The sequence below is a fragment of the Streptomyces sp. NPDC041814 genome, assembly GCF_055590565.1.
Genome location: NZ_JBVJAM010000001.1, coordinates 553,865 through 664,212, shown reverse-complemented (window position 1 = coordinate 664,212; position 110,348 = coordinate 553,865). Strand labels below are relative to the sequence as shown.

Annotated in this window: 112 protein-coding genes, 1 tRNA gene, 1 other RNA gene and 1 riboswitch (2 of these 115 running past the window's edge); of the genes, 58 read left to right on the top strand and 56 right to left on the bottom strand. The window is 73.2% G+C overall.

What is annotated here, in order from left to right:
- The 4 genes from ACZ6C6_RS03025 to ACZ6C6_RS03010 form a co-directional block, all read left to right on the top strand.
- Positions 1-52, top strand: partial view of a TerD family protein gene (locus tag ACZ6C6_RS03025; RefSeq protein WP_026171553.1) — the final stretch only. Its footprint begins 524 nt before the window's first position; 52 of the gene's 576 nt are visible here — the last part of the coding sequence; its start codon lies off the left edge, out of view; it ends in the stop codon at positions 50-52.
- Positions 53-210: 158 nt separating this feature from the next.
- Positions 211-786, top strand: coding sequence for a TerD family protein (locus ACZ6C6_RS03020; RefSeq protein ID WP_018103347.1), 576 nt, complete (start codon positions 211-213; stop codon positions 784-786).
- Positions 787-856: 70 nt separating this feature from the next.
- On the top strand, positions 857-1,984 hold the full coding sequence (locus tag ACZ6C6_RS03015; RefSeq protein ID WP_469198478.1) for a DUF475 domain-containing protein: 1,128 nt from the start codon (positions 857-859) through the stop codon (positions 1,982-1,984).
- Positions 1,985-2,137: 153 nt separating this feature from the next.
- The gene (locus ACZ6C6_RS03010) at positions 2,138-2,872 is read left to right on the top strand and encodes a TerD family protein (protein WP_469198477.1); all 735 of its coding nucleotides are present in this window, start codon (positions 2,138-2,140) and stop codon (positions 2,870-2,872) included.
- 6 nt (positions 2,873-2,878) lie between these two features.
- Here ACZ6C6_RS03010 and ACZ6C6_RS03005 read toward each other — a convergent pair whose 3' ends face one another.
- Positions 2,879-3,694, bottom strand: a complete 816-nt coding sequence (locus ACZ6C6_RS03005; RefSeq protein WP_469198475.1) for a TerD family protein — start codon at positions 3,692-3,694, stop codon at positions 2,879-2,881.
- A 221-nt stretch (positions 3,695-3,915) separates the two neighbouring features.
- On the opposite strand from ACZ6C6_RS03005, the gene ACZ6C6_RS03000 reads away from it, so the two are divergent.
- The 4 genes from ACZ6C6_RS03000 (at position 3,916) to ACZ6C6_RS02985 (ending at position 9,134) form a co-directional block, all read left to right on the top strand.
- The gene (locus ACZ6C6_RS03000; RefSeq protein ID WP_469198473.1) at positions 3,916-5,079 is read left to right on the top strand and encodes an HpcH/HpaI aldolase/citrate lyase family protein; all 1,164 of its coding nucleotides are present in this window, start codon (positions 3,916-3,918) and stop codon (positions 5,077-5,079) included.
- 107 nt (positions 5,080-5,186) lie between these two features.
- Positions 5,187-7,622: a phosphoribosyltransferase gene (locus ACZ6C6_RS02995; RefSeq protein ID WP_469198471.1), complete on the top strand. Its 2,436-nt coding sequence runs from the start codon at positions 5,187-5,189 to the stop codon at positions 7,620-7,622.
- A complete protein-coding gene (locus ACZ6C6_RS02990) occupies positions 7,619-8,446 on the top strand; it encodes an HAD family hydrolase (protein ID WP_469198469.1) in 828 nt (275 codons plus the stop codon). Before ACZ6C6_RS02995 ends, ACZ6C6_RS02990 begins: the two co-directional genes overlap by 4 nt.
- Positions 8,447-8,474: 28 nt before the next feature.
- The gene (locus ACZ6C6_RS02985; RefSeq protein ID WP_469198467.1) at positions 8,475-9,134 is read left to right on the top strand and encodes an O-methyltransferase; all 660 of its coding nucleotides are present in this window, start codon (positions 8,475-8,477) and stop codon (positions 9,132-9,134) included.
- Between the two features lie 51 nt (positions 9,135-9,185).
- Here the strand turns inward: ACZ6C6_RS02985 and ACZ6C6_RS02980 are convergent, their stop codons facing one another.
- The 3 genes from ACZ6C6_RS02980 to ACZ6C6_RS02970 form a co-directional block, all read right to left on the bottom strand.
- A complete protein-coding gene (locus tag ACZ6C6_RS02980; protein ID WP_469198465.1) occupies positions 9,186-9,407 on the bottom strand; it encodes an FmdB family zinc ribbon protein in 222 nt (73 codons plus the stop codon).
- A gap of 75 nt (positions 9,408-9,482) precedes the next feature.
- The gene (locus ACZ6C6_RS02975) at positions 9,483-11,009 is read right to left on the bottom strand and encodes a hypothetical protein (protein ID WP_469198463.1); all 1,527 of its coding nucleotides are present in this window, start codon (positions 11,007-11,009) and stop codon (positions 9,483-9,485) included.
- Between the two features lie 107 nt (positions 11,010-11,116).
- The gene (locus tag ACZ6C6_RS02970) at positions 11,117-11,884 is read right to left on the bottom strand and encodes a DUF4097 family beta strand repeat-containing protein (protein ID WP_469198460.1); all 768 of its coding nucleotides are present in this window, start codon (positions 11,882-11,884) and stop codon (positions 11,117-11,119) included.
- A gap of 174 nt (positions 11,885-12,058) precedes the next feature.
- Here ACZ6C6_RS02970 and ACZ6C6_RS02965 point away from each other — a divergent pair.
- Positions 12,059-12,130, top strand: a tRNA-Val gene (locus tag ACZ6C6_RS02965).
- 94 nt (positions 12,131-12,224) lie between these two features.
- Positions 12,225-13,199, top strand: coding sequence for a threonine/serine dehydratase (locus ACZ6C6_RS02960; RefSeq protein ID WP_469199302.1), 975 nt, complete (start codon positions 12,225-12,227; stop codon positions 13,197-13,199).
- 94 nt (positions 13,200-13,293) lie between these two features.
- On the opposite strand, the gene ACZ6C6_RS02955 is transcribed toward ACZ6C6_RS02960, so the two are convergent.
- Positions 13,294-13,767, bottom strand: a complete 474-nt coding sequence (locus ACZ6C6_RS02955; protein ID WP_469198458.1) for a DUF4240 domain-containing protein — start codon at positions 13,765-13,767, stop codon at positions 13,294-13,296.
- Between the two features lie 57 nt (positions 13,768-13,824).
- On the opposite strand from ACZ6C6_RS02955, the gene ACZ6C6_RS02950 reads away from it, so the two are divergent.
- The 5 genes from ACZ6C6_RS02950 (at position 13,825) to ACZ6C6_RS02930 (ending at position 17,876) form a co-directional block, all read left to right on the top strand.
- Positions 13,825-14,337 (top strand): GNAT family N-acetyltransferase, encoded by a 513-nt coding sequence (locus ACZ6C6_RS02950; RefSeq protein ID WP_469198456.1) that lies wholly within the window; start codon positions 13,825-13,827, stop codon positions 14,335-14,337.
- A 225-nt stretch (positions 14,338-14,562) separates the two neighbouring features.
- Positions 14,563-14,751: a hypothetical protein gene (locus ACZ6C6_RS02945; protein ID WP_330311880.1), complete on the top strand. Its 189-nt coding sequence runs from the start codon at positions 14,563-14,565 to the stop codon at positions 14,749-14,751.
- 41 nt (positions 14,752-14,792) lie between these two features.
- Positions 14,793-15,689, top strand: coding sequence for a phosphotransferase family protein (locus ACZ6C6_RS02940; RefSeq protein ID WP_469198450.1), 897 nt, complete (start codon positions 14,793-14,795; stop codon positions 15,687-15,689).
- Positions 15,690-15,797: 108 nt separating this feature from the next.
- Positions 15,798-17,027, top strand: a complete 1,230-nt coding sequence (locus tag ACZ6C6_RS02935; RefSeq protein WP_469199301.1) for an MFS transporter — start codon at positions 15,798-15,800, stop codon at positions 17,025-17,027.
- A 75-nt stretch (positions 17,028-17,102) separates the two neighbouring features.
- Positions 17,103-17,876 carry a class I SAM-dependent methyltransferase gene (locus ACZ6C6_RS02930; protein ID WP_469198448.1) on the top strand — a complete coding sequence of 258 codons (774 nt, stop codon included), beginning with the start codon at positions 17,103-17,105 and terminating at the stop codon, positions 17,874-17,876.
- Positions 17,877-17,958: 82 nt separating this feature from the next.
- Here ACZ6C6_RS02930 and ACZ6C6_RS02925 read toward each other — a convergent pair whose 3' ends face one another.
- The 3 genes from ACZ6C6_RS02925 to ACZ6C6_RS02915 are packed head-to-tail and all read right to left on the bottom strand — an operon-like array spanning position 17,959 to position 20,498.
- On the bottom strand, positions 17,959-18,846 hold the full coding sequence (locus tag ACZ6C6_RS02925) for a hypothetical protein (protein ID WP_469198446.1): 888 nt from the start codon (positions 18,844-18,846) through the stop codon (positions 17,959-17,961).
- Complete coding sequence (locus ACZ6C6_RS02920) at positions 18,843-19,181, bottom strand: PadR family transcriptional regulator (protein WP_469198444.1); 339 nt, start codon at positions 19,179-19,181, stop codon at positions 18,843-18,845. The genes ACZ6C6_RS02925 and ACZ6C6_RS02920 overlap by 4 nt, the downstream gene beginning before the upstream one ends.
- 24 nt (positions 19,182-19,205) lie before the next feature.
- A complete protein-coding gene (locus tag ACZ6C6_RS02915) occupies positions 19,206-20,498 on the bottom strand; it encodes an MFS transporter (protein ID WP_469198442.1) in 1,293 nt (430 codons plus the stop codon).
- 358 nt (positions 20,499-20,856) lie between these two features.
- On the opposite strand from ACZ6C6_RS02915, the gene ACZ6C6_RS02910 reads away from it, so the two are divergent.
- Together ACZ6C6_RS02910 and ACZ6C6_RS02905 are read left to right on the top strand one after the other, a co-directional pair.
- Positions 20,857-21,297 carry a DUF7144 family membrane protein gene (locus ACZ6C6_RS02910; protein WP_469198440.1) on the top strand — a complete coding sequence of 147 codons (441 nt, stop codon included), beginning with the start codon at positions 20,857-20,859 and terminating at the stop codon, positions 21,295-21,297.
- Positions 21,298-21,355: 58 nt separating this feature from the next.
- A complete protein-coding gene (locus ACZ6C6_RS02905; protein WP_469198438.1) occupies positions 21,356-21,580 on the top strand; it encodes a DUF2277 domain-containing protein in 225 nt (74 codons plus the stop codon).
- On the opposite strand, the gene ACZ6C6_RS02900 is transcribed toward ACZ6C6_RS02905, so the two are convergent.
- From ACZ6C6_RS02900 to ACZ6C6_RS02880, 5 genes are all read right to left on the bottom strand, one after another.
- Positions 21,567-22,226: a DedA family protein gene (locus tag ACZ6C6_RS02900; protein WP_026171563.1), complete on the bottom strand. Its 660-nt coding sequence runs from the start codon at positions 22,224-22,226 to the stop codon at positions 21,567-21,569. The genes ACZ6C6_RS02905 and ACZ6C6_RS02900 overlap by 14 nt on opposite strands.
- Before the next feature lie 237 nt (positions 22,227-22,463).
- The gene (locus ACZ6C6_RS02895) at positions 22,464-22,922 is read right to left on the bottom strand and encodes a DoxX family protein (protein ID WP_469198436.1); all 459 of its coding nucleotides are present in this window, start codon (positions 22,920-22,922) and stop codon (positions 22,464-22,466) included.
- A gap of 471 nt (positions 22,923-23,393) precedes the next feature.
- The gene (locus tag ACZ6C6_RS02890; protein ID WP_469198434.1) at positions 23,394-24,038 is read right to left on the bottom strand and encodes an HNH endonuclease family protein; all 645 of its coding nucleotides are present in this window, start codon (positions 24,036-24,038) and stop codon (positions 23,394-23,396) included.
- Between the two features lie 358 nt (positions 24,039-24,396).
- Entirely contained in the window at positions 24,397-25,059 is a 663-nt protein-coding gene (locus tag ACZ6C6_RS02885; protein WP_469198432.1) for an HAD-IA family hydrolase, read from the bottom strand.
- Positions 25,060-25,224: 165 nt separating this feature from the next.
- Complete coding sequence (locus ACZ6C6_RS02880) at positions 25,225-26,268, bottom strand: peptidoglycan-binding domain-containing protein (RefSeq protein WP_469198430.1); 1,044 nt, start codon at positions 26,266-26,268, stop codon at positions 25,225-25,227.
- A gap of 135 nt (positions 26,269-26,403) precedes the next feature.
- On the opposite strand from ACZ6C6_RS02880, the gene ACZ6C6_RS02875 reads away from it, so the two are divergent.
- Complete coding sequence (locus ACZ6C6_RS02875; RefSeq protein ID WP_469198429.1) at positions 26,404-28,467, top strand: MDR family MFS transporter; 2,064 nt, start codon at positions 26,404-26,406, stop codon at positions 28,465-28,467.
- A 27-nt stretch (positions 28,468-28,494) separates the two neighbouring features.
- Here the strand turns inward: ACZ6C6_RS02875 and ACZ6C6_RS02870 are convergent, their stop codons facing one another.
- Positions 28,495-28,983, bottom strand: coding sequence for a GNAT family N-acetyltransferase (locus tag ACZ6C6_RS02870; protein ID WP_469198427.1), 489 nt, complete (start codon positions 28,981-28,983; stop codon positions 28,495-28,497).
- Positions 28,984-29,042: 59 nt separating this feature from the next.
- Between ACZ6C6_RS02870 and ACZ6C6_RS02865 the strand changes: the two genes are divergently transcribed.
- Entirely contained in the window at positions 29,043-30,131 is a 1,089-nt protein-coding gene (locus tag ACZ6C6_RS02865; RefSeq protein WP_469198425.1) for a serpin family protein, read from the top strand.
- 3 nt (positions 30,132-30,134) lie between these two features.
- Here ACZ6C6_RS02865 and ACZ6C6_RS02860 read toward each other — a convergent pair whose 3' ends face one another.
- The gene (locus ACZ6C6_RS02860) at positions 30,135-31,223 is read right to left on the bottom strand and encodes a DUF2330 domain-containing protein (RefSeq protein ID WP_469198423.1); all 1,089 of its coding nucleotides are present in this window, start codon (positions 31,221-31,223) and stop codon (positions 30,135-30,137) included.
- A 353-nt stretch (positions 31,224-31,576) separates the two neighbouring features.
- Here ACZ6C6_RS02860 and ACZ6C6_RS02855 point away from each other — a divergent pair, with 353 nt between their 5' ends.
- Positions 31,577-33,526 (top strand): bifunctional glycosyltransferase 87/phosphatase PAP2 family protein, encoded by a 1,950-nt coding sequence (locus tag ACZ6C6_RS02855; protein ID WP_469198421.1) that lies wholly within the window; start codon positions 31,577-31,579, stop codon positions 33,524-33,526.
- A 116-nt stretch (positions 33,527-33,642) separates the two neighbouring features.
- Here ACZ6C6_RS02855 and ACZ6C6_RS02850 read toward each other — a convergent pair whose 3' ends face one another.
- A complete protein-coding gene (locus ACZ6C6_RS02850) occupies positions 33,643-34,599 on the bottom strand; it encodes an AEC family transporter (RefSeq protein WP_469198419.1) in 957 nt (318 codons plus the stop codon).
- A gap of 115 nt (positions 34,600-34,714) precedes the next feature.
- Here ACZ6C6_RS02850 and ACZ6C6_RS02845 point away from each other — a divergent pair, with 115 nt between their 5' ends.
- The gene (locus tag ACZ6C6_RS02845; protein WP_469198417.1) at positions 34,715-35,992 is read left to right on the top strand and encodes an alpha/beta hydrolase family protein; all 1,278 of its coding nucleotides are present in this window, start codon (positions 34,715-34,717) and stop codon (positions 35,990-35,992) included.
- A gap of 81 nt (positions 35,993-36,073) precedes the next feature.
- On the opposite strand, the gene ACZ6C6_RS02840 is transcribed toward ACZ6C6_RS02845, so the two are convergent.
- From ACZ6C6_RS02840 to ACZ6C6_RS02815, 6 genes are all read right to left on the bottom strand, one after another.
- The gene (locus ACZ6C6_RS02840) at positions 36,074-36,511 is read right to left on the bottom strand and encodes an aggregation-promoting factor C-terminal-like domain-containing protein (protein WP_469198415.1); all 438 of its coding nucleotides are present in this window, start codon (positions 36,509-36,511) and stop codon (positions 36,074-36,076) included.
- A 303-nt stretch (positions 36,512-36,814) separates the two neighbouring features.
- Positions 36,815-37,684: an ECF transporter S component gene (locus tag ACZ6C6_RS02835; protein WP_469198413.1), complete on the bottom strand. Its 870-nt coding sequence runs from the start codon at positions 37,682-37,684 to the stop codon at positions 36,815-36,817.
- Positions 37,636-39,387 (bottom strand): ABC transporter ATP-binding protein, encoded by a 1,752-nt coding sequence (locus ACZ6C6_RS02830; RefSeq protein ID WP_469198412.1) that lies wholly within the window; start codon positions 39,385-39,387, stop codon positions 37,636-37,638. Before ACZ6C6_RS02830 ends, ACZ6C6_RS02835 begins: the two co-directional genes overlap by 49 nt.
- Positions 39,384-40,544: an energy-coupling factor transporter transmembrane protein EcfT gene (locus tag ACZ6C6_RS02825; RefSeq protein WP_469198410.1), complete on the bottom strand. Its 1,161-nt coding sequence runs from the start codon at positions 40,542-40,544 to the stop codon at positions 39,384-39,386. Before ACZ6C6_RS02825 ends, ACZ6C6_RS02830 begins: the two co-directional genes overlap by 4 nt.
- The gene (locus ACZ6C6_RS02820) at positions 40,541-41,260 is read right to left on the bottom strand and encodes an SCO2322 family protein (protein ID WP_469198408.1); all 720 of its coding nucleotides are present in this window, start codon (positions 41,258-41,260) and stop codon (positions 40,541-40,543) included. Before ACZ6C6_RS02820 ends, ACZ6C6_RS02825 begins: the two co-directional genes overlap by 4 nt.
- Positions 41,257-42,513: a prenyltransferase/squalene oxidase repeat-containing protein gene (locus ACZ6C6_RS02815; RefSeq protein WP_469198406.1), complete on the bottom strand. Its 1,257-nt coding sequence runs from the start codon at positions 42,511-42,513 to the stop codon at positions 41,257-41,259. The genes ACZ6C6_RS02820 and ACZ6C6_RS02815 overlap by 4 nt, the downstream gene beginning before the upstream one ends.
- 101 nt (positions 42,514-42,614) lie before the next feature.
- Positions 42,615-42,750, bottom strand: a riboswitch (cobalamin riboswitch).
- A gap of 98 nt (positions 42,751-42,848) precedes the next feature.
- Between ACZ6C6_RS02815 and ACZ6C6_RS02810 the strand changes: the two genes are divergently transcribed.
- Both ACZ6C6_RS02810 and ACZ6C6_RS02805 read left to right on the top strand, forming a co-directional pair.
- Complete coding sequence (locus ACZ6C6_RS02810) at positions 42,849-43,487, top strand: helix-turn-helix transcriptional regulator (protein WP_469198404.1); 639 nt, start codon at positions 42,849-42,851, stop codon at positions 43,485-43,487.
- A gap of 47 nt (positions 43,488-43,534) precedes the next feature.
- Positions 43,535-43,996: a DUF3291 domain-containing protein gene (locus ACZ6C6_RS02805; RefSeq protein WP_469198401.1), complete on the top strand. Its 462-nt coding sequence runs from the start codon at positions 43,535-43,537 to the stop codon at positions 43,994-43,996.
- Here the strand turns inward: ACZ6C6_RS02805 and ACZ6C6_RS02800 are convergent.
- Genes ACZ6C6_RS02800 through ACZ6C6_RS02790 form a run of 3 tightly spaced genes read right to left on the bottom strand, consistent with a single transcriptional unit; the run spans position 43,993 to position 47,968 of the window.
- Positions 43,993-45,126, bottom strand: coding sequence for a winged helix DNA-binding domain-containing protein (locus ACZ6C6_RS02800; RefSeq protein WP_469198399.1), 1,134 nt, complete (start codon positions 45,124-45,126; stop codon positions 43,993-43,995). The genes ACZ6C6_RS02805 and ACZ6C6_RS02800 overlap by 4 nt on opposite strands.
- A gap of 2 nt (positions 45,127-45,128) precedes the next feature.
- A complete protein-coding gene (locus tag ACZ6C6_RS02795; protein ID WP_469198387.1) occupies positions 45,129-47,126 on the bottom strand; it encodes a helix-turn-helix domain-containing protein in 1,998 nt (665 codons plus the stop codon).
- A 35-nt stretch (positions 47,127-47,161) separates the two neighbouring features.
- Positions 47,162-47,968, bottom strand: a complete 807-nt coding sequence (locus tag ACZ6C6_RS02790) for a 3-hydroxybutyrate dehydrogenase (protein ID WP_469198381.1) — start codon at positions 47,966-47,968, stop codon at positions 47,162-47,164.
- Between the two features lie 44 nt (positions 47,969-48,012).
- Between ACZ6C6_RS02790 and ACZ6C6_RS02785 the strand changes: the two genes are divergently transcribed.
- The 13 genes from ACZ6C6_RS02785 (at position 48,013) to ACZ6C6_RS02725 (ending at position 55,922) form a co-directional block, all read left to right on the top strand.
- A complete protein-coding gene (locus tag ACZ6C6_RS02785) occupies positions 48,013-48,207 on the top strand; it encodes a hypothetical protein (protein WP_469198379.1) in 195 nt (64 codons plus the stop codon).
- Positions 48,208-48,250: 43 nt separating this feature from the next.
- The gene (locus tag ACZ6C6_RS02780) at positions 48,251-49,495 is read left to right on the top strand and encodes an extracellular catalytic domain type 1 short-chain-length polyhydroxyalkanoate depolymerase (RefSeq protein WP_469198377.1); all 1,245 of its coding nucleotides are present in this window, start codon (positions 48,251-48,253) and stop codon (positions 49,493-49,495) included.
- A gap of 122 nt (positions 49,496-49,617) precedes the next feature.
- Positions 49,618-49,968: a gas vesicle protein GvpO gene (locus tag ACZ6C6_RS02775; protein WP_469198375.1), complete on the top strand. Its 351-nt coding sequence runs from the start codon at positions 49,618-49,620 to the stop codon at positions 49,966-49,968.
- 43 nt (positions 49,969-50,011) lie between these two features.
- Positions 50,012-50,452 (top strand): gas vesicle structural protein GvpA, encoded by a 441-nt coding sequence (locus ACZ6C6_RS02770; RefSeq protein WP_469198373.1) that lies wholly within the window; start codon positions 50,012-50,014, stop codon positions 50,450-50,452.
- Between the two features lie 5 nt (positions 50,453-50,457).
- Positions 50,458-51,168: a GvpL/GvpF family gas vesicle protein gene (locus ACZ6C6_RS02765; RefSeq protein WP_469198371.1), complete on the top strand. Its 711-nt coding sequence runs from the start codon at positions 50,458-50,460 to the stop codon at positions 51,166-51,168.
- Between the two features lie 44 nt (positions 51,169-51,212).
- Positions 51,213-51,470: a gas vesicle protein GvpG gene (locus ACZ6C6_RS02760; protein ID WP_469198369.1), complete on the top strand. Its 258-nt coding sequence runs from the start codon at positions 51,213-51,215 to the stop codon at positions 51,468-51,470.
- Positions 51,471-51,518: 48 nt separating this feature from the next.
- Positions 51,519-52,133 carry a hypothetical protein gene (locus ACZ6C6_RS02755; RefSeq protein ID WP_469198368.1) on the top strand — a complete coding sequence of 205 codons (615 nt, stop codon included), beginning with the start codon at positions 51,519-51,521 and terminating at the stop codon, positions 52,131-52,133.
- On the top strand, positions 52,126-53,427 hold the full coding sequence (locus tag ACZ6C6_RS02750) for an SRPBCC family protein (protein ID WP_469198366.1): 1,302 nt from the start codon (positions 52,126-52,128) through the stop codon (positions 53,425-53,427). Before ACZ6C6_RS02755 ends, ACZ6C6_RS02750 begins: the two co-directional genes overlap by 8 nt.
- Before the next feature lie 53 nt (positions 53,428-53,480).
- Positions 53,481-53,909 carry a gas vesicle protein gene (locus ACZ6C6_RS02745; RefSeq protein WP_469198364.1) on the top strand — a complete coding sequence of 143 codons (429 nt, stop codon included), beginning with the start codon at positions 53,481-53,483 and terminating at the stop codon, positions 53,907-53,909.
- Entirely contained in the window at positions 53,906-54,733 is an 828-nt protein-coding gene (locus tag ACZ6C6_RS02740; RefSeq protein ID WP_469198362.1) for a GvpL/GvpF family gas vesicle protein, read from the top strand. The genes ACZ6C6_RS02745 and ACZ6C6_RS02740 overlap by 4 nt, the downstream gene beginning before the upstream one ends.
- Positions 54,730-54,942, top strand: coding sequence for a gas vesicle protein (locus ACZ6C6_RS02735; RefSeq protein WP_469198360.1), 213 nt, complete (start codon positions 54,730-54,732; stop codon positions 54,940-54,942). The genes ACZ6C6_RS02740 and ACZ6C6_RS02735 overlap by 4 nt, the downstream gene beginning before the upstream one ends.
- A 55-nt stretch (positions 54,943-54,997) precedes the next feature.
- A complete protein-coding gene (locus tag ACZ6C6_RS02730; RefSeq protein WP_469198358.1) occupies positions 54,998-55,408 on the top strand; it encodes a gas vesicle protein K in 411 nt (136 codons plus the stop codon).
- Positions 55,409-55,457: 49 nt separating this feature from the next.
- Positions 55,458-55,922 (top strand): hypothetical protein, encoded by a 465-nt coding sequence (locus ACZ6C6_RS02725; RefSeq protein ID WP_469198356.1) that lies wholly within the window; start codon positions 55,458-55,460, stop codon positions 55,920-55,922.
- 115 nt (positions 55,923-56,037) lie between these two features.
- On the opposite strand, the gene ACZ6C6_RS02720 is transcribed toward ACZ6C6_RS02725, so the two are convergent.
- From ACZ6C6_RS02720 to ACZ6C6_RS02690, 7 genes are all read right to left on the bottom strand, one after another.
- Positions 56,038-56,937 (bottom strand): alpha/beta fold hydrolase, encoded by a 900-nt coding sequence (locus ACZ6C6_RS02720; protein WP_469198354.1) that lies wholly within the window; start codon positions 56,935-56,937, stop codon positions 56,038-56,040.
- The gene (locus ACZ6C6_RS02715) at positions 56,934-58,049 is read right to left on the bottom strand and encodes a branched-chain amino acid ABC transporter permease (RefSeq protein ID WP_469198352.1); all 1,116 of its coding nucleotides are present in this window, start codon (positions 58,047-58,049) and stop codon (positions 56,934-56,936) included. The genes ACZ6C6_RS02720 and ACZ6C6_RS02715 overlap by 4 nt, the downstream gene beginning before the upstream one ends.
- Positions 58,046-58,933, bottom strand: a complete 888-nt coding sequence (locus ACZ6C6_RS02710; RefSeq protein WP_469198350.1) for a branched-chain amino acid ABC transporter permease — start codon at positions 58,931-58,933, stop codon at positions 58,046-58,048. The genes ACZ6C6_RS02715 and ACZ6C6_RS02710 overlap by 4 nt, the downstream gene beginning before the upstream one ends.
- On the bottom strand, positions 58,933-59,679 hold the full coding sequence (locus ACZ6C6_RS02705; RefSeq protein ID WP_469198348.1) for an ABC transporter ATP-binding protein: 747 nt from the start codon (positions 59,677-59,679) through the stop codon (positions 58,933-58,935). The genes ACZ6C6_RS02710 and ACZ6C6_RS02705 overlap by 1 nt, the downstream gene beginning before the upstream one ends.
- On the bottom strand, positions 59,676-60,464 hold the full coding sequence (locus tag ACZ6C6_RS02700) for an ABC transporter ATP-binding protein (RefSeq protein ID WP_469198346.1): 789 nt from the start codon (positions 60,462-60,464) through the stop codon (positions 59,676-59,678). The genes ACZ6C6_RS02705 and ACZ6C6_RS02700 overlap by 4 nt, the downstream gene beginning before the upstream one ends.
- A gap of 3 nt (positions 60,465-60,467) precedes the next feature.
- Positions 60,468-61,715 (bottom strand): substrate-binding domain-containing protein, encoded by a 1,248-nt coding sequence (locus ACZ6C6_RS02695; protein ID WP_469198344.1) that lies wholly within the window; start codon positions 61,713-61,715, stop codon positions 60,468-60,470.
- Positions 61,716-61,842: 127 nt separating this feature from the next.
- Complete coding sequence (locus ACZ6C6_RS02690; RefSeq protein WP_469198342.1) at positions 61,843-62,442, bottom strand: TetR family transcriptional regulator; 600 nt, start codon at positions 62,440-62,442, stop codon at positions 61,843-61,845.
- A gap of 176 nt (positions 62,443-62,618) precedes the next feature.
- Between ACZ6C6_RS02690 and ACZ6C6_RS02685 the strand changes: the two genes are divergently transcribed.
- The 3 genes from ACZ6C6_RS02685 (at position 62,619) to ACZ6C6_RS02675 (ending at position 65,842) form a co-directional block, all read left to right on the top strand.
- A complete protein-coding gene (locus ACZ6C6_RS02685; RefSeq protein WP_469198340.1) occupies positions 62,619-63,950 on the top strand; it encodes a glycosyltransferase family 4 protein in 1,332 nt (443 codons plus the stop codon).
- Positions 63,951-64,019: 69 nt separating this feature from the next.
- The gene (locus ACZ6C6_RS02680) at positions 64,020-64,772 is read left to right on the top strand and encodes a class I SAM-dependent methyltransferase (RefSeq protein WP_018103413.1); all 753 of its coding nucleotides are present in this window, start codon (positions 64,020-64,022) and stop codon (positions 64,770-64,772) included.
- Positions 64,769-65,842, top strand: a complete 1,074-nt coding sequence (locus tag ACZ6C6_RS02675) for a prenyltransferase/squalene oxidase repeat-containing protein (RefSeq protein ID WP_469198338.1) — start codon at positions 64,769-64,771, stop codon at positions 65,840-65,842. Before ACZ6C6_RS02680 ends, ACZ6C6_RS02675 begins: the two co-directional genes overlap by 4 nt.
- Positions 65,843-65,851: 9 nt before the next feature.
- Here ACZ6C6_RS02675 and ACZ6C6_RS02670 read toward each other — a convergent pair whose 3' ends face one another.
- Positions 65,852-66,139 carry a hypothetical protein gene (locus tag ACZ6C6_RS02670; RefSeq protein WP_405897523.1) on the bottom strand — a complete coding sequence of 96 codons (288 nt, stop codon included), beginning with the start codon at positions 66,137-66,139 and terminating at the stop codon, positions 65,852-65,854.
- Positions 66,140-66,287: 148 nt separating this feature from the next.
- On the opposite strand from ACZ6C6_RS02670, the gene ACZ6C6_RS02665 reads away from it, so the two are divergent.
- The 3 genes from ACZ6C6_RS02665 to ACZ6C6_RS02655 all read left to right on the top strand — a co-directional run bounded on the left by ACZ6C6_RS02665 (position 66,288) and on the right by ACZ6C6_RS02655 (position 68,790).
- On the top strand, positions 66,288-66,842 hold the full coding sequence (locus ACZ6C6_RS02665) for a hypothetical protein (RefSeq protein WP_469198335.1): 555 nt from the start codon (positions 66,288-66,290) through the stop codon (positions 66,840-66,842).
- A gap of 39 nt (positions 66,843-66,881) precedes the next feature.
- The gene (locus ACZ6C6_RS02660; protein ID WP_469198333.1) at positions 66,882-67,661 is read left to right on the top strand and encodes a maleylpyruvate isomerase family mycothiol-dependent enzyme; all 780 of its coding nucleotides are present in this window, start codon (positions 66,882-66,884) and stop codon (positions 67,659-67,661) included.
- Positions 67,662-67,749: 88 nt separating this feature from the next.
- Positions 67,750-68,790 carry a PHP domain-containing protein gene (locus tag ACZ6C6_RS02655; protein ID WP_469198331.1) on the top strand — a complete coding sequence of 347 codons (1,041 nt, stop codon included), beginning with the start codon at positions 67,750-67,752 and terminating at the stop codon, positions 68,788-68,790.
- A gap of 70 nt (positions 68,791-68,860) precedes the next feature.
- On the opposite strand, the gene ACZ6C6_RS02650 is transcribed toward ACZ6C6_RS02655, so the two are convergent.
- From ACZ6C6_RS02650 to ACZ6C6_RS02625, 6 genes are all read right to left on the bottom strand, one after another.
- Entirely contained in the window at positions 68,861-69,631 is a 771-nt protein-coding gene (locus ACZ6C6_RS02650) for a hypothetical protein (RefSeq protein ID WP_469198329.1), read from the bottom strand.
- A gap of 223 nt (positions 69,632-69,854) precedes the next feature.
- Positions 69,855-70,793 (bottom strand): N-acetylmuramoyl-L-alanine amidase, encoded by a 939-nt coding sequence (locus ACZ6C6_RS02645; RefSeq protein ID WP_469198327.1) that lies wholly within the window; start codon positions 70,791-70,793, stop codon positions 69,855-69,857.
- Positions 70,794-70,876: 83 nt separating this feature from the next.
- Positions 70,877-71,521: a class I SAM-dependent methyltransferase gene (locus ACZ6C6_RS02640; RefSeq protein WP_469198325.1), complete on the bottom strand. Its 645-nt coding sequence runs from the start codon at positions 71,519-71,521 to the stop codon at positions 70,877-70,879.
- A 100-nt stretch (positions 71,522-71,621) separates the two neighbouring features.
- Positions 71,622-72,947, bottom strand: coding sequence for a M20/M25/M40 family metallo-hydrolase (locus tag ACZ6C6_RS02635; RefSeq protein WP_469198323.1), 1,326 nt, complete (start codon positions 72,945-72,947; stop codon positions 71,622-71,624).
- Entirely contained in the window at positions 72,944-74,335 is a 1,392-nt protein-coding gene (locus ACZ6C6_RS02630; protein WP_469198321.1) for a cytosine permease, read from the bottom strand. Before ACZ6C6_RS02630 ends, ACZ6C6_RS02635 begins: the two co-directional genes overlap by 4 nt.
- Positions 74,335-75,288 (bottom strand): DUF1177 domain-containing protein, encoded by a 954-nt coding sequence (locus ACZ6C6_RS02625; protein ID WP_469198319.1) that lies wholly within the window; start codon positions 75,286-75,288, stop codon positions 74,335-74,337. The genes ACZ6C6_RS02630 and ACZ6C6_RS02625 overlap by 1 nt, the downstream gene beginning before the upstream one ends.
- A gap of 148 nt (positions 75,289-75,436) precedes the next feature.
- Here ACZ6C6_RS02625 and ACZ6C6_RS02620 point away from each other — a divergent pair, with 148 nt between their 5' ends.
- Both ACZ6C6_RS02620 and pepE read left to right on the top strand, forming a co-directional pair.
- Positions 75,437-76,270 carry an IclR family transcriptional regulator gene (locus ACZ6C6_RS02620; protein WP_469198317.1) on the top strand — a complete coding sequence of 278 codons (834 nt, stop codon included), beginning with the start codon at positions 75,437-75,439 and terminating at the stop codon, positions 76,268-76,270.
- 25 nt (positions 76,271-76,295) lie between these two features.
- Complete coding sequence (gene pepE, locus ACZ6C6_RS02615; protein ID WP_469198315.1) at positions 76,296-77,024, top strand: dipeptidase PepE; 729 nt, start codon at positions 76,296-76,298, stop codon at positions 77,022-77,024.
- Here pepE and ACZ6C6_RS02610 read toward each other — a convergent pair.
- On the bottom strand, positions 76,987-78,780 hold the full coding sequence (locus ACZ6C6_RS02610) for an MFS transporter (RefSeq protein WP_469198313.1): 1,794 nt from the start codon (positions 78,778-78,780) through the stop codon (positions 76,987-76,989). The two genes, pepE and ACZ6C6_RS02610, sit on opposite strands and share 38 nt — an antisense overlap.
- 277 nt (positions 78,781-79,057) lie before the next feature.
- On the opposite strand from ACZ6C6_RS02610, the gene ACZ6C6_RS02605 reads away from it, so the two are divergent.
- Entirely contained in the window at positions 79,058-80,632 is a 1,575-nt protein-coding gene (locus ACZ6C6_RS02605) for an MFS transporter (protein WP_469198311.1), read from the top strand.
- A gap of 5 nt (positions 80,633-80,637) precedes the next feature.
- Here the strand turns inward: ACZ6C6_RS02605 and ACZ6C6_RS02600 are convergent, their stop codons facing one another.
- From ACZ6C6_RS02600 to ACZ6C6_RS02570, 7 genes are all read right to left on the bottom strand, one after another.
- Positions 80,638-82,077, bottom strand: coding sequence for a glycosyltransferase family 39 protein (locus tag ACZ6C6_RS02600; RefSeq protein ID WP_469198309.1), 1,440 nt, complete (start codon positions 82,075-82,077; stop codon positions 80,638-80,640).
- A gap of 50 nt (positions 82,078-82,127) precedes the next feature.
- A complete protein-coding gene (locus ACZ6C6_RS02595; protein WP_469199299.1) occupies positions 82,128-82,760 on the bottom strand; it encodes a response regulator in 633 nt (210 codons plus the stop codon).
- Positions 82,761-82,765: 5 nt separating this feature from the next.
- Entirely contained in the window at positions 82,766-83,968 is a 1,203-nt protein-coding gene (locus tag ACZ6C6_RS02590) for a sensor histidine kinase (protein ID WP_469198307.1), read from the bottom strand.
- 53 nt (positions 83,969-84,021) lie between these two features.
- Positions 84,022-84,741, bottom strand: coding sequence for an ABC transporter permease (locus ACZ6C6_RS02585; protein ID WP_469198305.1), 720 nt, complete (start codon positions 84,739-84,741; stop codon positions 84,022-84,024).
- Complete coding sequence (locus ACZ6C6_RS02580; RefSeq protein WP_469199297.1) at positions 84,741-85,703, bottom strand: ABC transporter ATP-binding protein; 963 nt, start codon at positions 85,701-85,703, stop codon at positions 84,741-84,743. The genes ACZ6C6_RS02585 and ACZ6C6_RS02580 overlap by 1 nt, the downstream gene beginning before the upstream one ends.
- 224 nt (positions 85,704-85,927) lie before the next feature.
- Complete coding sequence (locus ACZ6C6_RS02575; RefSeq protein ID WP_469198303.1) at positions 85,928-86,104, bottom strand: hypothetical protein; 177 nt, start codon at positions 86,102-86,104, stop codon at positions 85,928-85,930.
- 121 nt (positions 86,105-86,225) lie between these two features.
- Entirely contained in the window at positions 86,226-87,509 is a 1,284-nt protein-coding gene (locus ACZ6C6_RS02570) for a hypothetical protein (protein WP_469198301.1), read from the bottom strand.
- Positions 87,510-87,707: 198 nt separating this feature from the next.
- On the opposite strand from ACZ6C6_RS02570, the gene ACZ6C6_RS02565 reads away from it, so the two are divergent.
- Genes ACZ6C6_RS02565 through ACZ6C6_RS02555 form a run of 3 tightly spaced genes read left to right on the top strand, consistent with a single transcriptional unit; the run spans position 87,708 to position 90,453 of the window.
- Positions 87,708-88,544, top strand: coding sequence for a Nif3-like dinuclear metal center hexameric protein (locus ACZ6C6_RS02565; protein ID WP_469198299.1), 837 nt, complete (start codon positions 87,708-87,710; stop codon positions 88,542-88,544).
- Positions 88,541-89,284, top strand: a complete 744-nt coding sequence (locus ACZ6C6_RS02560; RefSeq protein ID WP_185992706.1) for a zinc ribbon domain-containing protein — start codon at positions 88,541-88,543, stop codon at positions 89,282-89,284. The genes ACZ6C6_RS02565 and ACZ6C6_RS02560 overlap by 4 nt, the downstream gene beginning before the upstream one ends.
- A complete protein-coding gene (locus ACZ6C6_RS02555; protein WP_469198297.1) occupies positions 89,284-90,453 on the top strand; it encodes a bifunctional RNase H/acid phosphatase in 1,170 nt (389 codons plus the stop codon). Before ACZ6C6_RS02560 ends, ACZ6C6_RS02555 begins: the two co-directional genes overlap by 1 nt.
- A gap of 194 nt (positions 90,454-90,647) precedes the next feature.
- On the opposite strand, the gene eda is transcribed toward ACZ6C6_RS02555, so the two are convergent.
- Both eda and yaaA read right to left on the bottom strand, forming a co-directional pair.
- Positions 90,648-91,268 (bottom strand): bifunctional 4-hydroxy-2-oxoglutarate aldolase/2-dehydro-3-deoxy-phosphogluconate aldolase, encoded by a 621-nt coding sequence (eda, locus tag ACZ6C6_RS02550; RefSeq protein WP_469198295.1) that lies wholly within the window; start codon positions 91,266-91,268, stop codon positions 90,648-90,650.
- Between the two features lie 64 nt (positions 91,269-91,332).
- Positions 91,333-92,133: a peroxide stress protein YaaA gene (yaaA, locus tag ACZ6C6_RS02545; protein ID WP_469198293.1), complete on the bottom strand. Its 801-nt coding sequence runs from the start codon at positions 92,131-92,133 to the stop codon at positions 91,333-91,335.
- 178 nt (positions 92,134-92,311) lie between these two features.
- On the opposite strand from yaaA, the gene ACZ6C6_RS02540 reads away from it, so the two are divergent.
- From ACZ6C6_RS02540 to rnpB, 3 genes are all read left to right on the top strand, one after another.
- On the top strand, positions 92,312-93,730 hold the full coding sequence (locus ACZ6C6_RS02540; protein WP_469199295.1) for an RNB domain-containing ribonuclease: 1,419 nt from the start codon (positions 92,312-92,314) through the stop codon (positions 93,728-93,730).
- Positions 93,731-93,813: 83 nt separating this feature from the next.
- Positions 93,814-94,323: a TetR/AcrR family transcriptional regulator gene (locus ACZ6C6_RS02535; RefSeq protein ID WP_469198291.1), complete on the top strand. Its 510-nt coding sequence runs from the start codon at positions 93,814-93,816 to the stop codon at positions 94,321-94,323.
- A 50-nt stretch (positions 94,324-94,373) separates the two neighbouring features.
- Positions 94,374-94,775, top strand: an RNA gene (rnpB, locus tag ACZ6C6_RS02530) — RNase P RNA component class A.
- Positions 94,776-94,870: 95 nt separating this feature from the next.
- Here rnpB and ACZ6C6_RS02525 read toward each other — a convergent pair.
- A complete protein-coding gene (locus ACZ6C6_RS02525) occupies positions 94,871-96,544 on the bottom strand; it encodes a glycosyl hydrolase family 18 protein (protein ID WP_469198289.1) in 1,674 nt (557 codons plus the stop codon).
- A 394-nt stretch (positions 96,545-96,938) separates the two neighbouring features.
- Between ACZ6C6_RS02525 and ACZ6C6_RS02520 the strand changes: the two genes are divergently transcribed.
- Positions 96,939-97,685 carry a lytic polysaccharide monooxygenase gene (locus tag ACZ6C6_RS02520; RefSeq protein ID WP_469198287.1) on the top strand — a complete coding sequence of 249 codons (747 nt, stop codon included), beginning with the start codon at positions 96,939-96,941 and terminating at the stop codon, positions 97,683-97,685.
- Between the two features lie 56 nt (positions 97,686-97,741).
- On the opposite strand, the gene ACZ6C6_RS02515 is transcribed toward ACZ6C6_RS02520, so the two are convergent.
- Both ACZ6C6_RS02515 and ACZ6C6_RS02510 read right to left on the bottom strand, forming a co-directional pair.
- Positions 97,742-99,001, bottom strand: a complete 1,260-nt coding sequence (locus ACZ6C6_RS02515; RefSeq protein ID WP_469198285.1) for an arginine deiminase — start codon at positions 98,999-99,001, stop codon at positions 97,742-97,744.
- Positions 99,002-99,039: 38 nt separating this feature from the next.
- A complete protein-coding gene (locus tag ACZ6C6_RS02510) occupies positions 99,040-100,476 on the bottom strand; it encodes a basic amino acid/polyamine antiporter (protein WP_469198283.1) in 1,437 nt (478 codons plus the stop codon).
- 199 nt (positions 100,477-100,675) lie between these two features.
- Here ACZ6C6_RS02510 and ACZ6C6_RS02505 point away from each other — a divergent pair, with 199 nt between their 5' ends.
- Positions 100,676-101,464: a MerR family transcriptional regulator gene (locus tag ACZ6C6_RS02505; RefSeq protein WP_469198281.1), complete on the top strand. Its 789-nt coding sequence runs from the start codon at positions 100,676-100,678 to the stop codon at positions 101,462-101,464.
- 30 nt (positions 101,465-101,494) lie between these two features.
- Positions 101,495-102,721: a glycosyltransferase gene (locus tag ACZ6C6_RS02500; RefSeq protein ID WP_469198279.1), complete on the top strand. Its 1,227-nt coding sequence runs from the start codon at positions 101,495-101,497 to the stop codon at positions 102,719-102,721.
- Here the strand turns inward: ACZ6C6_RS02500 and ACZ6C6_RS02495 are convergent.
- Entirely contained in the window at positions 102,699-103,076 is a 378-nt protein-coding gene (locus ACZ6C6_RS02495; RefSeq protein WP_469198277.1) for a VOC family protein, read from the bottom strand. The two genes, ACZ6C6_RS02500 and ACZ6C6_RS02495, sit on opposite strands and share 23 nt — an antisense overlap.
- A gap of 187 nt (positions 103,077-103,263) precedes the next feature.
- Between ACZ6C6_RS02495 and ACZ6C6_RS02490 the strand changes: the two genes are divergently transcribed.
- Entirely contained in the window at positions 103,264-104,130 is an 867-nt protein-coding gene (locus tag ACZ6C6_RS02490) for a ScbA/BarX family gamma-butyrolactone biosynthesis protein (RefSeq protein ID WP_469198276.1), read from the top strand.
- Between the two features lie 18 nt (positions 104,131-104,148).
- Here ACZ6C6_RS02490 and ACZ6C6_RS02485 read toward each other — a convergent pair whose 3' ends face one another.
- Complete coding sequence (locus ACZ6C6_RS02485) at positions 104,149-105,021, bottom strand: PhzF family phenazine biosynthesis protein (RefSeq protein ID WP_469198273.1); 873 nt, start codon at positions 105,019-105,021, stop codon at positions 104,149-104,151.
- Between the two features lie 84 nt (positions 105,022-105,105).
- The gene (locus ACZ6C6_RS02480; RefSeq protein ID WP_469198271.1) at positions 105,106-105,888 is read right to left on the bottom strand and encodes an SDR family oxidoreductase; all 783 of its coding nucleotides are present in this window, start codon (positions 105,886-105,888) and stop codon (positions 105,106-105,108) included.
- A 240-nt stretch (positions 105,889-106,128) separates the two neighbouring features.
- On the opposite strand from ACZ6C6_RS02480, the gene ACZ6C6_RS02475 reads away from it, so the two are divergent.
- The gene (locus ACZ6C6_RS02475; RefSeq protein ID WP_469198269.1) at positions 106,129-107,757 is read left to right on the top strand and encodes an alkaline phosphatase D family protein; all 1,629 of its coding nucleotides are present in this window, start codon (positions 106,129-106,131) and stop codon (positions 107,755-107,757) included.
- Here ACZ6C6_RS02475 and ACZ6C6_RS02470 read toward each other — a convergent pair.
- Positions 107,754-108,752 (bottom strand): Gfo/Idh/MocA family protein, encoded by a 999-nt coding sequence (locus tag ACZ6C6_RS02470; protein WP_469198267.1) that lies wholly within the window; start codon positions 108,750-108,752, stop codon positions 107,754-107,756. The genes ACZ6C6_RS02475 and ACZ6C6_RS02470 overlap by 4 nt on opposite strands.
- 78 nt (positions 108,753-108,830) lie before the next feature.
- On the opposite strand from ACZ6C6_RS02470, the gene ACZ6C6_RS02465 reads away from it, so the two are divergent.
- Both ACZ6C6_RS02465 and ACZ6C6_RS02460 read left to right on the top strand, forming a co-directional pair.
- On the top strand, positions 108,831-110,129 hold the full coding sequence (locus tag ACZ6C6_RS02465; protein WP_469198265.1) for a multidrug effflux MFS transporter: 1,299 nt from the start codon (positions 108,831-108,833) through the stop codon (positions 110,127-110,129).
- 79 nt (positions 110,130-110,208) lie between these two features.
- Positions 110,209-110,348, top strand: the 5' portion of a protein-coding gene (locus tag ACZ6C6_RS02460; protein WP_469198263.1) for a small ribosomal subunit Rsm22 family protein. Its footprint extends 859 nt past the window's final position; 140 of the gene's 999 nt are visible here — the first part of the coding sequence; it begins with the start codon at positions 110,209-110,211; the stop codon falls past the right edge of the window.

The window sequence follows — 110,348 nt, the reverse complement described above, 5'->3', positions numbered from 1 at the left end:
GTACGCCTCCGGTCTGCGCGGCATCGCGCAGGACTTCGGCGTCAACGTCTGACCTGCCCGGGGCCGCGGCCCCGGCACCAGCATTCCCGTCCGGCGCCGCACCACGTGCGGCGCCGGACGCGCTCGACGGACAGTTCTTCCGGTCGCACGGGGTCGGCCGGCGGCTCCGTCCGGTACAAAGACGGTTCATAGACTCGGGGAGGACACACCATGGGCGTCACGCTCGCCAAGGGAGGCAATGTCTCCCTCTCCAAGGCCGCACCCAATCTCACCCAGGTGCTGGTCGGGCTCGGCTGGGACGCACGATCCACGACGGGGGCCGACTTCGACCTGGACGCCAGCGCACTGCTGTGCCAGTCGGGCCGGGTCCTCGGTGACGAGTGGTTCGTGTTCTACAACAACCTCACGAGCCCCGACGGTTCCGTGGAGCACACCGGTGACAACCTCACGGGTGAGGGCGAGGGCGACGACGAGTCGATCATCGTGAACCTCACGCAGGTGCCGGCCCACTGCGACAAGATCGTCTTTCCGGTCTCGATTCACGAGGCCGACAATCGCGGTCAGACATTCGGCCAGGTCAGCAACGCGTTCATCCGCGTCGTCAATCAGGCGGACGGCCAGGAACTCGCGCGTTACGACCTCACCGAGGACGCCTCCACGGAGACCGCGATGATCTTCGGAGAGCTCTACCGCTACAACGGCGAGTGGAAGTTCCGTGCAGTTGGTCAGGGGTACGCATCGGGGCTTCGCGGCATCGCTCTAGACTTCGGGGTCAACGTTTCGTAAAGCCGCGCACGGCGCGGGGGAGCCCCGTGCACATCGGGGGAGACCCGTTACATACATGATGGGGTAGCCAGTGCTTCTGAAAACCTTCGGGTGGTCGTTCGCGATCACCGTGATCGGCCTTGTGGCCGCGTGGTTCTACGGGGGGTGGGAAGCCTTCGGCGTGGTGGCGATCCTTTCCGTCCTGGAGATCTCGCTGTCCTTCGACAACGCCGTTGTCAACGCCGGAATCCTGAAGAAGATGTCCGCCTTCTGGCAGAAGATCTTCCTCACCATCGGCGTGATCATTGCGGTCTTCGGTATGCGGCTGGTCTTCCCCGTCGTCATCGTCGCCATCACCGCGAGCCTGAACCCGATCGACGCCATCGATCTCTCGTTCAACGACCCGGACCGCTACAAGGAACTCGTCACGGACGCCCACCCGGCGATCGCCGCGTTCGGTGGCATGTTCCTCCTCATGATCTTCCTCGACTTCATCTTCGAGGACCGTGACATCCAGTGGCTCCGCTGGCTGGAGCGCCCGCTGGCCAAGCTCGGCAAGGTCGACATGCTGTCGGTCTGCATCGCGCTCATCGTCCTGCTGATCTCCGCGATGACCGTCGCCACCCACGCCCACCAGCACGGCGGCGGGCACGTGGACAAGGCGGAGACCGTCCTGCTCTCCGGTATCGCCGGTCTGATCACGTATCTCATCGTCGGCGGACTCTCCGGCTACTTCGAGGACAAGCTCGAAGAGGAGGAGGAGCGCGAGCACGAGGCCGAGGAAGAGGCCAAGAAGAGCGGCAAGAAGATCTCCGCGATCGCCCTTTCCGGCAAGGCCGCCTTCTTCATGTTCCTCTACCTGGAAGTCCTCGACGCGTCCTTCTCGTTCGACGGCGTGATCGGCGCCTTCGCCATCACCAACGAGATCGTGCTCATGGCGCTCGGCCTCGGCATCGGCGCCATGTACGTCCGTTCGCTCACGGTCTACCTGGTCCGCCAGGGCACCCTGGACGACTACGTCTACCTGGAGCACGGCGCGCACTACGCGATCGGCGCGCTGGCCGTCATCCTGCTCGTCACGATCCAGTACGAGATCAACGAGATCATCACCGGTCTCGTCGGCGTCATCCTGATCGCCTGGTCCTTCTGGTCCTCCGTACGCCGCAACAAGGCGCTGGAGGCGGAAGAAGGACAGAGCGAAGTGACCGCCGGGGTGTGACCCGGTAGGAATTCAGGGAACGCTCTCTGCGGGGCGGCTCGTACGGCAACGGTTCCGGGACACACCCGGAGGCGGCCCGGAGCCGCCCCGCAGTGGTGCGTGCGTCGTACGCGCCGCGTGCGACGGGTGAGGACCGAGAGGGCGGGGTCGGGGATGGCGTTCTGGAACAACCTGTGGCCGGGGCGGGAGACACAGTTCGAGTCGGGGAACGCGGCCACCAACTCCATCGTGCTCACCCGGCGACACGCCACGGTCTCGCTGACGAAGCAGGGGGCGTTGAGCGGGAACCTCCGCGTCAACCTCTCCTGGCGCATGCGCACCTCGGACATCGGGGGGCGCTCCGGGCAGAGCGGCCGGCTGCTGCGCCCCTTCAAGCTCTTCCAGCCGGAGGCCGTCCAGGCGCACACCCAGGGGATGGTCAATGTCGACCTGGACCTCGGCTGCATGTACGAGCTGGCGGACGGCACCCGGGGCGTGGTGCAGCCCCTGGGCAATCTGCTCGGCGATCTGAACGGGCCGCCCTACATCAGGCTCAGCGGCGACGACCGCTTCGGCGCCCCCTCCGGCGAGACGCTCTACGTCAACCTCGATCAGCGCGAGCACATCAAGCGGCTGCTGTTCTTCGTCTACATCTACGACCAGACGCCCGCCTTCGACCGTACGCACGCCAAGGTGACGCTCTACCCGGGCAACGGGCCGCGCATCGAGATCGAGCTGGACGAGCGCGCCCCGCAGGCCCGCTCCTGCGCGGTCTTCACGGTGGAGAACATCAAGGACGAGCTGATCGTGCGGCGCGAGGTGAAATTCGTCTACGGCTTCCAGTCCGAACTGGACCGGATGTACGGCTTCGGCATGCAGTGGGGGCGCGGCTACAAGACGCGTACCTAGGAGCCCTCAGGGCCGTATGAACTGCGGGCCCTGCGGAGGCAGCACGAAATTCGGGTCGGGAGCGGGCGCCGCGGCGGGAGCGGGCTGCGGATAGCCGTAGGCGGGCTGCGCGGAGGCCGGCTGCGGATAGCCGTACGCGGGCTGCGGCGCCGGGGTGGCCGGCTGCGGATAGCCGTACGAGGGCTGCTGGTGCAGCACGGTCGCCTGCGAGTCCGGTACGGGCGCCGGGGCGGGCGGGACCGAGGGCGGCGCCGGGGCGGGCGGCTGGGGCTCGGGCTCCGCCTCGTCGACCGAGATGCCGAACGCGGTCGCGAGGCCGATGAGCCCCGTGGGGTAGCCCTGCCCGACCGCCCGGAACTTCCAGCCGTCGCCGCGCCGGTACAGCTCGCCGCAGATGATCGCGGTCTCCTCGCCGGTCTCCGCGCGCACATCGAACACGGCGAGCGGTTCGCCGCCGGCCGCCGCGGCGTCGTAGACCAGGATGCGCAGATCGCGTACGGCTCCGAAGGCGGCCCCGTCCGAGGACGCGGCGATGACCACCTGTTCGACCGACGGGTCGAGCGCGTTCAGGTCGGCCTCGATGGTGTCCGTCAGGCCCTCGGGCAGGCTGCGCTTGGGCAGCCTGCGCACCAGCCCCGAGGGGTGGCGCGGCTGGTTGTAGAAGACGAAGTCCTCGTCGGAGCGCACGCGCCCACCGGCGCCGAGCAGCAGGGCCGAGGCGTCCACATCGGGTACCCCGGCGCCCGGCGTCCAGCGCAGCACGGCCCGTACGGCCAGGGCGTCGAGGGGGACGTTCGAGCCTTTCACCATCGCGTGCGTCATGCCGGTCATCCTGCCTGCTGGCCGCCCGTGCGGACAACGCGGGGGGCGGAGTCAGTGTCCCGGGTGCCAGGCGGATTCACCCAGTCCGCCACTTTTGAAATTCGTGCGAAACGGTCACGGCACCAGGAATTCACCCAGGCTGGGAACTGCCGACACCCGTTCGTACGTACTATTACCGGCCACACGTTGTCCGGTCGGTCAGAGAGTACGGGGGGAATTGCATGCGTCATTTCGGGCATGTCGCGGCTGCTGCGAAGGACGGGCTCTTCTTCCAGGAACCCTGTGCGTTCGACGCCGACTCGCCGTCCCCCGTCCTCTCCGCGGCCCTCGGCGCCACGCTCTACAGCCCCGCCACCCGCCCCCGGCTCGCCGACGACATCGTCAAGCTGGCCGGGCGCGGAGTCGTCTCGATGGTGCTGTGCCTGGAGGACTCGATCGACGACTCCGAGGTCGCCGGGGCCGAGGAGAACCTGGTCCGGCAGTTCGCCGACCTGGACGCGCGCTCCATCGAGCCGCCGCTGCTGTTCATCCGGGTCCGCGAACCGGACCAGATCACCGACCTGGTGCGCCGGCTCGGCGCGTCCGTCCGGCTGCTGTCCGGCTTCGTGCTCCCCAAGTTCACGCGCGCCCGGGGCGTCCCGTTCATGGAGGCCCTGACCAAGGCCGAGGCCGCCGCGGGCCGCAGGCTCTTCGCCATGCCCGTGCTCGAATCGCCCGAGCTCCTTCACCTGGAGACCCGCCGCGAAACCCTCCGGGGCATCGCCGAGACCGTCACCGCGCACCGTGACCGGGTCCTCGCGCTCCGCCTCGGCGTCACGGACTTCTGCTCCGCCTACGGACTGCGGCGCTCGCCCGACATGACGGCGTACGACGTCGGCATCGTCGCCCATGTCATCGCGGACGTCGTCAACGTGCTCGGCCGGGCCGACGGGACGGGCTTCACGGTCACCGGGCCCGTCTGGGAGTACTTCCCCCGCCAGGAGCGCATGTTCAAGCCGCAGCTGCGGAACAGCCCCTTCCAGGAGAACCGCGCCGAGGCGCTGCGCACCGCGCTCATCGCGCACGACCTGGACGGACTGCTGCGCGAGATCGACCTGGACCGGGCCAACGGGCTGCTCGGGAAGACCTGCATCCACCCCTCGCACATCGCCCCCGTGCACGCACTCTCCGTGGTCAGTCACGAAGAGTTCAGCGACGCCCAGGACATCCTGCGGCCCGAGAGCAACGGCGGCGGGGTGCTGCGCTCCGCGTACACGAACAAGATGAACGAGGTGAAGCCCCACCGGGCCTGGGCCGAGCGCACCCTGCTGCGCGCCAAGGTCTTCGGCGTGGCCCGGGAGGACGTCGGCTTCGTGGACCTGCTGGCGGCCTGCCTCGCGGAGTGAGGGGGACCGGCGGGACGATCGGAGAGGGACCCGGCACCGAGCACGGCACCGGGTCCGACAGGCGAGTGGAAAGAGGGACGACGGACGTGGTGTGGTCGGGTAGCTGGGTGGCGGAGCGACTGGGCGTCGGGCTGGTGGGCGACGGGGAGCTGCGCGAGCTGCTGGGCCTCGCCCTGCGGCGCAACCCCAAGCGGGCACACCTGCTCGTCTCCAACGTGCTCGGCAAGCACGTCCCGCAGCGCCCCTCCGTCGTGTACGGAGCCGGCGTCGAGCTGGGCCGCCGGGTGCGGGAGCTCCTCGGCGAGGACGGCGCGCGCCGCGCGGTCGTCGTCGGCTACGCGGAGACGGCCACCGGCCTCGGCCACTCGGTCGCCGACGGCCTCGGTGCGGCGCCCTACCTCCACTCGACCCGCAGGCCGGTGCCCGGGGTCGCCCGGGCGGGCGGCTTCGAGGAGGCCCACTCGCACGCCACCTCGCACCTGCTGCTCCCCGAGGACCCGGAACTGCTGGCGGCGGACGGCCCCGGCTCGGCGCTGGTCCTGGTGGACGACGAGTTCTCCACCGGCAACACCGTCCTCAACACGATCCGCGCCCTCCACGAGCGCTACCCCCGCGACCACTACGTCATCGTCGCCCTGGTCGACATGCGCTCACCGGCCGACCGCGGCCGCCTCACGGAGTTCGCGGCCGAGATCGGAGCCCGCGTCGACCTGGTGGCCCGCAACACCGGCACGGTCACCCTCCCGGACGGCGTCCTGGAGAAGGGCCAGGCCCTGGTCGCGGAGCAGGAGGCCGACGGGGAAGCCCCCCAGGACGGGCCCCCGCACCCCCGCCCCCACACCCGCCTCGGCCTCCCCTGGCCCGCCGGCGTCCCCGACGGCGGGCGGCACGGCTTCACCGAGGCCCACCGAGCCCTCCTGGAGCCCGCGCTCCCCGCCCTGGCCGACCGCATCGCACAGGCCCTCGGCGACGGCCCCCGCCGCGTCCTCGTCCTCGGCTTCGAAGAGCTGATGTACGCGCCGCTGCGCCTCGCCACCGCCCTGGAGGAGCGCACCGACGCCGAGGTCCGCTACTCCACGACCACCCGCTCCCCGGTCCTCGCCGTGGACGACCCGGGCTACGCGATACGCACCCGGCTGGTCTTCCCGGCCCACGACAACCCGGCCGACGGCCCCGGCGAGCGCTACGCCTACAACGTGGCCGGCGGCGGTTTCGACGCCGTCGTCCTCGTGGTCGACTCCGCCGCCGACACCCCGGCCCTGCACGCCCCCGGCGGCCTGCTGGACCGGCTCGCCCCGCACACCGCGCAGGTCCTGCTCGCGGTGATCCCCTCGTACGTACCGGGGGCACCCGCCTCCGAACGCCAGGAAGAAGCACCCATGCAGCTGCCCGAGCCCCTTCGCGGCCCCGCGTTCTCCTCGTACGCGCCGGACGAGGTCGGCTGGCTGCTCCAGGACCTCTCGGACACCCGCCTCGAAGCGCCCACGGAGGAGCGCGAGGAGGCGATACAGAGCGGGGGCGCGCACTACGCGGAATCGCTCCCCGTCGAGTACCAGCCCTCCGCCGAGTACCAGGAACTGTTCAAGAGCGCCCTCGCGCTGTCGGCCGCCCGCATCGCCCGCGCCGTGGGCACGGTCACCGAGACCGTCCTCGCCGAGCGCGGCCCCCGCCCGGTCCTCGTCTCGCTCGCCCGGGCCGGTACGCCGGTCGGCGTGCTGATGCGCCGCTGGGCCCGGGCGCGGCGCGGCCTCGACCTGCCGCACTACGCCGTCTCCATCGTGCGCGGACGCGGCATCGACGCCAACGCGCTGCGCTGGCTCGCCGAGCACCACGACCCGGCCGACGTCGTCTTCGTGGACGGCTGGACCGGCAAGGGCGCCATCACCCGCGAACTGGCCGCCGCCGTCGCCGAGTTCGAGAAGGCCGGGGGAGTGACGGGCTTCAACCCGGAGATCGCGGTGCTCGCCGACCCGGGCGGCTGTGTGCGGACGTACGGCACCCGCGAGGACTTCCTCATCCCCTCCGCCTGCCTCAACTCCACTGTCTCCGGGCTCATTTCCCGTACGGTCCTGCGCGCCGACCTGGTCGGGCCGTACGACTTCCACGGCGCGAAGTTCTACCGCGAACTGGCCGGCGCCGATGTCTCCGGTCTCTTCCTCGACACGGTCGCCGCGCGCTTCGACGAGGTCGAGGACGCCGTGGACACCGAGGTGAAGGAGCTCCTGGCCGCCGACCGGGCCCCCACCTGGGAGGGCTGGGCGGCCGTGGAGCGCATCAGCGAGGAGTACGGCATCCACGACGTCAACCTCGTGAAGCCCGGCGTCGGCGAGACCACCCGGGTCCTGCTGCGCCGCGTCCCCTGGAAGATCCTCGCCCGGCGCGGCGCCGGCCCGGACCTCGACCACATCAGGCTCCTGGCCGGACAGCGCGGCGTACCCGTCGAGGAGGTCGACTCGCTGCCGTACACCTGCGTCGGCCTCATCCACCCCAAGTACACCCGCGGGGCGACCGGCGCCGACGGCAAGGCGGTGGAGTCCGCGTGACGGCCTCCCCGGTCACCCTCGTCGCCAGCGACCTCGACCGCACCCTCATCTACTCCTCGGCCGCGCTCCAGCTCACCATGGAGGACGAACGGGCGCCCCGGCTGCTGTGCGTCGAGGTCTACAACCACAAGCCACTGTCGTACGTCACCGAGACCGCGGCCGGTCTGCTCACCGACCTGACCTCCGCCGCCTCCACGGTGTTCGTCCCGACGACCACCCGCACCCGCGAGCAGTACCACCGCATCCGGCTCCCGGGCGCCCCGGCCGAGTTCGCGATCTGCGCCAACGGCGGCCACATCCTGGTGAAGGGCGAGTCCGACCCGGACTGGCAGCGGACCGTGGCCCGCCGCCTCTCCGACGAGTGCGCCCCGCTCGCCGAGGTCCGCGCCCACCTCGTCGCCACCGCCGATCCCGCGTGGCTGCTCAAGGAGCGCGTCGCCGAGGACCTGTTCGCCTACCTCGTCGTCGACCGGGCCGAACTGCCCCCGGACTGGACGACGGAGCTCGCCGCCTGGGCGGAGCCGCGCGGCTGGACCGTATCGCTCCAGGGCCGCAAGATCTACGCCGTACCGCGCCCGCTCACGAAGAGCGCCGCGATGCGCGAGGTCGCCCGGCGCACCGGTGCCACACAGACCCTCGCCGCCGGTGACTCCCTCCTGGACGCGGACCTCCTCCTCGCCGCCGACCAGGGCTGGCGCCCCGCCCACGGCGAACTCGCCGACGCGGGCTGGGACGCCGGCCACATCGAGGCCACCGCCGAACGGGGCGTGGCGGCGGGCGAGGAGATCCTGCGCCGCTTCCTGCGCGCCTCGGGAGCCCGGTAAATCACGTGGGCGACCGTAGAGTTGTGCGATGACCAAGGGAAACTCCACCAAGATCACCGATGAGCTGTACGCGTACATGCTGGCGCACAACCCGCCACTCGACGCCGTACAGCGCGAACTGGTCGAGACGACCTACGCGCGGCTGCCCGAGCACGCGGGCATGCAGTCGGCGGAGGAGCAGGGCCCGCTGCTCGCCTTCCTCGTGCGGCTGACCGGTGCCCGGCACATCGTGGAGGTCGGCACGTTCACCGGCTTCTCCGCCCTGGCGATGGCCCAGGCGCTCCCGGCGGACGGCCGGCTGATCGCCTGCGACGTATCGGAGGAGTGGACGGCGTACGGCCGCGAGGCGTGGCAGAAGGCGGGTGTCGCCGACCGCATCGACCTGCGCATCGCCCCCGCCCTGGACACCCTCCGCGCGATGCCGGCGGAGCCCCACATCGACTTCGCCTACCTGGACGCGGACAAGGGCAACTACATCGCGTACTGGGAGGAATTGGTGCCGAGGCTGCGCCCGGGCGGGGTCATCACCACGGACAACGTACTGTTCCACGGCCGCGTGACGGACCCGGAGGCGACAGGCGCGGCGAAGGCCATCCAGGAGTTCAACGACCATGTGTCGGCGGACGCGCGGATGGACAGCGTGCTGCTGACGGTGTCGGACGGGCTGACGCTGTCGCGCAAGCGGTAGCCCGCCCGGGGCGGCGGGGCTCCCGGGCGTCGGCGCGTCCGGGACGCCCGTTCAGCCGCAGCAGCCTCCGCCGCAGCAGCCGCCCCCGCCACCCGCGGAGGGCTCGGGCCGGGAGCCGCCGCCCGCCGTGCCGCCGACGGCGACGGTGGAGAGCAGCTTCACGGTGTCCTCGTGCCCGGCCGGGCACGAGGCGGGAGCGGACGACTCGGCCATGGGACGGCTGAGCTCGAAGGTGTCTCCGCAGGAGCGGCAGCGGTACTCGTAACGAGGCATGACGCCAGGTTATCGGCGAGGGGCCCCGGGCTGTCCACAGCGCGGGGAACCCCGGACCGTCCGAGGCGGACGGCGTCAGTGACTTCCCGCGCCGCGTTCCTCGCGGATGTCGGCGACGACGTCCGCGACGGTCCGGCGCAGGCCCTCCGTCACGGTGAGGAAGTGCCAGTAGTCCGGGTGGCGGTTCTCCAGGGCCGTGATCGCCTGCTCCAGGCGGGCCACCGCGTCGTCCAGCGGCCGGGCGTGCCGCGGCTCGGGGGTGTGGCGCCCGGCCATGGCGAGGCGCTGGGCGTCGCGGATGGCGAACCGGGTGCGCTCGATCTCCTGCTGCGGGTCCTTCGCGACGTCATCGAGGCGGCGCAGGCGGTCACCGGCGGCGGACACCGCCTCGTCGGTGGCGTTGAGCAGGGCGCGCACGGTGCTGAGCCGGGACGTGGCGTCGGCCCAGCGCTGCTCGTCACGGGCCTGCGACGCCTCCTTCAGCTTCTCCTCGGCCCGGCGCACATTGACCGCGGCCTGCTCCGGGACCGGCTGGAGATCCTGCCAGCAGGCGGCGGAGAACCGGCGCCGCAGCTCGCTGAGGACGGGCTCGACGGAAGCGGACCTGGTGGTCAGCGCCTGGGCACGGGTGCGCAGGCTCACCAGCCGGCGGTCGATCTCGGCGGCGCGCTCGGGCAGCTTCTCGGCCTCGGCCCGTACGGCTTCCGCGTCGCGCAGCACGCGGTCGGCCCGCTGCAGGGTCTCGGTCACGCCGTGGCGTCCGGCGCCCTGGTTGAGCTTGGTCAGCTCGGGGGCGAGGGCGGCGAGCCGGGCGGCGAGATCGTCCGCCCGCAGCCCGGACGCCCGCACCGAATCGAGAGCGTTGCTCGCGCCGAGGAGCGCCTGTCGCGCGCGCTCCACGGCGGGGGCGAGCCGGGCGAGCTGTGTCTCGGCGCTCCCGAGGAGCGGCCCGAGCCCGGCCCCGAACCGGTCGAGCTCCCCCTTGACCCGTACCAGCTGCTCCTTCGCCGAGGTCAGCTCGGCCCGGGCCCGGGACGCGACGGACGGTTCCAGGTCGTCGCGGTCGAGGTCATGGGCGTCGACGGCGGTGATGTAGGCGTGGCTCGCCTCGTCGATGCGCCGGCCGAGCGCGGCGAAGTCGTCCACGGCTCTGCGGGCGGCCGGCGAACTGTCGACCGCGGTGATGGTCTCGATGGAGATCTTGAGGTCGCGCTGGGCGGTGTCCAGCTCGTAGAACGCCTCGGCGGCGGCGTCCTTTGCCGCCTGCGCCTCGGCCCGCTGCCCCTCGCCACGCCCGCCGAACCACCGCCGCGTCCCGCCGCCGGTGACGGCGAGAGGGAGGGCGGCGGCGAGGAGGGGGAGGGGTGCGAGGACGAGAACGCACAGGTCACGCAGGCCGGCGGCACGCCGGGCGGGCCGGTCACGCGGGCCCGTGGCGCGCCGGGCAGGCCCGTCATGCGGGCCCGTGGCGCGGGCGGCGTACGGCCCACGGGGCCCTGGCACCGGCCGGTCGCCCGGATCCGCCCCCACCGCGCGACGCCGACTCCGCTCCCGGACCGCTCCGGCGACTCCCGCCTGCGGCTGTGCGTCTGTCGCCGTCACATGCCTCTCCCGTGCCGTTTCGCCCTGCCGGATACATTCTCCCACCAGTAAGGACGAACACACGGGCCGGTTAGTTCACGGCGAGGCCGGTGACCGTGCTCCTCATCTCAGCCCGCGTGCCGGACGGCGACTCCGCCGTTGTCGCTGTGGGCCTTCACGACGTGCCGGCTGCTGTCGCTGCGCGGCACCTTCACGTCGACGTGCCCGTTGTCGGCCGACGCGGACACGGCGTACGAGGTCGTCCCGGCGGGCAGGTCGATGGCGATGCGCCCGTTGTCGCTGACGGTGTCCACGAGGTCCGGGACCCGGGTGAGATCGAGTTGCACGGACCCGTTGTCCGACCGGGCCACGACGGTCAGGGAGGAGACCCGCTCGGCACGTACCGACCCGTTGTCGCTCTTCAGCTCAAGGGGTCCGCTGACGTCCCGGACGACGATGCCGCCGTTGTCGGAGTACAGCTTGAGCGGGGTGGTGAACTCGGACGCGGTGATCTTCCCGTTGTCCGCGTCCACGGTCAGCGCGAGCCCGCGGGGCACCTTCACCGTGTGGCGCGACTCGCAGTTGCTGATCAGCGCCTTGCACTTCACGCGCAGGGTGAGCGTGTCCCCCTCCAGCTTCCACACGGGGTCCGGCCCGCTCCCGAGCATGACCCACCCGTCGACCCTCCGGGTCACCTCGATCTTGTCCACATCGGCCGGGACGACGTCCACGGTGGAGTTCTCCGCGTCGATGGTCAGTGCCTTCCCCCCGAACGCGAACGACTTGTGCTCGGCGGGCGCGTCCTCCACGTCCGTGCTCCCGCACCCGGTGAGCGCCGCGACGAGCAGAACGGTGCCCCCGACGGCCACGAACGCGCTGCGATTACGGATGGTCATGGTGATCAGGTCCCCCTGGGCCGGCGCTGCGATGTGCCCCCACGGTAGGCAGCGCGGCCCCGCCCGGACGATCCGGACGGCTACCGTCTCCGGGGTGGGGCTATCCCCCGTACGCCCGCCCCGAACCGATTGTCGACATGCCCCACGAGCCATGTAACCTGTTCCTTCATCCACGGGTGCGTAGCTCAGGGGTAGAGCGCTGCTCTTACAAAGCAGATGTCGGCGGTTCGAAACCGTCCGCGCCCACCGGTTCCGAGGGCCCTCAGTCACATGTGGCTGGGGGCCCTCGGCATGCCGTTGGACCGGCTGGTGCTGAGCGGTCGTTGTGGCTCGGGTGACATTGGAGGGAAACGTGCTGATCACCGTTGCGGATGTGGAAGTCGAGGCCGAGCGGATTGCCGCGCATGTCGTGCGGACGCCGACCGTGCCCAGTCCCGGGCTCTCGGCGTTCCTGGGCGCGCGCGTCACCACGAAGCTGGAACTGCTCCAGCGCACCGGCTCCTTCAAGGCGCGCGGTGCGACGGCGAAGCTGCTCGCGCTCAGCGAGGCCGAGCGTGCCGCGGGGGTCGTCGCCGTGAGCGGCGGCAATCACGGCATCGCGGTCGCGGAGATGGCCGGCGCGCTGGACATCAAGGCGACCGTGGTCATGCCCCGGTCCGCCCCCGGCCGCTCCGTGGAGATCGCCGAGGCGGCCGGGGCGAACGTCATCCTCGCCGACACCATGAGCGGCGCCTTCGCGCTCGTGGGCGAACTCCAGGAGTCGGGGCTCGCGTTGGTCCACCCCTTCGACGACCCCGTCGTCGTCGCGGGCCAGGGCACGGTCGGCCTGGAGCTCGCGGAGGATGCCGGTGAGCTCACCGACGTACTCGTCAGCATCGGTGGCGGGGGGTTGATCTCCGGAGTCGCGGCCGCGCTGCACGCGCGCCGTCCGGGGGTACGGGTCTGGGGCGTGGAGACCGAGGGCGCGCGAGCCATGTCGGAGGCCCTGGCAGCCGGGGTGCCGGTGCCCGTCGAACTGTCCTCGATGGTCTCGACGTTGAGCGCCCCGAGCGCCTCACCGCTCACCTACGAACACGTCTCGGCCCTGGTCACCGATGTCCTCACCGTGACCGACGCCGAGGCCGTGCAGGGGGTCCTCGATCTGGCCGACCACGCGAAGGTCTGGGCCGAGCCCGCCGCCGGATGCCTGCTGCCCGCGGCGCGCCAGGTGCTGGAGCGCGTCGGTGACGGTGCCAGGCTCGGCCTGGTCGTCTGCGGCGGCAACGCGACCACCGCCGATGTGTCCGCCTGGGCCGAACGTTTCGGGCTGCGCTGACCCGGACCGACGGCGGCTGCTGCGCAGCGCCGAAACGACGGGCGGTGGTTGGTGAACGCCGCGGTCTCGCGGCGATGCGCACATGTGGGCGGGGTCAGATCCGCAGACGGGGCCAGCCGTCCTTGTTGGAGAAGGACTCGTAGCAGTAGCGGGTCGCACGGTGCCACTCCTTGCCCGTGGCCAGTCGGTATGCCTCGTCCGGGACGTACAGCAGGCGTTCGCCGTCGTAGTCGAGTGAGGTGTACGGGGCGAACCTGGCGGGGTCCGAGAGGGCGCTCTCCCAGACGGTCCGGCCCGCTGCCACCACCGCGCAGCGGGCGTAGAGGAAGGAGTCGCCCGACTGCGGGAAAGGGCCCCCGGTCTCCGTTGTCATGCCGACCACCGGGAGGGAGCCGAACTGCTCCTGGTCCAGGCGGTACAGCGCTTCCGCGTGGTGTTCCGCGAAGGCGGTGATGTCGGAGAGCGGGCGGCGGCTCAGCCGCTTCGCGAGGCGTCGGCAGTTGGCTACGGTGGCTTCGCCGTTCAGGGTGGCGGTCAGTGCCCAGAAGCCGGCCCATGTCATGGTCATCGGGGCAGGATGGCAGGCTGTTCCGACAATCGTGCCCGCACCTGTGGAGGATGAGTCGTGTCCGAAGTCCTGGTTCGCCCCCGTGAGGACGCCGACCTGGGTGCGGCGGCTGCCGTGCTCGCCGGTGTCCACGAGTCCGACGGGTATCCCGTCGAAGGGGTGGCGGACCCCGAGGCGTGGCTGTCGCCGGAGGGGCTGATCGCGGCCTGGGTCGCCGAGCGGGACGGGCGGGTCGTGGGGCATGTCGCGGTCAACCGGGCCCGGCGCGGGGAGGACGTGGCACGGCTCTGGCGGGACGGCGGCGGTGCCGAGGACGGGGACGTCGCAGTGCTGGCCCGGTTCTTCGTGGGGCGGGACGCCCGGGGCGCTTCCGCCGGGGCACGGCTCATGGGTGCGGCGGAGGCGTATGCCCGGGCGCACGGGCTGCCGTTGGTGCTGGAGGTCCTGACCAAGGACGCCGCTGCCATCCGGCTGTACGAGCGGCTCGGATGGCAGCGGATCGGTGAGCTCCGGCACTTCTTCGCCGGGCGGCACTTCGACGCCCTGTGTTTCGCGGCGCCGATCGCGTGATGCCGTCGGGCAGGCCATCGTTCCGGACGCGATCACGCGGCGGTGGGCCGCGCCGCCCCGGGCTGCCTGTTGAAGATCACCGCCACCCGTCGGGCCGCAGCCGTCGCGCCTTCTCCGTCCGGGCCGCCGTGCCGCCCTGCTTTTCTTCATGGCGCAGCGACCGGACGCCATGATCAGTCCGTAAGCGGACTCCGCGGAGAGCGCTCCACTCGGTACAGTCCCCGTGTGACCAGCGAGCCCGAACCGACGATTCCCGAGATCACCCGCACCGACTGCGCGCGGTGCGGCACCGAGGTGCACGGTCTGGCCGGGCGGTACGCCTGTGCGCTCTGCGGGTGGGTCAACCACTACTCGGAGGGGCACGAGGAACTGCCCGGCCTGGACGCGGACCCCGATCACGGCCGCGGCCGATAACGCGTTGTCCCGCTTCCGTTTCGTGGCCTACGGTCCCGGTCATGCCGACCGACGAGGACGCCGACCGGACCATGCCCCATGCGGCAGTCGAGGAGCTGTGCCGGCGCATCGGCGTCGGAGGCGTACCGGTCGTCCGGTTCCCCGAGGGGTCCGTGCCCGTCTACGCGGTCGGTGACGGGTACGTGCTCAAGCTCTTCCCGGAGGCTGACGGCAGGCACGCCCTCGTGGAGGAGCGGGTCCTCGCCCATCTGCGAGGACGGCTGCCCGTGCCGACCCCCCGGCTGTACGGGGCCGGCCCGGCCGGCGACGGGTGGCGGTACGTGCTGATGTCCCGGCTTCACGGCGAGGACCTGGCGCCCGCCTGGGCCCGGGTGCCGCGTCCGCACCGGGAACGGATCGTCGCCGAGGCCGGTGGGATGCTGGCGGCGCTGCACGCCCTCGACCCGGCACCGCTCGCCGACGTCCTCGGACCGGAGGACTGGGGCGGCTTCCTGGACCGGCAGGCCGCCGGTGCGGTCGAGCGGCAACGGGTGCGCGGCCTGTCCGAAAGCTGGCTGGAGCAGATCCCGGACTTCCTCGCCTCGGTCCCGCTGCCGCGCACCCCGCGCGCGGCCCTGCTGCACACCGAGGTGATGCGGCAGCACCTGCTGGCCGACGCGGACGGGTGGCGGCTGACCGGACTCATCGACTTCGAGCCCGCCATGACCGGGGACCCGGCGTACGACTTCGTGGCCGTCGGCCTGTTCGTCACCGGCGGGGACCCGGGCCTGCTGGGGCGGCTGAGCAGGGCGTACGGCCGGACCTTCGACCCGTCCGTGCTGCTCGCGCACACCTTGCTGCACGTGTACAGCAACCTGCCCTGGTACCTCCGGGAGATGCCGCGCCCCGCCGGGGAGACGCTGCCCGAACTCGCCGAGACGTGGTTCGGGGCGGCCTGACGCACGCATGTGCGCGCCGGGCGCGCGCCCTGTGCGCCCGAAACCCGGGTGCCGTGGCGGCCGTATCGCCCCTACCCTGCCGCCATGGGTGACGGGCGCGAAGGGCTGATGGCTGTCGACGACCAGGAGAAGGAGTCGCCTTCCCCGCTGCGACTGCCGGCCTTCCGGCGGTTCCTGCTCGCCCATCTGGTCTCCGCGACCGGGTCCGCGATGGCCCCGGTCGCCCTGGCGTTCGCGGTGATCGAGCAGGGCGGCGGGGCGCGGTCGCTGGGGATCGTGCTGACGGCCGGCACCGTTCCGGCCCTGGTTCTGCTGCTCGTCGGCGGGGCGCTGGCGGACCGGGTGTCGCGCAGCCGGATCCTCTTCCTCGGGAACCTTGGTGCCGGGGCGGCGCAAGGGGCCGTCGCGGTACTCGTCGCGACCGGGACGGCGACCACCGCCGCGATGAGCGTGTGTGCGTGCGCCTCGGGGGCGGCGGCCGCGTTCACCACACCGGCGGCCCAGGGGGTCGTGCCCCGGCTCGTGGAGCCGGGGCGGCTTCAGCAGGCCAATGCGCTGGTCCGGGTGCCCAGGAACGCGGTCAAGGTGGTCGGTCCCGTCGTCGGCGGGTTCGTCGTCGCCCTGACCGGGCCCGCCTGGGCGCTCGGGTGGGATGCCGTGACCTTCCTCGTGGCAGCGCTCCTGCTGGCGGGGCTGCGGCTCGCGGGGGCGGTGCCCGCCGGGGGGCCGGGCGCGGGGCTGGTGGCCGAGCTGCGGGTCGGGTGGGCCGGGTTCAGGTCCCGGGTCTGGCTGTGGAGCTACACCCTGTCCGGGACGGCGGTCGTGGCCGCCTGGCTGGCCGGGTATCAGCTGCTGGGGCCGCTCGTGGCGGACCGCAGCTACGCGGGCGCCGGTTCCTGGGGGCTGGTCCAGGGGGCGTTCGCTGCGGGGCTGCTCGTGGGGACGTTCGTCTGCCTGCTGTGGAAGCCGCAACGCCTCGTGCTGGTCTGCGTGGTGACGAGCTCCGGGCTCTTCCTGCCGCTGGCCGCGATGGGGCTCGGGCTGCCGCTGCTCTGGGTGCTGGGGGCGGCCGTCGTCGCCGGGGCGGGCATGGACGTGGCGATCGTCGCCTGGTCCACTGTCATGCAACAGCAGGTCCCTGACCAGGAGTTGGGGCGGCTCAACGCCTTCAACTCGCTGGGGGAGCAGATCGCCATCCCGGTCGGCTACCTCGCGGTCGCGGTCGCGTCCGCGTACTGGTCCAGCGGGCGCATCCTCCTGGTGTGCTCCGCCGTCGTTCTCGCCGCCGGGGTGGCCAACGCCTGTGTGCGTGATGTGCGCCGGATCAGGCGGCTGTGAGGCACTTCCGGGCACTTCCGGCCGGCCGAAGGGTCGTTGGTTTGCATATGTCGTTCACCGACCTATAGTGGCGCCATGGCATCCAAGAAGAACCTCGTCGCCAACCGTGAGTCCCTTGCCCACAAGGTCCGTTACGCCGCGACCCGGCCGGACCGCATCGCGCCCTATCTGAAGCGGGCGGCCCGCGACCGGTGGCTGGCGTTCAAGCACCCGGACCACGTGAACTACTACCGGGCCGTGATGGCCTCGGACACCCGGCGCAACCCGGAGGCCGCCGTCGGCAGCCAGACGCACGAACGGTGGCTCGCCCTGGGGCAGATGCAGTTCGACTACCTCGTGGAGCACGGGCTCGCCCCCGGGGCACGGATGCTCGACATCGGGTGCGGGAACCTCCGGTCCGGCTGGCGGTTCATCGACTATCTGGAGGCCGGGCACTACTACGGCATCGACATCTCGCCCGACATCCTGATCGCCGCCAAGGAGACCTTGACCGCGCAGGGGCTCCAGGCCAAGGTGCCGCACCTGACCATCACCAGGGACCTGACGCTGGACTTCCTGCCGGACGCGTACTTCGACGTGGTCCACGCGCACAGCGTCTTCTCGCACTCGCCGGTCGAGATCATCGAGGAGTGCCTGGCCCACGTGGGCCGCGTCCTGGCGCCCGGCGGGCACTTCGACTTCACCTTCGACCGCACCACGGGCGCCGAACACCAGGTGCTGCGCGAGGACTTCTACTACCGCACGGAGACCCTGACCGCCCTCGCCGCCAAGTACGGGCTGCGGGCGCGGTTCATGGAGGACTGGGAGAAGCTGGGGCACGGGCAGTCGAAGATACGTGTGACCGCCTGACGCACCCGCCCGCCCCGGCCCGCACCCGCCCCACTCGGCCCGTGCTCGTCCCGCACCCTCAGCCCGTGCTCGTCCCGCACCCTCAGCCCGTGCTCGTCCCGCCCCGCAGCCGCCACAGCCGCAGCGCCACCCCCGCCGCCGCCACGACGGCCAGTGCCGGGACCGCGGTGTCCCGGTCCACCACCCCGGCGCAGTACCCCATCGCGACGAACGGTGCCCCGGCCAGCGCGAACCGGCCCGGCGTGCGCAAGCGGGCCAGCGCCGGGCGGCCCGCGAGGAGGAGGGCGGCGGCCGTCGGTACGCCCAACCGCCAGAACAGGTACGTCAGATGGCTGCCGGGCTCCGCCAGCGCCAGCGCGGCCACGGCGAGCGCCGACCACAGCAGCAGTGCGACCCGGGCCGCGGTGCCCAGGGCGCGGCCGGGCGGGCGCAGGTCCGGTGGACAGGCCAGCGGCAGCGCGGCCACCGCGACCGGGGCCAGGAGATACGGGGCGGCGGCGGCCGGTGGCAGCACCCCGGCCGTCAGCGGCACCACGAAGAGCGCGAGCTCCTGGACCAGCGCGCCCGCGAACGCCCACCGCGCACCCGCCGCGAACCGCCCGCCCAGCGCCAGGACCGCCCCCGCCAGCGTCACCAGGTCGCAGCCGGTCATGACGAAGCTGAGCGGGACCAGGAAGTCCGGATTCCCGCTCAGCCGCCAGTCGCCGAGCATCGAGACCAGGCCGAAGGCGGCGTACGCGGCCGTCGCGGCCAGCGCGAAGGGTGCGGCGGCGGCGAACAGGCGGGCCGCGGGCTGCGCGGAACCGAGGCGCATCCGCATCCGCAGCGCGTGCGCCACGAGGTCGCCCGCCTCCCGGAACCGGGCGGTCCGGCCCGCATCCTCGGTCGCCTCCCGGTACGCCTCCGCGATCTCCGCCCCGAAGGCGCGGCGGTATCCGGCCGGGTAGAGCCGCAGCAGCGGCGTGCTCATGCGGTGGCCGGCTTCCCGGCGGCACTCAGGCGCCGGGTCGCCTCGCGCGCGGTGGCGGCGATCCGGCGGGCCTCGGCGGCCAGGGTCTCCCGGCCGGTCGCGGTGAGCGTGTAGGTGCGGCGCAGCCTGCTGTCCACGACCTCCTCCGTGTGCACCTCGATCAGGCCCTCGTTCAGCAGGCGCTCCAGCGCCCCGTACAGCGTGCCGGTGCGCATCCTGACCCGGCCGCCGGAGATCGTCTCGACCTCGCGCGCGATGGCGTAACCGTGCCGGGGCTCGTCCGCCAGGGCGGTCAGGAGGAGGAGGGTCGGTTCCTGCATCGCGCGTTCGCTCATGCCCGCATCGTACGCCAGCATGGGTCACTCACCGGCATATGACGGGCCGCCCTGAGCTGCGACGGGAAGGGCTTTGCCGAGGCGGGACAAGGGGGAGAGCGCCATGAACAGCGGGGAGAGGGCGAGGGCGGCCGCCGTGGCGAGGAGGCTCGGGCGCAGCCCCCACGTACCCGCGAGGAAGCCGCCGAGCAGGGAGCCGAACGGGGTGAGGCCCATCCCGGCGAAGTTGATCGTCGCCACCACCCGCGCCTGGAGGCGGACCGGCGTGACCGCCTGCCGCACGGACATCACCGTGACGTTGACCAGCTGGCCGAACGTGCCGAAGACCAGGTTGACGGCCATCAGTGCCGGCAGCACCAGGGGCCCGGAGCCGTGCAGCGCCGGTACGCCGAGCATCACACCGTCCGCGAGGACCGCCGACCCCACCAGCACCACGCCGTACCCGAGCCGCTCCGGCAGCCTCGCCGCGAGCAGCGACCCGAGCACCGCGCCCGGCCCCGTCGCCGCGAGCGCCAGGCCCACTTGGGCGCCGGACAGGCCCAGTTCGCGCGGCAGGAACAGCAGATAGACCGTCATCAGCGCGGCGAGCGAGAACTGGAACAGGGCGGACGCCAGTCCCACCGCACGCAGCGCCGGGTGCCAGGCCACGAAGCGGAGCCCTTCGTGGATGCGCCGGAGGACCGGCTCCGGGGCCCCGGCGGGCGCGGGCACGCGTTCGGGGCGGCGGATGCGGCCGATCGACACGGCCGACAGGACGAAGAAGCCCGCACCGGTGACGACCGCGAGCAGCGGCGAGAACACCGACATCAGCGCCCCGCCGAGCGCCGGGCCGCCGATCCGCGCCGCCGACCTGCTGCCCTCCAGCGCGCTGTTGCCCCGCATCAGCAGCTCGCGGTCCACCAGCCGCACCAGCGACGCCTGGTAGGCCACGTCGAAGAACACGCTGCCCACACCGAGCAGGGCGGCCACGACGAGCAGGACCGGCAGCCCCAGCACGCCGAAGAGATACGCCAGGGGGACCGCCGCCAGGGCCAGCGCCCGGCCGAGATCCGCGGCCACCATCACCGTACGGGTGCGGCGGCGGTCCGCCCACGCGCCCGCGAACAGCGACAGCAGCAGGATCGGAGCCTGCTCCACCGCACGCAGCAGACCGAGCGCGCCCGCGTCGGCGTGCAGCGAGACGACGGCGACGAGCGGCAGGACGACCAGGAGTGCCTGCTCGCCGAACTGGGAGGCGGTCTGCCCGGCCCACAGGCACAGGAAGCCGGAGTCGCGGCGGAGAGCGGGGGAGGAGGGGGTACGGGAAACCGGATGCACGAAGGCCCCTTGGGCAGCGGACGGCAAGGCTCCGCCACCGCCCGGCGCGGAGGTGTGCGTCGGGCGGTGCGGCGGGAAGGGCTCGCTGTGCCGCGCTCGGAGGCAGCACGCGATGACGGGTCGTTCTACGGCGTCAGCGCGTGCGCGGGCTACCGGGCAACTTCCCCTCCTCGGGTCGTCGGGTGAGGGGAGGTTAACCGCCCGGCGCGACGGGGGGACAGCGGATTTCCGGCGCCGCTGTCCGGGGCTCCTCGTGGCGGGGGGCGTCACCCGTACGGGCGTTTCCGCGTAGCCGTGCCGGGAAGGGCGGCGCATGGTCGGTCTGACCTGTACGTCTTCATCCGGCCCTGGAGTCCTCATGGCACAGACCGCGCCCCCGCCGGGCACCCCGTCCTCGCCCTCCGTACCGCGTCCGGGGGACGAGAACCCCTGGGCCTCCGGCGGGGTCATGTTCGCCGGTGTACTGCTGCTGGTGGACGGGGTGCTCGACGCGATCAAGGGCATCGCCGGCATCGCGTCGGACGACGTGTACGCGCGGATCAACGACTACGTCTTCAAGTTCAACGTGACGGCCTGGGGCTGGATCCACCTCGTCCTCGGCATCGTCATCGCGATCGTCGGCTGGGGCATCCTCAGGGGCGCCGCCTGGGCGCGCGGGGCCGGGGTCGGGCTCGCGGCGCTCAATATGATCGCGAACTTCATGTGGCTCCCCTACCAGCCGGTCTGGGCCGTGGTCTCCCTCGCCATCGACACCTTCGTCATCTGGGCCCTGTGCACGGCGCGGAAACCGGTCATCTGACCGGTCGGTCCGGGACAGGATGGGTGCCGTTGTCAGTGGCGCGGGTCACACTGGAGACATGTGCCGCAGTATCAAGACGCTCCGACCGCCCGTTCTGCCCGAAGAGGCCACCGAGGAGGACATCCGCGCCGCCGCCCTGCAGTTCGTCCGCAAGGTCTCGGGCTTCCGGGCCCCGGCCGCGCACAACAGGGAAGTCTTCGACCGCGCCGTGGACGAGATCGCCGAGGCGACCGCCCGGCTGCTCGACGACCTGGAGATCCGGGGTGGTGTCAGGACGCCATAGGGGGCGCGGCTGCCGCGGCTGCGGCCGGGCGCCGCATGAGCAGCGCGGCGAAGGAGCCCGCGAGGAACAGGGCGAGGACCGAGACGGCCGTGCCCAGCCAGCTCGCGCCCAGCCACTGGGCGCCGAAGTAGCCGAGCCCCACGCTGTAGCCGGCCCAGGCCACGCCCGCGACAGCCGACCAGGGCAGGAATTCCTTCACCTTGCGGTGCGAGGCGCCCGCGCCCAGCGAGACGACCGAGCGCCCGGCCGGGGCGAAGCGCGCGATGACGACGAGGATGCCGCCGCCCCGGCTCAGGGCGGCGCCGAGGCGTTCCTGCGCGGAGGTCAGGCGGCGGGACCGGGCGATGGCGCGGTCCAGGCGCTCGCCGCCGTGCCGGGCCAGCCGGTACGCGGCGAAGTCGCCGAGCACCGAGGCGGTGGCGGCGCACAGGACGAGGGCCAGCAGGGAGGGGACCTCGGTCACCTGACGGGCGGCGCCCGCCGCGTCGGCCGCGACACCGGTGGTGCCGGCCGCGGCGGCCGTGGCGGCGGTGATCACCAGCACCCCGCTGGGGAGTACGGGGAGGAAGACGTCCAGCAGCACGGAGAGGGCGACCGCTACGTAGATCCATGGGCTGCCGGTCAGCGCACCCACACTCTCTAGCACCTACTACTCCCCGATCGGTAACAACGCCGCGACGTCGCAGGGGAGCGGCAGGAGCGGCAGGGTCAGCTGTACAGCGTACGCCTGCCGTTCACCCGGTGATCCATATATATGCGTGATGTTGGGCACCCCGGGTCGAGGGTGCCTTGAGCGCGTACCGCCGGGGAGCGGTTCCCGGCGGTACGCGAGGGGTGTGCGGGGCCCGGTCGGTCGGCGGGCCCGGGGGAGCGGGGAGAGGGGTCAGACGGCGACCGGGGAGTTCTGTTCCTGGGTGCGGTCCCGGCCCTGGCGGTCCGGGGTGTGGGCGGTGAGGAGGTTGTCCAGGGCCAGGGCGCCCGGGCCGGTGAAGACGAGCAGCAGGAAGACCCAGCAGAAGACGGCCGACGGCTCCCCGCCGTTCTGCAGGGGGAGGAGGGCGTGCGACTGGTGGACCGTGAAGTAGGCGTAGGCCATGGAGCCGGACGAGATCAGGGCGGCGAACCGGGTGCCGAGGCCCAGGGCCACGAGGACGCCGCCGACGAGCTGGATCACCGCCGCGTACCAGCCCGGCCAGGTGCCGGCGGGTATGGACCCGCCGCCGTGGGCGCCCCCGAGGACGCCGAAGACCGAGGCAGCGCCGTGGCAGGCGAAGAGCCCGCCGATGACGATGCGGAAGAGCGCGAGGACATAGGGCTGTGCCCGGTGGAGGTGTGGGGTCATGGGGGGAGGAGCTCCTTCGGTCTGGTGGGGACGTGAACCGACTGGGCGCAAAAGATTAGGTAGACCTCACCAATACTTGCAAGTTCAACGTTTTGTCGACTGGCTCAAATTCGACGGGCTGTTGTGAGCCGTTCGGCGGGCCAATACCGCCTCGAACTGGGCACCCTCGTTCCTTTGCTTGGCCTGAACCAATGGCGGCGCAGTTTTCCGGCCATGGGCGTCCGGTTCTGTCGGCGAGGGCTCCCACCACGGCACCCCCGGCTTTCACTGGGGCCCCACGGGAGTTCCGGGCCGCTCGCGCCCCGTTGGCGGACTGCGGGCCCGCCGGTGCGCCCGTGAGAGGGTGTGTGGCTTGTCATGAACAGCCGTAGTAGGCCGAAAACACGTCGGTGGCCCCGCCGGCCGGCCCCTCGTCGGGGCATCGGCCGGTGGAGCCACCGGAGTCGGGGTCGCGGTCGGGTGTTCCCGGGTTCAGCAGCCGCTGAGCGCGGACTGCAGGGCGGACTTCTCGGCCGAGTCGACGGACAGGTTGTAGTAGTGCTTCACGTGGACCCACGCGCGCACATAGGTGCACTTGTACGCGGCGCGGGGCGGCATCCAGGACGCCGGGTCCTGGTCGCCCTTGGACTGGTTGACGTTGTCCGTGACCGCGATCAGCTGCGGGCGGGTCAAGTCGTTCGCGTACGCCTGCCGTTGGGCGGTGGTCCAGCTGGACGCGCCCGAGCGCCACGCCTCGGCGAGCGGCACCATGTGGTCGATGTCCAGGTCGGACGCGGCGGTCCAGGTGGCACCGTCGTACTGCGAGTACCAACTGCCGCCGGTGGCGGCGCAGCTGGAGTCCTGGGTGACGTTCGTGCCGTCGCGCTTCAGGACGACCTCGCGGGTGTTGCAGGCTCCGGACTGGGTGATCCAGTGCGGGAACTTGTCCCGGCTGTACCCCGTGGACGAGCCCTCCGCCTTCACGGTGAGCTCGCTCAGATAGGTGCGGGCGGTGGACGCGGAGACCGGAGTGGGCATGGCCGCCTGGGCGCTCGGCGCGGTGAGCAGGCCGGTGGTGGCGGCGAGTGCGGCGGATGCGGCGAGGACGGCTATGCGACGCGCGTAGACACCTGACATGCGAACTCCCTTGATGTGGGGGGATGTGGACGGGCTGTCATGAACGGCCCGGCCATCGTGGCGGCGCCGGGTTTCCGTGGGGTGGGCGCCAGGTAACAGGGTGGCGACATGGGCACGTCACATCAAGAGATCTGACAAAGGGGTTCGTGGTGCGGGGGGCGCACGGGCCCGTGCGCGCGGGCGCGGTGAGCCGGGACGGCGCGGCGCCGAAGTCCGTGACCTGCGGGGGAGCGCATGCGCAAGGCCCCCGCCCGGGGTGGGCGAGGGCCGTACTGAGGTTCGTGGTGCTGGTGTTTGACGTGGGGTCAGCGGCCCCGGTGTGCGTCTTCCCTGGGGCGTCCGACGCCCCGCGGGAAGGTTATCGCGCCTCGATGTGCAGCGTGATCGCGCCGTCCGCCGCCGCCTCGACGCGCAGCTGCGTCAGGTCGGCCACGTGGACGTCCGGGGAGTGGGCCCCCGCGCGCGGGCCGACGCCCACCACGCGCATGCCCGCCGCCCGGCCCGCCGCGATGCCCGCCTCGGAGTCCTCGAAGACCACGCAGTCCGCCGGAGCGAAGCCCAGCGCCGCGGCGCCCTTGAGGAAGCCCTCCGGGTCCGGCTTGCTGGCCCCGACGCTCTCGGCGGTGACGCGGAGGTCCGGCATCCGCAGCCCCGCCGTGCCCATCCGGGCCGTCGCCAGCGCCAGGTCGGCCGAGGTGACCAGGGCGTGCGGAAGGGAGGCGATGGCGTCCATGAACGCGGGGGCGCCGCCGATCGGGACGACCCCGTCGGTGTCGGCGGTCTCCTCGGCGAGCATCACCTTGTTGTCCGCGTGGTTCTGCTCCATCGGGCGCTCCGGGAGCAGGACCGCCATGGTGGCGTAGCCCTGGCGGCCGTGGACGACCTTCAGCGCCTCTTCCGGGTCGAGACCGTTCCGCAGTGCCCAGCGGCGCCAGCAGCGCTCCACGACGGCGTCGGAGTTCACCAGGGTGCCGTCCATGTCGAGCAGCAGTGCTTTGGCGGTGAGGGCGGTGGCCGGCATGGGCGGGCTCCAGAACGGGGGGAAGCGAACGCCGCGGAGGTGGGCGGCGCGGGAGATCAAGCGGCCCCCGCCCGCCGGTCAGGGTGTGCGCGCAGGGGCCACTTTGTTTCTCCACGATACAAAAACGCGGTCGCGAATGCGAATCCCGTCCGGGAGATGGACCCGTCAGTGCCGCCCGCGCCCCGTCGTCACCGCCTCCAGGCGGCTCCGGGTGTTCGGTCCGTAGACCCCGTCCGGGTCCCCCTCGATGTTCCACCACGTCTGCAGGTCGCTCACGGCCCGCTCCGTGCGGTCCCCGTAGTCCGAGTCGACCGGGCCGTTGTACACCCAGACCTCCCGGAGCCGGTTCTGGAGCTCCGCGACCTCCGCGCCCCGGTCGCCCCGCCGCAGGGTCCCCGCCTCGTCCGGCGACGAGGGGGCCACGCCCTCGGCCGGTGCGCTGCTGCTCGCGGTGGCCGACGGGGACGCCGGGGTGCCCGCGCCCGGCGCCGAGGAGGATGCCGTGGCCGAGCGGGAGGCGGAGGCGGAGGGGGATGCGGAGGCGGACGACGACGCGGAGGCCGACGCGGACGAGGTGGGGGAGGCGGAACGGCTGGGCGGCGCGGAGGCGGAGGACGAGGCGGACGGCTCCGGCTCGCCGCTCTCCTCGGGGAGGCTGGTCACCGTGGAGGGGAGGGCCTGGTCCAGGTCGGCCTTGCCGTCGTCGTCGCCGTTGAACAGCCCGCCGACGAAGGCCGCCGTGCCGACCACGGCGACCACGGCCGCCCCCGCGATCACCGCGGCGAACGGCTTGCGGCGGCGCGGGGCCACCGGATCGCGGCCGGTGAGCAGGAGGGCGGTGCCGTCCGCGTCGTCGGCGTCCGCCGGAGGAGGGCCCGCCGGGTCCAGGAACAGCGGCATCGTGGTCGCCGCGTCGCCCTCGGGGCCGTACGCCTGCGGGGCGCCCGCTGGGGGTGCCGTGGGCGCCGCCGCGGCGGCGTCGCCCAGGGTCACGTACGGGCGGATGCGCAGCGGGTCGAAGTCCTCCGCCGCGGCCATCTCCGCGGACCGCTCGGCATGGTGCTCGTCGGCGATGCGCTGCTGTTCGGCGGCCCGCTCCGGGTCGGTGGCGTAACCCGGCGTACCGGTGTTCCGGGCCGCGCAGGCGCAGCCGGGAGTGGCGCCCGGTCTGCTCTCCGTACCGCACTCCGGGCATATATGTCCGGCCATCGTGGGTCCCCTCCCCTTGAACTGCCTGCGATTATGCAGCCCGCCGCCGAGAAGCCCAATCGGATGGGCTCCCGGCAGGCCATAACGGTGCGGAACGGACAGGATGGGGGTGTAGCGGACCCGAGGAGACGTTTCATGGCCCAGCAGCAGAGCCCCCCGGCCCCCGGCGCCCCCGGCGCGGAACACTCCACGCGGTCGGTCCTGGTGGCGATCGGCGCACTGCTCCTCGGCATGCTCCTCGCGGCACTCGACCAGACCATCGTCTCCACCGCGCTCCCCACCATCGTCAGCGACCTCGGCGGGCTCGAACACCTGTCGTGGGTGGTCACCGCCTATCTGCTGGCCTCGACCGCGGCGACCCCGCTCTGGGGGAAGCTGGGCGACCAGTACGGGCGCAAGAAGCTGTTCCAGACCGCGATCGTCATCTTCCTGATCGGCTCCGCGCTCTGCGGCCTCGCCCAGAACATGCCGCAGCTGATCGGCTTCCGCGCCCTTCAGGGGCTCGGCGGTGGCGGTCTGATGGTGCTGTCGATGGCGATCGTCGGCGACATCGTCCCGCCCCGCGAGCGCGGCAAGTACCAGGGGCTCTTCGGTGCCGTGTTCGGTGCGACGAGCGTCCTCGGGCCGCTGCTCGGCGGCTTCTTCACCCAGCACCTCAGCTGGCGCTGGGTCTTCTACATCAACCTTCCGATCGGCGTCGTCGCCCTCCTGGTGATCGCCGCCGTGCTGCACATCCCGGTCCGCCGGACGAAGCACACCATCGACTACCTGGGCACCTTCCTCATCGCCTCGGTCGCCACCTGCCTCGTCCTCGTCGCCTCGCTCGGCGGCACCACCTGGCCCTGGGGCTCCTGGAAGATCATCGGTCTCGCGGTGCTGGCCGTGGTGCTCCTGATCGCGTTCGTGTTCGTGGAGCGGCGCGCCACCGAGCCGGTGCTGCCGCTGAAGCTGTTCCGGATCAGGACCTTCAGCCTCGTCGCGGTGATCAGCTTCGTCGTCGGCTTCGCGATGTTCGGCGCGATGACCTATCTGCCGACCTTCCTCCAGGTGGTCCACGGCATCACGCCGACGATGTCCGGTGTCCACATGCTGCCCATGGTGTTCGGGCTGCTCATCACCTCGACGGTGTCGGGGCAGATCGTCAGCCGTACGGGCCGCTGGAAGGTGTTCCCGGTCGCCGGTACCGGCATCACCGCGATCGGGCTGCTGCTCCTGCACCGGCTGACGGTGTCCAGCGGCACCTGGGAGATGAGCGCGTACTTCTTCGTGTTCGGCGCGGGGCTCGGCCTGGTGATGCAGGTCCTCGTCCTGGTCGTGCAGAACGCCGTCTCGTACCGGGACCTCGGCGTGGCGACCTCGGGCGCGACGTTCTTCCGGTCCATCGGCGCCTCGTTCGGCGTGGCGATCTTCGGCACCATCTTCACCAACCGGCTGACCGACAAACTCGGCGACGCGCTCGACGGACGGCCGCTGCCGCCCGGGGTCGACGCGGACAGCCTGGCCGCCGACCCGCGGGCCATCGGACAATTGCCGGACGCGCTGCGCGGGCCGGTGCTCCAGGCGTACTCGACGTCGATCACGGACGTCTTCCTGTACGCGGCACCCGTCGTCCTGGTCGCCTTCCTCTTCGCCTGGCTGCTCAAGGAGGACAAGCTGCGCGGCTCGGTGACGGCACCTGACCCCAGCGAGACCCTGGCGTCCAACCCGGTCGAGCGCTCCTCGTACGACGAGTGCGCGCGGGCCCTGTCCGTGCTGGCCACCCGGGAGGGCCGTCGCGAGGTCTACGTCAGGATCACCGAGAAGGCGGGCTACGACCTGCTGCCCGCCGCCAGCTGGATGCTGCTGCGGATCAAGCGCCACGGCACGGTGGAGCCCGCCCGGCTCGCCGAGGTGGCGCCCGTGCCGCTGCGGGTGATCAACGACGCCGCCCGCCAGCTGGAGGGGCGCGGGCTCGTCCGGCGGGTCGGGGTGCAGATGGTGCTCACCGAGCCCGGCGCCGAGGCGGTGGTGAAGCTCGCCCAGGCTCGCGAGGACTCCCTCGCCGAGCTGCTGGGCGACTGGTGGGGGCCGGACCGGCCGACGGACCTGGTCGCGCTGGTCTCCGAACTGACGCGGGAGACCAGCGGGTCGAGCAAGGAGCGCCCGCACAGCCCGGAGCCGAAGCGCGACCACGCGGCGGGGCACCCGCAGCGGGACTGACCCGCGACCGTACGGGCGTGGCACGCCCTAAGCCTCCGGGGCCACCTTCTTCGCGAACCAGTGCTCCGCGTACTGCCCCTGGTTGAACGCCGGGACCTCCCGGAAACCGTGCTTGGCGTACAGGCCGCGCGCCTCCACCAGATCGTGCCGGGTGTCCAGCCGGAGCAGGGTCGCCCCCAGTGCCCGGGCCCGTTCCTCCAGCGCCGCGAGGAGCAGCCCACCGCCGCCCGTGCCCCGGACCTCCGGGCGGACGTAGACCCGGGTCAGCTCCGCCGTGTCCGCGTCCACGAGGACCAGGCCCCCGCAGGCGGCCGCCCGGCCGTCGAAGTGGCCGACGACGAAGTCACCGGTCGGCGCGGTCAGCAGCGCGGCGCCGTCGTCGGTGAGGCCGTCCTCGATCTCCTCGGCCGTCGCCGGACGCCCCCAGTAGCGGCCGGCCACCTCGGCGTAGTAGTCCCGCCGGAGCAGGGCCGCGGCCGGGGAGTCGAAGGGTTCGGGTGCGATGGTCCAGGTCATTGGGCCATTCTTGCTACCGCACATATGTATGAGCCAAGCGATTTCGAGGGGGCGGCGCGGTGGTGCGGGAGAGCGGGGCCCATGTGGTCCGGCGGCTCGGTGAGCGGTGGATCCGGGAGCTGGCCGGGCCGGGCGGTGACTTCGTCTGCTCGCCCGCCGGGCTGTGGCTGGCCCTGACGGCGCTCGCGGCCGGGGCGCGCGGGGAGACCGCCGAGGAGCTGCGGGCGGTGCTCGGGGCGGCCGGGGACGAGGCGGCCGGGGCGGCGACGGCCACGGCCCGGGCGCTGGCCGCCACCGACGGGCTGGGCGTGGCGACCCGGGTGTGGACCCGGACCCCGGTGCGCCGCGGGCTCCGGAAGGCGCTGCCGGACATCGGCTTCGGGCCCATGGACCCGGACAAGGCCGACGCCTGGGTCCGGAAGACGACCGGCGGGCTCATCGAGCGGCTGCCGGTGGCCGTGAACGCCCAGACGCTGCTGGTGCTCGTCAACGCGCTCGCGGTCCGGACCGACTGGGTGTTCCCCTTCAACCGGGAGGTGACCCGGGACCGGCCGTTCACCGACGCGGCGGGGGTCACCCGGGAGGTGCCCACGATGTTCGGGGAGCCCCCGGCGATGGACATCTGGATGACCGGCGGCGCGTTCGTCGTGGATCTGCGCTGCTCCGGGCAGCGCGGCGGGCCGCCGCCGGTCAAGGTGCGCCTTGTGCTGGGGCGGCCGGGCGACGGGGCGGCCGAGGTGCTCCCGGCGGCCTGGGCGCCGAAGGAGGCGCGGACCGCCCTGAAAGCGGACGTCCTGACCATCGCGGTCCCCCGCTTCTCCCTCCGTACGCACATCCGGGCGACCGACCACCTGCGGGCGCTCGGGATCCGCCTGGCGACGACCCCCGCCGCCGACTTCTCCGGGCTCTCGGCCACCCCGCTCATGCTCTCCGAGGCGGTGCAGGAGGCCGTGCTGACGGTGACCGAGGAGGGGCTGTCGGCGGCCGCCGTGACGGTGCTGCCCGCACCGGCCGGGGCGGAGCCGGGCCCGCCCCCGCGCCGCCTGCACGTCGCCTTCGACCGGCCCTTCGGCATCGCCGTCCTGGACCCGGGCGAGGAGGTCCCGCTCTTCGCCGGATGGCAGGCGGAGACCCCCTCGGAGAGCTAGGCCCTAGCTCAGCGGCGGCGGCGTGAAGACCGGGGGCGGGGGCGCTACCGGGCGCCGCCGCCGGGTGCGTACGACCAGGAACAGGGGCAGGGCCACCAGCAGCACCGCGCCCCCGAGCAGCGTCAGCATCCAGGCGGGCATGCCGCCCCAGGTCAGCAGCGCGTCCCGGTACACGACGGTCCGGTACGGGGTGTCCTCGGCGGTCGCCCGCAGCTCGTGGTCGCCGTCGATCCGCTCCGGCGACGGGAAGTACTGGTCGATGGCCGTCACGAAGACCGGCTTGTCCCCGGTGACCGCCGCCAGCGCCTCGTACCGCTCCTCCGCCGGGTCGACACGGCCCGCGTACGCGACCTTCGGGGGCCGCCCGCCGATCGCGCCGCGCGGTTCCATGCGGTGGTCGGCCAGGATGTACAGGTCCAGGGACTGCGGGGTGGCGGCCAGCTTCGACAGGCGCATCGGATAGACCAGCCGGTCGCTGGCGAACCGCAGCCGCAGCGGTTCGAGCGTCCCGCTCAGCGTGCCCCACCGTTTCTCGGGGGCGAGGCGCACCGCCACGTACTCCCACTTCTGCTCGACGTACGGGGTCAGGGCCGTGGTCAGGCGGTCCGGGAGCTCGAAGCCGTTCTCCTTCAGCCACTTCCCCAGCGCCTCCGGGTCGGTCGCGGCCAGCCGCGCCACGTCGAACGGGCCGAGCCGTTCCCGGCCGACCACGTCGACCGGGGCGCCGTCCTTGGGGGCGGCGCCGTAGACGTCGGGGTACCGGCGTTCGCCGAACGGCCAGTCCTCGTCGCCCGGCCAGAAGTGGTACCGCTTCTCGGTGACCGGCGCGGTGAGGGACGTCAGCTCGGAGAAGAGCTCCGCGTCACCCAGCTCGACCGTGGCGCGGTGCGGCACCGGCATGATCCAGGCGGCGGTCCGCGAGTTCCCCCGGACGCTCAGCTGCATGACGATCTGCTCGGTGCGGCCGTCCCAGGTGACCGCCGACGTTTCCCGGTCGACCACCATCCGGCTGTCCTGGTGGACCACCATCGCCCCGCAGCCGCAGGCGTACGCCGGTGCGATCAGCGACCCCACCTGAAGCGACACCAGCATCAGGAGCAGGGAGAGCCCCCGGACCGCCCAGCCCCCCGTCCTTCCGTTTCTCCCCGTGCGCCGCATCTTCCGTCCTCCCCGTCGTTACTGATCACGGGCTCAGACGTGCCCGGGTCCCGGCCGGTTCCGGCCGCGCCGCGCACCCGGGGGAGGGATCTTTCGGCCAAAGCCGGGTGACAGTCAGGCGTAAAAGGGGTTGATTGGGTCTACCCAAGAGCACAATGCGAAGGTTTCACACATGCCGGACAATCGGCCGGCATTAGACCTTGGAGGGTCGGCGCAGCGTGGCGAACGCGGAGCACGGTGGCAGCACAGGCGCGACGGCGGGAGCGGGGACCGGAAGGGTACGGGCGGTGCTCTGGCTGCTCGTGGCCGCACTGGCCGTCCGGCAGATGGCGGTGGTGCTGCGGCAGCCGCCGGGCGAACGGCTCACCGATCTGGAGACCTGGATCGGTGAGAACGGGGTCCTCCATGTGACCGGTTCGCTGTACGACACCGACCGGTTCACCGGCACCCCGTTCTCCGGGCTCGTCCTCAAGCCGCTGACCCGTACCGCCGAACAGAGCCTCGGGGTCGCCTGGACCTTCGGCTCGCTGCTGCTCGTCGCCGCCCTCGGCCTCGTCGCCGCCCGCGCCCTGCCGGGGCCGGTCGGCCGGCGCACCGCGCTGCTCGCCGCGCCCGTCGCGATCAGCCTGCTGATGCTCTCGCTGCCGGTGCGCAACGCCTTCCACCTCGGCCAGGTCAGCATCCTGCCCGTCCTCCTGGTCCTCGTCGGCCTCTTCGCCGTCCGGGGCGAGCGCAAGGCAGGAGCGCTCATCGGCGTCGCCGCCGCCCTCCAGCCGACCGTGCTGCTCTTCGCCCTCCTGCTGTGGCTCACCGGAAGACGCCGTTCCGCGCTCACCGCGGCCGCCGCGTTCGCCGCCTGCACGGCGCTGGCATGGGCCGCGATGCCGCACGACTCATGGACGTACTGGGTGCACCACGTCGCCGGGGCGGGCCTCGGCGACCAGGCGGACAGCCTGGCCAACCAGTCCCTGCACGGCGCGCTGCTGCGCCTGGGCCTCGCCGGGCCGCCGGAGATCGCGCTGTTCCTGGCGCTGGCCGCCACCGTCGGTGTCATCGGCCTGCGCCGCGCCGTGCGGTACGCGCGCGACGGGCAGCTCCTGCTCGCCGTGGCCGTCACCGGCTGCGTCGCCGTCGCCGTGTCCCCGACCGCCTGGCAGCACCAACTGCTCTGGGTGCTGCTCGCCGTGGTCGGCCGGGCGGGCCGCAGCGCCTCCGACCGGCTCGTGTGGCCGGCCGTCGTGGTCCTGGTGACCACGCTGCCGGGCACGATGCTGCTGCCGAACATCGGGGCGGTGTTCCCGGTGCGCGACAACGTGCTGCTGATCGCCGCACTCGGGGCCGCCTGCGTGACGCCGTTCCTGCCGCGCACCTCCCCGTACTGGCGAAAGCCCGTGCCCACCGCGTACGCGAAGCCCGTCCCGGCCCGCTGGAGCCGGGTGCCGCTGCTGCCCGTCTGGCGGCGGGTGCTCAGCCGGCCCAACCTGCTCCTGGAACTCCTTCTGATCCGTGTCGTCTACTCCGCGTACGGGCACGTCAGGCTGGCCGCCACGGCCGGGCGGGACACCGCCGAGCGGCACGGGCACCAGATCCACTCGCTGGAACAGTGGCTGCATATCGACATCGAGCACCGGATCAACCACGCGGTCGCGGGCGTCGGCCCGCTGCGGGACTTCTTCGACTACTACTACTCGACGTTCCACTTCGTCGTCCCGCTGGCGATCCTCGCCGTGCTGTACGTGCGCCGCCCCGCCGATTACCGCTGGGCGCGGTCCACCCTCGGCTTCGCCACGCTCCTCGCGCTCGTCGGCTTCTGGCTCTACCCGCTGGCCCCGCCGAGGCTGATGCCCGGGCTCGGCTTCATCGACACGGTCCACGGGGTGCAGGACTTCAGCAAGCCCGACTACGGGGCGCTGACGGCGGTGACCAACCAGTACGCGGCGATGCCCTCGCTGCACTTCGGCTGGTCCCTGTGGTGCGGGGTGATCATCGTGCTGCTCGCCCCCAAGGTGTGGATGAAGGCGCTCGGAGTGCTGCATCCGTTGTTCACGGTCTCCGCGATCGTCGCGACCGCCAACCACTGGGTGCTGGACGCGGTGGGCGGGGCGGCCGTCGTCGCGCTCGGGTTCCTCATCGCGTACGTGCTGGCGGGGCCGCGCCGGCTGCGGGGGGCGCCGGAGGCGCCGGAGGGCGAAGCGGTCCGTGCGCCGGAGGGCCAAGCGCTGGCGGGCAGCCGGTAGCCCGTGCGACGACGAAGGGGTGCGGGAGACGTGAAAACGTCCCCGCACCCCTTCGCCCTGTGGATCGTCGCCCCTCCAGCATCCGCCCGCCGTCCGCCCCTCGCCACCCGGACGGCCTACGGCCCCAGCGCCCACGCGGCCACCGACAGCGTGACCATCGACACCAGCGTGGAGGCCACGATCGCGTCGCGGGCGGGCCCCGTGTCCAGGCCGTACTCGCGGGCGTAGATGAAGGAGTTCTGCGCGGTGGGCAGCGCCGCGCACAGCACGACCGCGAGCAGCTGGTGGTCCGGGAGGCGCAGCAGCGGGCCCGCGACGAGCAGGGCGGCCAGCGGCTGGCCCAGCGTCTTCACGGCGACCACGGCCGAGGTCGCCGCCCGCTCCCGGCGCGCCCGGCCCCCGCCCCCCGGGGCCCGGTGCAGCGAAAGGCCCAGTGTGATCAGGGCCGTCGGCACCGCCGCCGCGCCGAGCACGTCGCACGGGTGCGTCACGGCGGCCGGCAGCCGCAGCCCCGTCGCGGAGACGGCCACACCGAGCAGCGAGGCCAGGATGATCGGGTTGCGCAGGGGCATCGTGAGCAGCCGCCGCACTCCGCCGCCGGGGCGCCGCCCGTCCGCCCCGCGCGTCCCGGAGTCCAGCAGGGTCAGGATCACCGGCGAGAGCACCAGCACCTGGAAGAGGATGACCTGCGCGACGAACGAGGCGTCGCCCAGCACCTGGACCGCCACCGGGATGCCCAGGTTCGCGGAGTTCACATGGCCCGAGGACATGGCGCCGATCGCCGCGTCCGCCCGCCCCCGGCCGAAGACCCGCCGGACGAGGACGAACCCGGCCCCCGCCGCGACGGCCGTGCTCGCCGCGAACGCCACCATCGACGGATGGCCGAACACGTCCGGGCTCGCCCCCGACACCATCGTGAACAGGGCGGCGGGCATGGCCACATGGAAGACGAACCGGCCGAGCACGGCCTCCGCCTGCTCCCCGAGCAGCCCGCCGCGCCCGACCGCGTAACCGATGCCGGTCAGGACCCAGATGGGGGCGAAGGCGGAGAGCAGGGCATGCATGGCCGCCATGATCCCCGTACGCCTGTTCGGTACGGTGGCTGGCCCCCGGGCCGGGGTGCACTCAAGTGCACCCCGGCCCGGGGGCCCACGCGGATGCCGGTGCGGAGACCCCTCTCCTACCGTCATGGACATGAATAACAATGCGATCAACTCGCCCCGGAAGCACGGAAGTCGGCGCCTCGTCGCGGCGGCCGCCGCGCTGGTCCTCGCCGCACTGGGCACCGTGCCGGCCGCCGCGGCGGCCGGGCCCGCGACCGGCCACGGAGCGGCGGTCGCCGGCCGGCACCAAGCGCGCGGGACCCTCCTCGCCGTCACCCCCGTCGCCCGCCACGACCGGGCCGGGGTGACCGCCTTCCTCGCCGGCGCCGGCATGAGCACGGACACCGTGCGCCACGGCCTCCGCGCCTACCGCCTCACCTACGCGACGATCACCCCGCAAGGCCGCCCCACCACCGCCACCGGCCTCCTCGTACTGCCCGACGGCGGCGCCCACCGGCTGGACCTCGTCTCCGACACCCACGGCACGATGGCCCACCGCGACTACGCCCCCTCGGTCGGCGAGGACTTCGGCCGCTACGCCCCCTACCTGCACGCCTCCGCCGGGCGCGCGGTCGCCGCCCCGGACTACCTCGGACTCGGGAAGGGCCCCGGCCGCCACCCGTACATGGACACCGCCTCGGCCGTCAGCGCCTCGCTCGACATGCTCCGCGCCTCGCGCACCGCGGCGCTCCGGCTGGACCGCCCGCTCACCGGCGAGGTGTACGCGAGCGGCTTCTCGCAGGGCGGCCAGGTCGCCATGGCCCTCGGCAAGGCCCTTCAGCACGGCGCCGACCGGCATTTCCGGCTGCGCGCCCTGGCGCCCGTCTCCGGCCCGTACGACATCGAGCACGCCGAGACGCCCGCCCTCTTCGACGGCCGCGTCAACGACACCAGCGGAATCTTCTACATGACGTACTTCCTCACCGCGCAGAACCGGCTGCACCCGTTGTGGAAGGACCCGTCCGAAGTGTTCCGGGAGCCGTACGCGGGGCTCGTCGACGGCCTCTTCGACGGCAGCCACTACGAGGAGGAGATCATCCCGGCCCTCCCCGCGACCCTGAAGGAACTGCTCACCGACGCCTACTACCGCGAGCTCCAGCACCCCACCGGCGCCCTGCTCGCCGCGATCCGCGCCCAGGACTCCACCTGCGCCTGGAAGCCCGCGGTCCCCGTGCGCCTCTTCACGTCGTCGGGCGACACCGACGTGCCCCTCGCCAACGCCCGCAGCTGCGCGGCCGAACTGGCGAAGCGGGGCGTGAAGGCGCCGGTCGTCGACCAGGGTGACCTGAGCCACAACGAGACGTATCTGGCGTCGGGCCCCGAGATCGTGCGCTGGTTCGACCGGCTGGCGGCGCGCCGCTGACATCCGGCCCCGGACAGGCCGAAGCCCCGGCCGCGCGGGGCGGTCGGGGCTTTCGGGTCCACTGGCTCGGGCCGGGCCGGCTCAGTACCAGTTGTGGGCCTGCCAGAAGGACCAGGCGCCACAGGGGCTGCCGTAGCGGGAGTTCATGTAGTCCATGCCCCACTTGATCTGCGTGCCGGGGTTGGTCTTCCAGTCCGAGCCGGCGGACGCCATCTTCGAACCGGGCAGCGCCTGGACCAGGCCGTAGGCGCCGGAGGAGGCGTTGGTCGCGCTCGGGTTCCAGCCGCTCTCGTGGCTGACGATGTTGCTGAAGCACTGGAACTGGGCGTCGTCGCCGATCATCTGCTTCGCCGTGTCCTGGGCACTCCCGGCGGAGGCCGGTGCGGCGGACGGGGCCGCCATGGCCGGGGAGACACCCAGGCCGATGCCGGTGGCGCCCAGCAGCACGGAGGCGCCTGCGATGGCGGCCTTGCGACGGGTGGTGCGGGGCTTGGCGATGAGGTTACGGGCGAACGTCACAGGGAACCTAACGGTGGGGAACGGGGGAGTCGCGGCTCGGTCCGAAATCCTGCGTGGACCGGCGCTCGTTGACCGCGATCCCGGTGAGGACCCTGCGGTGCTCGGCGACGGGATCCAGTCTTAGCGAGCCTGTTCAGCCGTGGCAACGACCCCCGTTACGACCATGCCTCGCACCCGGGGCCGAAGGTCCTGAACCGCCTCAAACCGCTCCATAGCAGGTCGCGCGGGGTGCGGCCGGGCCCGGTGGGCCGGGCGCGCGCCTCCTAAGCCGATTCGTACAGGACCAAGGTCCTGTGGGTGCCCTCACTCGCCAGGGGAGCCGAATGTGACCTGGGCCTCAAAGGAAGCGCGCCGCGTCGCCCGCCGCAGCGCCTTCAGCAGCGGTGCCCCGACCGCCAGCGTCAGCACGATCGTGAGGACCGCCCGGCCCAGGTCCCAGCCGAGCGAGGTCGTCGCGCAGTACGCGAGGAAGCGGACCAGGTTGTCGCCCAGCGGGTCACCGGCCTGGAACGAGATGCCCGAGGCGAGGCCCGGCACGATCGTCCAGCCGTACAGATTCATGATCGTTCCGTACGCCAGCGAGGCGACGGCCCCGTAGGCCGCGAGCATCAGCAGCTCGCCGCGCCCGCGCAGCCGGTCCGGGCCGGGCAGCAGCCCCGCGCCCATCGTGAACCAGCTCATCGAGAGCATCTGGAACGGCATCCACGGCCCCACCCCGCCGGTCAGCAGCGCGGACGCGAACATCGTCACGGACCCCAGCACGAAGCCGAAGCCCGGCCCCAGCACCCGCCCGCTCAGCACCATCAGGAAGAACATCGGCTCCAGGCCCGCCGTGCCCGCCCCCAGCGGGCGCAGCGCCGCCCCGACCGCGGCCAGCACCCCCAGCATCGCGACCGCCTTCGCGTCGAGCCCGGCGTCCGCGATCATCGCGACCACCACCCCGACCAGCAGCGGCAGCAGCGCGGCGAACAGCCACGGCGCGTCCTGCGCGTGCGCGAGCCCCGAGTCCCGGTCCGCGAGCAGCGGCCACCCGAAGGCGGCGATCCCGATGGCGCTGATCAGCACCAGCGCGACGACCGCCCGGGGGCCCAGCCGGACCGGGCGGCCACGCCTCTCCACCTCGCTCACGCGCCACCCTCCAGCGCCGCGCGGACCTGCGGGACGGTGAGCCATTCCTGCGGGGCGAGGATCTTGGCGGTCTGCGGGGCGAACGCGGGCGAGGACACCACGACCTCGGCGGTCGGGCCGTCCGCGACGACCTCCCCGTCGGCGAGGATCACCACCCGGTGCGCCAGCTCGGCGGCCAGCTCCACGTCATGGGTGGCGAGCACGATGGCGTGGCCCTCGGCGGCGAGCGCGCGCAGCACCCCGACCAGCCGGGCCTTCGCCGCGTAGTCCAGCCCCCGGGTCGGCTCGTCCAGGAGCAGCAGCGGCGGCCGGGCGGTGAGCACCAGGGCGAGGGCCAGGGCCAGGCGCTGCCCCTCGGACAGGTCGCGGGGGTGCGTGTCGTCCCCGACGCCCGGCAGCAGCTCCGAGACCAGGGCCCGGCAGCTGCCCGGCTCCGCCCCGGCATCCGCGTCCGCCGCCGCGCACTCGGCGGCGACCGTGTCCGCGTACAGCAGATCGCGCGGCTCCTGCGGTACGAGGCCGACGCGGCGCACCATCTCGCGCGGCGGCGTCCGGTGCGGGGGCAGGCCCCCGGTCAGGACGGTGCCGGAGGTGGGCTCGACCATGCCGACGAGGGCGCCGAGCAGCGTGGACTTGCCCGCACCGTTGCGCCCCATCAGGGCCACGGTCTCGCCCGCCCCGACGGTGAGCGACACCCGGCGCAACGCCTCGACCCGGCCGCGCCGCACCCCGAGCCGTTCCACCCGGGCGGCGGGGGCGCCGGCGACGGGTTCCGGGGCGGGGGCGGTCCGCGGGGCGCGGCCGAAGAGGCGGGCGAGGGCGCCCCGGCGGGGGGCGGTGGGACGGCCCGGCCATGCGGGCGCGGAGGGCCGGGGCGCGCCCGGCGCCGGGTGCGGGGCGGCCTCCGCCGGGGTCCCCGCCCCCGGCGCCACGTCCGCCAGCCGGTCCCGCAGGGCGCCGGCCCTCCGTCGCGCGTCGCGGACCGTGAGGGGCAGCGGTTCCCAGCCGGCGAGGCGGCCGAGTGCGACGACCGGGGGGTGCACCGGGGAGACCGCCATCACCTCGGCGGGCGCGCCCATGACCGGGGCGGCCCCCGGCGAGGGGAGCAGGACGACCTGGTCCGCGTACTGCACCACGCGCTCCAGCCGGTGTTCCGCCATCAGGACCGTGGTGCCCAGGTCGTGGACGAGCCGCTGGAGGACCGCGAGGACCTCCTCGGCCGCCGCCGGGTCCAGCGCGGACGTCGGCTCGTCCAGGACCAGCACCCGGGGATGCGGGGTGAGGACCGAGCCGATCGCGACCCGCTGCTGCTGGCCCCCGGACAGGGTGGCGATCGGGCGGTCGCGCAGCCCGGCCAGGCCCAGCAGGTCGAGGGTCTCCTCGACCCGCCGCCGCATCACGGCCGGGGCCAGACCCAGCGACTCCATGCCGTAGGCGAGCTCGTCCTCGACCGTGTCGGTGACGAAGTGCGCCAGGGGGTCCTGGCCCACCGTGCCCACCAGGTCCGCCAGCTCCCGGGGCTTGTGCGTCCGGGTGTCCCGCCCGCCCACGGTGACCCGTCCGGTCAGCCGGCCGCCCGTGAAGTGCGGCACGAGCCCCGAGACGGCACCGAGCAGCGTCGACTTGCCGACCCCCGAGGGGCCGACGAGCAGCACCAGCTCACCCTCCGGGACGGTCAGGTCGACCCCCGAGAGCGTGGGGCGCTCGGCCCCGTCGTACCGCACCGAAACAGCGTCGAACCGGATCACACCTGCTCCTGGAAGCCTGTGGGGGAGGGCGGGACGGGCGCGACCACCGCCGGAAGCAGCCCGAGCAGTACGGCGGCGGCCGGCCACAGCGGCAGTACGGGCGCGATCAGCGGTACGACCCCGGGGTGCAGCGCCGCCGGGTCGGTGTTTCCGGCCCGGATCATCGCCACGGCGACGGCCGCGCCGGACCCGGCGATCAGCCAGGCCCGTACGTCCCAGCGGTCGGGCCGGTAGCGGGTCCGCACCGAACGCGCCCCGCCGAGCCGCAGCCCCGCCATCGCCGCGAGGAGACCTGCGGCCAGCAGCGGGAGGCCGTAACCGGCGCCCTCGGCGGCGAGCAGACCGTACGTACCGGCGCACACGCCGAGCAGCCCGCCGAGCGTCAGGACGTTCGTGGTGTGCCGGACGGCGGCCGGGACGCGGGCGGTGCGCCCGTAACCGCGCGCGTCCATGGAGGCGGCGACGGCGACCGACCGTTCGAGGGCGCCCTCCAGGACCGGAAGGCCGATCTGGAGGACGGCCCGCACGCCGCCGGTCGGGCGGCCTCGCAGCCGGCGGGCGGTGCGCAGCCGCAGCACGTCGGCGACCATGTTCGGCGCGAACGTCATCGCCACGACGACGGCGACCCCGGCCTCGTAGAGCGCGCCGGGCAGCGACTTCAGCAGCCTGGCCGGGTTGGCGAGGGAGTTCGCCGCGCCGACACAGATCAGCAGGGCCGCCAGCTTCGCCCCGTCGTACAGCGCGAACAGCAGTTGCTCGGCGGTGACCCGGCCGCCGATCCGGACGCCCTTCGCCCAGTCGGGCAGCGGCACCTCGGGCAGCGTGAACAGGGTGTGCGTGCCGGGGATCGGGGAGCCGAGGAAGACGGAGAACAGCAGCCGGACCGCGATCACGAAGAGCCCGATCCGGATGAACATGCCGTACGACCGGGCCCACGGCGCGTCCGTGCGGCGCGCCGCCACCACGTAGCCGGCGACCCCGACCAGCAGGCCGAGCAGGAGCGGGTTGGTGGTCCGGGACGCGGCGGTGGCCAGGCCCAGCGCCCACAGCCACCACGCCCCGGCCGGCACCGCGTTGGAGCGGGTCGCGGCGGGGGCGCGCCAGGCGGGGAGCCGGTCCGCGGTGGTCTCCGCGCGGCCGGCCGTCGAGCCGGTCATCCGCGGCGGCGGCGGGCCTGCGCGACTGCGGCGATGCCGAGGAGCAGCACGGCGCCGATCCCGACGAGGACGCCCGCGGACGGGCCGCCGTCGTCGCCGTGGCCGCCGGTGGAGGCGGCGTCGGACGCGGCGGCCGATGCGGGTGCCTTGCTGCCGCCGTCCGCGCCGCCGCCGTTCGAACCGCCGCCGTCCGCGCCGCCCGTCGCGGGGCCGGAGACCTGCTCGCCGCAGCCCGTGGCCGGGTATCCGGAGATCGCGCAGAGCATCGCGCTCGCGTCGTAGCGCAGCGGCTTGGCGACCGCCGCCAGGGCCTCCGCGCTGCTCGCGTCCTCCGCGACCCGCGCGCAGGCGGTACGCGGCGGGGGCGGGGTCTCCCCGTCCGGCGCGTCGGACGCGGTACCCGGGTCGATGACGACGGCGACGCGCTTGCTGCCGTCCTTCGCCGGGGTGTCCGCGCAGATCTTCGCGAAGTCGGGGGTGCCGCGCGGCTTGGAGGCGTCCTGGGAGTCGGCGCTCACCGAGAAGCGGAAGCCCTGCACCGACCCGTCCTCGGGCCGGACGAGCGACGGCCCCTGGGTGGCGTACGACCAGCCGCTCGCGGAGCCCTCCCAGAACGACCAGTAGCGGTAGCCCGCCGCCTGCGCCGTGCCCGCGCCGAGCAGCGCCAGGACGGCGCCGACGACCAGGAGCGCGGCGGCTCGTGCGACGCGGCTCACAGCTGCTGGTTCTTGCGGCGGCCGCTGATCAGGAAGCCGGCGCCCGCGCCGACCGCGAGGCCGATGCCGACGAACCACCAGACGCCGCCGATGCCGTCGCCGTCGCCGCTGTCCTTCTTCTCCTCGTCCTCCGTGGCCGTCGGCTCGGGCTTCTTCACGGCGGCCGGTTCGGGGCCGGTGGCGTTCAGCTGGGCGACGAGGTCGGCGCCGCCGAAGTCGTGGACGTCGGCCCCGGTCGCGTGGGCGGCCAGGATCAGCTGGGCGTAGGCGGCGGGGCCGCTCTGCTTCGCCCAGGCGGCGGAGTTCTTCTTCAGCCAGGCGACCGAACCGGCCGCCTTGTCCTTGTGCCCGGCGGCGGACAGGGCGACGACGGCGTCGGCGGTGTTGCCGAAGTCGGGCTGCGGGGCGCTGTCCTCCGCGCCGGGCATCTTCGGCAGGTCCAGGTGGCCGTTCTTCGCGAGGGCGGTCGTGAGGTAGGAGGCGCCGTTCTGCGCGGCCTGCTCCGGTTCGAGCGGGGAGCCCTTGTGGCAGGCGGGGTCCTTCACGGCCGCGTTGTCGGAGACGACCAGGCCCTTGCCGAGCGCGCCGAGGACACCGGCGGCGGTGGCGTCACCGTTGGCGGCGAGCTTGCCGGACTTGTCGGGCTGGTAGGCGAAGGCGCCGCCGTCCTTGCCGCCGCAGGGGATGGAGAACGTCAGCAGCGCGGCGTACGGGGTCCTGCCGCCGTGCGTCGTCACGTCGCCCAGCTTCTCGCCGGCCCGGGCGAGGGTGCCGATCACGATGGACGTGGAGTTCGCGTCGCTCGGGCTGCCGGCGGTGTAGCCCCAGCCGCCGTCCTCGTTCTGGACGGACTTCAGCCAGCTGACCGCGTTCGCGACGGCGTCCTGGTGGCCGCCGATCGCGCGCAGCGCCTGGGCGGCGGCGGCCGTCGCGTTGGTGTCGACCACCGTCTTGTCGGTGCAGGGCGCGGAGGCGTCCGGACGGTACGCGGGGAAGGCTCCGCTGTCGCACTGCTGGCCGGTCAGCCAGTCGACGGCCTTCGTGGCCGGAGTCACACCGGTGGCCTGCTGCGCGAGGAAGGCGAGAGACTGCCGCCACACCCCGTCGTACGTCGGGTCGCCGGTGCCGTAGAGCCCGGAGGGCAGGGCGGCCGAGGGAGAGGGCGACGGCGCGGCGACGGCGGCCGGGGCGGCGGCCGCGCAGAGCGCGGCGGCGGTGACGGCGAGCGCGGTGGCGCTGCGGCGTGCGGTCATGGCGGGCGGTGCCTCTCCTGGGGGCCGGGCACGGCACACACGGCACCAGGCTCCGGCTCCGTATTCCTCGACGGGGCGGGCCGCCGGGGTTCCGGCGGCGTGAGCGGGTCACGACTCGGGCAGGGCATTCCGACTTTCGCCTCGCGGCGGTTTACGGCTGCGGGTCAGTGCCGGATTCGCACCGGCTTCCCCCTGAACGGGCATAGTGACGACGCGGCCAGTCTAGCGGGCGGGGTTTGTCCCCCTCCCCGCCCCTTCCCGAACGGGGCGCCGCCCCGGACCCCGCTGCTCAAGCGCCGCAGGGGCTGAAAACGCCACCGCCTAGACTCGGGCCCGTGAGCAGTGACGACGCCGCCCTCGACGCGCTGGCGGTCCTCGGGGACCCCGTGCGCCGTGGGCTGTACCGACACGTGGCCGCCGCCCAGGGCGACGTCACGCGGGACGCCGCGGCGGACGCGGTCGGGGTGACGCGGGCCGTGGCCGCGTTCCACCTGGACAAGCTCGTGGACGCCGGGCTCCTGGACACCACGTTCCGGCGGCTCTCCGGCCGGACCGGCCCCGGCGCCGGGCGGCCCTCCAAGCTGTACCGGCGGGCGGCCGGCGAGCACGCCGTGTCCGTACCGCCGCGTTCGTACGACACCGTGAGCCAGTTGCTCGCCGAGGTGGTCGAACGCGCCGGGCTCGACAACGAGTTGCAGGCGGCGGCGCGCGCGGCCGGGGAGGCGGCGGGTGCGGCGGACCCCGTCCACACGTTGCGCGAGCGCGGCTACGAGCCGTACTGGGACTGCGGGAAACTCCGCCTCAACAACTGCCCGTTCCACGCGCTGGCCGAGCAATTCCCGGCCCTGGTCTGCGGGATGAACCTCGCCGGCATCGAAGGACTGCTCCCCGAGGGCTGGAAGGCGGCCATGGAGCCGCTGCCCGAAGGCTGTTGCGTCGCGATCGAGGGCCCCGAGGCGGCCGCCGAAGTCTAAAAAAGAATCCGTTGACTTTAGAAGGTTCACCCGGCCATGCTTGGCCCGTGAACGACTTCCACCTTGCCCAGGTCAACGTCGGGCGCATCCTCGCCCCGCTCGACAGCCCCCAGCTCGCCGACTTCGTCGCGCAGCTCACCGAGATCAACGCCCTCGCCGACCGCGCCCCCGGCTTCGTCTGGCGGATGGTGGACGACGGCGGGACCGACGCGACGGGCCTGCGCCCCGAGGACGGGGACCCGCTCCTCCTGTTCAACTGCTCGGTCTGGGAATCGGTCGACGCGCTGAAGGCGTACGTGTACCGCAGCGATCACCTGAGGGTCATGGCCCGCCGCCGCGAGTGGTTCGAGCGACTGGCCGAGCACCACATGGCCCTGTGGTGGGTCCCGGCCGGCCACCGCCCGAGCGTCCAGGAAGCGATGGACCGGGTCGCCCTGCTCCGTGCGAAGGGCGACACCCCCGACGCCTTCACCTTCCGCGCCCCGCACCCGCCGCCCGGCACTCCCTAGAGCATCCGCACATCCGCGTCCGGGAGCTTCGCCCACCAGTGGTGGTAGCGGTTGTAGACCACCCGCTCACGGGCGCCGAGGAACGCGGTCAACGCATCCGCCTCCGCGGCGAGTCCGTCCCAGACGGCGGGCGGCAGCGGACGGAACGCCGTGGCCTCGACCCCCTCGGCCGTCGGCCGCCACACGCCCGCGACGAAGCCGTCCACCAGCAGGGTCGGCAGCACGTCCCCGTTGCGCCGGATCACCAGCGGGCGGTACTCCGGCGGTATCACCCGGTCCCGGTCCGCATAGGCCAGCAGCGTGGAGTCCCACATCGCCATGAGCCTGGACGGGGCCGGTGTGTCGGCGTCCGGCCGGGAGGCGCCCGGGAGGTCGAACAGCACCTCACCGCCCGGCCCCCGAAGCCGCTCCACCTCGTCCGCCAGGGCCGCCAGCTCCGCCCGGACCGGCGCCCGCCCCACCATCGAGAACTGCGCCACGTCCGCGACCGACGCCGGGCCGAACCCGGCCAGGTACCGCAGGATCAGCGTGCGCAGCGCCGCCCGGTCCACCTCCCGGCCCCGGGGTGCGGGGCCCTCGCCCGCCGCGATGAACGTGGCACGCGTGCCGAAGGACCACGGCGGACCGGCCGGGACGTGATGGAGCGGCGCGTAGTTCTTCATGCCCCACCACACCGCGTCCTTGCGCTCCGCCCCGAACCGCTCCGCCAGCCACGCCTGGATCTCCGCCGACGTCCTCGGTGTACGGGCGAACTCCACGACCTCCGCGACCAGCTCCTCGCCGTCGGCCGGGGTGAGCCCGGACGCGGTGAACCGGGAACCCAGCCGCGAGCCGTACAGCACCGGCTGCATCGCCGCCCGGAACGCCGGGTAGTCCTCGGCGTGCACCGCGTGCAGCGTGATCCGCATGAGCGTCGCCTTCACCACCGACCGCTCCGCGAAAGCCGCGTCGAGCGCCTCCGGGGCGAAGCCCGAGAGCCGGTTCCACAGGGCGATGTAGGGCGAGGCCGGCTGCTGGGCCTGGAGCGCGACCACCCGTCGCACTCCCTCGGCCGCGGTCAGCGGCTCACGGGCCAGGAGCAGTTGGCGGCTGAGGGTCGCCCGGTTGAGGGCGCGCGCGGTGATCGTCACGTTCAGGATTCTGCCCGGCGGAGCAGCCGCGCGTCCCGGGAGGACCCCGACAACAGATGCAGCCGCAGAGCCAGTTGGAGTTCCAGCGCCCGGTCCGGCTCGTTCCAGTCGCGGCCCAGCAGCACCTGGACCCGGTCCAGCCGCTGCACCACCGTGTTGACGTGGACGTGCAGCTCGTCCTTGGCCCGGATCAGGCTGCCGCCCGCCCCGAAGTACGCACTCAGCGTCCGCACCAGATGCGTGCCGCGCTGCGCGTCGTACTCCAGCAGCGGCCCCAGCGTCGCCGCCACGAAGCCGTCCACGTCCTGCGCGTTGCCCAGCACCACGCCCAGGAACCCCAGCTCCTCCACGCACGCGCCCTCGCCCGTCCGCCCCAGCACCCGCATCGCCCGCAGACAGCGCGCCGCCTCCGCGTAGGCGGCGGCCAGCTCCCCGGCGCCCCGGGCCGGACCGGCGGCCGCCACCGTGACCGGGGCCTGGGCCAGCTGCCCCAGCTGGGCCGCCGCCGCCCGGGCCGCCGCACCCGCATCCGTACCGGTGTCCTCCGTCAACAGCACCACAGCGCCCGCGTGTTCGGCGCTCACGCCTTGGTGCTCGCCGCCGAACAGGAAGCGCATCGCGGCCGGGGCGAGGCGCTCGCGGGCCACGGTCTCCGCCACGAGCAGCAGATGCGGGCGGTCCAGGTCGATGCCGAGACGGCGGCCCCGCTCGGCCAGCCCCGCCGGGTCGCGGGCCGGGTCCGCGAGCAGGTCCGCGATCAGCTCGCCGCGTATCCGGTTCTCCGTCTCGGCCACCGTCCGCCGCAGCAGCAACAGCAGCCCCGTCACCACCGCCGACCGCTCGAACAGCCGCCGGTCCGAGTCGTCCAGCGGGCGGGCCCGGTGCAGGACGAGCCCGGCCAGCAGCTCGTGACCGGCGAGCACCGCGCACACCACCCGCCCGTCGCGGTGCACGGCCCGCGCCCCGGTACGCGACTCCTCGGCCGCCTCCGCCAGCCAGCCCGCGTCCATGCTGTCGGCGGCGAAGTCCGTCCCGTCCGGGCGGACCGCGGCCAGCGGGCGGCCGCCCGGGTCGTGGATGGTCAGCGGCGAGCCGAGCAGCCCGGCGACCGCCGCCGCCACGTCCTTGACGTCCCGGCCGCGCAGCACCAGGTCGGTGAGCCGGTCGTGTGCCTCCTCCGCCCGCGCCATCGCCGCCGAGTGCGCCCGCACGGAGGCGTTGGCCTCGGCCAGCTCCGCGTTCGCCTCGGCCAGTCCGGCCAGCGCCGCCGTGGTGTCGGCGAGCGCGCGGGCCGTGTCGATGGCGATCGCCGCGTGCGCGGCCAGCGAGCAGAGCAGGGCCACCTCGTCCGGGCTGAAGACCCGGGGCGACCGGTCCGCCGCGAACAGGACGCCGATCACCTTTCCCGTACCGCCCCGGCTCGACCCGAGCAGCAGCGGCACGCCCAGGATCGCGACCAGGCCCTCGTCCAGCACCCCGGCGTTGATGTTGCGGGTGTGGCGGAAGCGGTCGTCCGTGCGGTAGTCCGGTGTCGCGTACGGGCTCGCCGTCTGCGCCACCAGACCGCCCAGGCCCTCGCCCAGTTCCAGCCGCAGCCGCTGGAAGAGCACGGAGACCGATCCGTCGGTGACCCGCATGTAGGTGTCCCCGGCCTCCTCGTCCGGCAGGGTCAGATACGCGGTGTCCGTGCCCAGCAGCATCCTGGCCCGCCGCACGATCGCCTTCAGCACGTCGTCCAGGTCGCGCGAGGCCGCCAGGTCCCCCGCAGTGTCGAACAGCGCGGTGAGCTGGGCCTCGCGCCGCCGGTGCTGGCGCAGCGCGCTCCTGATCCGCAGCGCGGTCGCCGTCGCCCGCTCCACCTCCGCCAGCTCATCGGCCGGCGCCCCGTCCGCCCGCGCCTGCGAGGAGACCGCCCCCAGCGCCTCGGCCGGGGCGTCGTCGGCCAGCAGGTCGAACAGGCGCCGGAGATGGGGCGCGGCGGAGGGGAGCGGTTCAGGCATGGCGTCCAGGGTCCTCGGGGGTTCGGGGCGGCGGGTCAGTTCGCGGTCCAGCCGCCGTCCATGGAGAGCGAGGAGCCGGTGATGTGCCCGGTGCGCGGGCCGCACAGCCACAGGACCGCCTCGGCCACGTCCGCCGGCTCGATCAGCCGTTTGACGGCGCTCCGCTCCAGCATCACCCGCCCCACGACCTCCTCCTCGGAGATCCCGTGCGCCCGGGCCTGGTCGGCGATCTGGTTCTCCACCAGCGGGGTGCGCACGTATCCGGGGCAGACGCAGTTGCTCGTCACCCCGTGCTCCGCCGCTTCGAGCGCGACCACCTTGCTCAGCCCCTCCAGTGCGTGCTTGGCCGTCACATAGGCCGATTTGTACGGGCTCGCGCGCAGTCCGTGCACCGACGAGATGTTGACCACGCGCCCCCAGCCGCGTTCGTACATGCCCGGCAGGGTCCGGCGCAAGACGCGGAACGGCGTCTCCACCATCACGCGCTGGATCAGCGCGAACCGGTCCGGCGGGAACGCGTGCACCGGCGCCACGTGCTGGATGCCCGCGTTGTTGACCACCACGTCCACATCGGCGGGCAGGGTGTCCACGACGTCGGGCTCGGACAGGTCCACCACCCAGGGCGTCCCGCCGATCTCCTTCGCCAGCCGCTCGGCGGCCTCACCGGCCCGGTCCACGACGTGCACATGGGCGCCCGCGGCGGCGAGCGCCTGCGCACAGGCCCGTCCGATGCCGCTCGCCGCCCCGGTCACCAGCGCGGTGCGCCCGGCCAGGACGGATTCTGCGGGCGCCTGCGCGGGGGCGGCGGCGGGCTGGTGATCCGGTCTGCGGGAAGTCTCCATGGCCGTCACCGTAGGTACGCGCGGGCCCTTGTCACACGGCGTCGGTGCACACACCCGCGTACCGGGGCATGGTGGCGGCGTACATGGTGCGCGCTCCCCGGCGGCCGCCGCGCCGGGGCCCGTGGGGGCCCGCCGTCGGGGGCCGCCGCCGCACCCCGCCGCGCAAGGGCGTCGAGGCACACAGCGGGGCCCGGGGTGTGGCCACCGGTCCCATGGGCGGGGGCTGGTGGCGCTCGTAGGTTCCGGCAGCAACCCGTACCCCCACGGCAGGAGAGAGCACCCGTGCGCCCACCGATCCTGAAACGCCTCTGCCGCCGCGTCGCGGCGACGGCCGTCCTCGGCCTGCTCGCGGCGACGCTGAGCGTCACCGCCGCGCAGCCCGCCGCCGCGGCCGCCGGCCTCCAGCAGGTGACCGGCTTCGGCTCCAACCCCGGCAACCTCCAGATGTACGCGTACACCCCGGCAGGACTCCCCGCGAACGCCCCCCTGGTCGTCGCCCTGCACGGCTGCACGCAGACCGCGAACGCGTACTACACCGGCTCCGGCTGGCCCAAGTACGCCGACGAGTGGGGCTTCGCCGTCGTCTTCCCGCAGACCACGTCGGCGAACAACGCGCTGTCCTGCTTCGGCTGGTTCGACCCGAACGAGGACACCCGGGGCAAGGGCGAGGCCGCGTCGATCGTGCAGATGGTCGACTACGCGAAGAAGACCTACGGCTCCGACGCGGACCGGGTGTACGTCACCGGGCTCTCGGCGGGCGGCGGGATGACCGCCGACCTGCTCGCCGCCTACCCGGACGTCTTCGCGGGCGGCTCCGTGGCCTCCGGGCTGCCCGCCCAGTGCGCGACGAGCCAGGCCGCCGCATCGGGCTGCCAGACGGGCCCGCAGAAGCTGACGCCCGCGCAGTGGGGCGACAAGGTCCGCGCCGCCCACCCCGGTTACAGCGGTCCGTGGCCCCGGGTCGCGATCTGGCAGGGCACCGCGGACTACACGGTCTACCCGGCCAACGCCACGGCCCTGCGCGACCAGTGGACCGACGTGTGGGGCATAGGCCAGACCCCGTCCTCCACCGACTCCCTCCCCGGCAGCACCACCCGCACCGTCTACAACGACGCCTCGGGGAAGCCGGCCGTGCAGATGTACTCGGTCTCCGGCATGGGCCACGGCCTGCCCGTCAGCCCCGGTTCGGGCGACCGGCAGTGCGGCTCGACGGCCGCGTACTTCCTGAACACCATCTGCTCCACGTACTACACGGGCGTCTTCTGGGGCCTGGACGGAGGCGCCGAACCAGGTGACCCGGGCGATCCCGGCGACCCGGGGGATCCGGGCGACCCCGACCCCGCGCAGTGCTACACCGCCACCAACTACGCCCACGTCACGGCGGGCCGGGCGCACATGTCCGGCGGGTACGTCTACGCCAACGGCTCGAACCAGAACATGGGTCTGTACAACGTATTCGTCAGCCACACCCTCAGGGAGTCGCCCGCCGGGTACTACGTGATCGCGGACAGCGGCTGCACCGGCTGAACGCCACGACGACGCGGTTTTTCCGCGGCTGCCCGCCCCGGCAGCCGCGGAAAAACCGCGTCGTCGTCATTCCGGCCCGCCGACGCATGCCTCCGGAAAGCACGGGCATGCGAACGGAAGCCATGACGACGGAGGCCGGACAGGCAGCGGCACTCCCCGGCGACAGGGGAAGGATGAGTACCGAAAAGGACACCGGAAAAGAGCAGGAAGAAGAGCGCGTCGACGCGCTCACCGCGATGCGGCAAGCCGCCGCACAGCTCACGGAAATGCTCCAGTGCGAGCCCGATTCCGTCTCCGCTGTGAAGGCCACCGACAACGGCTGGTCGGCGGACGTCGAAGTGGTCGAACTGGAGAGGGTTCCGGACACGATGAGCGTGTTGGCCTCCTACCGGGTGCAACTCGACCCACGAGGAAGGCTCATGTCCTACGAACGCGTGCGGCGGTATGCCCGGGGGCAGATCGACCGTCGCTGAGGAACTCCGTCGTCGAACGAAAAGATCACCGAAAGGAGTTCCCATGACACTCGTGCAGCAGAGCAATGCGACGTCCGGCGGGAGCGGCGGCTCGGGAAATCTCTACGACGTTCTTGAGCTCATACTCGACCGCGGTCTGGTCATCGACGCATTCGTCCGCGTCTCCCTGGTGGGCATCGAAATCCTCAAAATCGACGTCCGCGTGGTGGTCGCCAGCGTCGACACCTATCTGCGGTTCGCCGAGGCATGCAACCGGCTCGATCTCGAATCCGGCCGCAAGGCCCCGAGCCAGCTCACCGACCTGGTCGGCGACATGACGGAGAACGGCGCCAAGGGGAAGTCCAAGGGCGCGCTCACCGGAGCCGTCGAGGCGTTCAGCGAATCGTTGCAGGGCAAGCGCGAGGAGCCCGAGGAGGAGGCGCCGCGCAAGCGGACCGCCCGCAAGTCCACGTCCAGCCGCCAGACCCAGCGACGCGAGGAGTAGCAGCAGTGCCCACGTACATCTACGCCATCACCGGCGCCGGCCACCCGTTGCCGCTGGACGGGCTGCGGGGGGTCGGCGACCCGCCCGCGGTCCTGCGGGCCGTGCGCACCGACCGCCTGGCCGCGGTGGTCAGCGACGCCCCGCCCGGGCTGCGTGCGAAGCGCCGGGACGTCATGGCCCACCAGGGCGTCCTGGAGGCCCTGATGGAGCAGGGCGCCACCCTGCCGATGCGCTTCGGCCTGGTGGGGCCGGGCGACGACGAGGTCACCGCGGCCCTGGAACGGGAGGCCGACGCCTACGGCCAGCGGCTCGCGGAACTGGACGGACAGGTCGAGTACAACTTGAAGGCCCGCCGCGACGAGGACGACCTCCTGCGGGAGATCATGGCCGAATCCGAGGAGATACGGCAGCTCAACGAGCGCGCCCGCGCCCGAGGCAGCCGGGACGACCAGCTCGCGCTGGGCGAACTGGTGGCCCGTGAGGTGAGCGTCCGCCACGCCAGGGAGGCCGAGGAGGTCGCCGGCCGCCTGGCGGACGTCGTGAGCCGCAGCGGTCCCGCGGAGCCGGCGCCCCAGGACTTCCTGAACGTGTCCTTCCTGGTGCCCCGGGCGAAGACCGACACCTTCCTGGCGGCGGTCCGGCGGGAGGCCGACCAGCGGGGCGACGCCTACGCGTACACCCTCACCGGGCCGCTGCCGCCGTACAGCTTCGTCTGACGGTCGCGGCCCGTCCGGATCCAGGAGCGGAGGCGATCCGCCGCATGGGACTCATCACCCAGCTGCTGACCCTGCCGCTGGCTCCCGTCCGGGGGACGGCGTGGGTCCTCGGACAGGTCGTCCAGGCCGCCGAGGAGGAGTACTACGACCCCGAACCGGTGCGCGCGCAGCTCGCGCAGCTGGAACAGGAGCTGAACAGCGGGCTCATCGGGCCCGAGGAGTTCGACCGGCGCGAGGACGAACTGCTCGACCGGCTCGACGAGATCGAGGCTTACCGCAACGGCGCTCGGCAGACGCCGTGAGCAGCTTCGGACCACACACGACCGAGGGAGACCCGAGGTGCATCACAGATGACGAAGAACGCCAAGATAGGCGCGGCTCTGGTGGGCGGATACCTGCTGGGCCGCACGAAGAAGGCCAAACTCGCCGTGGGATTCGGCATGTTCCTCCTCGGCAAGAAGTTCGACCTCGACCCGAGGCGCATCGGCCGCATGCTGGCCGAATCGCCCGCCCTGGGTCCGCTCAACGACCAGGTCCGCAAGGAGCTGGTGGACGCCACCAGGACGGCGGCCACCAAGGCCGTCACCCAGCGGGCCGGCAGCCTCGCCGAATCCCTGCAACGGCGCACCCAGTCGCTGGAGGCGGGCCCCGGTGCCGAGGACGACGAGCCGTTGGAGGACGCCGAGGACACCGAGGACACCGAGGACCCGAGGGCTTCCGGCGGTGACGGGGACGAGGAGGGGGAGGGCCGCGACGAGAAGCCGAAGCGCGGTGGCTCCGCCCGCAAGCCCGCTGCCTCGGCCAGGAAGGCAGCCCCGAAGACCCGGCCCGCCTCGGGCGGCAGCCGCTCCGCGAGCGCGGGGAAGACCGGGAAGGCCGCCGCGCCCGCCCGTAAGCGTGCGGGCGGGGCCGCCAAGGCCGCGACCTCCAGGACGCGCAAGGCCCGGGGAGGCAGCGATGCCTGACTCCGCGATCAAGGGCATCAAGGACGACGTCGTCGGGAGCCCGGCCGCCGAACGGCTCAAGGAAGAACTGCAGAACTACCTCCGCGCCCGCGCCGAGCACACGGTGACCCAGCTGGGGCACCGGCTCGGGGAATCGGTGTCCAAACTCGCCGAGCCGGGCAGCGGGGGCGGTGCTCTGAAGAGCCTCGCCAAGGGCGGACAGGCCCTCAAGGACGGCAAGTCACCCGCCCAGGCGGCGATCGGTGCGGGCGCCTCCCACCTCAAGGACAAGGTGAAGGACAAGGTCAAGGGATTGTTCGGCAAGGGGCGCAAGTCCGGCGGCGGAAAGTCCAAGAGCGTGACCGTCGTCGAGGACATCGACGTCGGCGTGCCCGTCCGCGAGGCATACGACCAGTGGACCCAGTTCCAGGAGTTCAGCACGTTCGCCAAGGGCGTCGTGAGCGTGGAGAAGGCCGACGACACCACGAGCAACTGGAAGGTCAAGGTCGCCAAGTCCACCCGCAGCTGGAAGGCGAACGTCACCGAGCAGGTGCCGGACGAACGCATCACCTGGACCACCGAGGGCGCCAAGGGAACCGTCAAGGGCGTGGTCACCTTCCACGCGATCACCGACGACCTCACCCGCGTCCTGCTGGTCCTGGAGTACTTCCCCAAGGGGCTGTTCGAGAAGACCGGCAACATCTGGCGTGCCCAGGGCCGTCGCGCCCGGCTGGACCTGAAGCTCTACCGCAAATTCATCATGATGCGCGGTGAGGCCACCGACGGCTGGCGGGGCGAGATCCGCGACGGCGAGGTCGTCGTCAGCCACGACGAGGCGATCGAGGAAGAAGAAGCCGACGGCCAGGAGCCCGAAGGCGGCTTCGAGGACGAGGACGAGGACGACGGCGCCCGCGACGAGGCGGCCGAGGACGAACCGGTCGACGACAGGGCGGACGGCTTCGAGGACGGCGAGGAAGAGCCGCTGGAGGACGAACTCGCCGACGAGGACGGGGAAGCCGACGACGAACCCGCCGACGAGGACGAGGAGCCGGCGGACGAGTTCGAGGAGCCCGAGGACGGAGCCGAACCGTCGGACGAGCCCGCCGACGAGGACGAGCCCGCCGACGAGGACGAGTCCGGCTACGAGGACGAGCCCGCCGACGAGGAGGAGTCCGCCGACGAGGAGGAGTCCGCCGACGAGGAGGAGTCCGGCTACGAGGACGCCGAGGAGGAGGAGGCCGAGGAGGAGCCGGAGGACGAGGAGCCCCGCCCGGCCCGCCGCTCCCGCCGCCGGACGGCCGCCGCCCGCCGCTGACCCGGGCAGCGCCCGGCCCGCGTACCGACACCCCATGAAAGGCGTGAGAGACCGTGTCCGATTCACTCGCCGGCCGGCTGCCGGCCCCGCCCAGGGGAAGCTCCCCGGCGTACGGGCAGGGCTCGTCGGCCAACCTCGCCGACATCCTGGAAAGGGTGCTGGACAAGGGTGTCGTCATTGCCGGTGACATCCAGATCAACCTGCTCGACATCGAGCTGCTCACCATCAAGCTCCGGCTGCTCGTCGCCTCGGTCGACAAGGCCAAGGAAATGGGCATCGACTGGTGGGAGCACGATCCGTCGCTCTCCTCACGAGCCCGGCCCCCGCGCGAGAGCGAGGCGCGCCCCGGGGACGGCGCCCTGGCCGAGGAGAACGAGCGGCTGCGGGCCGAGCTGGCCCGGCTGCGGTCGGCCGCAGGGCTCCCCGAGGCGGCGAGCCCTCCGGAGGAGCAGGCCCGGACGGCGGGGGAGGATGAGCGATGAGCACCCGGACGGACACGCCGGACGGCGCACGGCTGACCTATGTCTACGCGGTCGGGCGGGAGGGCGCCGCACTCCACGGGCTCGCCTCCCGCCTGACGGGCGTGGACGGCCGCCCCCTGTACCCGGTGAGCGCGGGCGGGCTCTGCGCACTCGTCTCCCGGGTACCGGCGGACACCTTCGGAGCGCGGGGCCTGTCCGCACAGCTGGAGGACCTGGCACGGCTCGAAGCGCTCGCCCGGACCCATCACGCCGTGGTGGACGGCGCGTTCGCCGAGACGTCGGTGCTGCCGATGCGGCTGGCCACGGTCTACCTGGACGACGCCCGGGTCGCGGACATGCTGCTCCGGCGACGCGAGGCGTTCGAGGGCCTGCTGGGCCGCCTGGAGGGGCACGTCGAGCTCGGGATGAAGGTCTACGCCGACCCCCGGACCGCCGGTACCCCGGCTCCGGCCGCCGTGACGTCCACCGGGGCCGGAGCCGGACGGGCCTATCTGGAGCGGCGCCGGGCGACACGGCGCAGGGACCAGGACGCCTACCGGGCGGCGTCCGACCTGGTCGCCCGCGCCGGGGAGCTGACGCGGGACGCCGTCGCCTCGCGCGTGGTCCACCGCCCCCAGCAGGGGCAGCTCGCCGCCCACCCCGGCGTGAACGTGGCCAACGAGGCGTATCTCGTCCCCCGGGCCCGCACCGAGGAGCTGCGCCGGACACTGAGCGGCCTGGCCGACGGCGTCCCCGGGGTGTCGGTCGAGGTGACGGGCCCCTGGGCGCCCTACTCGTTCGCCACCGCCACCCCGGAGGAGCCGGACGGCGGTGAGGGGCCGTGAGCGCGGACCTCGTCGGAGGGGTCCTCGGCCCGTCCGAGGCGCGGGAGGGCCCGCCCGTCGCGCTGATCGACCTCTTGGACCGCCTCCTGAACGGCGGGGCGGTGCTCACCGGCGACCTGGTCCTGTCCATCGCCGACGTCGACCTCGTCCACATCAACCTGCGAGCGGTGATCCGGTCGATCACCGGCGAGGAGCCGGCGCCGTGGTGAGTCCGTGGGCCCTCGGGGCGTTCCACCGCATCACCCGGACGAGGAGGAGGACGGCATGAGCGAGAGCAACGGCGGACGCGGCGCGCCCGCTCCCCCCGCCGCCGTGGCCGAAGCCGTGGCGGAGGCGGCGGCCCAGTCGTTCGGGCTCGGCCCCGCGCATCCGGACGACCGCCCCGCCCCGTCCGGCGCGCGGAGGCTGGAGACCGACCCGGACACCGTCGAGCGGGACCTCATGAAGCTGGTGCTCACCATCGTCGAACTGCTTCGCCAGCTCATGGAGCGCACGGCCCTCCACCGCGTCGACCAGGGCGACCTGACCGAGCATCAGGAGGAGCGGGTCGGCATGACGCTGATGATCCTGCACGAGCGCATGACCGAATTGTGCGACCGGTACGACCTGACGATGGACGATCTCAATCTCGACCTGGGGCCGCTCGGCTCCCTGCTGCCCCCCAGTGGCGCGTGAGTCGGCCGCACCCAGGTTTTGTCGCGACACCCGAGGCAAGGAGGACGCCATGACCGCAGAAAAGGAAACCAAGAACTCCACTGGGAGCAAGGGGCGCACCACCGCTGCCCGTAAGACGACCGGTACGGCGAGAAGGACGGCCGGTGCCCGGGGAGAGCAGGCGAAGTCCGCGGCGGACGGTGCGAAGTCCACGGCCGCCAAGGCGAAGACCGCGGCCGCGGACGCCAAGGACTCGGCCGCCGAGAGCGCGAGCGAAGCCGGTGGATTCACCCAGCGCGCCGGTCAGGCCGCCGTCTCCGGTCTCCAGAACGGGCGGCAGTTGGTGACGGCCAACGTCGCCAGGGTCGGGAGCGTGGCCACCACCGCCTGGACGGCCATCAAGCTCAGGAAGGCGATAGCCGCGGGCGCCGCCGTGAGCGTGGTGAGCATCGTCGGCGTGGCCTTCGCGACCGGACGCGCGACCGCCAAGCCGCGTACGGGCCCCCTGACCCGGCTGGCGAACGGCAGGATCTGATCCGCCGGTACGCGGCCCGGGGGCGGGGGCGGGGCGGGGGGGCCCCCCCCCCCCCCGCGGCCCGGGGGGGGGGGGGGGGGGGCCCCCCCCCCCCCCCCCGGCCCCCGCGGCCGTGTCAGCCGCCCCCGCGGGCGAGGGCCGCCAGGCGGTCGGCGACCTCGCGTGCGCCCCGGTCGCCCGTCAGGACCGTGTAGTGGTTGACGTCCTTCACCGCGACCGGCTCCACCCGGGTCCCGTCCACACCGGCGGCGGCGAGCCTGCCCTCGTCGTACAGGCCCTGCTCCTCGTCCATCAGGCCGCGCGCGGCCCACAGCAGCGTCGCGTCGACGGGCAGCTTCCGCACCGCCGACAGGACCTCCTCGTCGAACAGCCCGACCCCGTCCGTGCGGACCGCCTCGATCCGGCAGGACGAGCGCAGCCCCGGCTCCTCGCCGGTCAGGTCGCGCTGGATGTACGCGTCCACCTCGTCCGACCACCCATCGGCGAACGCCGGATGCGCCTGCCAGAACGCGCGGTAGGCGGCCCGGTCCGGGAAGGTCATCGACAGCCGGTCCATCGCGGGGCCGATCACCGCCGTCATCAGCTCGTCGGGCGTCAGGTGCGTCGGGGCCGGGAAGCCGATGCCGCCGTCCACGAGCAGCAGCGGCCCGAAGCGGTCCGGGTGGCGCACCGCCGCGAGTGCCGCCACGAACGCGCCCATCGAGTGGCCCGCGAGCACCACCCGGTCCCGGCCCAGGGCCTCGGCCAGCGCGGCGACGTCGTCGGTGTGCGCGGCGATCCCGTACGGGCCCGGCAGGTGCGCGCTCCCGGCCCGGCCGCGCAGATCGGGGGCGACCAGCGTGGCCCGGCCGTCCAGCAGCCGGGCCACCGCCGCCCAGGACAGGGCGTTGGAGGTGATCCCGTGCAGGGCCACCACGACCGGCGCCTCCGGGTCGGCGGCCGGCCACCGCACGGCCGCCAGGGAGCCCCCGCGCACGGGGACCGCGATCTCTTCGTACTCTGCGAGCGGGCTCAACTGACTCCGTTCTCCTTACGGTTCGAGGCTGCTGCCCTCAGCCGGGCCGGCAACCGGGCCAGGCCGCCCGGCAGCAGATGTACCACGGCCACGAACACCACGCCCAGCAGGAACAACGGCTGCGACAGCGGTACGCGCAGGACCGCCGGCAGGTCCGCGACCGCGCCCGACCCGGCGAGATCGCCCAGCCGGTGGTCGGCCCAGGTGTAGAGGATGCCGCCGACCATCGGGCCCCAGCGGGTGCCCGAGCCGCCGAGCACCACCATCACCAGCAACGACAGCGTGAAGTCCGACGTGGTCGTCTGGGGGGTGGAGCCGCCCGTCAGCAGCAGGTGCACGATCCCGCCGAGCGCGGCGAGCGCCCCCGCGACCACGAAGGCCGTCAGCTTGAACCCGTACGGCTTCAGTCCGAGCACCTCCACCCGGCGCTCGTTCTCCTTGATGCCCTCCCAGACCCGGCCGGTGGGGGAGTGGACCGCCCAGTGCACGACGCCCAGGGTGAGGACGAGGTAGGCCAGCGCGATCCAGTACAGGTTGGCGGTGTTGTCGATGCCGACCAGCGAGGACGGCAGCAGGTCCGACGGGGCCGCCCGGCCCTCCTCGCCGCCGGTGACCCCGCCGGGGTCGCGGGAGACCAGGATCGAGCCCGCCTGCGCGAAGGCCAGGGTCACCATGGAAAAGCCGATCCCGGTCACGCGCAGGCTCACCGCTCCCAGGGCCAGGGCGAGCGCGATTCCGAAGAGCAGCCCGAGGACCGTGGCGAGCGCGAACGGCAGCCCCGCCTCAAGGAGGAACAGATTGGTGGCGTAGCTGCCCGCCGCGAAGTACAGCGCGTGCCCGAAGGAGAGCAGCCCGGTCCGCCCGAGGAGCAGGTCGTAGCCGGTGGCAAGGGCGCCGAACAGCAGGCAGGTCGCCAGGAGTTGCAGGCTGCCCGCCGAACCGGGCGGCCCGTCGAGCAGGCCCGGCACCGGCACCGCGCTGAACGGGGCGGTCACCAGGACGAGCAGGACGGCGGCGGGCCACCAGCGCAGCGGGCGGAACCCCCCGGCGGGGACCGGCCCGGCGGCGGTGCGCCCGGCGGTGCGGTCGGGTGTGTCGGTGGCGGTGCTCACGCGAGCCTCCCCGTCAGTCCGCGCGGCCGGATCAGCAGCAGCGCGGCGAGCAGGACGACGACCGCCAGGTCGCCGAGCCCCGCTGCGGTGTAGTAGTTGGCGAACTGCTGGACCAGGCCGATGACCACGGACGCCACGGCGGCGCCGGTCACCGAGCCCATGCCGCCGGTGACCACGACGACGAACGCGAAGATCAGCAGCGAGGTCCCCTGGCGCGGGTCGACCGAGCCGAAGTACAGCCCGCCGAGCGCCCCGCCCAGCGCCGCCGCGCAGCCGCCGATCGCGAAGACCAGCGTGAACGCCTTGCGGACGTCGACGCCGAGCGCGGTGACCATGGCCCGGTCCTCGACACCCGCCCGGACCACCAGCCCGTGCCGGGTCCGCCCGAGGAACAGCCGCAGCGCGACCAGCACCACGACCGCCGCGCCCACCAGGACCAGCCGGTTGACCGGGACCCGCGCACCCAGCAGCCCGAAGGTGCCGGACAGCGCGTCGGGCCCGGGGAAGGTGTGGGCGTCCGAGCCCCAGATGCCGGAGAGCAGCGCGGGGACCGCGAGCCCCACCCCGACCGTGGCGAGCACCTGTTCGCGCGGCCGGGTGTAGAGCGGGCGGACGACCGCGAGTTCGAGGAGCACGGCGGCCGCGGTGCCCACCGCCGTACCGAACAGGACCGCGAGCGCGAAGCCGGCGCCGCCGGGGCCCGCGCCGGGGAGATGGCCGGACGCGGCCCACCAGGTGCCGTACGCGCCGATGGACAGCAGCGCCCCGTGCGCGAAGTTGAGCACGTCCATCAGGCCGAAGATCAGCGAGAGTCCGGACGCGACGAGGAAGTAGAGGGCCCCCAGACCGAGTCCGGTCATGGTGAGCAGGACGAGGGTGGACATCAGGAATCCGCCTTCACGGAAGGGTGTGCGGGGAGCGGGCCGTGGCCCACGCCGAGCAGCGTGCGGGCCGCCTCCGGGTCACCCAGCAGCTCGGCGGCCGGGCCCCGGTGGGCGGTGCGGCCGTCGGCGAGGACCACGCAGTGCCCGGCCAGCCGGCGCACCACGGCGAGGTTCTGCTCCACGAGGAGCACCGGCACCGCCTCGGCGGCCCGCTCCAGCACCTGGGCCACCTCGGTGACGACCTTCGGCGCCAGCCCCTTGGTCGGTTCGTCCGCGATGATCAGCCGGTTGGCGTTGAGCAGGGTGCGCCCGATGGCCACCATCTGCTGCTGACCGCCCGACAGCGTTCCGGCCAACTGCCGGGCCCGCTGCTTGAGTTCCGGGAACAGCTCGTGGACCAGGCCGTACGCCGGTTCGCCCGCGCCGGGCCGCTCGGCGAGCCGCAGGTTTTCCGCGACGGTCAGCCCGGCGAAGACGCCCCGGTCCTCGGGGGCGTAGCCGATGCCGCGCCGGACCAGCGCGTGTGTGGGCAGGCCCGCGGTCTCCTCGCCGCCGAGCCGGACGCTCCCGGTGCGCGGGACGAGCCCGAGGATGCCCCGGACCGTGGTGGTCTTCCCGGCGCCGTTGCGCCCGAGGAGCGCGGTGACGCCGTGCGCGGTGACGTCGAGGCCGACGCCGTGCAGGATGTGGCGGCCGCCGATCAGGACCCGCAGATCCCGTACGTCCAGGAGGGGTTGCTCCGTCACAGCCCCTCCCCGAGGTAAGCCTGCTGCACGACCGGGTCGGCGGTGACCGCCTCCGGGGTGTCCAGGGCGAGGAGCCGGCCGTGGTGCATCACGGCGAGCCGGTCGGCGAGGCCGAGCAGGACGTCCATGTGGTGTTCGACCATGAGGACCGTGCGCCCCTCCTCGCGGTGCAGGGTGCGGATGAGTTCGGTGAGGGCGGGGACCTCCTCGGCGCTCACCCCGGCCATCGGCTCGTCGAGCAGCATCAGCCGGGGCTCGCCCACCAGCAGCACGGCGAGCTCCAGCTTCCGCTTCTCGCCGTGCGACAGCTCGCCCGCCGTGGCCTCCGCCCGGTGGCCGAGGCCGGTGCGTTCCAGGACGCCGGCCACTTCGGCGGTGTACGGGTCGGCGCGCCGCCACAGCCGGTACGAGCCGCCCCGGGCCGCCTGCGCGGCGAGCCGGACGTGGTCGGCGACGGTCATCGCGGGCCACAGGCTGGAGGTCTGGAAGGTCCGGCCGATGCCGCGCCGGGCCCGGACGTGCGCGGGCCGGTCCGTCATCTCGGTGCCGTCCAGCTCGATCCGCCCGGCGGTCGGCAGGTTGAGCCCGCTGATCAGGTTGAACAGCGAGGTCTTGCCCGCCCCGTTGGGCCCGATGAAGGCCAGGAACTCGCCCTCGCGGACGCTCAGTGAGACGTCCTGGACGATGGTGGCGCCGCCGACGCTCCAGCCGAGGCCGTCCAGCCGGAGCACGGGCGCCTCCCGGCCCGCCGGGCTCGCCTGCCCGAGGGTGTGGGGTGCGGTCACGGTTCAGCCCGCCGCGGGCTTCACGGGCGGCGCGACGGCGGCCGGCTGCTCGGTGTCCAGCAGCTTCGGCTCGGCCGTCTTGCCCTTGCCCTCCAGCTTGGCCACGAACATCGGCTGGAGCAGCGCGTGGTCCTCGCCGCGCACCCGGGTCGGTCCCTTGACCCCGTCGAAGCTCCAGCCCTCCAGGGCCTTCACCATCGCGGCGGTGTCGGTGGCGCCGCCCTCCTCGATGGCGTGCACGATCATCTGGGCGGCCGTGAAGCCGTCCGGCGTGAACAGGTCGGGTCTGCCGCCGTCCTTCTCCACCGCGTCCAGCATCGCCTTCTCCACGGCGTTGTTCCCGCCCGCGCCCGGGAAGTAGTGCGCCAGGAACGACACCTTGGACCCGGCCGCTCCGAAGACCGGGTACGAGGCGGTGCCGGCCAGGCCGGTGACGACCTTGCTCGCGCCCAGCACGCCCTGCTGGTCCAGCGCGGTCCACAGCGCCGGGGCGGTGGAGCCCGCCCAGGCCACGAAGACGAGATCGGGGCCGCCCGCCTTGACCTGCCGGGCGAACGGCGTCAGGTCCGTCGCGCTGGGCGGCGCCAGCACCGAGCCGACCTCGGCGCCCTTCCCGCCGAGCACCGCCTTCACGGCGGCCACGTTGGCCTGGCCGAAGGTGGAGTCCTGGGCGAGCACCGTGACCTTCTTGCCCTTGGCGCCGCCGAGCATCGTGCCCGCCGTCAGGATGTCCTGGTAGGACTGGCGGCCGGAGCGGAAGGTGTAGTCGTTGATCCCGGTCACCGCGTCGGTGGCGGCCGGTCCGCTGACGTACAGCACCTTGTTCTGCGCGGCGAGCGGGGCCATCTGGAGGGCGACGCCGGAGTCGGTGGTGCCGGCCAGCACCTTGTAGCCCTTGCCGATGAGGTTCTTCGCGGCGGAGACGGCCTTGCCCGGGTCGCCCGCGTCGTCCTGCTCGGTGACCTCGACGGGATGTCCGGCGACCTTCCGGGTGCCCTTGGTGGCGTAGTCGAGACCGGCCATGAATCCGTCGCGGTACTGCTTGCCGTAGTCGGCGAGGAGCCCGGTCCGTGAGTACACCAGGCCGACCTTGACGGCCTCGTCGCCGGCGGACTTCGCGGTGTCGGAACCGCCCGCCTTCCCGGCGGCGGTGCAGCCCGTCAGCAGCAGGCCGGCTGCTGCCAGGACGGCGACGGTACGGATGTCACTGAGGGATCTGCGGGGTCTGCTGGCGGTACGGCTGCGGGGCATGGTGACCGGCTCCTCGGCGTGTTCCTGTGATGTCGCCGAACCGTATGAACACCGCGCCGCCGTCGATATGGTGCAGGGAACCCCACCTCGCCCCCGGGGCGTGTGGGTGCCGCACATGGCAGTCGCTTCAGGGGGCCGCCGGGCCGACCAGCCGGCACACCGTCTCGATGTCCGTGCGGACCTCCGCGTCCGACGCCCGGCCGGCGAGCCAGGTGATCAGCGCGGAGTGCCAGGTGTACTCGATCACCCGGACGGCGGAGAGCTGGCCCGGCGTCGGGTGGCCGGTGCCCATCGCGTCCAGGATGATCGCCGTCGTGAGCCGTGAGACGGCGTCGACCTCGCTGCTCGCGCTCCGGTCCGCGAAGGTCAGCGCGCGCACCATGGCGTCCGCCAGCTGCGGTTCGCGCTGCATGGCGCGGAACGCCCGCAGCAGGGTCCTGGCGACCCTGGCGGCCGCGTCGTCCCCGGCCGGGGGGTGCTCGCGGAGGGTGCCGCGGAGCTGCTGGAGGCGGTCGTGCAGGGTGGCGACGAGGAGGTGGATCTTGGACGGGAAGTACCGGTACAGCGTGCCGAGGGCGACCTCGGCCGCCTCCGCCACCTCGCGCATCTGGACGGCCTCGAAACCGCCCCGGCCGGCCAGCTCGGCGGTGGCCCGCAGGATGCCGCGGCGGCGGGCCTCCTGGCGTTCCGTCAGGGGCGGCGATGCCGGTCTGGCTTCCGCTGTCATGTGTCCCGTCCCGTGGCCAGGGTGTGTGCCGTGGCGTGAATCACCTGATCCGGCCGTTGCACCGACGCTACCTGCCGGTAGATTCGTAGCTCATTGAACTACCCAGTCTGAAACTTGTTCTAGATTAGCGTCGGCGGTTACGCTCCGGCGAACACGCAGTGAGAAGGGGGCCGAGTGTGACCGCTGAGGCCGTTGAGTCGGGCCCCCGTACGGGCGTCGCCGCACCGGGCACGGGCCCCGGCGACGGACCCCTGCGCATCGCGCTCCTCACCTACAAGGGCAACCCCTTCTGTGGCGGCCAGGGCGTCTACGTACGGCACCTCGCCCGCGAACTCGCCCGCCTCGGCCACCGCGTCGAGGTCATCGGCGCCCAGCCCTACCCGGTCCTCGACGAGGGCGTCCCGCTCACCGAGCTGCCCAGCCTCGACCTGTACCGGCAGCCCGACCCGTTCCGCACCCCGAGCCGCGGCGAGTACCGGGACTGGATCGACGCCGCCGAGGTCGCCACCATGTGGACCGGCGGCTTCCCCGAACCGCTCACCTTCAGCCTGCGGGCCCGGCGCCACCTCGCCGCCCGGCGCGGCGAGTTCGACGTCATCCACGACAACCAGACCCTCGGCTACGGGCTCCTCGCCGACCTCGGCGCGCCCCTGGTCACCACGATCCACCACCCCATCACCGTCGACCGGCAGCTGGAGCTGGACGCCGCGACGAGCCGGCGCCGCCGGGCGTCCGTGCGCCGCTGGTACGGGTTCACCCGCATGCAGAAGCGGGTCGCGCGCCGGCTGCCGTCCGTGCTCACCGTCTCCGGCTCCTCCAAGCAGGAGATCGTGGACCACCTCGGCGTCGACCCGCGCCGCATCCGGGTCGTCCACATCGGCGCCGACACCGATCTGTGGTCGCCCGACCCCTCGGTCCCCGAGGTCCCGGGCCGCATCGTCACCACGTCCAGCGCCGACGTCCCGCTCAAGGGCCTCGTCCACCTCGTGGAAGCCCTCGCCAAGCTCCGCACCGGCAACCCCGCCGCCCACCTGGTCGTCGTCGGCAAGCGCGCCGAGGACGGGCCGGTCGCCCGGGCCATCGAGCGGCACGGCCTCGCGGACGCCGTCGAGTTCGTGAAGGGCATCAGCGACTCCGAGCTGGTCGACCTGGTGCGCGGCGCGCAGATCGCCTGCGTCCCCTCGCTGTACGAGGGCTTCTCGCTGCCCGCCGCCGAGGCCATGGCCACCGGCACCCCGCTCGTCGCGACGACCGGCGGCGCCATCCCGGAGGTCGCCGGACCCGACGGGAAGACCTGCCTCGCGGTGCCGCCCGGCGACCCGGGGGCCCTCGCCGACGCGCTCGGCCGGCTGCTCGGCGACGCGGAGCTGCGCGCCCGGCTCGGGTCGGCCGGCCGCGAGCGGGTGCTCGCCCGGTTCACCTGGAAGCAGGCCGCCATCGGCACCGCCGAGCTCTACCGGCAGGCCATCGCCGCCCGCGCCGCCACCGGCCCCGGCGGCCGGCGGTGACCCCGGACCGTCCGCCGGGTCCCTGACCCCGTCCCCCCTCCCGACCCCCGACCGCGAAAGCAGGCACTCGTGCTGACCGTGGACTTCACCCGCTTCCCGCTCGCCGCCGGCGACCGCGTGCTCGACCTGGGGTGCGGCGCCGGACGCCACGCCTTCGAGTGCTACCGGCGCGGCGCCCAGGTGGTGGCCCTCGATCAGAACGGCGAGGAGATCCGCGAGGTCGCGAAGTGGTTCGCCGCGATGAAGGAGGCCGGGGAGGCCCCGGAGGGCGCCACCGCCACCGCCATGGAGGGCGACGCGCTCAACCTGCCCTTCCCCGACGAGTCCTTCGACGTCGTGATCATCTCCGAGGTCATGGAGCACATCCCCGACGACAAGGGCGTCCTCGCCGAGATGGTCCGCGTGCTGCGGCCCGGCGGCCGGATCGCCGTCACCGTCCCGCGCTACGGCCCCGAGAAGGTCTGCTGGGCGCTGTCCGACGCCTACCACGAGGTCGAGGGCGGCCACATCCGCATCTACAAGGCCGACGAACTCCTCGGCAAGATGCGCGGCGCCGGCCTCAAGCCGTACGGCACCCACCACGCGCACGCCCTGCACTCCCCGTACTGGTGGCTCAAGTGCGCGTTCGGCGTCGACAACGACAAGGCGCTGCCGGTGAAGGCGTACCACAAGCTCCTGGTCTGGGACATCATGAAGAAGCCCGCCCTGACCCGGGTCGCCGAGCAGTTGCTCAACCCGGTCGTCGGCAAGAGCTTCGTGGCCTACGCGACCAAGCCGCACCTGCCCCTCGCCGCCGCAGCAGCAGCCGAGGCCGAGGCGTGAGCCTTCCCGAGCGGACCGAACACCTCGTCCTGCCGGGAGTCCTCACCGCCGCGCAGGCCGCCGAGACCGTCGCCGCGCTGCGCGCCGTGCAGCGCCCGGACGGTGCCATCCCGTGGTTCCGCGGCCACCACCTCGACCCGTGGGACCACACCGAGGCCGCCATGGCCCTGGACGCGGCCGGCGAGCACGCCGCCGCGGAACGCGCGTACGAGTGGCTGGCCCGCCACCAGAACGGCGACGGCTCCTGGTACGCCGCCTACCACGACGGCGACGCCGGACAGCCGACCGACCGGGGCCGGGAGACCAACTTCTGCGCCTACGTGGCCGTCGGCGTCTGGCACCACTACCTCGCCACCGGTGACGACGCCTTCGTGGACCGGATGTGGCCCACGGTCTACGCGGCCGTCGAATTCGTCCTGGGCCTCCAGCAGCCCGGCGGCCAGATCGGCTGGAAGCGGGAGGACGACGGCACGCCCGTCACGGACGCGCTGCTCACCGGCTCGTCCTCGGTCCACCAGGCCCTGCGCTGCGCGCTCGCCATCGCCGAACGCCGCGAGGAGCCGCAGCCCGACTGGGAGCTGGCGACCGGGGCCCTGGGGCACGCGATCCGCAACCACCCGGAGCGCTTCCTCGACAAGAGCCGCTACTCGATGGACTGGTACTACCCGGTGCTCGGCGGCGCCGTCACCGGCGCGGCGGCCACGAAGCGCATCGAGGAGGGCTGGGACCGCTTCGTCGTCCCCGGGCTCGGGGTGCGCTGCGTGCTGCCCAACCCGTGGGTGACCGGCGGTGAGAGCTGCGAACTGGCCCTGGCCCTGTGGGTGATGGGCGAGTCCGACCGGGCGCTCGACATCCTCCAGTCGGTCCAGCACCTGCGCGCCGAGGGCGGCATGTACTGGACGGGTTACGTCTTCGAGGGCAACCGTGCCTTCTGGCCCGAGGAGCACACCTCCTGGACGGCCGGTTCGCTGCTGCTGGCGGTGGCCGCGCTCGGAGGGGACGAGGCGACCACCGCCGTGTTCGGCGGGGACCGGCTCCCGAAGGGGCTTGAGCCGGACTGCTGCGGCTGAGGGCTTGCGTCAGCGCCGGACGCGGCCTGCCACGGCGTGCCCGATGAACAGGTACACCAGGGCGGCGAGGCCGTAGCCGGCGACGACGTTGGCCCACGCCTTGTCGAACGTGAACAGGTCGTACGACCAGCCCGCGAGCCACCTGGCGGTGTCCCGCACGAACTCGACCAGTTCGTTGCCCCGGTTCGCGTCGAGGAGGTACATCAGGATCCACAGGCCGATGATGAAGGCCATGACGTCCGCCACGAGGGCGATGACACGTGCTGCGGTGATGCTGTTGCCTCTGCTGTAGGACATGGTCTCCGCTTTGCCGCTCCCGCCCGGCCGAAACCCGTCGCCCCGACCCGTACGGCCGCGCAGCGGTGGCGGGTTGCCCGGGGCGCGGCCAGCCTGGCGGGGAGTGCCGGGCCCCGGCACCCGCTCCGCCCGGCCAGGGAGGTCCGCCGTGCCCCGACCCGTACCGCTCCGCCGCCCGCTCCTCGCGCTGCTGCTGGCCTGCACCCTGCTGGCGGGCGCCACCGCGTGCGGGAGCGACGAGGAGGGCGGCGGTACGAGCAGTTCGGCGTCGCCCACCGGCACCTCGTCGGCCGAGGCGCAGAAGTGGGCCAAGACCAGGTTCGTCGCCAACGCGGGGCTCGCCGCGGGCGCCACGTACCAGTGGATCGTGAAGCCGTACCGGGCCGGGAAGTTCAAGAAGGGCACCGACGGGCGCACCCTCGCCCTCGTCAAGGCCGGGCTCGCGGGCACCTTCGCCTACAACCGGCTGAAGGCCGCCACGGAGAACGCGAAGGGCGACCCGCTGCTCTCGAAGGCCGTCGCCCCGCTCACCGCGGGCATCGCCTCGCTCAAGGGGCTCACCGCCAAGGTCCGCAACGGCGATGCGGACGCCGGTGACATCGGCTCGTTCGAGGACGTCATCAGCGGCATCAAGGACGCCGGGAAGAGCGCGGGCGCCGACGTGAAGGACAAGGTCCCGTCCACCTCGCAGCTCGGCGGATAACCCCATGTGAAACGGGGTCGGCGACATTAGGGTGCGGGCATGGGACTTCTGACGCACGAGCGCTACTGCGATGAAATAGTCCGGCTCACGGGGGAGTTGAGGGGCACTCTCCGGGACGCCGACCTCGGCGCGACCGTGCCGACCTGCCCCGACTGGACCCTGCGCGAACTGGCCGAGCACGTCGGCCGCGCCCACCGCTGGGCCGGCGAGATCGTCCGCACCCGGGCCGCCGACGAGGTCCCGGACGACAAGGTGCCGGACAACAGCCCCGGGAGCGAGGACCCCGCGGCCCTCGACGCCTGGCTCGCCGACGGCGCCGCCGGCACCGCCGCCGCACTCCGCGAGGCCGGACCGGACACCGGGGTGTGGTCCTGGGCCTGGGACCACAGCGCCGGCTTCTGGGCCCGCCGCATGGCCCTGGAGACCGTCGTCCACCTCGCCGACGCGGCCCTCGCCGCACAGGTCCCGTACACGATGACGCCCGAGCTGGCCGCCGACACCATCGACGAGTGGCTGGAGATCGTCCGCTTCGCCCAGGACCACTACGAGGACCCCGAGAGCGCCGAGCTGCGCGAGGACGGCCGCACCCTGCACCTGCACGCCACCGACGTGCCCGGCGCCGAGTGGCTGATCGAGCTCGGCGCGGACGGCGTCACCTGGACGCGGGCGCACGGCAAGGCGGACGTGGCGCTGCGCGGCACGCTCACCGACGTCATGCTCGTCTTCAACCGCCGCCTCGCCCCGGACAGCGACCGCGTCGAGGTCCTGGGCGATGCCGGGCTGCTGGACTTCTGGCTGGCGCGCACGTCCTTCGGCTGACGGGACCGGCCGGTGTGCGGGCGCGGCCGCGCTGGGCCAAGCTGGACGGGCGGTCACTCCGGCCGTCCCGTCCCGCGAGGAGGTGCCGATGGACCCGGTCCGGGCCCTGGAGCGGATCGCCTTCCTGCTGGAGCGCGGCAGGGCGGTCACCTACCGCGTCCAGGCGTTCCGCACCGCCGCGCGCACCGTCGCCGCGATGGACGACGGCGAGGCGGAGCGGCGCGTGGCCGACGGCTCGCTGGAACGGGTCAAGGGCATCGGCCCCCGCACCGCCCAGGTCATCCGCGAGGCCGTGGCCGGGGAGACCCCCGGCTATCTGGAGCGCCTTGAGTCCGAGGCCTCCGGCGCCGGACCCCTCGCGAAGGGCGGCGAGCACCTGCTCTCGCTGCTGCGCGGGGACTGCCATACGCACTCCGACTGGTCGGACGGCGGCAGCCCCATCGAGGAGATGGGCCGCGCGGCGGCGGAACTGGGCCACGACTGGACGGTCCTCACCGACCACTCGCCCCGGCTCACCGTCGCGAACGGCCTCTCGCCGGAGCGGCTGCGCCGACAGCTCGCCGAAGTGGCCGAACTCAACGAGCGCTGGGCGCCGTTCCGGCTGCTCACCGGCATCGAGTGCGACATCAACCTCGACGGCTCCCTCGACCAGGAGGAGGACCTGCTCGAACAGGTCGACCTGGTCGTGGTCTCCGTCCACTCCAAACTCCGCATGGACGCCGCCCCGATGACCCGCCGCATGGTCGCCGCCGTCCGCCATCCGCAGGCGAACGTCCTCGGCCACTGCACCGGCCGCCTCGTCACCGGACGGGGCCGCCCCGAGTCGTCGTTCGACGCGGACGAGGTCTTCGCCGCCTGCGCCGAGGCGGGCACCGCCGTCGAGATCAACTGCCGGCCCGAACGCCTCGACCCGCCCCGCCGGCTCCTGCGCCGGGCCGTGGCGGCGGGCACCCTGTTCGCTGTCGACACCGACGCGCACGCACCCGGCCAGCTCGACTGGCAGGCGTACGGCTGCGCCCGCGCCGAGGAGTGCGAGGTCCCGCCGGAACGCGTGGTCACCACCTGGACGGCCGACGAGCTGCTGCGCTGGACCCGGAAGGGCAAGGCCCCCGAGCGCGCGGCGGGGTGAGTACCGGCACACGGCAGCGGCCCCCGCCCGGAAGGGGCGGGGGCCGCTGTGACGGACAGGGGTGCGGGCGTCAGCCTCGCTGGATGCCCGTGGTGTCCTGGAGGACGCCGCGACGGCCGTCCTGCGTCTGGGCGATCAGCGCCGATCCGCGCTGCTCGACCGCGAGGTACCAGGTGCCCGGCGCCAGCTCGGCGATCGGGGCCTGCGAACCGTCCTCGCTGTACAGCTGGCGGGCCACCGGCACCGCGAACCAGAACGGGGTGAAGTCACCGGCGCCGCCGGCCGCCGGAGCGGCCGGAGCCTTCTGCGCCTCGGGCTGGCCCGGCTGCTGCGCACCGTACGGCTGCGGCTGGCCCGGCTGCTGGCCGCCGAAGGCCGGCTGCGGACCGCCCGGGTAGCCGTAGCCCTGGCCGGGCTGGCCACCGTACGGCGGCTGCACGGCCTGCGGGTTCGGGGCACCGGCGAGCGGGGCCTTGAGGGCCGGGACCAGCGGCGAGGCGACCGCGCCGGCGGCCAGCGCCAGCGCGGCGATGAAGCCGAGGATCAGGCCGGCGCCCGCGTCGATCTGGCCCAGGTCGATGATCGTCCAGAACATGTTCCACGCGGTGAACACCGTTGCGGCGACACCGAACTGGGCGAGGTCGAGACCTGCGACCTTGCGCGGCTGGGGCTGGGAACGGGAGAGCACGATCAGCGCTGCGCCGATCACTCCGACCATGTAGACGCCGATGCCGTTGCCCAGGAAGTCCCAGGCGTTGGGGGCGTCGGTGGCGGCGTTTCCGTAGTCGTAGTAGTCGAGGAACGAGGCGATGAACAGCACGACCGCTGCTCCGATCACCACGCCATCGCCTCGAGTGAGGGAGCGGATATTCACGTGAAGGTCCTTAGTCGATCGTCTCGTCGGGGCGGTCGTCGTTGCCGCCGGATGCACGGCGGGCAAGGCTCGAAGCTCGGGAACGGCTCCCCATCGTAGGGATGAATCTATCGTCTGGCCGGGCGGGTTGTGTTCCTGCCCGGTTGGTGCGGGAACATCCTCCCGAATTCATCGCAGAATCACCCCTTGCCTACCCCTTGAGGTAGCTGCTGATACCGTCCGCGATGCCCCGGGCCGCCTTCTGGCGCCAACCCGGGCTGGTGAGCAGGGCGGCGTCCTTGGGATCACGCATATTGCCGCATTCGATGAAGACTTTGGGCACGGTCGACAAATTAAGTCCGCCGAGATCCCCGCGGACATCCAAACCCGTTTTGCCGCCCACGTAATTGGAAGGGGAACTTCCGGTACTGCGTACGAACAGACCGGCGATACGGGTGCCGAGATCGCGTGAAGGGGCCACGATCTTCGACGTGTCCGCACCGCCGCCGCGTACGCGTGCGGGAAGGATCACATGGAACCCCCGGTTTCCCGCGGCCGATCCGTCCGCGTGCACCGAGACCACCGCGTCCGCGTGCGCCTGGTTGCCGATACGCGCCCGCTCGTCCACACACGGCCCGAACTCCCGGTCCCCGTCGTACGTCAGGAGCACCGTCGCGCCCTGCGCCCGCAGCAGGTCCCGCAGCCGGTGCGCGACGTCGAGGGTGAACTCCGCCTCCGCGTAACCCCCGTTGGTGGCCGTCCCGGTGGTGTCGCACTCCTTGCGGCCGGTGCCGATGTCGACCTGGCGGTTGATCGCGGCGGTGTGCAGGTGGTTGCGCGGGTTGTGCCCGGGGTCGATGACCACGGTCCTGCCGGACAGCGGTCCGTCGGGCGCGGACGACGGCTTCGAGGGGGACTTCGCCGGGGACCGCGACGGCGACGGGGCGGCCTTCGTGGGCGCCGGGGACGGCGAGGCCGGTGCGGTCGGGGCGGCCGGGGTGGCGGCCGCACCGCCGCTCGGCCCGGCCTGGGCCTGCGCGGTGCCGTCTCCGTCGCCGCAGCCGGTCAGGCCCAGGCACAGCACGGCAGCGGCGGCGGCGAGCCGGAGCGGGTGGCGTGGGGTGGGGGGAAGGCTCTCGTGGTGACGCACCCGGCGATGTTATCGGCCGGTCCTTGCCCTGTCCGGGGCGTCCGCGGACCGGCCGGGAACACCCCGTAAACAGGGCCCTTCGGTCAGATGCCCGGTCCGGTGCGGCGCAGCACGCGCAGCGAGTCCGTCACGGACACCTCCGTGAACGCGCCCGATTCCAGCGCCCGCAGATACACCCGGTACGGGGCCTGGCCGCCGTGTGCCGGGTCCGGGAACACGTCGTGGATCACCAGCAGCCCGCCCTCGGCGACATGCGGGGCCCAGCCCTCGTAGTCGCCGTTCGCGTGCTCGTCGGTGTGGCCGCCGTCGATGAAGACGAAGCCCAGCGGGCCGCCCCAGACCGCCGCCACCTGCGGCGAGCGCCCGACGAGCGCCACCACGTGGTCCTCCAGGCCCGCCGCGTGCAGCGTCCTGCGGAAGGTGGGCAGGGTGTCCATCCGGCCGACCTCCGGGTCCACCACGGTCGGGTCGTGGTACTCCCAGCCGGGCTGCTGCTCCTCGCTGCCCCGGTGGTGGTCGACGGTGAGCGCGGTGACACCGGCGGCCCGCGCCGCGTCGGCGATCAGGATCGTGGAGCGCCCGCAGTAGGTGCCGACCTCCAGCAGCGGCAGGCCGAGCGCGGCGGCCTCGGTGGCCGCCTCGTACAGCGCGAGCCCCTCGACCACCGGCATGAAGCCCTTGGCGGCCTGGAACGCGGCGAGAATCTCCGGCTTGGGCTCGGCGGCCACGGTGTTCCTCCTGGTGGGACGGGTAGGGCGCCATCGTGCCGTACGCCCCCGCCGAAGGTACCGGCGGGGGCGTACGGAAGGGGTGTGTGAGCGGGCCGGGTCAGCAGCTCTGCCAGAGGCGGGTCATGACGCGGACGCCGAAGCGGAGCCCTTCCAGCGGGACGCGCTCGTCCACGCCGTGAAAGAGGCGGCCGTAGTCCAGGTCGTGCGGGAGCTTCAGGCCCTTGAAGCCGAAGCAGCGGATGCCCAGGTGCGTGAACGCCTTGGCGTCCGTGCCGCCCGGGTTGCAGTACGGCACCGGGTGGCCGTCCGGGTCCTCGGCGCGGACCGCCGCGCACATGGCGTCGACCAGCGGGCCGTCGAACGTGGTCTCCATGGCGATGTCGTGGTTGACCCACTCCCGGCTGACCGAGGGCAGCAGCAGCCGGTCGATCGTGTCGATCAGCTCCTGCTCGTGGCCCGGCAGGAAGCGGCCGTCCACGCGGGCGGTGGCCTTCCCCGGGATCACGTTGGTCTGGTATCCGGCGTCGAACATCGTCGGGTTCGCCGAGTTGCGCAGCACCACCTGCATGAAGTCGGCGACCGGGCCGAGCCGGGCGAGGCTGCCCTCGATGTCGTCCTCGTCGAACTCGACGCCGTAGAGCCGGGCGGCCTCTTCGAGCAGTGCGCGGACCGGCTCGATCAGCCGGACCGGGAAGGTCTCGCGGCCGATCCGGGTCAGCGACTCCGCGAGGTCGGTGACCGCGTTCTCGTCGTTGGGGGAGGAGCCGTGGCCGGCCCGGCCGGTGGCGGTGAGCTCCATCCAGGCCATGCCGCGCTGGGCGTTCTCGATGGGGTAGAGCCGCCGGGTGTCGTCGATCGCGAAGGAGAACCCGCCGCCCTCGCCGATCGCCTCCGTGACCCCGGCGAACAGCTCCGGGCGGTGCTCGACGAGCCAGTGCGCGCCGAACTTGCCGCCCGCCTCCTCGTCCGCGAGGAAGGCGAGGACCAGGTCGCGGGAGGGGGCCGTACCGGTGCGGGCGAAGTGCCGGGCGGTGGCCAGCATCACCGCGACGGTGTCCTTCATGTCGATCGCGCCCCGGCCCCAGAGGTAGCCGTCGCGGATCTCGCCGGAGAAGGGCGGCACCTGCCACTCGGAGGCGTCCGCCGGGACCACGTCCAGGTGGCCGTGGACCAGCAGGGCGCCGCGGTCCCGGTCGCGGCCGGCGATCCTGGCGATGACGCTGGCGCGGCCGGGGGCCGACTCGACCAGCTCCGAGTCGATGCCCGCCTCGGCCAGGCGGGCCACGACCCACTCGGCGCTCGCGCGCTCGGTGCTCGTCGGGTTGGAGGTGTCGAACCTGATCAGCTCGGCGCAGAGGGCGACGACCTCGTCCTGGGCCTCGTCGGACGCGGGGACCAGTGCGGTGTCGGGTGCGGTGCTCATGCTGCTCCCACAGGGGTGGTGGTGCGGGTGGCCGGGGCCGGGCCGTCCTGCTCGTCGGCGAGGACGGAGGTGCCGTAGGGCTTGATCCAGCCCAGCAGGCCCAGGGCGGTGTACAGGACGAAGGCGGTGGCCAGCGAGTTCAGGGCCGGGATGCCGCCGTCGTAGAACTTGCCGACGCAGAACGCGGCGATCCAGATCGCGATCGACATCGGCACCCAGGTCGGCGAGTGCGCCGGCAGGGTCTCGGCCTCGCGGGTCTCGTCCAGCGGCTTGCGCATCCGCTTCACGACCCAGTACTCGGCCACGATGATGCCGCCGATCGGCGGGATGGCGACGCCGAGGATCGTCAGGAACTCGGTGAAGTGGCCCATGATCCCGACGGCCGACAGGACCGTGCCCGCGATGCCCAGGACGATGGTGACCGCGCCGCGGTGGACGCGCTTGCCGAAGACGACCTGGAAGAAGTTGACGACGCCCAGCGAGGAGCCGTACAGGTTCCAGTCGTTGATCTTCGCCGTGGACATCAGGACGACGAGCACACCGAAGGCGCCGGAGGTGGAGAGCACGATGTGCGAGACCTCGTTGCTCTTGACCAGGTGGCCCAGGAGCACACCGGTCAGGCCGACGATGTACTCGGAGAGGATCATGGACGAGGCGCTCTGCAGGAAGACGTGCGAGCCCTTGCGGTTGTAGCGGGTCATCTCGGGGGAGACGATCGCGCCGGTCATGTAGCCGCCCGCGATGGCGGTGGCGGCGACGGCCAGCGGAATGGTGTCGCCCGGCGGCGGCGAGTGGACCAGGTCGTTGAACGAGTGGTCGTTCAGGGTCCGGATCACCGAGAAGGCGACCATGGCGAAGAACAGCGGGGTGACGACCTTCGCGAAGTTGGCCATGTACCGGAAGCCGAAGATCACCAGGGCGGTGATGGCGATGCCCGCGAGCACGCACCACATCCAGGACGGGCCGCCGACCAGCGCCGAGACGCTGTCGCCGAAGATCTTGTTCTGGACGCCGAACCAGCCGACCAGGCTGACCGCGATCACGAAGCTGACCAGCGCCGAGCCGTTGCGCCCGAAGCCGACCCAGCGGGTCAGCATCGGCGTCGCCAGGCCCTCGCGCATCCCGGCCAGGCCGATCGCGAAGATCACCACCTCCAGGATCACCGCGCCCAGCGTGAACGCGAGGAACGCGTCGCCGAAGGTCATCCCGACGCCGATGGTGGCGCCGAGCGTGAACTGCGAGATCGAACCGGACTGGGCCAGCCACTGGAGGAGCATCGACCAGAAGCCGAACCGCTTGTCGCGCGGGACGCGCGAGAGCGCGTAGTCGTCGCTGCCGATGCTCTTGGGCGCGGGCGCCACGGCACCGGACTGCGGGGCGGCTGCCATCAGGACTCCTGGGGGGTACGGCCGAAGGTCTGCAGGTGGGTCAGCGAGCCGTAGCGGCTGACGAGGTTGTCGAACTCCACCGCGTCGTGGAAGTCCAGCCGGCCGTCGCCGTACGCCTTGGCGACCTCGACGGCATAGCGGGCGGCGGACGCGATGTCGCTCTCGTGACTCGCGCCCGTCCCGCAGCCCGGCACCGCCGCGGCCGAGGTGATGGCCAGGCCGACCACGGGGGCCGCCGTCGCAGTGGAGGGCTGGAGGATCGAATTGATGTGGTGTGCCCCATTACCGTACGGGGTGATGTCCTGGGTGGTCACCGGGTACGTGACCAACGGCTCACCGGTCACCACGGCCAGCAGCTCCCCCAGCTGCTCGTTCACGCGGAGCACCCAGCCCTCCTTGACGGTGGGCGACAGGGCGAGGCCCTTGTGGTTGATGATGCGGTTGCCCTTGGTGGTGTCGATGGAGAGCACGGCCTCCATCTCGCCGGTCACCTCGTGGCGGTTCATCGTGGCGATGTCCACCGGCGAGCCCATGAACGGCACCGGGTCGTGCGGCTCGGTCGGCGCGTCCGGGCAGATGTGCGTGGCGATGATCACGTCACCGGGCAGCACATCGCCCCGGCGGCGCATGTCGAGCAGCTTGGCGGCGGCGGCCAGCGCCGAGATCGCACCGTCCGCGTCGGAGACCAGGCCGGTCACCTCGGGCCGGGCGCCGATGCCGCCGAGCCGGCCCACGACGCCCAGCGTGCGGGCGTCGCCCCCGGCCGTGCGGCCCCGGGAGCCGGGGATGCGGACCGACACGAAGTCCGTCGAGCCCCGCTCACCGGCCACCGTGGTGACCTGGGCGGACGAGCCCCCGGCCCCCGCCGCGGCGTCCAGGTACCCGACAGCCGTCCTGCCATTGGCCCGGGGGTCGTCGAGCAGCTCGACGAGGTCCAGTACGTACTTCAACATGGGGGGCCTTTCTCGCGCATCCGTCACACCCGTCCGGAACCGGTCAGGGAGCGGCGGCTCCGGACGGGGTGCTGAGAGCAGATTCGGGATCGGATAGCGTTGAGCGCAATGATTTCCCGTTATCTGCAATTCACGTCTGGATGGTGAGATGGCCATGGCGGAGTTCGAAGTCGACCGGCGCACCCCCGCCGGAGCTCTCCAGACCGTCGACCGCGCGCTGCTCGTGCTGCTCGCGTTCGAGCGGACCCGGCCCGACTGGGGTGTGACCGAAGTCGCGGCGGAGTTCGGCTGGGACACCTCCGTCGCCCAGCGGCTCCTCGCCACGCTCGCGGGACGCGGCTTCCTGGTCTCCGACCCCGCCACCCGGCGCTATCGCATCGGCCCCGCCGTGCTGCGCCTGGGCCGGCTCTGGGAGCGATCGGGCTCGCTGGAACTGCTGGCCGGGCCGGTCCTGGAGGAGCTGCGCCGGGTCACCGGCGACACCGTGCTGTTCTGCCTGCCGGACAGCTTCCACATGCGGTGCGTGGCCGCCGAGGAGGGCGAGGCGGGGCCGCTGCGCTACTACCCGCTGGTCGGCGAGCTCTACCCGGCGCACGCCGGGGCGACCAGCAAGTCGTTCTACGCCTGCCTCCCCGACGAGCAGCGCCACCGGCTCTTCCGGGGCCGCCCGATGGCCCGCTTCACCGACCGCACCGTCACCGACCCGGACGTGCTGGAACAGCAGCTCCTCAAGGTCCGGGCCCAGGGGTACGCCTGGACGGTCGGCGAGTACGACACCGGCATCGCGACCCTCGCCGTACCCGTCTTCCTGGGCCGCGAACCGTACGGGAGCCTCAGCCTCGGCGGCGCCGAGGAGCGGTTCGAGGGCGCGCCGGAGAACCGCCTCGACGCGCTCCGGCAGGCCGCCGCGCTCCTGGAGAAGCGCCTCACCCACCCACCGCAGCGCCCGAGACCCAGGGCCCGCCGCACCCCGTCCGCCTGACCGCACGACCCCGAGGAAGTACCCCGTGCACCTGCTCCTGCTCTCCAACTCCACCCAGTACGGCCGCGGCTACCTGGAACACGCCCTGGACACGGTCACCGCGTTCCTGCCCGCCCGGGCCCGCCTCGCCTTCGTGCCGTACGCCCTTGCCGACCACGACACGTACACCGCGCGCGTCCGCGGCGCCCTGGAACCGGCCGGGATCGCCGTCCACGGCGTCCACGAGCACGCCGACCCGGTCGCCGCGCTGACCGGCGCCGACGCCGTGTTCATCGGCGGCGGCAACTCCTTCCGGCTGCTCAGCGCCCTGTACCGGACCGGGCTGCGCGAGGCGGTCGCGGACGCCGTGCGCGCCGGGCTGCCGTACATGGGCGCCAGCGCCGGCACCAACATGGCGGCGCCCTCCCTGCGGACCACCAACGACATGCCCATCGTGCAGCCGCCGTCCTTCGCGGCCCTGGGCCTCGTGCCGTTCCAGATCAACCCGCACTACCTGGACCCGGACCCCGCCAGCACCCACAAGGGCGAGACCCGCGAGGAACGGCTCACCGAATTCCTGGAGGAGAACGACGTCCCGGTCCTCGGCCTGCGCGAGGGCTCCTGGCTCCGCGTCGAGGGCGAGGCGGCCCACGTCGAGGGGGCCCGCCCCGCCCGCCTGTTCGCGCGGGGCGCCGAGCCCCGGGAGGCGGCGGCCGGGACGGACGTGTCCTGGCTGCTCAGGACGGAACCGCGGTTCGACGCTCCGGTGCGCTGACGGCCCCCAGCACGAGGTCGGTGACCGCGGAGCCGCCCCGCGCCGGACAGGCGCGCGGCGCATGCCCCGCGGCCGACGCCGCCAGGACGAACGTGCCGGCCTCCGGGGCCGCCAGCGCCCAGCGGCCGAGCGCGTCCGTGGTGGTCAGCCCCGCCTGGCGGCCCTGCCGGTCGATCAGGGTCACGTTGGCCCCGGCGACCGGTGCCCCGTCCGCGTCCAGCACCCGGCCGCGGAAGCCCTCCGGGCCGGGCAGGGGGAGCGGTTCGACGTCCTCGGCGGCACGCCGGGCCGCCTCGTCGCCCTCGCTGCTCGCCAGCAGGACCGGCGCGGTGGCCGTGCGCCGGGACGGCAGGAACGAGGCCAGGACGAGACCGGCGACCACGGCGCCCGTCGCGATGAGGAACGAGATCCGGAAGCCCTTCATCGTGGGCACGTCGACCGGGCCCATCCGGGTCGAGGTGTGGGCCAGGACCATGCCGATGACCGCACTCGACACCGAGGTGCCGATGGAGCGCATCAGGGTGTTGAGCCCGTTGGCCGCGCCGGTCTCCGAGGGGTCGACGGCGCCGATGATCAGGGCGGGCAGCGAGGAGTAGGCGAGCCCGATGCCGGCGCCGAGGAGGACGGCGATCAGCACGGTCTGCCAGGGGGCGCTCATCAGGCCGAGCCCGGCCCCGTAACCGATGGCGATGACCAGCATCCCGAGGATCAGCGAGACCTTCGGGCCCTTGCGGGCCGAGATCCGCGCGTACAGCGGGGCGACGAACATCATCGTCAGGCCGAGCGGGGCCACGCAGAGACCGGCGACCACCATCGACTGGCCGAGGCCGTATCCGGTGGAGGCCGGCAGCTGGAGCAGCTGGGGCAGGACCAGCGAGACGGCGTAGAACGCGACGCCGACCATGATCGAGGTCAGGTTGGTGAGCAGCACCTCACGGCGGGCCGTGGTCCGCAGATCGACCAGCGGGGCGTCGCTGCGCAGCTCGAACAGGCCCCACAGCACCAGCACGACGAGCGAGGCTGCGATCAGGCCCAGCGTGGTGGGCGAGGACCAGCCCCAGTCGCTGCCCTTGGTGATCGGCAGCAGCAGGAGCACCAGGCCGAGCGAGAGGCCGAGCGCGCCGACGGTGTCGAACCGGCCGGGCGCGCGCAGCTTCGTCTCGGGGACCGCGAGCACGGTCAGCGCCATGGCCAGTACGCCGAGCCCGGCGGCGCCGAAGAAGAGGACGTGCCAGTCGGTGTGCTGGGCGACGAGCGCGGCGGCCGGCAGCGCGAGTCCGCCGCCCACGCCGATGGACGAGCTCATCAGCGCCATCGCCGAACCGAGCTTCTCGCGCGGCAGCTCGTCGCGCATGATGCCGATGCCCAGCGGGATCGCGCCCATCGCGAAGCCCTGGAGGGCGCGGCCCACGATCATGACGACGAGATCGTCGGTGAAGGCGCATATCAGGGAGCCGACGACCATCACGGCGAGGCTGGCCAGCAGCATCCCGCGCTTGCCGTACAGGTCTCCGAGCCGCCCCATGATCGGGGTGGCGACGGCTCCGGCGAGCAGGGTGGCGGTCATCACCCAGGTCGCGTTGGAGGGGGCGGTGTGCAGAAGGGCGGGCAGATCCTTGATGACGGGGACGAGCAGGGTCTGCATCACGGCGACGGTGATACCCGCGAAGGCGAGCACGGGGACGATCCCCCGGCCCGCCTTCGCGCGCGGATCAGGAAGCTCCGCGCCGGGCTGTTCGTGCGTCGTCTGTGGCATGCGTGCGGCCTCCGGGCGGCGGTGGGGAACGGGGTCTACGAACGGTTGCGGTCGGTGCTGCGAGCAGCACCGACCGCCAAGTCTGTGCATGGTGAACCTTCATCGGCCACGGCGTATTCCGGGGCGTGGGGTGCGAATCCGGACCGGCCGCGCGCGGGCGCGTGCGCAGGCGGCCTGACGGTGTGCCGGTTCCGCTCCGGTCCTACGCCGCTTGACCGAGGGCGAGGCGACCTGAAACCGATGTACGGGGCACACCCGGGCTGCGAGTATGACGACCATGGCCGACGCCCCCCTGCTCGCAGCGCCCACCGACCGGAACCCCGTCCGCACCTGGGCGGTGATCCTCGCCGCCTGCGTCGGACAGTTCCTCGTGGTGCTCGACGTGTCCGTCGTCAACGTCGCCCTCCCGTCGATGCGTACGGACCTCGGGCTGAGCTCCACCGGACTTCAGTGGGTGCTCAACGCGTACTCGATCGCCTTCGCCGGATTCATGCTGCTCGGCGGGCGCGCCGCCGATCTGTACGGCCGCAAGCGGATGTTCCTCGTCGGCCTCGGCCTGTTCACCGCCGCCTCACTGGCCGGCGGGCTCGCCCAGGAGGGCTGGCAGCTGCTCGCCGCCCGCGCCGCGCAGGGGCTCGGCGCGGCCGTCCTCGCCCCCGCGACCCTCACCCTGCTCACCGCCGCCGTCCCCGAGGGCCCCGCCCGCGCGAAGGCCATCGGCACCTGGATGGCGGTCGGGGCGGGCGGCGGCGCGGCCGGCGGACTCGTCGGCGGCGTCCTCACCGACGCGCTGTCCTGGCGCTGGGTGCTGCTGATCAACGTGCCCATCGGGGTGCTCGTGCTGACCGGCGCCGCCCTCTGGCTCGCCGAGGGCCGTACGGGCGGCCGCAGCCGCGTCGACCTGCTGGGCGCCGTCCTCGTCACGACGGGCCTCGCCTCCATGGCGTACGGCATCGTGCAGACCGAGAAGGCCGGGTGGACCGCCGCCCCGACCCTGGTCCCGCTGCTCGGCGGACCCGTACTGCTCGCCCTGTTCGCCCTCGTGGAGACGCGCACGGCCAAGCCCCTGATGCCGTTGCGCGTGCTGGGGGCACGGGCGGTGGCGTCGGCGAACGTGGCCATGCTCGTGATCGGCTCGGCCACGTTCTCCATGTGGTACTTCATGACGGTGTACGCGCAGAACGTGCTGGACTACAGCGCGCTGGAGGCCGGGCTCGCCCTGATGCCGTCCTCGCTGGCCGTGGTCCTCGGCTCCAAGAGCGCGCCCCGCCTGATGGCCCGCGTCGGGGCGAAGAACCTCGCACTGATCGGCACCGCCGTCACCGCGGCCGGCTTCGGCTGGCAGTCCACGATGACCGAGCACGGCTCCTACCTCACCGCGGTCTGCCTGCCCGGCGTGCTCATGATGGCCGGTGCCGGGCTCGCCTCGACCCCGCTCGCCTCGCTGGCCACGTCGGGCGCGGCGCCGGGGGAGGCCGGGCTCGTCTCGGGGCTTGTCAACACCTCGCGCACCATGGGAGGCGCCCTCGGCCTCGCCGTGCTCTCCACGGTCGCCGCCGCCCGCACCGGGGGCGGGACGGACCCGGCCGCCCTCACCGCGGGCTACGCGCTGGCCTTCCGCACGGCGGGCTGCGTCCTGCTCGGCGGCCTGCTCCTGATGCTGCTGTGGCTCCCGCGCCACCGCCCGGAACGCCTCACGACCTCGCCCGCGATGGTCAGCGGCGTCGCGGCGCCCGGGACCTCCGCCTCCGGCGTTGTCGTCGGTCGCGATGGCTCCGCCATCACTCCCTCCTCCGCCTTGGATTCGAAGGCCCCAGGCGCCGCTCCTTCTCCCACTGACAATGGTGGGTGAGGTCGTTACTTCCGTTCGTACAGCGTCACCCGACGCCCCCGCACCCGCTCGTCCCCGATCACGGTGAAGTAGCCCCTCAGAACGGCCGCCTTCACTTTCTCCCGCCGCCCGTTCTCCGGACGGGCCGCCCCCGGCGCGTCCGTGACCAGCAGTATCCGGCGCTGGGCGAGCATCGCGTCCCTTATCCGCGCAGGGGCCGCCTCCACCCCGTTCAGCGTCCCGGACGCGCGCGGGCCCCGGGCCAGCGCTATGTCCCGCAGCCCGGCGAACGCCTCGGGCGAGACCAGCTCCGCGTCGCGCCGGGCGCCGGGCAGGAACACCACCGCGGTGCCCGGCTCCTTCATCCGGCGCACGTCGGCCGTCATGGCCAGCACGTCGTCCACCCGGCTCGACGGCGACCGCTTGGCCAGGGACTGCGGCAGCAGCGCCGCCACCGCGCAGGCCAGCAGCACCGGTACGAGCCACCGCGCCGCCGCCGGGAACCTGGGTGCCGCCGCCCGTACCGCCGCCCCCAGCAGTGAGCCGATGAGCAGCGCCAGGCCGAGCAGGCTGAAGAGGATGTAGCGGTCCAGGAAGAGCGGCTTCTCCAGCGAGACGGCGGCCAGACCGAGCTGAGGGACCGCCAGCAGCGGCAGCCCCACCGACGCCGCCGAGAGCCGGCGACCGGCCGGCCGGTCCACCAGGGCCCCGAGGCCGCCGACCGCCAGCAGCACCGCCGGGCCGATCATCATGTGCCAGGTCAGCGGCGGTATCCAGGACACCTGCCTGGACTGGCCCGAGGTGAACAGGACCAGCGGCAGCGCCCCCGCGACGGCCGCCGCCGACGCTGCCGTCCAGCGCACCCACACCCGGCGCCCGGCCCCGCTCCACGCCAGCGTCGCCGCGTGCGCGGGCAGGATCAGCAGCGAGAACCAGTTCAGCAGCGCGCAGACCACCACCGTCCCCGCGTACGCCGCCCAGCGCCCCCACCGGTCGCGCCCGCCGAGCAGCGTCACGAGCAGCAGCGTCGAGACCCCGGCGCCCGCCGCGACCAGCGCGTACGGGCGGCCCTCCTGGAGGTAGAACTGCACGGCTGGCAGCAGGCAGAGCGCCATCCCGGCGCCCAGGCCCGCCCATCTCCCGGCCAGCCGCTCCCCGATGACCGTCACACAGGCCGCCGCCACCGCCATCGCCAGCACGGAGGGCAGCCGCAGGGTCGTGGTCGTCGGCCCGAACCAGTCGAAGAGGCCGTGCATCAGGAGGTAGTAGAGCCCGTGGACCGCGTCGACATGCCCCAGCATGAGCCGTATCTCGGCGGCGGACCGCAGCGCCACCTGCCAGGTCGCCGCCTCGTCCCGCCACAGGCTGTCCTGCCGTGAGAGCCCCCAGAGCCCGAGGCCCAGGGTCCAGAGCGCGGGCACGAGCCAGAGCGGGAGGCGCCGGGGCGCGGGTATTCGAGGCGACATGAAGGGGACGGGCTCCGGGTGGTGACGGTACGGACGAGGCGCGGACGTGGTCAGAGCCAGCCCTGCTGCCGGGCCGCGCGGACCGCCTCCATGCGGTTGCGGGTGCCCGTCTTGCCGATCGCCGACGAAAGGTAATTGCGGACCGTTGATTCTGACAGATGCAGCTTGGCGGCGATGTCGGCCACCGTCGCCCCGTCCGCCGACGCGACCAGCGCTTCCCGCTCCCGGGCGGTGAGCGGACTCGCCCCCGAGCTGAGCGCGGCGGCCGCCAGCGCCGGATCGACCACCGTCTCCCCGGCGAGCACCCGCCGGATCGCCTCGGCCAGATCCTCGACCGGGCCGTCCTTCACCAGGAAGCCCGCCGCCCCCGCCTCCATCGCCCGGCGCAGATAGCCGGGCCGGCCGAAGGTCGTGAGGATCAGCACCCGGCAGTCCGGCACCTCCTCGCGCAGGTCGGCCGCCGCGTCGAGACCGCTGCGCCCCGGCAGTTCGATGTCCAGCAGCGCCACGTCCGGCCGGGAGGCCAGCGCGGCCGCCACGATCTCGTCGCCCGCGCCGACCTGGGCCACCACCTCGATGTCCGGTTCGAGCCCGAGCAGCAGGGCGAGCGCGCCGCGCATCATCCCCTGGTCCTCGGCGAGCAGGACGCGGACGGACTTGGCCGGGGGGTGCTCCTGAGGCATCTCGTTCACCGGCCCAGGGTAGGCGAGCAGGCCGGATCGCCCCCGGCTCCGGGCGTCGGCGCCGCGTCGGCGTCGCCGTCCTCCGCGCCGCCCGCCTCCGCCGGGAGTTCGGCGGTCACCACGAAGCCGCCGTCCGGGCCGGGGCCCGCCACCAGCGAGCCGCCCGCCGCCGCCAGCCGTTCGGTGAGTCCCTTCAGACCGGTGCCCCCGATGCCCGGGGCGGGCGCGGGGCCCTCGGGTCTGCCCCGGCCGTCGTCGGTCACCGTGAGCCGGACCTTCTCGCCGGTCCCGCTGACCTCGAACACGCAGCGCGTCGCCGTGGAGTGCCGCACCACGTTGGTGACGGCCTCCCGCACCACCCAGCCCAGCAGCGCCTCGGTCTGCGGGGCGAGCGGCGGCCCGGAGCGCCGGACGACCGGTTCGATCGCGGCGGCGGTCAGCGCGGACCTGGCCCGGTCCAGCTCGGTCGCGAGGCTGCCCTCGCGGTAACCGGTGACGGCCTCGCGGATCTCGGTGAGCGCCTGCCGCCCGACGGACTCGATGTCGGCGACCTGGGACAGCGCCGCGTCCACATCGCGCGGGGCGAGCCGGCGCGCGGCCTCCGACTTCACCACGATGACCGAGAGCGTGTGGCCCAGCAGGTCGTGCAGGTCGCGCGAGAAGCGCAGCCGCTCCCGCTCGACGGCGGCCCGGGCCAGCTCCTGCCGGGTGGCGCGCAGCTCCGTCACGGTCTCCGCCAGCCTCAGGATCGCCGACGTCACGGCCCCGGAGATGAACGTCCCGTACCCCAGCGTCCACGGCGGCGAGGCGCTGTCGTCGCGCCACACCGCGACCGCGCACGCGGCGACCGCGAGCCCGAGCAGCCCCACCGCCAGCAGCCGGTGGCGCAGGACCGTGCCGGCGGCCAGCGAGAGCAGCGGGAAGAACAGCAGCCAGCTGCCCCCGTAACCGATGGCCAGGGCGAAGGTGACCGCGGCCAGCGCGCCCAGCAGGACGTACGTCACCGGGCTCTCGCGCTTCTCCTTGCTGAAGCCCCGGAACACCACCGAGATGTAGAGCGAGTTGAAGGCCAGCAGCCCGGCGCCGGCGATCCACGGGGTGGGGGTCTCGCCCTGGAAGAGGTTGGAGAAGGCGCCCAGGCCCATCAGCAGCCAGGGCAGCAGCGCGTACGGTGAGGGCGGGCCCGGCCTGCGGCCCTCCTTCCGCATCCGGCGGCGCTCCCTGAACGATGGTCGTCCGGTCCCCGGCATGTTCTCTCCCGTCACACGGTCCTGGCGGACCGACGGTACGAGATCACCGCGTACGCGCCGAACAGCAGCAGCCACGCGGCGAGCACGCCCATGGTCATGGCGCCCGGCGCATGCCCGTCGGTCGTCGCCCAGCCCAGGTCCGCGAACCGGTTGGCCGGGGTGAACCGGCCGACCGAGCGCAGCCACCCGGGCAGCAACTCCAGCGGGAACCACAGCCCCCCGACGACCCCGAAGCCCATCAGGCAGGCGACGTTGACGACGCCGGTGCCCTGCGGGGTCAGCCGGTAGCCGTTGCCCAGGCCGAGCAGGGTGAAGGGCAGCGCGCCGATCCACAGCAGCACCACCAGCACCACCCACTGCCAGGCCGCCATCCGCACCCCGTTGAGCAGACCGCCCGCCAGCAGCACGGTGAGGATCACCGGCAGCACGGTCACCGATCCGCTGACCGCCCTGCCCACCACCGCGTGCGACGGGGAGAGCGGGGTGACCCTCAACTGCTGGAGCCAGCCGAGGGACTTGTCGGAGGCGACGCCCGTACCGATCGACATCGCGGAGCCGAGCGCGCCGTACGCGGCCATGCCGACCATGGACGCGGTCTTCCAGCCGTCGGCGCTGTCGTCGCCGATGTTGGTGAAGATCAGATACATCATCACCGGCATGCCCGTGCCGAAGATCAGGAATCCGGCGTCGCGCAGGGTCCGGCGCATTTCGAGCAGGATGTACTGGAACATCAGACGGTCTCCTTCTCGGTCCTGGGCGCGGTGCTCGCGCGAGCGGTGTCACCGGGCGGCGCGGTCTCGGCGGGCGCGGGATCCCCCGGCGCGGTGAGCGCCAGGAAGGCGGTCTCCAGCGTGGCCCGGGAGACCTGGAGGCCGCGGACCATGCCGAGCCGGACCAGCTCCACGACCGTCGCGTCCGAGTCGTCGGTGCGCAGCAGGGCACGGTCGCCGGTCACTTCGACGCCGACGACGCCGGGGAGCCGGTCCAGGCCCTCGGTGGAGCGGCCCGCGAGGTCGAAGGAGACCTGGCTGTGCCCGGCCGCGTCCTTGATCGCCTCACCGCTGCCGTCCGCGACGATCCGGCCCCGGTCGATGACGACGATCCGGTCCGCGTTCTCGTCGGCCTCCTCCAGATAGTGCGTGGAGAAGAGCACGGTGTTCCCGCGCCGGGCGTAGGCCCGCATCGACTCCCAGAACGCGCGCCGCCCCTCCACGTCCAGCGCCGCGGTCGGCTCGTCCAGCACGATCAGCTCGGGATTCCCCGCCAGCGCCACGGCGAACCGCACCCGCTGGGTCTGGCCGCCCGAGAGCTTGTCGATGCGCCGGTCCGCGTACTCCGTCACGCCCGCCAGGGCCAGCGCCTCGGCGGCCGGCAGCGGGCGCGGGTAGGTCGAGGCGACGAAGGCGACCAGCTCACGCACGGTCACCCTGGGTATCGGCCGCCCCTCCTGGAGCATGGCGCCGACCAGGCCCGCCCGCACCGCCTGCCCGGGGGAGCGGCCCAGGACCCGGACGGCCCCCTCGTCCGGCTCGTTCAGCCCGAGCAGCAGCGAGATGGCGGTGGACTTCCCCGCCCCGTTGCGCCCCAGCAGGGCCACGGTCTCGCCGCGCCCGATCCGTACGTCCACCCCGTCGACGGCCCGCACGCTCCGCCCGGCCCGTCCGAACGTCTTCACCGCCCCGGTGAAGACCACCGCGGCCTCGTCGTCCCTCGTCTGCGTCATACCTACGACGTTACGCAGCGTGAGCATGCGGCGGCAGATGTGTATGTACTCGGTCCGCCATGACATTTGTCATCGCGGACGCGGAGGCTCCGCCTCCGTGTCCGGTCGCGTCCGTGAGCGGACAGAGCGGTGCCCCGCCACCCGGAGACCGTCCCGGGCGGCGGGGCACCGCTTTCCCCTCCTCGATACGGCGGTCAGGCCGCCGCCGCGCCGCTCTCCTCGGCGGGGCGGCGATGGCGGCCGGCCGGCGTTGCCGCCGTGTCGTCCGTCGCCACACCCCCTCGGTGCTTTCCGGAGCCGCCGGCGTCGCCCCGCCGCGCGTCCGCCGAGTGCGGGAACGTCTGGGTCGTGTCGGTGCGGGCTTCAGACATGTGGGAAGTCACCCCGTTGTGATCGCTTGCGTGTGTGCCAACCGGATCGTCACGCCGCCGCTCGTCCGGGAAAGGCCACGTTCGGTGACCGAGACGCACGGTGCGTGAGCCCGGTCCCAGCTTAGTCAGGGACCGTACGCCCCACGAGAGGCGCCTGCCCCAGAGGAACCGGTGTACACACTGGAGGATTCACGGATGGCGCGGAAGGTTGCCTATCACTTACGTCGCCCGCGCACTCCGCCTCCTCCGGCATCTCCAGCAGGGCCACCGCGCACGCCGTGTCCCCGTCCGCGTAGGGAAGTTTGAGCACCCCGTCGCGCGACCAGACCCCGCTGCCCGTCAGCCAGCCCCCGGGCGCCGCGAGCTGGTGCAGCCGGCGGCCCGACGGGCGCCACAGACCGACCCAGCTGCCCGCAGCCCCGTCGATCCTGAGGGCCACCGCGCAGCTCTCCGGCATCAGCATCTGCCCCGGCTGCACGGCGAACGGCTCCACCGAGCAGTCCGCCGGCCGCAGGCACTCCGGGAACCGCACGGGCAGGCAGCTGCCGAGCACACCCCAGCCGAGCCGGTCGTGGCCGGGCGCGTCCGAGCGGAGCAGCAGCAGCCCGCTGTCCGGGTCCGCGAGCAGCAGCCGGTCGTCGCTGTCCGGCGCGATCTGGAGCAGCGGTGTCATCTCGGCGCCCCGCCCCAGATCCACCGCGACCGTCTTCACCGGGCCGCCGCCCGCCGGTTCCCGGTCCAGGGCCAGCATCCGGCCCGCCCGGTCCAGCCAGACGCCGCCGGAGCAGCGCCCCGGCAGGTCCGCGAGGTGCTCGGGCCCCGCCGCCCCGCCCGCCACCCGCCACAGCTCCGTGGAGTAGGCGCCGACCGCCAGGGCGTAGGCGCTCACCCCGTCCGGCGACGGCGGCAGCAGGGCGAGCGCGTCCCGCTCGACGGCCCCGAGCAGCAGCTCGCCGGTGCCGGGACCGGTGGGATAGAGCAGTGAGAAGGTGTGCCGCTCGGCGACCCGGCGCCGGATCAGCACCCGCCCGTCGGCGAGCGGCACCACCTGCGCCTCGGCCTCCTCCGGCTGGTCGGTGGGCAGCGGCACCGCGTACGGCTCGGGCCCGTCGAGCGTCCAGCGCTCGGCGTACCAGGCGGTGTCGGCGCCGGGCACCGGGGCGGCGGTGAGCCGCGCGCCGTACGCGCCGTCGGCGGTGAGCGTGAAGGCGGGCAGAACCGTTTCGGCGGGGGTGTCCGCCTCGGGCACGGCGGCCGCTGCGGGAGCCTCGGGCGCCGGGGTGTCCTTCAGCGGGCCGGACTCCGCGACGGCATCCGCGGGACCGCCGGGACCGGGGTCCGGCTCCGGTTCCGCCGGACCGCTGTCATCCGTCGTGGCCCCCTCCTCGATGGCACAGGCAGTCATCGACTCATCACCTCCGGCAACCGAAGCTAGTTTTCGCACTTCCAGCCGAACAACATGACCTCCCCCACTTCACACATAAGGGTGGTGATGGCCGGATTTCGCTGTACGACCGAGGGTGCGTGTGCTGTCCGGGGCCGAGCCGCGGGCGGCCCGTTCCCGGGGCTTCCCGGGGCGCGGCGGGCAGGTAGCCTTTCCTCCGTGCCCCGTCTGTCTGAAGTCATCTCCGAGCTCGACGCCCTCTGGCCGCCCGAGCGGGCCGAAGGATGGGACGCGGTCGGCACCGTCTGCGGTGATCCGGACGCCGAGGTCCACCGGGTGCTCTTCGCCGTCGACCCCGTCCAGGAGATCGCCGACGAGGCGAAGAAGCTGGGCGCGCATCTGATCGTGACCCACCACCCGCTCTACCTGCGCGGTACGACGACGGTCGCGGCGGACACCTTCAAGGGCCGCGTCGTGCACACGTTGATCCGTGAAGGCATCGCGCTGCACGTGGCCCACACCAACGCGGACACCGCCGACCCCGGCGTCTCCGACGCCCTGGCCGCCGCCCTCGACCTGCGCGTCGAGCGCCCCCTCGTCCCGGACCCGGCCGATCCGGCGGGCCGCCGGGGGCTCGGCCGGATCTGCGTGCTCGACCACCCCGAGACCCTGGGCGCGTTCGCCGCCCGCGCCGCCGCCCGGCTGCCCGCCACCGCGCAGGGCGTCCGCCTCGCCGGCGACCCGGACGCGCTCGTGCGCACCGTCGCGGTGAGCGGCGGATCCGGCGACAGCCTCTTCGACGCGGTGCGCGCCGCCGGTGTGGACGCCTTCCTCACCGCCGACCTGCGCCACCACCCGGCCTCCGAGGCCACCCAGCACTCGCCGCTCGGCCTGGTCGACGCCGCGCACTGGGCCACCGAGTGGCCGTGGTGCGAGCAGGCCGCCGCACAGCTCGAAGCGATTTCCGACCGCCTCGGATGGGACCTGCGGGTCCACGTCTCGAAGCAGGTCACCGACCCCTGGACCGCCCACCACTCTTCTGGAGCCCCCAACTGAACGCCGCGCCCGCCGACCAGATCCGACTTCTCGACGTCCAGGCGCTCGACCAGCGCCTCTCCCAGCTCGCGCACCGCCGCAAGTCCCTGCCCGAGCACGCCGAGATCGAGTCGCTGACGGCCGACCTCGCCCAGCTCCGCGACCTGCTCGTCGCCTCCACCACCGAGGAGAGCGACACCGCCCGCGAGCAGACCAAGGCCGAGCAGGACGTGGACCAGGTCCGCCAGCGCGCCGCCCGCGACCAGCAGCGCCTGGACTCCGGCGCGGTCACCTCGCCGAAGGACCTGGAGAGCCTCCAGCGCGAGATCGCCTCGCTCGCCAAGCGCCAGGGCGACCTGGAGGACGTCGTCCTGGAGGTCATGGAGCGCCGCGAGTCCGCCCAGGAGCGCGTCGCCGAGCTGACCGACCGGGTCGCCGCCGTGCAGGCCAAGGTGGACGACGCCACCGCCCGCCGCGACGCCGCGACCCAGGAGCTCGACACGGAGGCCGCCTCGGTCACCAAGGAGCGCGAGGTTGTCGCCGGCTCGGTCCCCGCCGACCTGCTGAAGCTGTACGACAAGCTCCGCGCCCAGCAGGGCGGGGTGGGCGCCGCCCGCCTCTACCAGCGCCGCTGCGAGGGCTGCCGCCTGGAGCTCAACATCACCGAGATCAACGACGTGAAGGCCGCGTCCCCCGACACGGTGCTGCGCTGCGAGAACTGCCGCCGCATCCTGGTCCGCACCGCCGACTCGGGCCTGTAGTGAGCCTGCCGCGCCGGTTCGTGATCGAGGCCGACGGCGGCTCCCGGGGCAACCCGGGCCCCGCCGGCTACGGCGCGGTCGTCATCGACCCCGACACCGGCGAGACGCTGGCCGAGACCGCCGAGTACATCGGCGTCGCGACCAACAACGTCGCCGAGTACAAGGGCCTCGTCGCCGGCCTCCGCGCGGTGGGCGCCCTGCTCGCGGACGGCCCGGTGGGCACCGGGGTCCAGGTGCGCGTACGGATGGACTCCAAGCTGGTCGTGGAGCAGATGTCCGGCCGCTGGAAGATCAAGCACCCGGACATGAAGCCGCTCGCGGCGGAGGCGGCGACGGTCCTGCCCGGCGCGGACATCACGTACGAGTGGATCCCGCGCGAGCGGAACAAGCACGCCGACCGGCTGGCCAACGAGGCGATGGACGCGGGCCGGCGCGGCGACCGGTGGGAACCCTCCGCCTCCACGGCCGCGCTGGACGCCCCGCGCCCCCCGGTGGCCTCCGACCCGGTCACCCCGCAGGTGGGCTGGGGCCCGGCGCCCGACCTGGGCGCGCCCGCCACCCTCGTCCTGCTGCGGCACGGCGAGACGGCCCTGACCCCGCAGAAGCGGTTCTCCGGAAGCGGCGGCACCGACCCCGCGCTCTCCCCGGCGGGCCTGGAGCAGGCCGAGCGCGCTGCCGCGGCGTTCGCGGCGCGCGGCACCGTGCAGGAGATCGTCAGCTCGCCGCTGCGGCGCTGCCGCGAGACGGCCGGGGCGGTCGCGGCCCGGCTCGGCCTGGAGGTCCGCGTCGAGGACGGGCTGCGCGAGACGGACTTCGGGGCCTGGGAAGGGCTCACGTTCGGTGAGGTCAGGGAGCGGTACGGGGACGATCTGGACGCCTGGCTCGCCTCCCCGGACGCGGCCCCCACCGGCGGCGGCGAGAGCTTCGCGGAGGTCGCCCGCCGCGTGGCGGCTGCCCGGGACGGCCTCGTCACGCGTCACGCGGGCCGCACGGTCCTCGTCGTCACGCACGTGACCCCGATCAAGACCCTGGTCCGGCTCGCCCTGGGAGCGCCCCCGGAGGCGCTGTTCCGGATGGAGCTGTCGGCGGCGTCGGTCTCGGCCGTCGCGTACTACGCCGACGGCAACGCCTCCGTACGCCTGCTGAACGACACGTCCCACCTGCGGTAAAAGCATCCCGGACAGGCGCTCGGCCCCACCGGCGGGGGGAAGGCCGGTGGGGCCGAGGCGGTTCCGGCGGGTCGGGGGATTACCGGCCGGAACCCGGGTCACCCGGCATGCGGGCTACGTCCCCTACAAGGGTCGTGCCCCGAATACCGGGGAGCATGCACGGTGATGTACGACGGGTTTCCCCGCCGCCCCGCTCATCCCCGCAGCGCCGAGGCCCCGGCGGCCAGCCGCTCCACGCGCGCCCAGTCCCGGGCCGCGACCGCGTCCCCCGGGACCATCCAGCTCCCGCCCACGCAGCCGACGTTGGGAAGTGCCAGGTACGAGGGCGCGGAGGCGGCCGAGATGCCGCCCGTCGGGCAGAACCGGGCCTGGGGGAGGGGTGCGGAGAGGGCCTTCAGATAGGCGGTGCCGCCCGCCGCCTCGGCCGGGAAGAACTTCATCTCGGTGACTCCGCGCTCCAGCAGCGCGACCACCTCGGAGGTGGTCGAGACGCCCGGCAGGAACGGCAGCCCCGACCCCTTCATCGCGTCCAGCAGCGCGTCGGTCCAGCCCGGGCTGACCAGGAAGCGGGCCCCCGCCGCCACGGTGTCCGCGACGTTGCGCGCCGAAATCACCGTGCCCGCCCCGACGACCGCGTCCGGGACCTCCGCCGCGATGGCCCGGATCGCGTCCAGGGCGGCGGCGGTGCGCAGGGTCACCTCGATCGCCGGAAGCCCGCCCGCGACCAGGGCCCGGGCGAGCGGCACCGCGTCGGCCGCGTCCTCCAGGACGACGACGGGCACGACGGGGGCGAGGTCCAGCACGGAGGAGGTCATGCGCCCATCCTGCCCGGTGTGCGGCGAAGTACGCAACGAGCGTTGCGGAGGATGCAACGTACGGTCAGTGGATCTCCGTCACGACGACATCGAGCTGCCAAGGGCGCCCCGGCCGGGCGGGCGTCTCGCCCTCGACGGTGTACCCGAGGTCCCGCAGCGCGGTGACCAGTTCGGCGGGACCGGCCGGGCGGGCGCCCGCGAGCAGCAGGTCGCGCACCATGCGGCCCTTGGTGGCCTTGTTGAAGTGGCTGACCACGGACCGCTTCTCCACCCCGTCCACGAGCTGCGCGTGCAGCACCCGCACGCTCGCCGTGCGCTCCGCGACCGCCCCCTTCGGCTTCCACGCCGCCGCGTACGCGGACGAGCGCAGGTCCAGCACGAGCCCGTCGCCCGCCGCCTCCGGCATCACCTCCGCCATCGGCGTACGCCAGAACGCCCCGAGCGCGCCGGTCCCGGGCAGCTTCACGCCCATCGAGCAGCGGTACGGCGGAATCCGGTCGCCCATCCGCACCGCGCCCCACAGCCCGGAGAACACCAGCAGCGACTTCCCGGCGAGGCGGCGGGCGGCCGTGTCGAGCGAGTCCAGGCCGAGCGCGTCGTACAGGACCCCCGTGTACAGCTCCCCGGCCGGACGCGTCCCCGCCGTCCGCAGCTCCGCGTTCTTCGCGATCTCGCCCCGCAGCCCCTCGCTGAGCCCCAGCACCTCCCGCGCCTTCTCCTCGTCGGCCACGCACAGCTCCACGAGCGCGTCCAGCACCTCGGCCCGCGCCCCGGCGAGACCGGGCAGCGACAGGGACTCGGGCTTCAGGGGTGCCCCGCGCCCCGAGGCGGCCTTTCCTTCGGAGGGCGGCAACAGCACGAGCACGGCGGTTCTCCTTCGTACGTACGGGGAAGAGGCGCGGCGGTGTGCGGACCGCACGGACGCCCCAGGTCAGCGTACGGGGGCGGCGAGGCGGTCCGTACGGGCACAAGGACCCCCGCTCGGAATGCCGTGCTCCGCGCCCCGACCTACGCTCGGGACCATGCCCCGCCGCCATCTGCACATGACCGGAGCAGCCGAGACCCCGCTGCGGGCGGCCCTGCGCGGCCTGCGCACCGAGCTCTCGCTCCCCGACGACTTCCCGCCCGACGTGCTCGCCGAGGCGGCGGACGCCGCGCGGAGCCCGGAACTCGCCGGGCACGCGGACGCGACGGACCTGCCCTTCCTCACCATCGACCCGCCCACGTCCACGGACCTCGACCAGGCGATGCACCTGGAACGCCGCGCCCACGGCTACCGGGTGCACTACGCCATCGCGGACGTGGCCGCGTTCGTGCGCCCCGGCGGCGCGCTCGACGCCGAGGCGCACCGCCGGGTGACGACGCTCTACTTCCCGGACGGCCGGGTGCCGCTCCACCCGGAGGTCCTGTCCGAGGATGCCGCCAGCCTGCTGCCCGGCCGGGTCCGCCCCGCGGTCCTGTGGGAGATCGACCTGGACCCGGAGGGCTCGGCGGTCGCGACCCGGGTGCGCAGGGCCCTCGTACGCAGCCGCGCCAAGCTGGACTACGCGGGCGTGCAGCGGCAGATCGACGCGGGCACCGCCGAGGAACCGCTCGCCCTGCTCCGGGACATCGGCACGCTCCGGGAGGAGCGGGAGGTGGCCCGGGGCGGCATCTCCCTCAATGTGCCCGAGCAGGAGATCACCGAGCACGACGGGACGTACGGCCTGGAGTACCGCGCTCCGCTCCCCGCCGACGGCTGGAACGCCCAGATCTCCCTGCTCACCGGCATGGCGGCGGCCCACCTCATGGCGGAGAGCGGCACCGGCGTCCTGCGCACCCTCCCGGTCGCGCCCGACGGCGCGGTGGCCCGGCTGCGGCGCAGCGCCGAGGCCCTGCGCATCGACTGGCCGCACCACGTCCCGTACGCCCGGCTCGTCCGCTCCCTCGACCCGGGGCGCACGGATCACGCGGCGTTCCTCCAGGAGTGCACGACGCTCCTGCGCGGCGCGGGCTACACGGTCTTCGACGGCGGCGACCTGCCGGACCCGGCCGTGCACGCGGCGGTCGCGGACCTGTACACGCACTGCACGGCGCCGCTGCGCCGCCTCGTGGACCGTTACGCCTCCGAGCTGTGCGTCGCGGCCTGCGAGGACCGGGACCCGCCCGAATGGGTGCTCGCCGCCCTGCCCGCGCTGCCCAAGGAGATGGCGGAGGGCACGCGGCGCGCCAACACGGTGGAGCGGGAGTCCGTGGACCTGGTCGAGGCGGCGCTGCTCAAGGACAAGGTGGGCGAGGTCTTCGACGGCTACGTGGTGGACGTGAAGGAGAACGAACCGGCCACCGGCACCGTCCACATCGACGCCCCCGCCGTCGTCGCCCGCGTCGAGGCCACCGCGCCGCTTCCCCTGGGCGAGCGCCTGCGGGTCCGCCTCACCCAGGCGGCACCGGGCTCGGCGAAGGCCCTGTTCGTCCCGGCCTGACGGCGTCTCGTACGATCGCGAGTTCGGCGCCCGGGACCCGTACGGGCCCTGGCGCCCCGCGCCCGTACGACGGAAGGACCGGCGTGACCGACCGCGCCCGCCAGCACCAGATCCTGGCCGCCGCCCGCATGCTCCTGGAGCAGGAGGGCCCGGATGCGCTGACCATGCGGCGGCTCGCGGGCCTGCTCGGCATCACGGCCCCGTCCCTCTACAAGCACTTCCCGGACAAGTCGTCGGTGGTGGGCGCGCTGGCCGACGCGATGCTGACGGAGACCGCCGAGGCCCTGGAGGCGGCGGAGACGGCCGCTCCGGGCTCCTTCCCGGCCCTGGCCACGGCCTACCGCGCCCACGCCCTGGCCCACCCCCACCTCTACCGCCTCACCACGTCCCGCCCCCACCCCCACCACCTGGAGGACCGCGCGGCCGCCCCCCTCTTCCGCGCCCTGGCCCCCGACGAGCACCTGGCCCGTGCGGCCTGGGCCTTCGCCCACGGCATGGTCATGATGGAACTGAACGGCCGCTTCCCCACCCCGGAGTCGGTCACGACGGCCTGGACGGCGGGCATCACGGCGCTGGCGTCGGGCCGGTTGTGACGTCATGACGCCGTGACGCCAGAGGCGGGTAGCATGGGCTCCACGGCAGACGAGCCGGGCGGACGGCCGCGTGGGGATCCTCGGATCCTCCCGAGGAACGTCCGGGCTCCACAGGGCAGGGTGATGGCTAACGGCCACCCGGGGTGACCCGCGGGACAGTGCCACAGAGAACAGACCGCCCGGGACCTCGGTCCCGGGTAAGGGTGAAACGGTGGTGTAAGAGACCACCAGCGCCTGGGGCGACCCAGGCGGCTAGGTAAACCCCACCCGGAGCAAGGTCAAGAGGGGCCGTCGCGAGACGGCCCTGCGCGAACGCTTGAGGGCTGCCCGCCCGAGTTCGCGGGTAGACCGCACGAGACCGGCAGCAATGCCGGTCCTAGATGGATGGCCGTCTCCCCGGCCGCCGCGAGGCGACCGGGCGACAGAACCCGGCGTACAGCCCGACTCGTCTGCCTCTCCCGCGGCTTCGCCGCCGCGCGATGGACTCCGTACGGCCGAGGGCCCCGCTGGTGCGCGCACCAGCGGGGCCCTCGGGTTCGTCAGGGTGTCAGCAGGCGCCCTGGTCCTTCCAGACGCCCCAGTCGCCGGTGCTGCCGGGGGTCTCGTTCTGGGTCCACCACTGGGCCTTGTAGGTGTGGCCGTTGTACGAGACCACGTTGCCCGCGTTGTAGACCGTGCCGGCCACATACGCCGGGACCGAGCCGCAGCCGCCGGCGGGCGGGTCCGTGGGGTCGGTGGTGGGCGGGGTGGTCGGCGGGGTGGTGGGCTCCGTGGTGGTGCCGCCGATCGCGGTGTTGATCTGGTTCAGCAGGGTGGCCTTGTCGTCCAGGCCGAGGAGGGAGTACATCATCGCGCCGCCCAGACCGCGCTGCTTGGCGTAGTCGGCCCTGGCCTGGATGGACTTCTGGTCCAGGCCCGTGAAGAACTCGCCGTCCTTGTAGAAGTAGGACGCCTTCGCCTCGTCGTCCCAGTACGTCGTCGCCGGGTTGTCGACGATGCCGCCGAGCTCCTTGTAGTGCGCGATGCCGGCCTGCTGGCTCAGCGGGCGGGGGGAGGAGCCACCGGTCGCGGACTGGGCCAGGCCGTGGGTGGTCCCCTCCGGGACGCCCTTCCAGCCGCGGTAGTAGAGCTCGTAGCCCAGGGTCAGCTTGTTCGCGGGGAAGCCTCCGGCGATGCCGTAGGCCGGCTTGCCGTCGAGCCAGGAGTCGACCGCGTTGTCGATCGAGTACTTCTCGGTGCCGGGCGCTACCGGGTCGGACGGGTCGTTGGCGCCCGAGTACAGCGGTGACTGGTGGTAGGTCGGCCCGTCGCCGTCCCAGGCGCCGTGCATGTCGTACGTCATCAGGTTCGCGTAGTCGAGGTACTGGCCGATCTTGTCGGTCTCGATGTTCGCGATCTTGTCCTGGCCGGCCCCGAAGGCCGCGGTGAGCAGGTACTTCTTGCCGCCGTTGGCTGCGCCGTACGCGTCGAGCTGCTTGCGGAACTCGGCGAGCAGCAGCGTGAAGTTCTGCTTGTCCTCGGGGGCGTAGTGGTTGCCCAGGTGGCCGCCCGCGGAGGCGGGGTACTCCCAGTCGATGTCGATGCCGTCGAAGATCCCGGCCGCCGAGCCGGGGCCGCCGAAGCCGCCCTCGACGGGGAGGTTGCCCTTGATGTACTGGTCGATGCAGGAGGAGACCAGCTTCTTGCGGCTCGCGTCCGTCTTCGCCGCGTCGCTGAAGTACTTGGAGTACGTCCAGCCGCCCAGCGAGATGTTGATCTTCAGGTGGGGGTACTTCGCCTTCAGCTCCTTGAACTGGTTGAAGACGCCCACGATCGGCTGGTCCCACTTGTCGGCCACACCGTCGACGCTGTCCGCCGCGCCGAAGGACTTCTGGTAGTCGGCGTACGAGTCGCCCGCACCGTCACCCGCGTTGGGGTTGTTGTCGTCGCCCGCCGCCTTGTTGGCCTCGAAGCACGTGAGGTCGGTCGGGTGGATGTTGCCGAACGAGTAGTTGATGATGTCCAGCTTGCCGGCGATGCCCCGGGTGTCGAGGTGCTTCGGGTAGAAGGCGTTGCCGTAGACGCTCCACTGGTCGTAGTAGGCGATGCGCACTCCGCCCGCAGAAGCGGAAGCCGGTGCGTCGGCCGCCTGCGCGGAGCCGATGCCAACGGTCGCGGCGAGGCCGCCGGTGGCGAGGGCCGTGCTCAGGAGCGCGGCGATCAGAGTTCTACGGGGGTGCACGTGCGGCCTCCAGCGGGGGAGCAGATGGTGCTGTGGATGGGCTGGAGCAGTGATAACCGGCCCGTGACCTGCACGTCAACGATTCCAACGAGATCAGGACTAGACCAATTTGACGGTTCGTGGGCTGCGTCGAGGGCACGTCGCCGCCGGGTGGCCGCCGGGCGCCGCCGGTGACCAGCGGCTTAAGGATCACTTAAAAATGGCGCCGCGAGTGGTGCGGTGATGAACCACTCGATGCTGAAAAGTGGAGGCGCGAACCGACGTCGTTCACCCCCTTGACCGGGCCTTGTTCGCCGTTAAGGTCTAGACCTGCATCGGCCAGGTCTGGATCAGGGGCGCCCGCAATGCGCAGGCGAGCGCCCAACCCCCGTACGAGTCAAGGAAGTGACGTGGCATGAACACCAAGCGACGGTTGGCCGTCTCCATAGGAGCGCTGGTCGCCCCCGTGCTCGCCCTCGGCATCCAGACCGGCACCGCCAGCGCCCACGGCTGGGTCACCGCGCCGACGAGCCGCCAGGCCCAGTGCGCCGCCGGTGTGGTCGACTGCGGCCAGATCAAGTACGAGCCGCAGAGCGTCGAGGGTCCGAAGGGGCTCAAGAGCTGCAGTGGCGGCAACGCGGCGTTCGCCGAGCTGGACGACGACAACAAGGGCTGGGAGGTCACCCCGGTCGGCCAGAAGTTCACCTTCACCTGGCACCACACGGCCCGTCACGCCACCGAGAACTGGCAGTACTTCATCGGCGACCAGAAGATCGCCGAGTTCGCCGGCAACCACGCCCAGCCGCCCGCAGACGTGAGCCAGGAGGTGGACTTCGGCAGCTTCACCGGCCGCCAGAAGGTCCTCGCCGTCTGGAACGTCGCCGACACGGCCAACGCCTTCTACGCGTGCGTCGACGTCAACATCGGCGGGACCGGCGGCGGCGAGGGCGGCAACCCCGGCGGCGGTGACGGCGACGGCGGCGGGACCGGCGAGCCGGGCGCCTGCACCATGCCGCTGTGGAGCACCGAGGCGGTGTACACCGGGGGCGACACCGTCTCGTACGACGGGCACACCTGGCGCGCCAAGTGGTGGGTGCAGGGCGACAAGCCCGGCACCGCGGGTGACTGGGGCGTCTGGGAGGACCTCGGCGCCTGCGCCTGACCGGACGTCCGGCCCGGCGGGGGAGCCCATACCTCCGCCGGGCCGTCTCCGTACTCTCAGAAGCTCACCGGCTCACGGATCAGCGGGCACGTCATGCAGTGTCCGCCGCCCCGCCCCCGGCCGAGCTCCGCGCCGACGATCTCCAGCACCTCGATGCCGGCCCGCCGCAGCAACGCGTTGGTCTGGGTGTTCCGGTCGTACGTGAACACGACGCCCGGCTCGACCGCGACCGCGTTGTTCCCGCTGTCCCACTGCTGGCGCTCGGAGGCGTACACATCGCCGCCCGTCTCGATGACCCGGAGCCCCGGCAGCCCGAGCGCCCCGGCGACCACGTCGGTGAACGGCCGGGATCCCTCGTCCACGATGTCCACGGGCACCGGGCCGCTGCCCGGGCGCAGCGAGAAGCTGTGGACGGCGTCCACGATGCGCGGGTAGAGCGTCACGACGTCCCGGTCCGCGAAGGTGAACACGGTGTCCAGATGCATCGCCGCCCGCAGCTTCGGCATGCCCGCGACGACCACGTGTTCCGCCGCGCCCCGCTCGAAGAGGGCGGCGGCGACCTGGGTGACGGCCTGGCGCGAGGTGCGCTCGCTCATGCCCATGAGGACGACGCCGTTGCCGACGGGCATGATGTCGCCGCCCTCGAAGGTGGCCTGGCCCCAGTCCCGTTCCGGGTCGCCCCACCACACCGTGGCGTCCGTGAAGTCGGGGTGAAAGCGGTAGACGGCCTTCATCAGCAGGGTCTCGTCGTGCCGGGCGGGCCAGTACAGCGGGTTGAGCGTCACTCCGCCGTACAGCCAGCACGTGGTGTCGCGGGTGTACAGCGTGTTGGGCAGCGGCGGCATCACGTACTCGCGCACCCCGGCCGACTCACGGGCCAGGGCGACGTACGGCGGGCGGTAGTCGTCGGGGAGGTCCGTGGTGGCGAGGCCGCCGATCAGGAACTCGGCGAGCGTGCGCGGGTCCAGGGTCTCCAGGAACGCCCGGGTGGAGTCGATCAGCCCCAGGCCCGCCTCGTTGGCGGTGATCTTGCGGTCGAGCAGCCAGTCCCGCGCGCCCGGCACGGCCATGGTCTGCGCCAGGAGGTCGTGGAGTTCGACGACCTCGACCCCGCGCGCGGTGAGCGCGGCCACGAAACCGGCGTGGTCGCGCTGGGCGTTCTCCACCCACATCACGTCGTCGAAGAGCAGATCGGCCGCGTTGGTCGGGGTGAGCCTGCGGTGCGCGAGGCCGGGCGCGCACACCAGGACCTTGCGGAGCCGGCCGACCTCGGAGTGGACTCCGAGCGGGGTGCGGGAAGTGCTGTCACCGGTCATGTGCGGTCCTTCGCATACGGGTCGGGGTGCGGTACGGCTCAGAGGCTGATCCAGCCGGCCGCCAGGGCGATCACGCCCATGAGCGCACCGGCCACCGATACGGCGCAGATCAGCAGCTCGCGGGGGGAGAAGGGGCGCCGGCCCTGCTCGCGGCGGGCCATGACGAACAGGATCGTGGCGGGGGCGTAGACGATGAAGGAGAGCAGGACGAACCGGAGCCCGGCCGCGTACAGCAGGAACGCCGTGTAGACGGTGGCGAGCACGGCGACGACGAGGTCGCGCCCGGTCGTCCGCCCCTGGGCCAGCGGGCCCGGGGTGAGCGAGATCTTCAGCGCGAAGGCGGCGGCCAGCAGGAACGGGATGAGCGTCAGCGCACTCGTCATGTCCAGCGCGAAGTTGAACGCGTCGTCGGAGAGCAGCGTGACGACCAGCACCACCTGGACCAGCACGGTCGTCATGATCAGGGCCGGGACCGGCACGTCGTCGGCGGTGGCGCGGCGCAGGAAGCGCGGCATGTCGTGGTCCTGCGCGGCCACGTACAGCACCTCGGCGGCCATCAGCGTCCAGGCCAGATAGGCGCCGAGGACCGAGACGATCAGGCCGACGCTGACGAAGGCCGTGCCCCAGGTGCCGACGGCGTGCTCCAGGACGCCCGCCATCGAGGGCTGGCGCAGCTCCGCGATCTCGCTCATCGGCATGATGCCGTACGAGACGATGGTGACCGAGGCGAAGACGGCGAAGACGCTGAGGAAGCCGAGGACCGTGGCGCGTCCCACGTCCTTGCGGCGCTCGGCGTGCCGGGAGTAGACGCTTGCCCCCTCGACGCCGAGGAAGACGAAGACGGTGGCCAGCATGGTGCCGCGCACCTGGTCGAACAGCGAACCGGCGTAGTCGGCGCCGCCCCAGTTCTCCGCGAACACCTCCGTGTCCAGGTAGAACAGCGCCAGCACGACGAAGACCAGGATCGGGACGACCTTGGCGACCGTGACGATGCGGTTGATCGCCGCGGCCTCCTTGACGCCCCGGCGGATCAGCAGGAAGAAGCCCCACAGCCCGACCGAGGACAGCGCCGCGGCGAGCACGGTGTCCCCGTCCCCGAGCGCCGGCCAGACCGTGCCGATGGTCGACATGATCAGCACCCAGTACGTCACGTTGCCGACGCAGGCGCTCGCCCAGTAGCCGAACGCCGAGAAGAACCCCAGGTATTCGCCGAACCCGGCCTTCGCGTACGCGTACACCCCGGCGTCCAGGTCCGGGCGGCGCACCGCGAGGGACTGGAAGGCGAAGGCCAGCATCAGCATGCCCGTGCCCGCGATGACCCAGGCGATCAGCGCCCCCACGACACCGGTCTCCTCGGCGAAGCGGCGGGGCAGCGAGAACACTCCCGCGCCGACCATGGAGCCGACGACCAGTGCGGACAGCGTCATCAGCGAGAGCTTCGCCGTGTGCGGCTGCTCCTCGGTCACTGCGGACATGGGCCTGGGCCCTTCCTGGTGCGGGGGGCGGCGGTCGCAGGGGGCGGGCGGGGCCCGGGAGGCACCCCCATGAGGGCGAAATGTACCTTTCGCCGCGTTGATGTGCGCCGCTGTCGGGCCGGTGTCCCCGGTTCGGGGCGCGGCTTGACCCTCCCCTTACGTCAGGCTCGATGATCGGTCGCGAGGAAAGGGCGGGTGGATGAGTTATTCCGTGGGGCAGGTGGCGGCCTTCGCCGGAGTGACGGTGCGGACGCTGCACCACTACGACAGGGCGGGGCTGCTCTCGCCCGGCGGGCGCAGCCAGGCCGGGTACCGGCTCTACGGCGAGGCGGATCTGGTCCGGCTCCAGCAGATCCTCTTCTACCGCGAACTGGGCTTCCCGCTGGACGAGATCGCCGAGATCCTCAAGGACCCGCAGGCCAACGCCCTGGACCAGTTGCGGGCCCGGCAGGAGCGGCTGGAGGCGGAGATCGCCAGGCTGCGGCAGCTCTCCGCGGTGGCCCGGCGGGCGATCGAGGTGCAGCGGACCGGGGTGGCGCTGACCCCCCGGGAGCGCTTCGAGGTGTTCGGCGAGATCACCGCCGACCTGAGCTACGCCACCGAGGCGGCGCTCAAGTGGTCGGACTCACCGGGGCAGCGCGAGTCGATGGCCCGGGCCGCCGCACACACCAAGGAGGACTGGCGGCAGCTCATGGGCGAGGCCACGGCCTGGCGCGCCGAGCTGCTGGCGGCCTTCGACGACGGCGAGCCGAGCGACGGCGCACGGGCGATGGACCTCGCCGAGGAGCACCGGCTGCACATCTCCCGCTGGTTCACCGCCTGCCCGCCCGGTATGCACCGGCGCATCGCGGACGACTTCGCCGCCGATCCGCGCGCCTTCGCCCTGGTCGTACCGCCGTCCCGGCAACGCCCCGGCCTGGCCGCCTTCCTGTGCAAGGCCGTCCACGCCAACGCGGCCCGCCGCACGGACGGCGGCAACGGCCGGTGACCGGGGCGCCCGACAACATACGGAGAACCGATGAGAATACTGATCGCCGCCGCCGGATCGCGCGGTGACATCGCCCCGTACACGGGCCTGGGCGCGGCACTCCGCACGGCCGGCCACGACGTCGCCCTCGCCACCACGGACACCTTCGGCCCCCTGGTCCGCGCCGCCGGGCTGGACTTCCGCGCCCTCCCGGGCAACCCGGCGACGGGCGGCGGCGGGGGCGGCGACAGGCGGGAACTCATGCGGGCCGCCTCGGCGTTCATCGCCGACCTGGGCCAGGGGTTCGCCGACGCGATGGCCGACGGCACGGATCTGCTGCTGCTCTCGACCACGACCGCCCCCCTCGGCTGGCACCTCACCGAGGCCACCGGCACCCCGGGCATCGGCGTCTACCTCCAGCCCACCGCGCCGACCGGCGACTTCCCGCCCGTCGTCACGGGCGCCCGCTCCCTCGGCCGCCCCGGCAACCGCCTGGCCGGGCGCTTCGCGCTCCGCATGACCGACCGGCTGTACGCCCCGGCGGTGACCGCGCTGCGTGAACGGCTCGGGCTGCCCCGGGCCAGGCCCTCCGGCACGCGCCGCCGCCAGGAGCGCGCCGACTGGCCCGTCCTGCACGGCTTCAGCTCCGCCCTAATGCCGCGGCCCGCCGACTGGCGCCCCGGTCTGCACGTGGTCGGGAACTGGTGGCCGCACCACGACCCGGGCGAACAACTGCCCCCGGAACTGGCGGACTTCCTGGACGCCGGAGCCCCGCCCGTCCTCATCGGCTTCGGCAGCATGGCGGCCGGTGAGGGCGAACGGCTCAGCGAGCTCGCCGTACGGGCCCTGCGCCGCGCCAAGCTGCGCGGCATCCTCCAGTCGGGCAGCGCCGGTCTCACCGCCGAGGGCGACGACGTGCTCACCATCGGGGACGTCCCGCACGCCCCGCTGTTCCCGCACCTGGCGGCCGTGGTCCACCACGCCGGAGCCGGCACCTCGGCCGCCGCGCTGCGGGCCGGGGTCCCCGCGGTGGCCGTGCCCGTGACCGCCGACCAGCCGTTCTGGGCCGGCCGCCTCGCCGCCATCGGCGCCGCCGACGAGCCGGTCCCCTTCCGCTCCCTCACCGCCGGCCGCCTCGCCGACGCCCTCGACCGCGTCGTGCGGCAGCGGGCCTACCGCGAGGCGGCCGCGAGGGGCGCGGAGCTGATGGCCGCGGAGGACGGGGCGGCGGAGACGGTGGAGGCGGTGCGGCGGCTCAGCGGTGCGTCAGTACGTTGACCACGCGGCCGTTCGGGTCGCGCACGAAGAACCGGCGCACGCCCCACTCCTCGTCGTGCGGGCCGTACACGATCTCGGCGCCTTCGCGGACGAGCGCGGCGTGGACCGCGTCCACGTCGGCCACCTCCACGCTGAGGTCCGGGTTGACCGGGCCGGTCTCGTCCGTGGTCATGAAGCTGATCTGGGCGGCCGGCTGGGTGGGCGAGGCGAGGGTCATGATCCAGCCATGGTTCATGGCCTCCTCGAAGCCGAGGAGGCCGTAGAAGGCACTGTTGTCCCGCAGGGCGGACTCGGCCGACCCGGCCCCTTCTCCTGGACCTACCGGGATGTTGGGGACCACACGGTGCACGGACATGAGCCACTCCTGTCACACGGATGACGACGGGTCACCCGACTCACCCTAGGGCCAGGCTCCAGAGGGACTCGAGAGGCGGCTGGGAGGGTGGCTGGAAACTGTGGGTCGGGCCGGGGCAAACTGGCCGGGTCACAGCCGGGCCGGGGGCACCCCGGCCCATCGAACCGCAGTCTCCCGGGGGCACCCCATGGTCCATTTCTCCGCAGGCGTCACCGGGGAGGAGCTCGGGCGGATGGCCCACCGCCCGGACGCGCGGGACCTCTTCCCGACCGGCGTGGCCCGGCTGGGCGACACCCGGTTCCGCGTGCCCGCGCACTGGCCGCGCGCCCACCGCTTCTTCGCCCCCGTCGCAGGCCACCAGGACCCGCTGCTGATCGCGGAAACGATGCGGCAGGCGGCCATGCTGGTCTGCCACGCGGAGCTCGGAGTGCCGCTCGGCGACGCGTTCGTGATGTGGGAGCTGCGCTACACCACGGCCGCCGACCACCTCGTGCTCGGCGACGATCCCTGGGACGTCGTGGTCGAGGTGAACTGCTCCGACATCCGCCGCCGGGGGCGCGGCCTCGGCTCGATGCGCGTCGACTTCGTGCTGCGCCGGAGCGGGGCGGTGATCGCCGTCTGCGGCTCGCGGATCAGCTGCACCTCGGCCGCCGCCTACCACCGCCTGCGTGGCCACCGGTCCGCCGCCGTCCCCCCGCCCCCGCTGCCGCCGCTCGCGCCGCGCACCGTCGGCCGGGCCGCCGAACGGGACGTCGTCCTCGGGCCCCCCGTCGCGCCCGGGCGCTGGCCGCTGCGGCTCGACACCGGGCACCCGACGCTGTTCGCCCGCCCCAACGACCACGTGCCCGGCATCCTCCTCCTGGAGGCGGCCCGGCAGGCGGCCCACGCCACCGTGCCCGGCTTCCTCCCGGTCACCCTGCGCTCGGACTTCCTCCGGTACGTGGAGCTGGACCGCCCCTGCTGGATCGAGGCCCGGACCGGGCCGGACGGCATCCGGGTGCGCGCGGTGCAGGACGGCGCGACGGTCTTCACCTGCGCCCTCGGGGGCGGCTGACCCGGACCGGCCCCGGCGTCAGGCCGGGTCGGGCAGCCGGGTGCCGGTCCCGCTCACCCGCACCCGCGCGTCGCCCGTCCCCAGGGTCACGGTGAGGGTGCCGGGGCGGCCCATGTCCTCGCCCTGGTGCAGGGTCAGCACGGCGGCCTCCGGCACGAGGGCCAGCTCACGCAGGTACGCCCCGAACGCGGCCGCCGCCGCGCCCGTCGCCGGGTCCTCCACCACCCCGCCGACCGGGAACGGGTCGCGGACGTGGAACACGGCGTCGGAGGCCCGCCACACCAGCTGCACGGTCGTCAGGTCCAGCCGGTGCATCAGCGCTTCCAGCCGCGCGAAGTCGTAGTCCAGTGCCGCCAGCCGCTCCCGGGTGGCCGCCGCCAGCACGAGGTGGCGGGCCCCGGCGTACGCGATCCGGGGCGGCAGGGCCGGGTCGAGGTCGGCGGCCGGCCAGTCGAGCGCCGCCAGCGCCTCCGCGAGGTCGCCCGCCGCCACGTCCTCGACGCGCGGTTCCACGCTGGTCAGCGTCGCCCGCAGCTCGCCGCCCGTGCGGACCACGGTGACCGGCACCGTACCGGCGGGGGTGGCGAACTCGACCTCGCCCGGCCCGTCCCGCTCCGCGAGCGCGAGGGCGGCGGCGACCGTCGCGTGACCGCAGAACGGCACCTCGGCCTTCGGGCTGAAGTAGCGGACCGCGTAGCCGCGCGCACCGGGCTCCGACGCCTCGGTCCGCCCGGTCAGGAACGCGGTCTCGCTGTAGCCGAGGTCCGCCGCCACGGCCAGCATGGCCGCCTCGTCGAGCCCGGACGCGTCGAGCACCACCCCGGCGGGGTTGCCGCCCTCGGGGTCGGCGGAGAACGCGGTGTAGCGCAGGATCTCGGGAAGCTCACTCATGAACCGCACAACCGCCCCCGCAGCAACGGCATTCCCGCCCCGCGAGGGCGGGAATGCCCGCGCCGCCCGCGCCCGGGCGCCCCCTCAGCCCCGTCCCACGTATGGCATCGCCGTCGCCATCACCGTCGCGAACTGGACGTTCGCCTCCAGGGGCAGCTCCGCCATGTGCAGCACGGTGCGGGCCACGTCACCGGCCGCCATCACCGGTTCCACGGCCAGTTCGCCGTTGGCCTGGAGCGTTCCCGTCCGCATCCGTTCCGTCATGTCCGTCGCCGCGTTCCCGATGTCGATCTGGCCGCAGGCGATGCGGTACGGACGCCCGTCCAGCGACAGCGACTTGGTCAGGCCGGTGATCGCGTGCTTGGTCGCGGTGTACGCCACCGAGTGCGGGCGCGGCGTGTGCGCGGAGATCGAACCGTTGTTGATGATCCGCCCGCCCTGCGGGTCCTGCTCCTTCATCTGCCGGTACGCCGCCTGCGCGCACAGGAACGCCCCCGTCAGGTTGACGTCGACCACCCCGCGCCAGTCCTCGTACGCCAGCTCCTCGACGGGCCCGCCCGGCCCGAAGGTCCCCGCGTTGTTGAAGAGCAGATCGAGGCGGCCGGTCCACTTCCGTACGGAGGAGAACAGCGCGTCCACGTCCTGCGGGCGCGTCACGTCGGCCGGGACGGTGATCACCTGGGCGTGCTCCCCGGCCAGGGCGGCGGTCTCCGCCAGCGGGTCGGGGCGCCTGCCCGAGAGCGCCACCGACCAGCCCGCCCCGGCCAGCGCGAGCGCCACCGCGCGGCCGATGCCGGAGCCGGCGCCCGTGACGACGGCCGTCCTCGACGGGGAGCCCTCCACGGAATTCAACAGATTGTTGCTCATGCTGCCGCAGCGTACGCGCAGCACCGGCGGGGTGATTCGGGGCGGGGCCCCGGCGATTCACGCGCCCGTACGGTGCCGGACGATGATCATGGATTTGGCCGCGAACGCGGAGTTTGCCCCTGGGGGCACCATCCTGCCGCACTCCTCATCCGGGCGACGCCCGCGCGACGCGAACACGTCAGCCTCCGGATGTGCCGGGCCGCTGGACTTCCCCCACACCACCAGTCAGGGGAGGGACAGATGACGCACTCATCGCCACAGCAGGAGCTGCGCGACGCCGCCCGGCACACCGACCGCCGCCGCTTCCTCACCGTCACCGGCGCCGCCGCCGCGCTCGCCTTCTCGGTCGGCCTGCCCGCCGCCGGGACCGCGAGCGCCCGCGAGATGGAGGCCCGGCGCATCGGCGAGGACCCGTTCACGCTCGGCGTCGCTTCCGGCGACCCGCTGCCGGGCTCCGTGCTGCTGTGGACGCGGCTCGCGCCGCGCCCGTTCGAACCCGGCAGCGGACTCCCGGACGCCCGCGTCGAGGTCCGCTGGGAGCTGGCCCACGACGAGCGGTTCACCCGCGTCGTGCGGCGCGGCACCACGTACGCGCACCCGGAGTTCAACCACAGCGTCCACGTCGAGGTGCAGGGCCTCGCCCCGGACCGCGTCCTCTACTACCGCTTCCGCGCCGGACAGTGGACGAGCCCGGCCGGCCGCACCCGCACGGCACCGGCGCCCGGCGCCCGCAAGCGCGAACTGGCCCTGGCCGCCGTCTCCTGCCAGGCGTACCACGACGGCTACTTCACCGCGTACCAGCACCTCGCCCAGGAGGACGTCGACGTCGTCTTCCACCTCGGCGACTACCTGTACGAGTACGCCGTCACCGCCACCGGCGGCGCCCGCAACTACACCGACCGCACGCTGCCCGCGCTGTTCAACCGGGAGACGACGACGCTGGAGGACTACCGGCTGCGGTACGCCCTCTACAAGTCCGACCCGGACCTGCGCGCCGCGCACGCCGCGCACCCCTTCGTCGTCACCTGGGACGACCACGAGACCGAGAACAACTACGCGGGCGACATCCCCGAGAACAGCGTGCCGCCGGAGGAGTTCCTGATCCGCCGGGCCGCCGCCTACCGCGCGTACTGGGAGAACCAGCCGCTGCGCACGCCCCAGCGGCCGACCGGCCCCGACATGCGGCTCTACCGCCGCCTGAGCTTCGGCCGGCTCGCCCAGTTCGACGTACTCGACACCCGGCAGTACCGCAGCGACCAGGCGTACGGCGACGGCTGGCAGACGCCGGGGCCGGAGTCCGAGGACCCGAAGCGCACGCTGACCGGCGCCACGCAGGAGCGCTGGCTCATCGACGGCTGGCGCCACTCGCACGCCACCTGGAACGTCGTCCCCCAGCAGGTCACCTTCGCCCAGCGGCGCGACGTGCCCACCGACGCGTTCAAGCTGTCCATGGACTCCTGGGACGGCTACCCGGCCTCCCGCGACCGCATGCTCAAGGGCGCCGAGCGCGTCGGTGTGGACAACCTCATGGTCCTCACCGGCGATGTGCACGTCAGCTACGGCTTCGACATCAAGCGGGACTTCGACGACCCGGCGTCGCGCACGGTCGGCACCGAGATCGTCACCACGTCCATCACCAGCGGGAAGGACGGCTCCGAGAAGCCGTCCAACTACAACAACCTGACGGCGGCCAACCCGCACCTGAAGTTCTACAACGGGCGCCGCGGCTACGCCGTGGTCACCCTCCAGGAGCGCTCGGCGCGCGCCGACTTCCGTACGGTCCAGGCCGTCACGAAGCCGGGCGCCCCCGTCACCACCGCCGGCTCCTACGTCACCGAGGCCGGCCGCCCGGGCCTCAAGCCCGCCTAGACCGCGTCCACCGGGTAGCGGACGCCGATGCGGTCACGGACCGCGTCGAGCGTCCGCATCACCGCGAGCGATCCCTCCAACGGCACCAGGGGGGACTCCGTCTCGCCCGCCAGCACCGCCCGCATCACCTCGGCCGCCTCGTACTGCATCCCCGAGAGGCCCTGCGGACCCGGGCCCGAGGTGATCTCCTCGGGCTCGGCGCCCGCCCGGTGCAGCACGAAGCTCTCCGGGTGGAAGAAGCCGTGCGGGATGTCGATCCGCCCGCCCGTCCCGATCACCGTGGCCGCCGTCGGATGGTGCCCCACGATCGAGCAGGACAGCAGGGCGGTCGCCCCCGAGTCCCAGCCCAGCAGCATCCCGGTGTTCAGGTCGACGCCCTCCGGCGACAGCAGGGCGTCCGCCTGCACCCGGTCCGGTTCGCCCAGCAGCAGCTGCGCGAACGACACCGGATAGACGCCCAGGTCCAGCAGCGCCCCGCCGCCCAGCCGGGGATCGCGCAGCCGGTGCTCCGGGCCCAGGTCCGCCGCGAAGCCGAAGTCGGCCTGCACGGTCCGGATCTCCCCGATGGCCCCGTCCCGCACCAGCTCGGTGAGGCGGCGGATCAGGGGGTTGCAGTAGGTCCACATCGCTTCCATCAGGAAGACCCCGCGGTCCCGGGCCAGCTTCACCAGCTCCCGCGCCTCGCGCTCGTTCAGCGTGAACGCCTTCTCGCACAGCACGTGCTTCCTGGCCTCCAGCGCGAGCGCGGCGGCCTCCCGGTGCGCGGAGTGCGGCGTGGCCACGTACACCACGTCGACCTCGTCGTCCGCGACCAGGCCCGCCCAGTCGCCGTACGCCCTCGGTATCCCGAACCGCTCCGCGAACGCCCGCGCCGAGGCGTCCGAGCGGGAGGCCACGGCCACCACCTCCGCGCCGGGCATCGCCTGGAGATCGGCGGTGAACGTCGCCGCGATCCCGCCGGTCGCCAGCACGCCCCAACGGACAGTCCTGCTCATGCACGCTCCCAAAAAGGTGTCGACCATCCCCGCCGAGCTGAGAGCATAGAGCCGGATTCAACAACTATGGAGACGAGAATGCCGGAGAGCGGCCTCAGCGGGGCCCAGCACATACGCACCACCGACACCACTCCGCAAGGGGCCCCGCCTGCCGGCAGAGCCACCCCCGCCGCCCGGCGCACCGGCCTCCTCGTCACCCTCGTCCTCGGCGGCCTCACGGCGCTCCCGCCGCTGTCGATGGACATGTACCTCCCGGCGCTCCCCGCCGTCACGGACTCGCTGCACGCCCCCGCCGCCACGGTCCAGCTCACCCTGACCGCCTGCCTCACCGGCATGGCGCTCGGCCAGGTCGTCGTCGGACCGATGAGCGACCGCTGGGGCAGGCGCCGCCCGCTGCTGCTCGGCATGGCCGTCTACGTGCTCGCCACCGCGCTCTGCATCTTCGCCCCGTCCGCCGGGCTCCTCATCGCCTTCCGCCTGCTCCAGGGCCTCGCGGGCGCGGCGGGCATCGTCATCTCCCGGGCCGTGGTCCGCGACATGTACGACGGCGTCGCGATGGCCCGGTTCTTCTCGACGCTGATGCTCATCTCCGGCGTCGCCCCCGTGATCGCCCCGGTCATCGGCGGCCAGGTCCTGCGGCTCACCGACTGGCGCGGCATCTTCGGAGTCCTCACCGCCGTGGGCCTCCTGCTCACGTTCGTCGTCTGGAAGTGGCTCGGCGAGACCCTGCCGCCCGCCGAACGCCACACCGGCGGCATCGGGGACGCGCTGCGCACCATGCGCGGCCTGCTCGCCGACCGCGTCTTCACCGGCTACATGATCGCGGGCAGCCTCGCCTTCGCCGCCCTCTTCGCGTACGTCAGCGCCTCCCCATTCGTCATCCAGGAGATCTACGGCGCCTCACCGCAGACCTTCAGCCTGCTCTTCGGCATCAACTCCGTCGGGCTGATCGCGGTCGGCCAGATCAACGGCAAGCTGCTCGTCGGCCGGGTCAGCCTGGACAAGGCCCTCACCTTCGGGCTCGTCGTCATCCTGGCCGCCGCGACCGCGCTGCTCCTGATGACCTCCGGCGTCTTCGGCGACGTCGGTCTCGTGCCGGTGGCCGCCGGGCTCTTCGTGCTGATGGCGGCGATGGGGCTCGCGATGCCCAACACCAACGCGCAGGCGCTGATGCGTACCAAGCACGCCGCCGGCTCCGCCTCCGCGCTGCTCGGCACCTCGCAGTTCCTGATCGGTGCCATCGCCTCCCCGCTCGTCGGGATCGCGGGCGAGGGGACGGCGGTCCCGATGGCCGTCGTCCAACTGGTCTGCGCGGCCGGCGCGCTCGCCTGCTTCCTCGGCCTGTGCCGCCCCCAGGGGGTGTCTCCCCGGCCATGACCGGGTCCGCGGCGTCTGGCACCCCTGGCAGCGTTCCTCGGCGATCCGACGGGCACCCCGCCCCACCTACAATTCACCGGTGATCGCCACCCTCCCCACCGCGGACGCCCTGCGTGCGGCCCTCGCCGGACTCCTGGACGGGCTGCCGCCCAAGCAGGCCGGCCAGGCCGTCGACCGGCTCATCGCCCACTACCGGGGCACGATCCCCACCGACACCCC

What these genes read in the sequence shown, in the direction of transcription:
- ACZ6C6_RS02825 (WP_469198410.1), bottom strand. Translation starts at nt 40,544, where the DNA reads ATGACCGGCTCGACGGCCGGCCGCGCGGAGACCACCGCGGACCGGCTC.
- ACZ6C6_RS02790 (WP_469198381.1), bottom strand. Translation starts at nt 47,968, where the DNA reads ATGGAGACTTCCCGCAGACCGGATCACCAGCCCGCCGCCGCCCCCGCG.
- ACZ6C6_RS02595 (WP_469199299.1), bottom strand. Translation starts at nt 82,760, where the DNA reads ATGCCTCAGGAGCACCCCCCGGCCAAGTCCGTCCGCGTCCTGCTCGCC.
- ACZ6C6_RS02570 (WP_469198301.1), bottom strand. Translation starts at nt 87,509, where the DNA reads ATGACTGCCTGTGCCATCGAGGAGGGGGCCACGACGGATGACAGCGGT.
- ACZ6C6_RS02540 (WP_469199295.1), top strand. Translation starts at nt 92,312, where the DNA reads ATGACCGGAGCAGCCGAGACCCCGCTGCGGGCGGCCCTGCGCGGCCTG.
- ACZ6C6_RS02505 (WP_469198281.1), top strand. Translation starts at nt 100,676, where the DNA reads ATGAGTTATTCCGTGGGGCAGGTGGCGGCCTTCGCCGGAGTGACGGTG.
- eda (WP_469198295.1), bottom strand. Translation starts at nt 91,268, where the DNA reads ATGACCTCCTCCGTGCTGGACCTCGCCCCCGTCGTGCCCGTCGTCGTC.
- ACZ6C6_RS03010 (WP_469198477.1), top strand. Translation starts at nt 2,138, where the DNA reads ATGGCGTTCTGGAACAACCTGTGGCCGGGGCGGGAGACACAGTTCGAG.
- ACZ6C6_RS02835 (WP_469198413.1), bottom strand. Translation starts at nt 37,684, where the DNA reads ATGGCTCACCGTCCCGCAGGTCCGCGCGGCGCTGGAGGGTGGCGCGTG.
- ACZ6C6_RS02500 (WP_469198279.1), top strand. Translation starts at nt 101,495, where the DNA reads ATGAGAATACTGATCGCCGCCGCCGGATCGCGCGGTGACATCGCCCCG.
- ACZ6C6_RS02710 (WP_469198350.1), bottom strand. Translation starts at nt 58,933, where the DNA reads ATGTCCACCCTCGTCCTGCTCACCATGACCGGACTCGGTCTGGGGGCC.
- ACZ6C6_RS02770 (WP_469198373.1), top strand. Translation starts at nt 50,012, where the DNA reads ATGACACTCGTGCAGCAGAGCAATGCGACGTCCGGCGGGAGCGGCGGC.
- ACZ6C6_RS02660 (WP_469198333.1), top strand. Translation starts at nt 66,882, where the DNA reads ATGGGACTTCTGACGCACGAGCGCTACTGCGATGAAATAGTCCGGCTC.
- ACZ6C6_RS02465 (WP_469198265.1), top strand. Translation starts at nt 108,831, where the DNA reads ATGCCGGAGAGCGGCCTCAGCGGGGCCCAGCACATACGCACCACCGAC.
- ACZ6C6_RS02750 (WP_469198366.1), top strand. Translation starts at nt 52,126, where the DNA reads ATGCCTGACTCCGCGATCAAGGGCATCAAGGACGACGTCGTCGGGAGC.
- ACZ6C6_RS02755 (WP_469198368.1), top strand. Translation starts at nt 51,519, where the DNA reads ATGACGAAGAACGCCAAGATAGGCGCGGCTCTGGTGGGCGGATACCTG.
- ACZ6C6_RS02880 (WP_469198430.1), bottom strand. Translation starts at nt 26,268, where the DNA reads ATGGCCGGACATATATGCCCGGAGTGCGGTACGGAGAGCAGACCGGGC.
- ACZ6C6_RS02935 (WP_469199301.1), top strand. Translation starts at nt 15,798, where the DNA reads ATGGCTGTCGACGACCAGGAGAAGGAGTCGCCTTCCCCGCTGCGACTG.
- ACZ6C6_RS02905 (WP_469198438.1), top strand. Translation starts at nt 21,356, where the DNA reads ATGTGCCGCAGTATCAAGACGCTCCGACCGCCCGTTCTGCCCGAAGAG.
- ACZ6C6_RS02970 (WP_469198460.1), bottom strand. Translation starts at nt 11,884, where the DNA reads ATGACCATCCGTAATCGCAGCGCGTTCGTGGCCGTCGGGGGCACCGTT.
- ACZ6C6_RS03005 (WP_469198475.1), bottom strand. Translation starts at nt 3,694, where the DNA reads ATGACGCACGCGATGGTGAAAGGCTCGAACGTCCCCCTCGACGCCCTG.
- ACZ6C6_RS02510 (WP_469198283.1), bottom strand. Translation starts at nt 100,476, where the DNA reads ATGTCCGCAGTGACCGAGGAGCAGCCGCACACGGCGAAGCTCTCGCTG.
- ACZ6C6_RS02590 (WP_469198307.1), bottom strand. Translation starts at nt 83,968, where the DNA reads ATGCGGAAGGAGGGCCGCAGGCCGGGCCCGCCCTCACCGTACGCGCTG.
- ACZ6C6_RS02940 (WP_469198450.1), top strand. Translation starts at nt 14,793, where the DNA reads ATGCCGACCGACGAGGACGCCGACCGGACCATGCCCCATGCGGCAGTC.
- ACZ6C6_RS02620 (WP_469198317.1), top strand. Translation starts at nt 75,437, where the DNA reads ATGGCCATGGCGGAGTTCGAAGTCGACCGGCGCACCCCCGCCGGAGCT.
- ACZ6C6_RS02955 (WP_469198458.1), bottom strand. Translation starts at nt 13,767, where the DNA reads ATGACCATGACATGGGCCGGCTTCTGGGCACTGACCGCCACCCTGAAC.
- ACZ6C6_RS02985 (WP_469198467.1), top strand. Translation starts at nt 8,475, where the DNA reads ATGACCAAGGGAAACTCCACCAAGATCACCGATGAGCTGTACGCGTAC.
- ACZ6C6_RS02870 (WP_469198427.1), bottom strand. Translation starts at nt 28,983, where the DNA reads ATGACCTGGACCATCGCACCCGAACCCTTCGACTCCCCGGCCGCGGCC.
- ACZ6C6_RS02515 (WP_469198285.1), bottom strand. Translation starts at nt 99,001, where the DNA reads ATGACCGGTGACAGCACTTCCCGCACCCCGCTCGGAGTCCACTCCGAG.
- ACZ6C6_RS02625 (WP_469198319.1), bottom strand. Translation starts at nt 75,288, where the DNA reads ATGTTGAAGTACGTACTGGACCTCGTCGAGCTGCTCGACGACCCCCGG.
- ACZ6C6_RS02605 (WP_469198311.1), top strand. Translation starts at nt 79,058, where the DNA reads ATGGCCGACGCCCCCCTGCTCGCAGCGCCCACCGACCGGAACCCCGTC.
- ACZ6C6_RS02585 (WP_469198305.1), bottom strand. Translation starts at nt 84,741, where the DNA reads ATGTTCCAGTACATCCTGCTCGAAATGCGCCGGACCCTGCGCGACGCC.
- ACZ6C6_RS02490 (WP_469198276.1), top strand. Translation starts at nt 103,264, where the DNA reads ATGGTCCATTTCTCCGCAGGCGTCACCGGGGAGGAGCTCGGGCGGATG.
- ACZ6C6_RS02775 (WP_469198375.1), top strand. Translation starts at nt 49,618, where the DNA reads ATGACGACGGAGGCCGGACAGGCAGCGGCACTCCCCGGCGACAGGGGA.
- ACZ6C6_RS02575 (WP_469198303.1), bottom strand. Translation starts at nt 86,104, where the DNA reads ATGTCTGAAGCCCGCACCGACACGACCCAGACGTTCCCGCACTCGGCG.
- ACZ6C6_RS02730 (WP_469198358.1), top strand. Translation starts at nt 54,998, where the DNA reads ATGAGCGAGAGCAACGGCGGACGCGGCGCGCCCGCTCCCCCCGCCGCC.
- ACZ6C6_RS02475 (WP_469198269.1), top strand. Translation starts at nt 106,129, where the DNA reads ATGACGCACTCATCGCCACAGCAGGAGCTGCGCGACGCCGCCCGGCAC.
- ACZ6C6_RS02695 (WP_469198344.1), bottom strand. Translation starts at nt 61,715, where the DNA reads ATGCCCCGCAGCCGTACCGCCAGCAGACCCCGCAGATCCCTCAGTGAC.
- ACZ6C6_RS02610 (WP_469198313.1), bottom strand. Translation starts at nt 78,780, where the DNA reads ATGCCACAGACGACGCACGAACAGCCCGGCGCGGAGCTTCCTGATCCG.
- ACZ6C6_RS02875 (WP_469198429.1), top strand. Translation starts at nt 26,404, where the DNA reads ATGGCCCAGCAGCAGAGCCCCCCGGCCCCCGGCGCCCCCGGCGCGGAA.
- ACZ6C6_RS02930 (WP_469198448.1), top strand. Translation starts at nt 17,103, where the DNA reads ATGGCATCCAAGAAGAACCTCGTCGCCAACCGTGAGTCCCTTGCCCAC.
- ACZ6C6_RS02725 (WP_469198356.1), top strand. Translation starts at nt 55,458, where the DNA reads ATGACCGCAGAAAAGGAAACCAAGAACTCCACTGGGAGCAAGGGGCGC.
- ACZ6C6_RS02470 (WP_469198267.1), bottom strand. Translation starts at nt 108,752, where the DNA reads ATGAGCAGGACTGTCCGTTGGGGCGTGCTGGCGACCGGCGGGATCGCG.
- ACZ6C6_RS02760 (WP_469198369.1), top strand. Translation starts at nt 51,213, where the DNA reads ATGGGACTCATCACCCAGCTGCTGACCCTGCCGCTGGCTCCCGTCCGG.
- ACZ6C6_RS02850 (WP_469198419.1), bottom strand. Translation starts at nt 34,599, where the DNA reads ATGGCGGCCATGCATGCCCTGCTCTCCGCCTTCGCCCCCATCTGGGTC.
- ACZ6C6_RS02670 (WP_405897523.1), bottom strand. Translation starts at nt 66,139, where the DNA reads ATGTCCTACAGCAGAGGCAACAGCATCACCGCAGCACGTGTCATCGCC.
- ACZ6C6_RS02740 (WP_469198362.1), top strand. Translation starts at nt 53,906, where the DNA reads ATGAGCACCCGGACGGACACGCCGGACGGCGCACGGCTGACCTATGTC.
- ACZ6C6_RS02925 (WP_469198446.1), bottom strand. Translation starts at nt 18,846, where the DNA reads ATGAGCACGCCGCTGCTGCGGCTCTACCCGGCCGGATACCGCCGCGCC.
- ACZ6C6_RS02635 (WP_469198323.1), bottom strand. Translation starts at nt 72,947, where the DNA reads ATGAGCACCGCACCCGACACCGCACTGGTCCCCGCGTCCGACGAGGCC.
- ACZ6C6_RS02980 (WP_469198465.1), bottom strand. Translation starts at nt 9,407, where the DNA reads ATGCCTCGTTACGAGTACCGCTGCCGCTCCTGCGGAGACACCTTCGAG.
- ACZ6C6_RS02600 (WP_469198309.1), bottom strand. Translation starts at nt 82,077, where the DNA reads ATGTCGCCTCGAATACCCGCGCCCCGGCGCCTCCCGCTCTGGCTCGTG.
- ACZ6C6_RS02815 (WP_469198406.1), bottom strand. Translation starts at nt 42,513, where the DNA reads ATGACCGCACGCCGCAGCGCCACCGCGCTCGCCGTCACCGCCGCCGCG.
- ACZ6C6_RS02520 (WP_469198287.1), top strand. Translation starts at nt 96,939, where the DNA reads ATGAACACCAAGCGACGGTTGGCCGTCTCCATAGGAGCGCTGGTCGCC.
- ACZ6C6_RS02920 (WP_469198444.1), bottom strand. Translation starts at nt 19,181, where the DNA reads ATGAGCGAACGCGCGATGCAGGAACCGACCCTCCTCCTCCTGACCGCC.
- ACZ6C6_RS03000 (WP_469198473.1), top strand. Translation starts at nt 3,916, where the DNA reads ATGCGTCATTTCGGGCATGTCGCGGCTGCTGCGAAGGACGGGCTCTTC.
- ACZ6C6_RS02495 (WP_469198277.1), bottom strand. Translation starts at nt 103,076, where the DNA reads ATGTCCGTGCACCGTGTGGTCCCCAACATCCCGGTAGGTCCAGGAGAA.
- ACZ6C6_RS02895 (WP_469198436.1), bottom strand. Translation starts at nt 22,922, where the DNA reads ATGACCCCACACCTCCACCGGGCACAGCCCTATGTCCTCGCGCTCTTC.
- ACZ6C6_RS02885 (WP_469198432.1), bottom strand. Translation starts at nt 25,059, where the DNA reads ATGCCGGCCACCGCCCTCACCGCCAAAGCACTGCTGCTCGACATGGAC.
- ACZ6C6_RS02845 (WP_469198417.1), top strand. Translation starts at nt 34,715, where the DNA reads ATGGACATGAATAACAATGCGATCAACTCGCCCCGGAAGCACGGAAGT.
- ACZ6C6_RS02890 (WP_469198434.1), bottom strand. Translation starts at nt 24,038, where the DNA reads ATGTCAGGTGTCTACGCGCGTCGCATAGCCGTCCTCGCCGCATCCGCC.
- ACZ6C6_RS03020 (WP_018103347.1), top strand. Translation starts at nt 211, where the DNA reads ATGGGCGTCACGCTCGCCAAGGGAGGCAATGTCTCCCTCTCCAAGGCC.
- ACZ6C6_RS02860 (WP_469198423.1), bottom strand. Translation starts at nt 31,223, where the DNA reads ATGCTGGTGTCGCTTCAGGTGGGGTCGCTGATCGCACCGGCGTACGCC.
- ACZ6C6_RS02795 (WP_469198387.1), bottom strand. Translation starts at nt 47,126, where the DNA reads ATGCCTGAACCGCTCCCCTCCGCCGCGCCCCATCTCCGGCGCCTGTTC.
- ACZ6C6_RS02480 (WP_469198271.1), bottom strand. Translation starts at nt 105,888, where the DNA reads ATGAGCAACAATCTGTTGAATTCCGTGGAGGGCTCCCCGTCGAGGACG.
- ACZ6C6_RS02910 (WP_469198440.1), top strand. Translation starts at nt 20,857, where the DNA reads ATGGCACAGACCGCGCCCCCGCCGGGCACCCCGTCCTCGCCCTCCGTA.
- ACZ6C6_RS02655 (WP_469198331.1), top strand. Translation starts at nt 67,750, where the DNA reads ATGGACCCGGTCCGGGCCCTGGAGCGGATCGCCTTCCTGCTGGAGCGC.
- ACZ6C6_RS02630 (WP_469198321.1), bottom strand. Translation starts at nt 74,335, where the DNA reads ATGGCAGCCGCCCCGCAGTCCGGTGCCGTGGCGCCCGCGCCCAAGAGC.
- ACZ6C6_RS02485 (WP_469198273.1), bottom strand. Translation starts at nt 105,021, where the DNA reads ATGAGTGAGCTTCCCGAGATCCTGCGCTACACCGCGTTCTCCGCCGAC.
- ACZ6C6_RS02690 (WP_469198342.1), bottom strand. Translation starts at nt 62,442, where the DNA reads ATGACAGCGGAAGCCAGACCGGCATCGCCGCCCCTGACGGAACGCCAG.